At 40.0% G+C, this 115,343-nt stretch carries 105 protein-coding genes (2 of these 105 cut by a window edge); 43 read left to right on the forward strand and 62 right to left on the reverse strand.

The genetic code is table 11. The features are described from left to right. From IV80_RS02420 to pfkB, 5 genes are all read right to left on the reverse strand, one after another. Positions 1-1,598 carry the 5' portion of an alpha-L-rhamnosidase-related protein gene (locus tag IV80_RS02420; protein WP_057748987.1) on the reverse strand. 301 nt of this gene lie to the left of the window's left edge, so 1,598 of the gene's 1,899 nt are visible here — the first part of the coding sequence; its start codon is at positions 1,596-1,598; its stop codon lies beyond the left edge, outside the window. 144 nt (positions 1,599-1,742) lie between these two features. Continuing rightward, positions 1,743-3,320: an alpha-L-rhamnosidase-related protein gene (locus IV80_RS02425; RefSeq protein WP_057748990.1), complete on the reverse strand. Its 1,578-nt coding sequence runs from the start codon at positions 3,318-3,320 to the stop codon at positions 1,743-1,745. A gap of 51 nt (positions 3,321-3,371) precedes the next feature. Then, positions 3,372-3,710, reverse strand: a complete 339-nt coding sequence (locus IV80_RS02430) for a hypothetical protein (RefSeq protein ID WP_057748993.1) — start codon at positions 3,708-3,710, stop codon at positions 3,372-3,374. 131 nt (positions 3,711-3,841) lie between these two features. Continuing rightward, entirely contained in the window at positions 3,842-5,788 is a 1,947-nt protein-coding gene (locus tag IV80_RS02435) for a fructose-specific PTS transporter subunit EIIC (RefSeq protein ID WP_057748995.1), read from the reverse strand. Between the two features lie 3 nt (positions 5,789-5,791). After that, positions 5,792-6,730, reverse strand: coding sequence for a 1-phosphofructokinase (gene pfkB / locus IV80_RS02440; RefSeq protein WP_057748998.1), 939 nt, complete (start codon positions 6,728-6,730; stop codon positions 5,792-5,794). 120 nt (positions 6,731-6,850) lie between these two features. Between pfkB and IV80_RS02445 the strand changes: the two genes are divergently transcribed. From IV80_RS02445 to IV80_RS02450, 3 genes are all read left to right on the forward strand, one after another. Then, positions 6,851-7,615, forward strand: a complete 765-nt coding sequence (locus tag IV80_RS02445; protein WP_057749001.1) for a MurR/RpiR family transcriptional regulator — start codon at positions 6,851-6,853, stop codon at positions 7,613-7,615. A 179-nt stretch (positions 7,616-7,794) separates the two neighbouring features. After that, positions 7,795-8,004, forward strand: a complete 210-nt coding sequence (locus tag IV80_RS09945; protein ID WP_162259294.1) for a substrate-binding domain-containing protein — start codon at positions 7,795-7,797, stop codon at positions 8,002-8,004. A 160-nt stretch (positions 8,005-8,164) separates the two neighbouring features. Then, the gene (locus IV80_RS02450) at positions 8,165-10,951 is read left to right on the forward strand and encodes a cation-translocating P-type ATPase (protein WP_057749005.1); all 2,787 of its coding nucleotides are present in this window, start codon (positions 8,165-8,167) and stop codon (positions 10,949-10,951) included. A 64-nt stretch (positions 10,952-11,015) separates the two neighbouring features. Here the strand turns inward: IV80_RS02450 and IV80_RS02455 are convergent, their stop codons facing one another. From IV80_RS02455 to IV80_RS02485, 7 genes are all read right to left on the reverse strand, one after another. Continuing rightward, positions 11,016-11,972, reverse strand: coding sequence for an ABC transporter ATP-binding protein (locus IV80_RS02455; RefSeq protein WP_057749010.1), 957 nt, complete (start codon positions 11,970-11,972; stop codon positions 11,016-11,018). A 12-nt stretch (positions 11,973-11,984) separates the two neighbouring features. Beyond that, the gene (locus tag IV80_RS02460; RefSeq protein ID WP_057749012.1) at positions 11,985-13,112 is read right to left on the reverse strand and encodes an ABC transporter ATP-binding protein; all 1,128 of its coding nucleotides are present in this window, start codon (positions 13,110-13,112) and stop codon (positions 11,985-11,987) included. Between the two features lie 12 nt (positions 13,113-13,124). Continuing rightward, on the reverse strand, positions 13,125-14,147 hold the full coding sequence (locus tag IV80_RS02465; RefSeq protein WP_057749015.1) for an ABC transporter permease: 1,023 nt from the start codon (positions 14,145-14,147) through the stop codon (positions 13,125-13,127). A gap of 4 nt (positions 14,148-14,151) precedes the next feature. Further along, positions 14,152-15,081, reverse strand: coding sequence for an oligopeptide ABC transporter permease (gene opp3b / locus IV80_RS02470; protein WP_057749017.1), 930 nt, complete (start codon positions 15,079-15,081; stop codon positions 14,152-14,154). Between the two features lie 123 nt (positions 15,082-15,204). After that, positions 15,205-16,833: a peptide ABC transporter substrate-binding protein gene (locus tag IV80_RS02475; protein WP_057749020.1), complete on the reverse strand. Its 1,629-nt coding sequence runs from the start codon at positions 16,831-16,833 to the stop codon at positions 15,205-15,207. A 357-nt stretch (positions 16,834-17,190) separates the two neighbouring features. Beyond that, positions 17,191-18,822: a peptide ABC transporter substrate-binding protein gene (locus IV80_RS02480; RefSeq protein WP_057749023.1), complete on the reverse strand. Its 1,632-nt coding sequence runs from the start codon at positions 18,820-18,822 to the stop codon at positions 17,191-17,193. 314 nt (positions 18,823-19,136) lie between these two features. Continuing rightward, positions 19,137-20,768 (reverse strand): peptide ABC transporter substrate-binding protein, encoded by a 1,632-nt coding sequence (locus tag IV80_RS02485; protein WP_057749026.1) that lies wholly within the window; start codon positions 20,766-20,768, stop codon positions 19,137-19,139. 306 nt (positions 20,769-21,074) lie between these two features. Between IV80_RS02485 and hflX the strand changes: the two genes are divergently transcribed. The 3 genes from hflX (at position 21,075) to IV80_RS02500 (ending at position 24,784) form a co-directional block, all read left to right on the forward strand. Further along, positions 21,075-22,352 carry a GTPase HflX gene (gene hflX / locus IV80_RS02490; protein ID WP_057749028.1) on the forward strand — a complete coding sequence of 426 codons (1,278 nt, stop codon included), beginning with the start codon at positions 21,075-21,077 and terminating at the stop codon, positions 22,350-22,352. A gap of 179 nt (positions 22,353-22,531) precedes the next feature. Beyond that, positions 22,532-23,866: an APC family permease gene (locus IV80_RS02495; RefSeq protein WP_057749032.1), complete on the forward strand. Its 1,335-nt coding sequence runs from the start codon at positions 22,532-22,534 to the stop codon at positions 23,864-23,866. Positions 23,867-23,881: 15 nt separating this feature from the next. Next, a complete protein-coding gene (locus tag IV80_RS02500) occupies positions 23,882-24,784 on the forward strand; it encodes a magnesium transporter CorA family protein (protein ID WP_057749035.1) in 903 nt (300 codons plus the stop codon). Between the two features lie 121 nt (positions 24,785-24,905). On the opposite strand, the gene IV80_RS02505 is transcribed toward IV80_RS02500, so the two are convergent. The 13 genes from IV80_RS02505 to IV80_RS02565 form a co-directional block, all read right to left on the reverse strand. Beyond that, complete coding sequence (locus IV80_RS02505; protein WP_057749038.1) at positions 24,906-26,672, reverse strand: oligopeptide ABC transporter substrate-binding protein; 1,767 nt, start codon at positions 26,670-26,672, stop codon at positions 24,906-24,908. A gap of 102 nt (positions 26,673-26,774) precedes the next feature. Next, positions 26,775-27,668 (reverse strand): ABC transporter permease, encoded by an 894-nt coding sequence (locus IV80_RS02510; RefSeq protein WP_057749041.1) that lies wholly within the window; start codon positions 27,666-27,668, stop codon positions 26,775-26,777. 12 nt (positions 27,669-27,680) lie between these two features. Continuing rightward, a complete protein-coding gene (gene opp4B, locus IV80_RS02515) occupies positions 27,681-28,637 on the reverse strand; it encodes an oligopeptide ABC transporter permease (protein WP_057749043.1) in 957 nt (318 codons plus the stop codon). 5 nt (positions 28,638-28,642) lie between these two features. Then, positions 28,643-29,590, reverse strand: coding sequence for an ATP-binding cassette domain-containing protein (locus IV80_RS02520; RefSeq protein ID WP_057749045.1), 948 nt, complete (start codon positions 29,588-29,590; stop codon positions 28,643-28,645). Continuing rightward, positions 29,590-30,588 (reverse strand): ABC transporter ATP-binding protein, encoded by a 999-nt coding sequence (locus tag IV80_RS02525; protein ID WP_057749048.1) that lies wholly within the window; start codon positions 30,586-30,588, stop codon positions 29,590-29,592. The genes IV80_RS02520 and IV80_RS02525 overlap by 1 nt, the downstream gene beginning before the upstream one ends. 245 nt (positions 30,589-30,833) lie before the next feature. Further along, complete coding sequence (locus IV80_RS02530) at positions 30,834-31,487, reverse strand: amino acid ABC transporter permease (RefSeq protein ID WP_057749050.1); 654 nt, start codon at positions 31,485-31,487, stop codon at positions 30,834-30,836. A gap of 13 nt (positions 31,488-31,500) precedes the next feature. After that, the gene (locus tag IV80_RS02535; RefSeq protein ID WP_057749053.1) at positions 31,501-32,139 is read right to left on the reverse strand and encodes an amino acid ABC transporter permease; all 639 of its coding nucleotides are present in this window, start codon (positions 32,137-32,139) and stop codon (positions 31,501-31,503) included. Beyond that, positions 32,136-32,969 carry a transporter substrate-binding domain-containing protein gene (locus tag IV80_RS02540; protein WP_057749056.1) on the reverse strand — a complete coding sequence of 278 codons (834 nt, stop codon included), beginning with the start codon at positions 32,967-32,969 and terminating at the stop codon, positions 32,136-32,138. Before IV80_RS02540 ends, IV80_RS02535 begins: the two co-directional genes overlap by 4 nt. A 14-nt stretch (positions 32,970-32,983) precedes the next feature. Beyond that, a complete protein-coding gene (locus tag IV80_RS02545; protein WP_057749059.1) occupies positions 32,984-33,724 on the reverse strand; it encodes an amino acid ABC transporter ATP-binding protein in 741 nt (246 codons plus the stop codon). 186 nt (positions 33,725-33,910) lie between these two features. Next, entirely contained in the window at positions 33,911-34,777 is an 867-nt protein-coding gene (locus IV80_RS02550) for a DUF6681 family protein (protein ID WP_057749062.1), read from the reverse strand. Positions 34,778-34,800: 23 nt separating this feature from the next. Beyond that, complete coding sequence (locus IV80_RS02555) at positions 34,801-35,274, reverse strand: hypothetical protein (protein WP_057749065.1); 474 nt, start codon at positions 35,272-35,274, stop codon at positions 34,801-34,803. Positions 35,275-35,389: 115 nt separating this feature from the next. Further along, on the reverse strand, positions 35,390-35,830 hold the full coding sequence (locus IV80_RS02560; protein ID WP_057749068.1) for a Fur family transcriptional regulator: 441 nt from the start codon (positions 35,828-35,830) through the stop codon (positions 35,390-35,392). 75 nt (positions 35,831-35,905) lie between these two features. Next, positions 35,906-36,478, reverse strand: a complete 573-nt coding sequence (locus IV80_RS02565; RefSeq protein WP_057749071.1) for a nucleoside/nucleotide kinase family protein — start codon at positions 36,476-36,478, stop codon at positions 35,906-35,908. Positions 36,479-36,611: 133 nt separating this feature from the next. On the opposite strand from IV80_RS02565, the gene IV80_RS02570 reads away from it, so the two are divergent. Next, on the forward strand, positions 36,612-36,791 hold the full coding sequence (locus IV80_RS02570) for a hypothetical protein (protein ID WP_057749074.1): 180 nt from the start codon (positions 36,612-36,614) through the stop codon (positions 36,789-36,791). Positions 36,792-36,869: 78 nt separating this feature from the next. Here the strand turns inward: IV80_RS02570 and IV80_RS02575 are convergent, their stop codons facing one another. Further along, positions 36,870-37,421 (reverse strand): ECF transporter S component, encoded by a 552-nt coding sequence (locus IV80_RS02575; RefSeq protein WP_057749077.1) that lies wholly within the window; start codon positions 37,419-37,421, stop codon positions 36,870-36,872. 5 nt (positions 37,422-37,426) lie between these two features. Then, a complete protein-coding gene (locus IV80_RS02580; RefSeq protein ID WP_057749080.1) occupies positions 37,427-38,257 on the reverse strand; it encodes a bifunctional hydroxymethylpyrimidine kinase/phosphomethylpyrimidine kinase in 831 nt (276 codons plus the stop codon). Positions 38,258-38,580: 323 nt separating this feature from the next. On the opposite strand from IV80_RS02580, the gene IV80_RS02585 reads away from it, so the two are divergent. From IV80_RS02585 to IV80_RS02595, 3 genes are all read left to right on the forward strand, one after another. Continuing rightward, complete coding sequence (locus IV80_RS02585) at positions 38,581-39,987, forward strand: APC family permease (RefSeq protein ID WP_057749083.1); 1,407 nt, start codon at positions 38,581-38,583, stop codon at positions 39,985-39,987. A 58-nt stretch (positions 39,988-40,045) separates the two neighbouring features. Next, entirely contained in the window at positions 40,046-40,705 is a 660-nt protein-coding gene (locus IV80_RS02590) for a GNAT family N-acetyltransferase (protein ID WP_057749086.1), read from the forward strand. Between the two features lie 79 nt (positions 40,706-40,784). Continuing rightward, a complete protein-coding gene (locus tag IV80_RS02595) occupies positions 40,785-43,223 on the forward strand; it encodes a Xaa-Pro dipeptidyl-peptidase (protein ID WP_057749089.1) in 2,439 nt (812 codons plus the stop codon). A 115-nt stretch (positions 43,224-43,338) separates the two neighbouring features. Here the strand turns inward: IV80_RS02595 and IV80_RS02600 are convergent, their stop codons facing one another. Then, positions 43,339-44,136, reverse strand: coding sequence for a biotin--[acetyl-CoA-carboxylase] ligase (locus IV80_RS02600; protein WP_057749092.1), 798 nt, complete (start codon positions 44,134-44,136; stop codon positions 43,339-43,341). Between the two features lie 146 nt (positions 44,137-44,282). Here IV80_RS02600 and IV80_RS02605 point away from each other — a divergent pair, with 146 nt between their 5' ends. From IV80_RS02605 to IV80_RS02615, 3 genes are all read left to right on the forward strand, one after another. Then, on the forward strand, positions 44,283-44,837 hold the full coding sequence (locus IV80_RS02605; protein WP_057749094.1) for a DUF2179 domain-containing protein: 555 nt from the start codon (positions 44,283-44,285) through the stop codon (positions 44,835-44,837). Positions 44,838-44,890: 53 nt separating this feature from the next. Further along, complete coding sequence (locus tag IV80_RS02610; protein ID WP_057749097.1) at positions 44,891-45,805, forward strand: proline-specific peptidase family protein; 915 nt, start codon at positions 44,891-44,893, stop codon at positions 45,803-45,805. A gap of 127 nt (positions 45,806-45,932) precedes the next feature. After that, entirely contained in the window at positions 45,933-47,021 is a 1,089-nt protein-coding gene (locus tag IV80_RS02615) for a hypothetical protein (protein ID WP_057749100.1), read from the forward strand. Positions 47,022-47,103: 82 nt separating this feature from the next. Here the strand turns inward: IV80_RS02615 and IV80_RS02620 are convergent, their stop codons facing one another. Continuing rightward, positions 47,104-48,654: an ABC-F family ATP-binding cassette domain-containing protein gene (locus IV80_RS02620; protein WP_057749102.1), complete on the reverse strand. Its 1,551-nt coding sequence runs from the start codon at positions 48,652-48,654 to the stop codon at positions 47,104-47,106. A gap of 171 nt (positions 48,655-48,825) precedes the next feature. Between IV80_RS02620 and IV80_RS02625 the strand changes: the two genes are divergently transcribed. Continuing rightward, positions 48,826-49,203 (forward strand): VOC family protein, encoded by a 378-nt coding sequence (locus IV80_RS02625; protein WP_057749105.1) that lies wholly within the window; start codon positions 48,826-48,828, stop codon positions 49,201-49,203. A 61-nt stretch (positions 49,204-49,264) separates the two neighbouring features. Here the strand turns inward: IV80_RS02625 and IV80_RS02630 are convergent, their stop codons facing one another. From IV80_RS02630 to IV80_RS02655, 6 genes are all read right to left on the reverse strand, one after another. After that, a complete protein-coding gene (locus IV80_RS02630; protein WP_057749109.1) occupies positions 49,265-50,512 on the reverse strand; it encodes a glutamate-5-semialdehyde dehydrogenase in 1,248 nt (415 codons plus the stop codon). After that, positions 50,509-51,339: a glutamate 5-kinase gene (gene proB, locus IV80_RS02635; RefSeq protein WP_057749112.1), complete on the reverse strand. Its 831-nt coding sequence runs from the start codon at positions 51,337-51,339 to the stop codon at positions 50,509-50,511. The genes IV80_RS02630 and proB overlap by 4 nt, the downstream gene beginning before the upstream one ends. 168 nt (positions 51,340-51,507) lie before the next feature. Continuing rightward, complete coding sequence (gene map / locus IV80_RS02640; protein ID WP_057749115.1) at positions 51,508-52,323, reverse strand: type I methionyl aminopeptidase; 816 nt, start codon at positions 52,321-52,323, stop codon at positions 51,508-51,510. An 89-nt stretch (positions 52,324-52,412) separates the two neighbouring features. Beyond that, positions 52,413-53,291: a DegV family protein gene (locus IV80_RS02645; RefSeq protein WP_057749118.1), complete on the reverse strand. Its 879-nt coding sequence runs from the start codon at positions 53,289-53,291 to the stop codon at positions 52,413-52,415. Positions 53,292-53,295: 4 nt separating this feature from the next. Beyond that, positions 53,296-53,616: a thioredoxin gene (gene trxA, locus IV80_RS02650; protein ID WP_057749121.1), complete on the reverse strand. Its 321-nt coding sequence runs from the start codon at positions 53,614-53,616 to the stop codon at positions 53,296-53,298. A 165-nt stretch (positions 53,617-53,781) separates the two neighbouring features. Then, positions 53,782-54,537, reverse strand: a complete 756-nt coding sequence (locus IV80_RS02655) for a TerC family protein (protein WP_057749124.1) — start codon at positions 54,535-54,537, stop codon at positions 53,782-53,784. A 155-nt stretch (positions 54,538-54,692) separates the two neighbouring features. Between IV80_RS02655 and IV80_RS02660 the strand changes: the two genes are divergently transcribed. Beyond that, on the forward strand, positions 54,693-55,622 hold the full coding sequence (locus IV80_RS02660; RefSeq protein ID WP_057749128.1) for a magnesium transporter CorA family protein: 930 nt from the start codon (positions 54,693-54,695) through the stop codon (positions 55,620-55,622). 94 nt (positions 55,623-55,716) lie between these two features. Next, positions 55,717-58,380 carry an MMPL family transporter gene (locus IV80_RS02665; protein ID WP_057749131.1) on the forward strand — a complete coding sequence of 888 codons (2,664 nt, stop codon included), beginning with the start codon at positions 55,717-55,719 and terminating at the stop codon, positions 58,378-58,380. A gap of 191 nt (positions 58,381-58,571) precedes the next feature. Here the strand turns inward: IV80_RS02665 and IV80_RS02670 are convergent, their stop codons facing one another. From IV80_RS02670 to IV80_RS02680, 3 genes are read right to left on the reverse strand one after another with little or no spacing between them, the layout of a single operon-like run. Continuing rightward, positions 58,572-59,333, reverse strand: coding sequence for a YibE/F family protein (locus tag IV80_RS02670; protein ID WP_057749134.1), 762 nt, complete (start codon positions 59,331-59,333; stop codon positions 58,572-58,574). Continuing rightward, entirely contained in the window at positions 59,330-60,448 is a 1,119-nt protein-coding gene (locus IV80_RS02675) for a YibE/F family protein (RefSeq protein WP_083490485.1), read from the reverse strand. The genes IV80_RS02670 and IV80_RS02675 overlap by 4 nt, the downstream gene beginning before the upstream one ends. A 29-nt stretch (positions 60,449-60,477) precedes the next feature. Further along, positions 60,478-60,906 (reverse strand): GNAT family N-acetyltransferase, encoded by a 429-nt coding sequence (locus IV80_RS02680; protein WP_057749137.1) that lies wholly within the window; start codon positions 60,904-60,906, stop codon positions 60,478-60,480. A gap of 169 nt (positions 60,907-61,075) precedes the next feature. On the opposite strand from IV80_RS02680, the gene IV80_RS02685 reads away from it, so the two are divergent. Beyond that, positions 61,076-63,235 carry an LTA synthase family protein gene (locus tag IV80_RS02685; RefSeq protein ID WP_057749139.1) on the forward strand — a complete coding sequence of 720 codons (2,160 nt, stop codon included), beginning with the start codon at positions 61,076-61,078 and terminating at the stop codon, positions 63,233-63,235. 79 nt (positions 63,236-63,314) lie between these two features. On the opposite strand, the gene IV80_RS02690 is transcribed toward IV80_RS02685, so the two are convergent. Further along, a complete protein-coding gene (locus tag IV80_RS02690) occupies positions 63,315-64,298 on the reverse strand; it encodes an NAD(P)/FAD-dependent oxidoreductase (protein ID WP_057749142.1) in 984 nt (327 codons plus the stop codon). Between the two features lie 187 nt (positions 64,299-64,485). Here IV80_RS02690 and IV80_RS02695 point away from each other — a divergent pair, with 187 nt between their 5' ends. Together IV80_RS02695 and IV80_RS02700 are read left to right on the forward strand one after the other, a co-directional pair. Then, positions 64,486-65,445: a nucleoside hydrolase gene (locus tag IV80_RS02695; protein ID WP_057749144.1), complete on the forward strand. Its 960-nt coding sequence runs from the start codon at positions 64,486-64,488 to the stop codon at positions 65,443-65,445. A 289-nt stretch (positions 65,446-65,734) separates the two neighbouring features. After that, on the forward strand, positions 65,735-67,732 hold the full coding sequence (locus IV80_RS02700) for a cation:proton antiporter (protein ID WP_057749148.1): 1,998 nt from the start codon (positions 65,735-65,737) through the stop codon (positions 67,730-67,732). A gap of 211 nt (positions 67,733-67,943) precedes the next feature. On the opposite strand, the gene IV80_RS02705 is transcribed toward IV80_RS02700, so the two are convergent. Next, positions 67,944-68,879 (reverse strand): alpha/beta hydrolase, encoded by a 936-nt coding sequence (locus tag IV80_RS02705; protein WP_057749151.1) that lies wholly within the window; start codon positions 68,877-68,879, stop codon positions 67,944-67,946. Positions 68,880-69,148: 269 nt separating this feature from the next. Here IV80_RS02705 and IV80_RS02710 point away from each other — a divergent pair, with 269 nt between their 5' ends. The 3 genes from IV80_RS02710 to IV80_RS02720 all read left to right on the forward strand — a co-directional run bounded on the left by IV80_RS02710 (position 69,149) and on the right by IV80_RS02720 (position 71,410). Continuing rightward, positions 69,149-69,574, forward strand: a complete 426-nt coding sequence (locus IV80_RS02710; RefSeq protein WP_057749154.1) for a helix-turn-helix domain-containing protein — start codon at positions 69,149-69,151, stop codon at positions 69,572-69,574. A 27-nt stretch (positions 69,575-69,601) separates the two neighbouring features. Further along, positions 69,602-70,453, forward strand: coding sequence for a hypothetical protein (locus IV80_RS02715; RefSeq protein WP_057749157.1), 852 nt, complete (start codon positions 69,602-69,604; stop codon positions 70,451-70,453). A gap of 330 nt (positions 70,454-70,783) precedes the next feature. Continuing rightward, positions 70,784-71,410 carry a VTT domain-containing protein gene (locus IV80_RS02720; RefSeq protein ID WP_057749160.1) on the forward strand — a complete coding sequence of 209 codons (627 nt, stop codon included), beginning with the start codon at positions 70,784-70,786 and terminating at the stop codon, positions 71,408-71,410. Between the two features lies 1 nt (position 71,411). On the opposite strand, the gene IV80_RS02725 is transcribed toward IV80_RS02720, so the two are convergent. The 3 genes from IV80_RS02725 to IV80_RS02735 are packed head-to-tail and all read right to left on the reverse strand — an operon-like array spanning position 71,412 to position 72,760. Next, the gene (locus IV80_RS02725; protein ID WP_057749163.1) at positions 71,412-71,639 is read right to left on the reverse strand and encodes a hypothetical protein; all 228 of its coding nucleotides are present in this window, start codon (positions 71,637-71,639) and stop codon (positions 71,412-71,414) included. Positions 71,640-71,650: 11 nt separating this feature from the next. Next, complete coding sequence (locus IV80_RS02730) at positions 71,651-72,292, reverse strand: L,D-transpeptidase (RefSeq protein WP_083490487.1); 642 nt, start codon at positions 72,290-72,292, stop codon at positions 71,651-71,653. Positions 72,293-72,301: 9 nt separating this feature from the next. Then, on the reverse strand, positions 72,302-72,760 hold the full coding sequence (locus IV80_RS02735) for a hypothetical protein (protein ID WP_057749166.1): 459 nt from the start codon (positions 72,758-72,760) through the stop codon (positions 72,302-72,304). A gap of 810 nt (positions 72,761-73,570) precedes the next feature. Between IV80_RS02735 and IV80_RS02740 the strand changes: the two genes are divergently transcribed. The 4 genes from IV80_RS02740 to IV80_RS02755 all read left to right on the forward strand — a co-directional run bounded on the left by IV80_RS02740 (position 73,571) and on the right by IV80_RS02755 (position 77,675). Then, positions 73,571-75,001 (forward strand): ATP-binding cassette domain-containing protein, encoded by a 1,431-nt coding sequence (locus tag IV80_RS02740; RefSeq protein ID WP_057749169.1) that lies wholly within the window; start codon positions 73,571-73,573, stop codon positions 74,999-75,001. Between the two features lie 495 nt (positions 75,002-75,496). Then, entirely contained in the window at positions 75,497-75,955 is a 459-nt protein-coding gene (locus tag IV80_RS02745) for a universal stress protein (RefSeq protein ID WP_057749172.1), read from the forward strand. A gap of 69 nt (positions 75,956-76,024) precedes the next feature. Then, positions 76,025-76,927, forward strand: a complete 903-nt coding sequence (locus tag IV80_RS02750) for an RluA family pseudouridine synthase (RefSeq protein ID WP_057749175.1) — start codon at positions 76,025-76,027, stop codon at positions 76,925-76,927. A 1-nt stretch (position 76,928) separates the two neighbouring features. After that, complete coding sequence (locus IV80_RS02755; RefSeq protein WP_236699560.1) at positions 76,929-77,675, forward strand: NADPH-dependent oxidoreductase; 747 nt, start codon at positions 76,929-76,931, stop codon at positions 77,673-77,675. A 138-nt stretch (positions 77,676-77,813) separates the two neighbouring features. Here the strand turns inward: IV80_RS02755 and IV80_RS02760 are convergent, their stop codons facing one another. From IV80_RS02760 to IV80_RS02770, 3 genes are all read right to left on the reverse strand, one after another. Further along, positions 77,814-78,284 carry a hypothetical protein gene (locus IV80_RS02760; protein ID WP_057749178.1) on the reverse strand — a complete coding sequence of 157 codons (471 nt, stop codon included), beginning with the start codon at positions 78,282-78,284 and terminating at the stop codon, positions 77,814-77,816. 170 nt (positions 78,285-78,454) lie between these two features. Beyond that, positions 78,455-80,821: a phosphoketolase family protein gene (locus IV80_RS02765; protein ID WP_147186314.1), complete on the reverse strand. Its 2,367-nt coding sequence runs from the start codon at positions 80,819-80,821 to the stop codon at positions 78,455-78,457. 293 nt (positions 80,822-81,114) lie between these two features. After that, the gene (locus tag IV80_RS02770) at positions 81,115-81,837 is read right to left on the reverse strand and encodes a GntR family transcriptional regulator (protein ID WP_057749183.1); all 723 of its coding nucleotides are present in this window, start codon (positions 81,835-81,837) and stop codon (positions 81,115-81,117) included. A gap of 151 nt (positions 81,838-81,988) precedes the next feature. Between IV80_RS02770 and ybaK the strand changes: the two genes are divergently transcribed. Beyond that, entirely contained in the window at positions 81,989-82,495 is a 507-nt protein-coding gene (ybaK, locus tag IV80_RS02775) for a Cys-tRNA(Pro) deacylase (protein ID WP_057749454.1), read from the forward strand. A gap of 66 nt (positions 82,496-82,561) precedes the next feature. Here ybaK and IV80_RS02780 read toward each other — a convergent pair whose 3' ends face one another. Beyond that, positions 82,562-83,008: a MarR family winged helix-turn-helix transcriptional regulator gene (locus tag IV80_RS02780; RefSeq protein ID WP_057749186.1), complete on the reverse strand. Its 447-nt coding sequence runs from the start codon at positions 83,006-83,008 to the stop codon at positions 82,562-82,564. Positions 83,009-83,107: 99 nt separating this feature from the next. On the opposite strand from IV80_RS02780, the gene IV80_RS02785 reads away from it, so the two are divergent. Then, a complete protein-coding gene (locus IV80_RS02785) occupies positions 83,108-84,463 on the forward strand; it encodes an FAD-dependent oxidoreductase (protein WP_057749189.1) in 1,356 nt (451 codons plus the stop codon). Between the two features lie 104 nt (positions 84,464-84,567). Here the strand turns inward: IV80_RS02785 and IV80_RS02790 are convergent, their stop codons facing one another. From IV80_RS02790 to IV80_RS02805, 4 genes are all read right to left on the reverse strand, one after another. Further along, the gene (locus tag IV80_RS02790) at positions 84,568-86,097 is read right to left on the reverse strand and encodes a glycosyltransferase (protein ID WP_057749192.1); all 1,530 of its coding nucleotides are present in this window, start codon (positions 86,095-86,097) and stop codon (positions 84,568-84,570) included. Continuing rightward, complete coding sequence (locus tag IV80_RS02795; protein WP_057749195.1) at positions 86,098-87,648, reverse strand: glycosyltransferase; 1,551 nt, start codon at positions 87,646-87,648, stop codon at positions 86,098-86,100. A gap of 241 nt (positions 87,649-87,889) precedes the next feature. Further along, positions 87,890-89,290 (reverse strand): aldehyde dehydrogenase family protein, encoded by a 1,401-nt coding sequence (locus IV80_RS02800; protein WP_057749197.1) that lies wholly within the window; start codon positions 89,288-89,290, stop codon positions 87,890-87,892. Between the two features lie 450 nt (positions 89,291-89,740). Then, positions 89,741-90,271 carry a DUF1836 domain-containing protein gene (locus IV80_RS02805; RefSeq protein WP_057749201.1) on the reverse strand — a complete coding sequence of 177 codons (531 nt, stop codon included), beginning with the start codon at positions 90,269-90,271 and terminating at the stop codon, positions 89,741-89,743. 150 nt (positions 90,272-90,421) lie between these two features. On the opposite strand from IV80_RS02805, the gene IV80_RS02810 reads away from it, so the two are divergent. Both IV80_RS02810 and IV80_RS02815 read left to right on the forward strand, forming a co-directional pair. Then, positions 90,422-90,757 (forward strand): hypothetical protein, encoded by a 336-nt coding sequence (locus IV80_RS02810; protein WP_057749204.1) that lies wholly within the window; start codon positions 90,422-90,424, stop codon positions 90,755-90,757. Between the two features lie 8 nt (positions 90,758-90,765). Further along, on the forward strand, positions 90,766-91,329 hold the full coding sequence (locus tag IV80_RS02815; protein ID WP_057749207.1) for a DUF5067 domain-containing protein: 564 nt from the start codon (positions 90,766-90,768) through the stop codon (positions 91,327-91,329). A 639-nt stretch (positions 91,330-91,968) separates the two neighbouring features. On the opposite strand, the gene IV80_RS02820 is transcribed toward IV80_RS02815, so the two are convergent. The 4 genes from IV80_RS02820 to IV80_RS02835 form a co-directional block, all read right to left on the reverse strand. Further along, on the reverse strand, positions 91,969-92,913 hold the full coding sequence (locus IV80_RS02820; RefSeq protein ID WP_057749211.1) for an aldo/keto reductase: 945 nt from the start codon (positions 92,911-92,913) through the stop codon (positions 91,969-91,971). A 145-nt stretch (positions 92,914-93,058) separates the two neighbouring features. Further along, on the reverse strand, positions 93,059-93,487 hold the full coding sequence (locus IV80_RS02825; protein ID WP_057749214.1) for an Hsp20/alpha crystallin family protein: 429 nt from the start codon (positions 93,485-93,487) through the stop codon (positions 93,059-93,061). A gap of 223 nt (positions 93,488-93,710) precedes the next feature. Beyond that, positions 93,711-94,091, reverse strand: coding sequence for a hypothetical protein (locus IV80_RS02830; RefSeq protein ID WP_057749217.1), 381 nt, complete (start codon positions 94,089-94,091; stop codon positions 93,711-93,713). Positions 94,092-94,165: 74 nt separating this feature from the next. After that, positions 94,166-96,901, reverse strand: coding sequence for an HAD-IC family P-type ATPase (locus tag IV80_RS02835; RefSeq protein ID WP_057749219.1), 2,736 nt, complete (start codon positions 96,899-96,901; stop codon positions 94,166-94,168). 250 nt (positions 96,902-97,151) lie between these two features. Between IV80_RS02835 and IV80_RS02840 the strand changes: the two genes are divergently transcribed. Further along, complete coding sequence (locus IV80_RS02840; RefSeq protein ID WP_057749223.1) at positions 97,152-98,537, forward strand: hemolysin family protein; 1,386 nt, start codon at positions 97,152-97,154, stop codon at positions 98,535-98,537. Between the two features lie 848 nt (positions 98,538-99,385). Here IV80_RS02840 and IV80_RS02855 read toward each other — a convergent pair. Next, positions 99,386-100,198, reverse strand: coding sequence for an HAD family hydrolase (locus IV80_RS02855; protein ID WP_057749231.1), 813 nt, complete (start codon positions 100,196-100,198; stop codon positions 99,386-99,388). A gap of 165 nt (positions 100,199-100,363) precedes the next feature. Here IV80_RS02855 and nrdI point away from each other — a divergent pair, with 165 nt between their 5' ends. Next, positions 100,364-100,837, forward strand: coding sequence for a class Ib ribonucleoside-diphosphate reductase assembly flavoprotein NrdI (gene nrdI / locus IV80_RS02860; RefSeq protein ID WP_057749234.1), 474 nt, complete (start codon positions 100,364-100,366; stop codon positions 100,835-100,837). Between the two features lie 62 nt (positions 100,838-100,899). Here the strand turns inward: nrdI and IV80_RS02865 are convergent, their stop codons facing one another. Continuing rightward, positions 100,900-101,760 carry an aldo/keto reductase gene (locus IV80_RS02865; protein WP_057749237.1) on the reverse strand — a complete coding sequence of 287 codons (861 nt, stop codon included), beginning with the start codon at positions 101,758-101,760 and terminating at the stop codon, positions 100,900-100,902. A 132-nt stretch (positions 101,761-101,892) separates the two neighbouring features. Here IV80_RS02865 and IV80_RS02870 point away from each other — a divergent pair, with 132 nt between their 5' ends. From IV80_RS02870 to IV80_RS02880, 3 genes are all read left to right on the forward strand, one after another. Then, positions 101,893-102,549, forward strand: coding sequence for a YczE/YyaS/YitT family protein (locus tag IV80_RS02870; protein WP_057749240.1), 657 nt, complete (start codon positions 101,893-101,895; stop codon positions 102,547-102,549). An 87-nt stretch (positions 102,550-102,636) separates the two neighbouring features. Further along, the gene (locus IV80_RS02875; RefSeq protein WP_057749243.1) at positions 102,637-103,428 is read left to right on the forward strand and encodes a tyrosine-protein phosphatase; all 792 of its coding nucleotides are present in this window, start codon (positions 102,637-102,639) and stop codon (positions 103,426-103,428) included. 27 nt (positions 103,429-103,455) lie between these two features. Continuing rightward, a complete protein-coding gene (locus IV80_RS02880; RefSeq protein WP_057749246.1) occupies positions 103,456-104,400 on the forward strand; it encodes an alpha/beta hydrolase in 945 nt (314 codons plus the stop codon). Positions 104,401-104,452: 52 nt separating this feature from the next. On the opposite strand, the gene IV80_RS02885 is transcribed toward IV80_RS02880, so the two are convergent. Further along, on the reverse strand, positions 104,453-104,863 hold the full coding sequence (locus IV80_RS02885) for a Spx/MgsR family RNA polymerase-binding regulatory protein (protein WP_057749249.1): 411 nt from the start codon (positions 104,861-104,863) through the stop codon (positions 104,453-104,455). A gap of 232 nt (positions 104,864-105,095) precedes the next feature. Between IV80_RS02885 and IV80_RS02890 the strand changes: the two genes are divergently transcribed. The 3 genes from IV80_RS02890 to IV80_RS02900 all read left to right on the forward strand — a co-directional run bounded on the left by IV80_RS02890 (position 105,096) and on the right by IV80_RS02900 (position 107,438). Then, complete coding sequence (locus IV80_RS02890; RefSeq protein ID WP_057749252.1) at positions 105,096-105,578, forward strand: TspO/MBR family protein; 483 nt, start codon at positions 105,096-105,098, stop codon at positions 105,576-105,578. Positions 105,579-105,876: 298 nt separating this feature from the next. After that, a complete protein-coding gene (locus IV80_RS02895; protein WP_057749255.1) occupies positions 105,877-106,647 on the forward strand; it encodes a tyrosine-protein phosphatase in 771 nt (256 codons plus the stop codon). A gap of 11 nt (positions 106,648-106,658) precedes the next feature. Beyond that, positions 106,659-107,438 (forward strand): tyrosine-protein phosphatase, encoded by a 780-nt coding sequence (locus IV80_RS02900; RefSeq protein WP_057749258.1) that lies wholly within the window; start codon positions 106,659-106,661, stop codon positions 107,436-107,438. 159 nt (positions 107,439-107,597) lie between these two features. Here IV80_RS02900 and IV80_RS02905 read toward each other — a convergent pair whose 3' ends face one another. After that, positions 107,598-107,855, reverse strand: a complete 258-nt coding sequence (locus tag IV80_RS02905; protein WP_057749261.1) for a hypothetical protein — start codon at positions 107,853-107,855, stop codon at positions 107,598-107,600. Positions 107,856-108,122: 267 nt separating this feature from the next. Between IV80_RS02905 and IV80_RS02910 the strand changes: the two genes are divergently transcribed. The 3 genes from IV80_RS02910 to IV80_RS02920 all read left to right on the forward strand — a co-directional run bounded on the left by IV80_RS02910 (position 108,123) and on the right by IV80_RS02920 (position 110,364). Continuing rightward, a complete protein-coding gene (locus IV80_RS02910) occupies positions 108,123-108,584 on the forward strand; it encodes an ASCH domain-containing protein (RefSeq protein ID WP_057749264.1) in 462 nt (153 codons plus the stop codon). Between the two features lie 89 nt (positions 108,585-108,673). Then, entirely contained in the window at positions 108,674-109,033 is a 360-nt protein-coding gene (locus IV80_RS02915; RefSeq protein ID WP_057749267.1) for a type II toxin-antitoxin system HicB family antitoxin, read from the forward strand. 107 nt (positions 109,034-109,140) lie between these two features. Next, positions 109,141-110,364: an MFS transporter gene (locus IV80_RS02920; RefSeq protein WP_057749269.1), complete on the forward strand. Its 1,224-nt coding sequence runs from the start codon at positions 109,141-109,143 to the stop codon at positions 110,362-110,364. Here IV80_RS02920 and purB read toward each other — a convergent pair. Beyond that, positions 110,361-111,656 (reverse strand): adenylosuccinate lyase, encoded by a 1,296-nt coding sequence (gene purB, locus IV80_RS02925; protein WP_057749272.1) that lies wholly within the window; start codon positions 111,654-111,656, stop codon positions 110,361-110,363. The two genes, IV80_RS02920 and purB, sit on opposite strands and share 4 nt — an antisense overlap. A gap of 241 nt (positions 111,657-111,897) precedes the next feature. On the opposite strand from purB, the gene IV80_RS02930 reads away from it, so the two are divergent. Further along, positions 111,898-113,187, forward strand: a complete 1,290-nt coding sequence (locus IV80_RS02930; RefSeq protein WP_057749276.1) for an adenylosuccinate synthase — start codon at positions 111,898-111,900, stop codon at positions 113,185-113,187. A gap of 46 nt (positions 113,188-113,233) precedes the next feature. Then, positions 113,234-114,202 carry a GMP reductase gene (locus tag IV80_RS02935; RefSeq protein WP_057749279.1) on the forward strand — a complete coding sequence of 323 codons (969 nt, stop codon included), beginning with the start codon at positions 113,234-113,236 and terminating at the stop codon, positions 114,200-114,202. A gap of 57 nt (positions 114,203-114,259) precedes the next feature. On the opposite strand, the gene IV80_RS02940 is transcribed toward IV80_RS02935, so the two are convergent. Then, positions 114,260-115,153: a YihY/virulence factor BrkB family protein gene (locus IV80_RS02940; RefSeq protein WP_057749282.1), complete on the reverse strand. Its 894-nt coding sequence runs from the start codon at positions 115,151-115,153 to the stop codon at positions 114,260-114,262. Positions 115,154-115,264: 111 nt separating this feature from the next. Further along, positions 115,265-115,343, reverse strand: partial view of an MFS transporter gene (locus tag IV80_RS02945; protein ID WP_057749285.1) — the end only. The gene runs 1,337 nt beyond the window's last position; 79 of the gene's 1,416 nt are visible here — the last part of the coding sequence; its start codon lies off the right edge, out of view — the gene reads right to left on this strand; the stop codon is at positions 115,265-115,267.

Here is a 115,343-nt window from a genome sequence, read left to right on the forward strand (position 1 = left end):
TTATCCCCATACATGGCATATCGCGCGGCTCCTTTTTCATTTGGGTCAAAGTATTCCCAAAATGTGGTAGCCCCGCTTTCAAGCATACCACCCCAATACGATTTGATCGTCGTCAAAATTGTTTGATATTCACCCATTTTTGCAAATGCCTCTAGCTCCCAAAATTTGAAATATGGTGTGTTAATCGCCGCAATTTCAGGATTACGTAATACGTGTTCAAGAATTTCTTGTGCTCGTTTTTGATCCACATAATCAAACAAAATTGCAAAAATGTTGGCGTGTCGGCTCACTTGATGTTTTCCCGACGCATAGCTATCAATATAAGCGTGTTTTTGTGAATCCCAATAATACTTATCGATATTCACTCTTAGTTTTTGGTAAAGCGACTCATATGGCGCCACATTTTTATCCAAAATTGTAAAAATTTTTACGACACTCTGCAAGGCTCTTGCCAGTACCATTTGTTCTGCGCACAATGGCCCCTGATGATCAAAATCAGCCCAGTCGATATAAATCCAGTCTCCTTTACGCTCATGAATAAAGCCGCGCTCATCGACAGCTTCTAAAGCAAAGTCAATAAGTCGCTTCATTTTTGGATAAATAACATCCAAGAAGTGTTTATCAGCAAATGTTTCATAATAATCTTCAATCCCAATCAACCAGTACATGGAATAATCGACAATAGTATCCAAATGCTGCTTGATATCTAGTTCACCACGTAGACCTAGAATCGTTCTTTCCACAAGCTCTTTATCAAAGAAATCATACCGATTCATAGCATAACATTGAAAAGCATCACCTGCCCACACCCAGCGATCTCGCTTGACACCATCGATGAAAAAAATACCTGAGCAAAGACGTAGTGTGCGATCTGAAATCTGCCATATCTGCGTTAATTGCTTATCTGCTGCCGAAAATTCACTAATTTTAGGAAATTTCACAAATTCAAAATCCACTTTTAACGTTCCAAGGTCATCTAAATTTTGAATTCCAGGTAAGTATATGTAGCGAAAAGCACGTAATTTAGTAGTATACGTCTGCGTGGCTTCGTTATAGGTCCCAAATGGATCATTTTTTTCTCTTATTTGATGTTTAAGATACGTGTCTTGAACATCTAAAGCCTCCGTGCGACTTTCACCATAGCAAAGCGTCACTGATCTGAAACCTTGGTTAAACGCAATTCTTGTTTTAGCTGTAAGGTCATGCCCAAAATCCAATAAAGTTCCGCCATTAACCGTTTCATTTTTAAGCGCTTGCCGCAATTCATGTGTGTACACAAACTGCATTGGATTTTGATCAACCTGGTCAAAATAGCGACTGGTTCCCACGTCAATCGCTTCACCCAAAAAATTAGAGGCTTGCCAGCTTGCATCACTTTGAATAATTTTGCCTTGCACATATGCACAGGGTAACCCAGCCAAATTAGCCACATAGATTTCAATACGATAATGACCAGCTGGACAAGTCATCGACTCAGTCAATGCAAATTTAGTTTCTTCATGATCCTTTAAATTCACCAGCTTGCCATAGCCTTCGCCTTGAATTTCCGTTTTAAAAGTTGTGGCATCAGTTAACCTATATTCCTTAAAAAAGGACACATTATGATTCCAATTAGACGTATACCAATATGCCGGCTACTTCATGCCGCGTTCTTCACGATCAAAGTTCTGTTTCATCGCCTGATAAATTTCAAAATCACCATGGTACCATATCCACTTCGCCATAACTGCCTCCATTAATTATCATTTTAAATATTTATCAATCAAGTAAACTGGTGTACAACTCCAAGCATGACAGTAACTATTTAAGGCAAGACTACCATACGGTGAATAGTTAGGCTTTTCTGGATCAAAAGCCTCCCAATAGGTATCTGCACCAAGTCGAATCATCTTTCCCCAATACGCCTTCATTAGTTTCACAGCCTCTTCTTGTAGTCCAGCTTCAAAGAGTGCCTGAGTCACATGATGATACAGGTACGGTGTCGCAATTCCTTGAATCGGGAAAAATTTATTAACTGTCAACTGCATTAATTGATGATTCTCCTGATCACTGAAGACGTGTGCAAGTGTCATCCAGACTTGGCTTGCCACATTATATTCATGTTGGCTGCCTGACATAAATAACCCAACTCGCCTGTCGAACAAGTGTTGTTTCGCAAATTTTTCCAAACTGGTTAACTTTTCCGCGTAAACCTGAATTTCAGGATCCTTGATTTGCCGAGCTAGTACAAGAAACTGCTTAAGGACATAAATCAAAATGGCTTGTCCAGACGTCGTTTTATCAAAAGTATCAGACCAATCCACAAAGACAGGATAATCAGCAGTCAATTTTAATTCTCCCTGCTTTGAAACTTGCTGTAAGGCCACATCAATCTGCCTTTTAGCCACATTATAAAGATCTGTTAACACTTGCTTATTAGCAGTGAAGTCTTCATAATCAGCCAAAACAGAAATAAAAAATAAACTATAATCAAACAAAAAAGTATCATCTGGGACTTCACTTGGCTTTGTAAAGACGTCAGCCGGAACACGTCCATCTTCTGAAGGCATTGCCCCGAAGAGATACAAACAGCGTTTCACCAAGTCTGTATTTTTAAACGTCGTATAATTTGCGAGCGCCTGTAAACGTAAATCGCCAAGCCATAGCCGTCGATCACGTTTAGGACCATCTTCAAAGACATCTTGCATACAGTCTTCTAAAGTTTTTAACCCCACTTGATAAATTGCTTGCAACTCAGGATCTCCTAATTTAGGAGGCCTAACTTTTGCGATATCAGCCGAGCTTTGTGCGTCCACAACAGGATGTTCAAAAATCGCTTGCCATTTCGGTGAAGTATCCACAACGGTCAGTTCAACATATCTAAAGCTGTAACGTCTTGGTAACTCAAGTGTAGCTGGCAATACATCCAAATGCTCATGTGTTTCTTGAATCCATGATTTACTAAGCCAGCCTTGATACTCAGAATTATCTGACATCAATTCAGCCGGCATTTCCGCAAATCTTAGTTGAAGAGACAAGGGCGCATCCATTGGTGAACCCACCGCTTTAATATGGATTCGAAATTGACCGACGTAATGATCGCCGAAATCCAGAATTAACTTATCCCCGCGTTTGAGCGGCTGCGAGGCTAGCTCATCTATATCTTTAACTTTAGTTACCCCAACGCCATTTAATGCATCGGCGTTTTGACATAAATTAACAACTGCTAACGCCTTAACCCTATGATGGTTAATCTTCGGTTGATACTGACGGGCTTTAGCTAATAGGGATTGGTTATGTAGATACTTTATATCGGCATGCTTCTGGAAAGTAAATCCCATCCTATTACTCACTTTCTGAACAAAATTTGAATGATAAAAAATGGTCTACTATTAATCTCCATTAAACCAATCTAACAATTGTTCTGTGCTATTCATCTCACGATCTGGCAATCGGTGCGCAATCGTGATCAGTTTTTTGTCATTGACCAATCTGACAAATGATTCAAGATCTCGCACCCTTTTAAAAGTCTCTTCTTTTAATGCGTCAAGGTGTTCATGACTTGATTCCACAATGGACGCTTTATATAACGAGCGCAACATTTTATCTGCTAATTTCTTACTCAGTAAGGCTTGCTTGGTTTGTACTTCTTGAAGATCCTGCGAGGCAAAATGATAGGCATAGTGCTGCCCCCGTATTTCAACAGTTGCAATCAAATGTTTATACGTCATGATAAGCTTCCTCCCTGTATAATTAAGCTTCTTACCTGTATTATGTGAGCTTTTAGAGGAGCTTGTCAATCAAAGTCAACCTGACAAAAAGAGGCTGGGGATCCCCAGTCTCTCAAAAAAGATATTCACTTTTATTGTTTGATTAACTTCAAAATGGCTTCTTTAGAATTAGCCGCTTTTAACTGTTGAATAAAGTCCTCATGCGTCAATAATTTTGCCGTATTTGAAAGATACTTCAAGTGTGCGCCACTGTCATTTTCAGGAATCAAAAACGAAATGATCGTATCAATCGGTTTACCATCAAAAGTTTGCCACTCAACGGGTTGCGCTAATTTAACGACCAACATAGCAGAACTATGAATCGTAGCATCTTGAGCATGCGGAATCGCAATACCGTCTTGCATCCCTGTTGATCCCTCTTCTTCACGTTTTAAGTACTTATTAAGCACCTTATCCGCATCGGTGGCTAACCCATTCTGAACGGCAAATTGAGCCAAATACTTCAAGACATCATCTCGTGATTGTGCCTCAACATTTAATTGAATATTATTCAGTGTCAAAATGTCTCCTGGATCAAAAGCAACTTCTGCCTTCGTCTCTGGCTGTGCAGGCTGTACTTCCGTTGTTTCACCAGTCAACACATCAATCGTGCCGACATTGTCAGCTACCGCATGTTTTTTAGCTTGACGACCGGCAATCATGGCTAGTAAGACCCCCGAAACCAAGGCACCAATCACAATCCATAGGACCCACAAGAAGGGATGATTAACTAACGGTAAAATGATAAAACCACCATGAGGAGCCGGGACTTGGATTCTGGTGACATACGTTAAGATCGCAGCAATGGCAGATCCCACCATAAACGATGGAATATTCAACAACGGATTCTTAGCAGCAAAGGGAATGGCACCTTCCGTAATATGCGTCGAACCTAACAGAAAATTGACATATCCCGCACTTCGCTCATTGCTAGAATAAGCTTTGGGATTGAAAAGGACTGCAAATCCAGTTGCCAATGGTGGCGCGATACAAGCTGCCGAAACGCCGGCCATAAAGTAAAAATTACCTTGAGCAAGCAACGCCGTCCCCGTCAGGTAGGCTGCTTTATTGATTGGACCACCAAAATCAGAAGCCGCCATCACACCGATGATTAACCCCAAAAGGACAGGGCTCGTGTTTTCCATGCCTTTCAAGAACGTCATCATTCCGGTATTTAAATCCTTCATTGGTAACGAAATGAACCACATAATCATGCCTGAAATTAACACGCCTAAAACCGGATATAGGAAAATAGCTTTCAAGCCACGAAATTGTTTATCTGGTAGCGGTTTCAAAAGATGCTGCAATAAAATGATCGTGTAACCTGCCAAGTACCCACCAACAATGGCGCCAAGGAAACCGGTCCCGGTGTTAAAAGCAATCATTCCAGTTGCAAAACCGACTACCAAGCCAGATCTTTTACTGATTGCTTCGGCAATGTACGCACACAAGACAGGAACCATTAAATTCATCGTGGTGGACCCAATCGTGTTTAACAAATACGCAAAGTAATTGTATTCACTGCTCTTAGGATCCGCTGAATTAATTCCCCAGAAAAATGAGACAGCGACTAACACACCACCAGCCACAACCAGTGGCAACATGTGAGAAACCCCGTTCATCAAAGAAACATAAATGGTGTTCCACCAAGTATCCCCATTTTTACCCGAATTACTTTGTGAGGACGAGACCTTTTCTTTAACTTCCTTACTTTTATAAACAGGCACAGACTTATCATTTAAAATCCGGTCAACTAATTGATCCGGCTCACGAATTCCCTGAGCCACCGGTACCCGAATGAGTTTCTTTCCCGCAAAGCGATCTGCATCCACGTCCACATCAGACGCAATAATGACGCCACTTGCCCCATCAATTTCCGCTTGGGTCAAGGGATCATCCACACCAGTCTGTCCATGAGTTTCTACTTTAATAGACACACCCACTTTTTTGGCTGCTTGTTCTAAAGCTTCTTGGGCCATATACGTATGCGCAATTCCGGTTGCACAACCGGTCGCCGCAATTAATTGATATTTTCCCATGATTTAATTCCCCCATTCTTCAATCGTTTGAATTTGGATTTGTTTTTCTAAATTAGGCACATTTTCGAAATTTGTAATCCAAGACTGAAATGCCGTGTCGCTGCCAGCAGCAAGCGCACGTTTCAAGTTGGTTGGTGCCCTTAAACCCGTGATGAGCCCACCCAAAAACGCGCCTAACATTGTGTCTCCGGATCCTGCCGTATTGACCACTTCGCCTTTGGCCGCATTTCCATAAAGAACTTGTGTATCATTTATATATAAGGCACCTTCAGCTCCCAAAGAAATCAACACATTTTGCGCGCCTTTTTGAATTAATGTCTTTCCCATTTGAATGAGGTGTGCCCGATCTGGCACGTCACTGTACCCGAACCAATTAGCCAGCTCATGGTCATTAGGTTTAATGAGATATGGCTGATACGACAAGGTTTGCATCACTGCCGAATAACTAGTATCCAAAACCAATTTAAAGTGGTTTTCCTGAGCAATCTGGGCAATTTGAATCAAGATTTCCGGTTCAATACCTTCTGAGAAGCTTCCTGATAACGACAGGACATCATCTTCTTCCAGTTGACGCAACTTATCCAATAACTGGTCCACTTGTTCAGGCGCTGTATGAGGTCCCTTATTAACTAACTTGTATTCTTGCTTTTCATCCTGAACGCGGGTGAACACATTTATTCTGGTGGGATCTTTCACGTGAACAAAGTCGTTTTTAATACCAGACTGGTCAAGCACCTCTTCAATATAATTTAAAGTAAAGCCACCACCAATTCCTAAGGCAGTATTTGGTATCCCCAACCGCTTTAAAATGAAGGAAACGTTGACCCCCTTTCCATTAGCTTGAATATCATAATTTTCAGTTCGATTCACTACATTAGGGTGCATTGATTTTGTATCGATAAACAAATCAATGGCCGGATTTAGCGTTAACGTATAAATCATGTGCTCACTCCTCTCTCAATCTTCTTTCCTAGCATACCATTTTCAAAAATGTAAATGTTTTCAAAACGTGCTATCATGAATTCAAACCTGAAAAATTCTTTACATTCTGGAGGTTATCTTGTGAAAGAATCATCCCTTAGCACATCGGAAAGCTATCTCTGGCAATATGTCCAAGAACATGCCAGTGAAATCGTCAACACATCAATCATTGAACTTAGTGAAAAAGCCAATGTATCCACAGCGACGATTGTCCGTACTATGAAGAAAATGGGCTACTCTGGCTATACACCGTTTCGTCAAGAAGCCATTAGAAAATTATCAAATCAAGAACAAGATTTTAAAGTTTTAAAAGAAACCGACCACGAAATTCGGGCCGCCATTTTAAAAAATCAATACGAAGTGGACAATACCATTCGTAATCTTAATATTGGGGTAATGGAAGACGCCATCCAAAAGGTCAATAATGCTAAACACGTCTATATTTTTGCGCGTGGCTTATCAAAATTGATTGGTGAAGATATTCTCCTTAAATTCGAGTTGTTGGGCAAAGACGCCCAGCTTCACGATGATCCCAATATTATTAAAACTTTGAGTAAACAAATTAAAAGTCGGCATACCGTCGTCATTTTTCTGACGTTAAATGGAAATACGCCCGAGTTAGTTAAAGCAGCACAGTCGTTGGCAAAAAACGAAGTGACCACCATCACATTCACATGTAACAGTCGGGGAAACATCATTCCTTATTCGGATCTCATCTTTTTAGGGGTGAAATCTGCCGAATCCTATTTTCCAAAATATGAAATTCGCTCACGGCTCCCCTTACAAATCCTTACCCGTATTTTTTTAGATGCTTTCGCAATTCGTATTCAGGAGCATCAAAACTGATGACAGCTGATAACTTAAAATGCGACCGTTACTTTAATTTCTATAAAGTAACGGTCGCTTGAATTTAAAAAGGAACTGGAAAAATTCCAGTCCCTTTCTGTTTTTGAACTTTAAACGTCGTATGTGCGAAATAAAAGCACCTTTTCCAACGCTTCTTTAGATCGATTAGGCTTTATACCGTGACTCACCATCAGGTCTCACTTATCGGTTTTGATGATATTACATCGGCAAAATATGTATCTCCAAGCTTAAGTACGATTCATGTATCGCGAAATTCAATGGCCAAAGCAGCCTTTGATTTACTCACTGAACAATTTCAAAAACGTCAACTCATCCCCCGGAAAATAACGGTCGGAACAGCGCTGGTCTTGCGAGATAGTAGCATTTAATTTACATAAAACTCCACATCCAACTCATGGATAGCTAGACCACTTTTATAGTTTGGTAGCGTTTTAGTTGACGAACACCATGCCTCTCTGGAATAATGAACGTACAATAACAATTTTGTTATATATACTGATGGGTTACCCAATCTAAGGGAGATGTGTGATGTACTCACAAGATTGCAAAGATGTGCTTAATGAGTTAAAAACTTCACGCCATGATGGTTTAACGACAGCAGATGCAAACGAGAGATTGGCCAAGTATGGGCCAAATGAAATTCAGCAAGAAGTTCAAGAACCAGCTTGGAAGGCCTATTTACATGCTCTAACGGAACCCATTATTATTATCCTTTGGATTGCTATTGGGTTAACTTTAATCAGTGCAAGTTATGATTTCTTTATTAAAAAGGATCCGCCCAGTGGTATGTCTGCGCTTTATGAGGGCATTGTCATCCTGATTGTGATTCTGATTAACTCTGGGCTTACTTACTGGCAAAGACTAAGTGCTCAAAAGTCTCTAGATGCCTTAAGCTCAGCTTCCAGACACCAGTCTAATGTGTTACGTGACCAAACTTGGGAGAAAATTGACGCCTCCAAATTGGTCGAAGGTGATATTGTCGAAGTCAAAATGGGTGATTTTATTGAAGCCGACGTGCGTTTTCTTTCAGTAAATGAGCTACAAGTTAACGAATCCCACCTTACCGGGGAATCAGATGCTATCCAAAAAGACTTCCAAACTTTGCCAGAACATACTGACCTCGGCGATCGAACTAACATGGGTTTCTCTGGTTCTACTGTGGTTAATGGAAGTGGAATTGGTGTGGTGACAGCCACAGGAAGTCATACCGAACTCGGAAAAATTGCCGACCTTCTCAACCGTACCCCTACCGGTAAAACACCCATTGAGCGTGCGATTAACCAATTAACCAAACGTTTGATGATTGCTGCCATTGGTGTGGTTATGATCGCCATTACCTACGATTTGGTCAAAGAATATTTGGCCACAAATACAATTACTTTTAGCGGTTTGATGGCCAGTGTTTCTGGGGCCATTGCCTTAGCTGTCGCAGCCATTCCGGATTCAATGCCTGTCGTTCTTTCCATTGTGCTCACAATCGGTGCCCGAACACTGGCACGCAACCATGGTCTGATAAAATCCTTAAGTAGTGTGGAAACTTTAGGAGCCACCACCTTTATTGCTTCAGACAAAACTGGAACCCTAACAAAAAATGAAATGACGGTGACCCGCTTTTTCGCCAACGGGCGGCACTTTGCGGCAGACGCAAATGGCTACGACCCTGTAGGTGAAATTACCTCCTTTGAAGAAGATGAGACAGGACAGCCAGCTGATTACCTCCCCTTCATCAAAAGCGCAGTGTTAAATAATGAGGCTCAAATTCAACGTAACGAAAATGGCAACTATGAACCGCTTGGTAACCCGACAGACGTTTCCTTAATTGTCCTCGGCAGCAAAGCCAAAATAACGCGTGCCAATTTACTCAATCAAACGGATGATGAAGATTTTGACATTCTTCGTGTCTTACCTTTTGAGAGTGATCGTAAAATGATGAGTACGGTTGTAAAATTTGGCGACTCCTACAAGTTATTCACAAAGGGAGCTCCCGATGTGATTATGCAGCATACCACTGATGTCAGTTTAAAAGACCAAATTGTGCCGCTTGAACAAGGCCGCGAACTTTTAGAAAAACAAATCTTAGATTATGCCGATGATGCTTTGCGTACCATTGCCGTAACCAAAAGGACCTTAACCAAACAACAAGCCCTTCATGCCACACAAGCTGAATTGGAACAAGACCTGACACTACTTGGCATTGCTGGCATTATTGATCCGCCCCGCGCTGAAGTTCGCACTTCAATTGCCAATTTGCACAAGGCAGGTGTACAGGTCGTTATGATTACTGGGGATCATCCGGCAACTGCGCAAGCTATTGCCTATCGTCTAGGCATAATTAGAAGCCAACAGGCGCGTACACTGGAAGGTCAAGAAATTGAAGAACTCTCTGATGCGCAACTATTTAAGATAGTACCAGATATTCGGGTTTATGCTCGGGTTTCACCAGAACACAAGCAACGCATTATCAAAGCTCTGCAAAAACACGATCAAGTTGTCGCCATGACTGGAGATGGTGTCAATGATGCCCCAGCGTTGCGCGCGGCCGATATCGGAATTGCAATGGGCATTAATGGCACAGAAGTCACAAAAGATTCTGCGGATTTAATTTTATTGGATGACAAGTTTACGACTATTGAAACGTCGGTGGCTGCTGGGCGAACCATTTTTGCCAACATTAAAAACTTTATGCGCCAAGAGCTTACCACAAATGTTGCGGAAGTACTCTCCATCTTGTTGGGAACCTTCTTTATTACGCGGTCGATTGGCCATGTTTCCGAACTCACACCCACGCTTACAGCAATCATGGTCTTGTGGGTCAACATGATCAGCGACTCGTTACCTGCGTTTGCACTTGGCTATGACGGCGCAGAACATGATGTTATGTCAGAAAAGCCACGAAATGTACACGAGTCCCTACTAGCCAACCATCTTTTGTCTAGAATTGCTGTCCGGGGTGCCGTTATGGGACTCACCGTCTTTGTCGCCTTTTATTGGGCCGCACAATCCGGCATGCCAGTGAATAAAGCGCAAACTGTCGCCTTCCTTACGCTGGTGTTCGGTCAACTCTGGCATGTCTTTGACGCACGAACCACACACACCTTGTTTCGCCGCAGTCCGTTCAGCAATCCCTATTTAATGGCTGCCGTACTCTTTGCCGCCATCTCCTCTTTAGCCATTACCATGTTGCCCTTCTTTAATACCTTGATGGGGACTAGCAGCTTGACTTGGCCAGTTTATCTAGCGGTTATTTTCGTTCCCGCCCTACCAACATTTGTTTTATCCGGCTTAAAGGAAATGTTCAAAATTAATTTCTGGTAATAATTTTCATCACAAAAAAACGTACTATCGAAACCTCAAAGGTTAACGATAGTACGCTTTTTAATTAATTAAGTGGTTTTAACCCATTTTCAATCGCACGTTTACGATAAGTTGCTAACTCATCTTCACTAGCACTCACGAAATGTTGCGGAGTGATTTCAACCATTTTTCGTTTTTTGTCATCGAACTCAGGCGAAGCATCGTAAACGACTTGACGACGATTACGTTCAAACTCAGGATCTGGCTGTGGTACAGCAGAAACCAAGCTCTCCGTGTAGAGATGTAGCGGATGATTATAAACCTCTTCCGCCGGTCCGATCTCAAGCAATTTACCATAATGCATGACACCAATTCGGTCACTGATGTACTTCACCATGGATAAATCATGCGCAATAAACAGATAGGTCAACCCTTTTTGAACTTGGAGTTCCTTCATTAAGTTAACAACCTGGGCCTGAATGGAAACATCCAAAGCTGAAATTGGTTCATCAGCGATGATGAAATCTGGCTGAACTGCTAAAGCACGAGCAATCCCGATTCGTTGACGCTGTCCTCCTGAAAACTCATTAGGATAACGACTAGAATGATCACGGTTTAAGCCAACCGTTTCAAGTAAATCTTCTACTTGGTTTGTACGATCCTGATCATTTTTTGCCAAATGATGAATATCAATTCCCTCAGCCACAATATCTTTAACTTTCATACGAGGGTTTAAAGAGGCATAAGGATCTTGAAAAATCATTTGCATTTCCCGACGAAATGCCATCATGTCAGCTTTGCTCTTTAAGGAAGCCACGTCACGACCGTTAAAAATAACCTGTCCATCCGTGGGATCTAACAACCGAATGATTGCCCGTCCAGTTGTGGTTTTCCCAGAACCAGATTCACCAACCAAGCCAAAAGTTTCACCCTTATAAATATCAAAGGAGACATCATCGACCGCATGCACTTCATCTTTTTTGCCAACATTAAAATATTGTTTTAAATGTTTTACTTCTAGAATTTTTTCTCGTGTATCCATGCTTAGTCTCCTTTACTCACCAATTGCGTCATCATCATCGTTACCAAAACGCGTATTTCCAGTTGAATGGATATGACCCTGATTAATCGTCCCTGCTTGTAAACGTTGTTTATAAACTTCTTGACGACGTTTAATTTCAACTGGTGGTTCCACATGAGGCGCATCTGGATGAAGTAACCATGTTGCGGCGTAATGCGTATCAGAAACTTTGAAAAATGGTGGTTCCTTTTGTTCATCAATTTTCATGGCGTATGGATTCCGAGCTGCAAAGGGATCTCCAGCTGGAGGATCTAATAAATCGGGAGGTGTTCCTGGAATAGATTCCAGCTTACCTTTTGCAGTATCAAGGGTAGGCATTGAATTCAACAAGCCCCATGTATAAGGGTGTTGTGGATTATAGAAAATTTCGTCAACAGTTCCATATTCCACAATCTTGCCGGCATACATAACCGCAACCCGGTCAGCCATACCCGCAACAACCCCCAAATCATGAGTGATGAAAATGATAGAGGTCGAGATCTTCTCTTGCAATTCCTTCATCAAATCTAGGATTTGTGCTTGAATGGTTACATCTAGAGCAGTTGTAGGTTCATCGGCAATCAGAATTTCTGGATAACATACTAAAGCAATCGCAATCACGATTCGTTGACGCATCCCACCAGAGAACTGATGTGGATAGTCATTAATACGCTCTTCAGCATTGGTAATGCCAACCAACTTCAACATCTCTAAGGCCTGTTTATTCGCTTTTTCTCGGCTGTAGCCTTTGTGAACGCGCAATGGTTCGGCGATCTGTTTTCCAATTTTCATGGTAGGATCAAGCGAAGTCATCGGATCCTGAAAAATTTCTGCAATATCTTTCCCACGAATACTTTCCAATTGCTTCTGTGACATTTTCAAAATATCTTTGCCATGGAATTTAACAGTTCCTTCCACAACCTCAGCATTATTAGCTAACAGACCCATCACGGTTTTAGTCGTGACAGTTTTTCCTGAACCAGACTCACCAACGATCGCTAGCGTTTCTCCTTTTTTCAAATGGAAAGAAACGTCACGAATCGCCTTAACTGTACCTGCATAGGTATGGAAGTCAATGGTCAAGTCTTTTACTTCCAGAATGTTTTCTTCTGCATTTTCCATTGTATCTTCCTCCTATCTACGAGCTGTCCGAGGGTCAAACGCATCACGTAAACCATCAGCAAGAATATTAAAGGCAATCATGATTACGGATAACATTAACGCTGGATACCACATTTGGTATGGCAAGAACTGGAAGTTCTTTTGCCCATCACTAATTAAGGTTCCTAACGAAGCCGTTGGTGCTTGAATCCCAATTCCGATATAACTCAGGAAAGCTTCGAAGAAAATAGCAGTTGGAATAGTAAACATAGTTTGAATGATAATCACACTAGAAAGGTTTGGCAACAAATGCTTCAAGGCAATCTTAAACGTTGATTCCCCCAATGTACGAGCTGCTAGCACGTACTCTTGTGATTTCAGCTGCAAAGTTTGCGCACGTGTCAGCCGGGCCATTGTCGTCCAACCATTAAAGGCAATCGCCAAAATAATTGGTAACATACCACCCTTTAAAACCAGCATTAACAAGACCATGATAACGATATTTGGGACTGATGAAATGACTTCAATTATCCGTTGCAGGACAATATCCGTCATACCACCTTTCCAGGCCGAAACTACCCCGTACCCAACACCGACAATCAAATCAATCAATGTGGCAAACAAACCAATGAGCAATGAAACCAAAGTTCCACGTAAAATTCTTTGTGCTAAAGAACGGCCAAGATAATCGGTACCCAAAGTATAATGCACTTTACTTGGCACATTGTTTTGCTTGTAAGCATCTACTCGTTTACCCGCAACCACTGAAGTCCCGTTAAGTCCATTAATATTCACACCAGGAATCTTAGGAGGTAAATTTGCATAATTTGGATGTGATTCATTTGGATGTGAAGCTGTGATTGGTGATGTAAAAGCAATCAAACCAATGACAACTAGGATCCATAAACAAATATAAGAAGCCTTGTTCTGTTTTAATCGTCGCCAAGCATCCTGAACAAATGTCCGTGAAGGTGCAACGATTTTTTCATCGTCTAATGCTTCTTTTTTGGAAACCGGCTCAAATGCGTCCGGTGCCAATTTCATTTTTTCTTCCATTTATTTACTCCCCTTTCCCAGTAATTCGGATTCGTGGATCAATAATTCCGTAAACCAAGTCGGTCAATAGCAGCATTGCACATAGCAATGCGGAATACAATAACGTCACACCCATAATAGTTGGATAATCATTAACCAAAATGGACTTAACAAACTGTTCCCCAATACCAGGAACTGAGAAGATGTTTTCAACAACCATCGAACCAGTCATAATGGCTGCTGTCAATGGCCCAATAACGGTAACCAGCGGAATCAAACTATTTCGTAAAGCATGGTGCCAAACAATCCCCATCCGGCTAAGTCCCTTTGCACGTGCAAGTTCAATATAGTCGCTCCCCAAAACATCGACCATTTCAGTTCGCACGAATCGTGACGTTTCAGCAAAAGGTGAAGCTGCTAAAGCAAGTGTAGGTAAGACGGTGTATGAGAATCCGCCCCAATCTGCAATCGGAAACAACTGTAATTTTAGCCCTAAATAATACTGAAGTAAGATGGCTAAAACGAAACTTGGAATAGAAATTCCTAGGATAGAAATGAATGTTGAAGTACCGTCAACCCAAGTATTCTTTCGAATGGCACTTAAAGAGCCCACGAAAATTCCTAAGATGACACCAACAATCATTGCTTGACCACCTAATTGCATAGATGGTCCAATTCGACTTGAGATTAAGTAAGATACAGGCTGATCGCTGAACTGGAATGACAAACCGAAGTTGCCATGCGCTGCATCCAAAATGTAGTTCACATACTGCTGCCAAACTGGCTTATTCAAACCATAATGCTCATAGATTACTTTAATCTGTTGTGGCGATAGTTTTGCCTGGTTATTCAACGGTGTCCCGGGCATCAGCTTCATTAAGAAGAAGGTGATACTTGCAATCAAAAACAGCGTTAATGCCAGATAAAAAATCCGTTTTGCTAGATATCTTGCCATTTATATTCCTCCCTATCTTTCTGTATCTCAAACCAACTTGGCCTTTACAACAAAGGGGTAAGAGTCAGCAGTTACGCGAACCCTTACCCTTCTGTCCAAAATTAACGCTTGATTTATGAAACTTTAATTTGTCAGATGCAAGTCTTTGTAATCGAAGTTGACACCGGCACTGTTATAAACAACACCTTTCAACTTGGAACTCCAAAGTTGTGATTGTGCTTGCTGGAAGACTGGTGCAATTCCTTGTTCATTCATCAAGATTTTTTCAGCTTGGACCATGTCGTTCCAACGTTTTTCTGGACTAGTAGCATCCGTTGTGTTAGAAGCCTTGATGTACTTATCATACTGCTTATTGCTAAAGCCACCATTATTCTGAGCATTACCAGTTACAAATAATTGTAAGAAGGAAATTGGATCAGAGAAATCGGCGCCCCAAGCAGAAAGGACAACATCGAATTTTCCGTTTGAAGAGTTAGTCAAACGTGTCTTAAATGGCACATTTTGAAGGCTGACTTTTACATTTGGAATCTTTTCAATTTGTGATTGTAAGAATTCAGTAATCTGTTTTGTTGAAGCTGTATCATCACCAAGCAACGTAAATGATAAGCTAGATTTACCTTCTTCTTTCAATCCTTCTGCCATAAGCTTCTTAGCTTCTGTCAAGTTTTGACTAACTGCAGATTTCACTTCTGCTTCAGAAGCAAAGTCTTCACCAGTCTTAGGATTGCTTGCTAAACCAGTTGAAACAAGTCCCTTTGGCATGCCTGAACCATCAGCAAGCACCTTACCAGTTAACTGTTTACGGTTAATGGCCATGGAAATTGCTTGACGGATTTTAGCGTTGCGGAAGACTTTTTGGTTCTTCATATTAAACTGTAAGTAGAACATTGAAGACTGTTTACGTAAAACATAGTCCTTGTTGTTCTTGTATTGCGCAACTTGGTTACCAGTGATATTTGCCACATCAAGTTTCTTACTATTATAAAGGTTCAAGCCAGTGCTGGCATCTTTGACAACTTGATAATGGATAGAATTCATCTTGACGTTCTTTTTATCCCAGTATTCGTTGTTCTTAACAAGCTTCCAGCTTAAGTTCGTACCCGTCCAGCCAGTTTGCTTATAAGGACCATTGTAAACTAACTTGTCTGAAGCTGTCCCGTATTTAGAACCATACTTTTCAACAGCCTTCTGACTTTGTGGATAGAAAGTTGGAAAGCCCATTAACAACTTAAAGTAAGGAATTGGACGGTCTAAAGTGACGACCAATTTGTAGTTACCTTCTGCTTTAATACCAAGTTGCTTATAGTTAGCTTTGCCAGCCATAATCTTGTCAGCATTCTTAATTCCAGAGAACAAGTAAGCATACTCGGAAGCTGTCTTTGGATTTACAGTACGTTGCCAACCATAAACGAAATCTTTAGCGGTGACAGGATCACCATTACTCCATTTTGCATTCTTACGGAGCGTAAATGTCCAAGTCTTTCCATCTTTAGATTCCTTGGTACTCGTTGCAATCGCGTTGGTAACTTTACTTTTCTTACCTAAACGGTAAAGTCCCTCTTGCGTATTACCTAATTGAGTAAAACCGACGACATCTGTAACCTTCGACTGATCCATTGTAGCAATTTCAGCACTTTCTTCAAAGTTAACTGACTGTTTACTTGAGCTACTATCCTTGGATCCACACGCAGCTAAGACAAATGTTGAAGCTAGCGCGACCGCTCCAACCTTCACAGCTGATCTGACATTCATAATTTTTTCCAACCCCTTTGTGAAATCTTAATCGACTTCATTGTATGTACTTTCTTAACAAAAGTTGTTCTCATTATATATTAGAAGAAGATTAAATTCAATCTCACCTTCTAATTTTATGCATTATAATGATCACTTTCATTAAAAAAGACATACCTTGAAGCCTTGCTAGTATTGAATGTATGCGTTTTATGTTACAAAATTTTAAAAGTCATCTTTTCATCAGCTTTTTTCGCCTAAAATCAACTTTGACTTCTTTTTTACGCAAACAATTCTTAGAGACCTCACATCTAGGAAAAAGATAAGGAGAAGCGTATTAAAATTACCCGCTTCCCCCTAAAAATTGGATCAAATTATTTATTTTTCAAGGTAAAGTCCAGAATAATCGAAGTTAATACCGGCTGAATTGTAAACCTCACCCTTCAACTTCGTGTTCCACAATTGTGAAGCAGCTTGTTGATACAATGGTACAATACCTTGTTCTTGCATTAGGATCTTCTCAGCTTTAACTAAGTCGTCCCAACGTTTTTCTTCATTTTTAGCATCGGTTGTGTTTGAAGCTTTGATCAACTTATCGTATTCCTTATTGCTCCATTTTCCGTTATTGTTTGAGTTTCCAGTAACGAAGAGTTGTAAGAATGAAATTGGATCAGAGAAATCAGCACCCCAGCCGGTGATGACTGCATCGAAGTTACCTTTAGTCGAATTAGCTAAACGTGTCTTGAATGGAATGTTTTGGACATTAACTTTGACGTTACTACCCAATTTTTCGATTTGTGACTGTAAGAATTCATTGGTTGTCTTACCAGAAGCAGTATCATCAGCCATCAAAGTAAATTCAAGCTTAGAAATACCCTCTTCTTTCAAGCCTTCCTTTAACAGCTTTTTAGCTTGTGTAAGATTCTGGGTAACGGCTGACTTCACCTGAGCTTCTTTAGCGAAGTCCTGACCAGTCTTAGGGTTTTCTGCTAAGCCAGTGGAAACATAACCTAATGGTTTCTGTGACCCATCGGCAAGAACTTTGCCAGTCAACTGGTCACGGTCAATCGCCATTGAAATTGCTTGACGAACCTTCTTGTTTTGGAAGTAACTTCTCTTTTCATTCAATTGTAGATAGAAAGTAGAAGCTTCTTTTCGCAACTTGTAAGCTTTATTGTTCTTGTATTGTGCCACTTGGCTACCAGTGATAGTTGTCACATCAAGTTTCTTACTATTATATAAGTTTAAAGCAGTGGCAGGATCCTTCACAACTTGATAGTTAATGGTATCCATCTTGATGTTCTTCTTGTTCCAATACTTATCGTTTTTAACTAATTTCCACTTCAAGTTGGTTCCTGTCCAACCAACTGACTTGTATGGTCCGTTATAAACAAGCTTGTTAGAAGCTGTTCCGTATTTAGAACCATATTTTTCAACAGCCTTTTGGTTTTGTGGGAAGAAGAGTGCAAAGCCCATTAATAACTTGAAATAAGGGACTGGACGATCTAACGTTACTGTTAATTTGTACTTACCATCGGCTTTAACACCCAATTGTTTGTAGTTAACTTTGCCGGATGAAATCTTATCGGCATTCTTAATTCCTGAGAACAAGTAAGCATACTCAGATGCTGTCTTTGGATTAACAGTACGTTGCCAAGAGTAAACAAAATCTTTTGCAGTGACTGGATCACCGTTACTCCATTTGGCATTTTTACGTAATGTAAAAGTATAGGTCTTTTTATCTTTGGAAACTTTTGTGCTCGTTGCTAATGCATTATGAACTGAACTATTTTTACCCAAACGGTAAAGTCCTTCTTCTGTATTAGCTAATTGGGTCAACCCAATTGTGTCGGTAACTTTAGAAGTATCCATTGTGGGGATTTCTGAAGCGACCATGAAGTTTACAGATTGTTTTTTTGAACTGTCGCTGCTTTTAGTTCCACAAGCGGCCAATACAAAAGTTGATGCTAGCGCAACTGCGCCAAGTTTAACTGCGGATTTTACTCTCATAACCTACAACTCCGTTCCTTTTTTTCTTGATTTACTTTCGTTTTCAAAAGTTGTTATTATTATATATTAGAATTGAATTAAAAGCAACAATAAAAATTAATTTTCGCTTAATGTCCCAAAGCCTTCAATTTTTTGATTTTTTTATTTTCCAAAAGTCCTTCTCTATCAGTGCATTGCCTGTCTTTTTAATTCCAATATCATTTTTTTGTTTTTCCGTATTAATGCGAACAAAAATTAAAATAGCCTCAAAAAAAGCATTGTAAGTCTTAAAGACTCACAATGCTTTTTAATTTTAATGAGATAAACTCTAATTTTTACTTTTGTAGATAAAGTTTGGAATAATCAAAGTTATTACCAGCTGTATTGTAGATCACGCCTTTAACTTTGCTGCTCCACAATTGTGAATTGGCTTGTTGATAAATTGGCACAATTCCTTGATCATTCATCAAAATCTTTTCAGCCTTAACCAAATCTGCCCAACGTTTTTGTGGTTTGGTGGCATCGGTAGTATTAGAAGCCTTGATTAAGCTATCGTATTCCTTATTACTCCAATCCCCGTTATTCTGAGCATTGCCAGTCACGAACAATTGTAAGAACGAAATTGGATCTGAGAAATCGGCACCCCAACCAGTGACAACCGCATCAAATTTACCATTGCTGGAATCAGTCAAACGTGTCTTAAATGGAATGTTTTGAACAGTGACGTGGACGTTGCTGCCCAATTTTTCGATCTGTGATTGTAAGAACTCATTTGTGGTCTTACCAGCAGCAGTATCATCAGCCATTAAAGTGAACTTCAAACTTGACATGCCCTCTTCTTTTAGACCTTCCTTTAAGAGCTTCTTAGCCTGTGTCAAATTTTGAGTAACTGCCGATTTAACTTCAGCCTCTTTAGCGAAATCTTCACCAGTCTTGGGATTTTTGGCTAATCCAGTTGAAACATATCCCAAAGGATTTTGAGAACCATCAGCTAAGACTTTCTTGGTCAGTTGATTCCGATCGATGGCCATGGAAACAGCTTGACGAATCTTCTTATTCTTAAAGAACTTATCCTTCTTTTGATTCAATTGTAGATAGAAGGTAGATGCCTCTTTGCGCAAGACATAATTCTTATTATTCTTGTACTGAGCCACTTGACTACCTGTAATGGTTGTCACATCAAGTTTCTTACTATTATAAAGGTTCAAAGCAGTAGAAGAATCCTTCACAACCTGATAGTTAATGGTATCTAGCTTAACGCTCTTTTTATTCCAATATTGAGGGTTCTTAACCAGCTTCCACTTTAAGTTAGTCCCAGTCCAGCCTACTTGTTTATAAGGGCCATTGTAAACAAGTTTGTTAGAGGCTGTCCCATATTTGGAACCATATTGTTCAACCACCTTTTGATCTTGTGGGAAGAAAATGCAAAAGCCCATCAACAGCTTAAAGTATGCAATTGGTCGATCAAGCGTGATCGTCAATTTATATTTGCCGTCCGCTTTAATACCCAACTTTTTGTAGTTAACTTTTCCTGCCGAAATTTGATCCGCATTTTTAATTCCCGAGAACAAATACGCGTATTCAGAAGCCGTTTTCGGATTTACGGTTCGTTGCCAAGAATATACAAAATCTTGAGCAGTCACAGGATCGCCATTACTCCATTTCGCGTTCTTACGAATGGTAAACGTCCAGGTCTTGCCATCCTTAGACTCTTTGGTGCTTGTCGCTAAGGCATTATGTACCGAACTATTTTTGCCCAAACGGTAAAGGCCATCCTCTGTATTAGATAATTGCGTCATCCCCACAACATCCGTAACTTTGGAGGTGTCCATCGTTGGAATTTCCGATGACTCCATAAAATTGACTGTTTGTTTCTTGGCAGTACTACTCTTTGTGCCACACGCAGCAAGTACAAAAGTGGAAGCCAATGCCACGGCTCCTAGCTTAACAGCTGATTTCACTTTCATAAAAAATTACCTCTTTTATTTTTAAATGTGGGCTCCTTTTGAAAAGTCGTCCTTATTATAGGTTAAAGAAAAATGAAATACAATAGATAATTTTAATTTTCAGTTCATAAAATGCAATCTTATGTTTATTTAAATTGTCCGTAGGTTCCCGTTTGGGGTGACACCGTGCGTATAACAACAAATCTCATGATTAACTCATCTCTCTCATTTTATTGAAATTAAAATAAGAATTTTCTAAAGCTTCGTTTCCTTATAAAGAGCGTAACTATGCTATACTGAAGGCATTAAGGAATCCGAGGTGTTCATATGACTGAAAAAGTAATTATTGCTGGTCTTGAGTTACCTAACCAAGACTTGGATTATGCGATGCAGGAACTCGCTGCCTTGGTTGAAGCCAACAATATGGAAGCAACTGAAAAAGTAATACAGAAATTAGATCGTCCCAATCCAGCCACCTACTTTGGTAGCGGGAAAGTTACAGAACTTCACGAACTAGGCACAAGCATTGATGTCCATACCCTAGTCGTCAACGCAGAGCTTTCCCCTAGCCAAATCCGGAATCTTGAACAAGAATCTAAGCTTTCTGTAATTGATCGTACCGGCTTAATCCTAGAAATTTTTGCTAATCGGCCACAGTCCAGAGAAGCCAAATTGCAAGTTGAAATTGCTAAATTAAATTATCAGATGCCGCGTTTACGAACCAGTTCTTCACAGCGCCTAGATCAACAATCAGCTGGTGATGCTGGAGGTGGGTACACTAACCGTGGTGCTGGTGAAACCAAACTTGAAATGAACCGACGCACCATCCAACAGCGTATCAACAATTTGAACCATGAATTAAAAGAAATGACAACTTCATCTGCTGTTCAACGCAAGAAACGTGATCAAACTGGCATTCCCAGTGTGGCTCTTGTGGGATACACGAACGCTGGTAAGTCAACAACCATGAATGGTCTCGTCCATTTATATGGCAAAGACGATGACAAACAAGTCTTCGAAAAGAACATGTTGTTTGCGACTTTGGACACGAGCGTACGACAACTCACCTTTCCAGATCAAAAGCAGCTGTTGCTCAGTGATACAGTTGGCTTTGTTAGCAACCTTCCTCACCAATTAATTAAAGCTTTTCGTTCCACTTTGGCAGAAGCCGCACAAGCCGATTTGTTAGTTCAAGTTGTCGACGTGTCTGACCCTCATTTTCGTGAAATGATTCAAACTACAAACGACACATTGCGTGAAATTGGTGTGACAAAAGTGCCTATGATCGTTGCATTCAATAAGGCCGACCTAGCCGGTGTGGATTATCCAACGTTTGAAGGTAACGAAGAAATCACCTATTCGGCACGCGACAAAAAATCTTTACTGATGTTGACGAATATGATTAAACAAAAAGTTTTCACAGGTTATCGCGAGGCCACTTTTCTTATTCCATTTTCTGAAGGACAGATTATAGATTACTTGAATCAGCACACGAATGTGTTAAAAACAGCATACCAGGAGAATGGCACAGAAATTACTGCGGAATTGAGTAGTGAAGATTATCAACGTTACCAAAAATATTTGGTTACAGAAGTAGAAAATTAAATTCAAGTCAATTTTTATCGACGCGCCCAAATTAGTTATATCTAATTTTTGCCGCGTTTTTTTATCTCTAACCCTCAATCAACTCAGATAGTTTGAGACGCCGAAACACGCATCGTTTGCGACACCCTTAGAATTACGATACAATATTACTTAAATTAAATTTTGAGGAGGCAACAGGTATGAATGACGAAAAAGACGAAGTGACACTAAATCGATCACTCGGTCTTTGGTCCGCATTGGCCCTAGTGATCGGGACCATCATCGGTTCTGGTGTTTTTGTCCGCCAAGCCGCTGTTTTGGATGATGCTGGATCAACTACCAACGCTATGTTAGCTTGGTTGGCAGGTGGGGTCATCACCTTGACCGCCGGATTAACCATCGCTGAGATTGCCTCCCAAATGCCCAAAACTGGTGGTCTCTACTATTATATGGAAAAAATTTACGGAAAAGTTTGGGGATTTCTCTCGGGATGGATGCAAATCATTATTTATGGTCCAGCGATGATCGCTTCCTTGGCAGCCTATTTGGGGATTCTCTTAGTAGATTTTTTTGACATGCCCCACAGTTGGACCGTTCCCATTGCACTCATCACGGTCGCTTTGGTAGCCGGCTTAAATTTGTTATCCAACCGTTACGGTGCCACCTTCGCAATTGTTACCACTATTTGTAAATTACTACCAGTCATTGCACTAATTGGTTTTGGCTTGTTTTTCGGAAAAGAAGACGCATTTGCCCAAAGTTTCAGTAGCGTTCATCAATCCGCAGGTAACTTTGGCGTTGCCATTCTAGCCACTTTGTTTGCCTTTGATGGTTGGATTCTTGTGGCTAACTTGGGTGATGAAATTAAAAACCCCGAAAAACGTCTTCCTCAAGCAATTACCATTGGAATTACTTTGGTCTTAGGAATTTATCTGCTGGTTAGTTTTGGCGTTTTCCGCAGCATGCCTGCCACACAAATTCATGACTTAGGAATCGGCGCTATCCCTTACATGGCTGAAAAGGACTTTGGCGCAATTGGGGGTAAGCTGTTAAGTATTGGCATTATCATTTCAATCGTTGGGTGTATGAACGGTAAGATTATGACATTTCCGCGAATCATGTATGCTATGGCTCGTGATCATGAATTACCATTTGCTAAGCAACTTTCTTATCTTAATCGCCACACACAAACGCCCATTGTCTCGGTTATCACGACTGTCGCTATTTCTGCTATTATGATTCTCTTTTTTGATGCTGACCGTCTGTCTGAACTCTGTATTTTTACAGTTTATTGTTTTTATGTTATGACATTTGTGGGAGCCTTTATTCTGCGCAAACGCCATCCAAATCTCAAGCGTCCCTTTAGCACCCCATTTTTCCCAATTACACCAATCATTGCCATTTTCGGGTCTTTGTTTGTAATTGTGAGTGAAATTCATTCTGATCTATTGGGCGTCTTGTTCTCTCTAGTTTTTGTTTTAATTGGATTTCCAGTATACTATTACTGTAGAAAACATTATCAAATTCAAGACTAAACAGGAGGGCACGCTTTGATCAAAACATATGCAGTCGATCAAAAACATAAATTTGATTTAACGCTCGTTCAGGATTGCAGTGACGCCGAAAAGCTCCAATTAGAAGATACATTCAACATTCCGCCGGCTTTATTGGAATATGTTGATGATAAAGATGAACCCGCACGTATTGAAATCGGGACAGATAGCGAGTATGTCTTGATGGTCTTTTGGGCACCAATGAAAGAAACCTCTCATTCAGAACCTGTGTCAGTTATCTTTTACGACGAAAAATTATTCTTATTTACTAGTTCCGAAATGGCATTCGTTAATCATACGATTGATTCGCTCTGGAATCATGCTTATGATAAGCGAGTGGCCTTTATTTTAGATCTCATTTTACCCATTGTTAGAAAGTATATTGGCCGCGCTTCTCGCCTGGAATACCGAGCAGATCAAATCCAAGGAGATTTAAGCATTCGAAGCCGTATGAAACACTTGGATGATTTAACCTTAGTCAATCAAGATGCTATTTACTTACGATCAGCAATACAAGAAAATTCCAGTAGTTTTGCCGAAATCAAATCCATTTCCCAAGACACTGATGTGCCTTTCGATAAAAAATGTTATCGAAAATTGCATAATATTCAACTTGAAATCAATCAGGCTAGTCGCATGATTAGCCTGATTTCTGAAAGTGTCGAACAACTAAGCAATACTTACGACCGTTTAATTAATAACAATTTAAACGATATTATGCGTTTCTTAACGGTTTGGTCTCTATTGCTGGCGGTGCCTCCAATTGTCAGTGGCTTTTATGGAATGAATATGCACCTGCCTCTTGCAAAGGGCTCGCTAGCATGGCTGGCTTCCTTAGTGTTAACCGGAATTTTGATGTTAGGTCTTCTAATTTATCTACACAATCACCACTCTGTTTAAAAAACAAAAACCATCCCTTTTCTAGGATGGCTAAACAAAAAATCCCCACAGAAATCAAGTTAATTTCTGTGGGGATTTCTTATTCTCTAACAGCTATGGTTCACTTAGGGGTTGGCTAAATTTATTTCGATAAGCTGTTAGATGTAACTTGGACATCAGCCCAGTTAAAGTCTTTAGAAGCATTACTCAAACTGAAGTTCTTCACACGATTGTTGACAGCGTATGATTGTACAACTTCAACTTCTGGTACGTAAGCGGCTTCTTTATTCATATAGTTCTGCCACTCCTTGAAAGCTTTGACACGATAGTTAGTGTCGAAGGCTTTTTCAGAATCCATTTTATTCAACAACTGAGTATTCTTCTTAGAAACGAAGCGACCCATATTGAATGGTGCAGTCTCACTATACAAATCCATTTGTGATGGTTCACTCGAAAGTGACCATGCAGCTTCAAACATGTCCACATCTTTTGAGTTTGCCTGAACTTTTTCATAGAAGTTGTTCATATCCAAAAGACGTCCATTAGTCAACGTCACACGCAAGCCAACTTTCTTCCATTGTTGGATATAGTTCTTCACAATAGCTTGAGTGTTCGAATTTCCTTGCATTTCAGCAAGATGAATTGTCAACTTCTTACCATTCTTATCTGTTCGGTAGCCATCCTTGCCCTTCTTATATCCAGCTTCATTTAACAATTTATTAGCCTTTTTAAGATTCAAAGGAAATCCTTTGGCACTCTTATCCTGATATTCAGAAAAAGCAGATGGAATCAAAGTCGTTAATCGACTGCCCAAACCATTACTAAATTTCTTTTCAACGGCATCAATGTTCATGGCATAAGCAATGGCTTGACGTAGTTTAGGATCAGCCATCTTAGCATTCTTATTCATGACATTCTTACCAGTCTTAGCATCGTATTTACCTAAGTTAAATCCTAGGTAATCATATGCTAAAGCTTTTTTCCCAGTAAAGGTATATCCAGAGGTGTTTTTGACTTTACCGTATGTGGATGAACCCAAGCCAAAAGTAACATCATACTTATGTGCTTTGAGTGCAGCTGCAATGGAGTCTGGTGAGACAACCTGCATATCAATTTCCTTTAGCTTAGGTGTCCCTTTATAATAGTATGTGTTTGGTACCCATTTGACGGACTCACCAGAGACTTCCTTAGCAAGTTTGAATGGTCCAAAGAATAAGGGATGTTTACGTACTTGATCAGAACTTGCTAATTTCTTGAAAGGTACATTCTTAATATAGTGATAAGGTTCAGCAGTTTCCCAGAAATAGCCATTACCAGAAGTCTTCATTCCAGGTTTCATCACTTTAAAATGAAGCACAACTGTGCGCTTGTTTTTAACTTGAACTCCCGAAATATCCTTGGCCTTACCATCATGATAAGCGGCAATTCCTTGAATATTAGCAATACTCCCTGTGTAATATTGAGAAGCGGTCCCTTTATTAGCCAAAACTTTATAAGCATAAGCCACATCTTGAGCTACCAAAGGCTTGCCATCTGACCATTTAACTTTCGGGTTAATTTTGATAGTTGCTGTCTTTGCTTTTTGGTTTAGTCGTAAATTAGCAGCCCCGCCGTCAACAATCTTAAAATCTTTATTGACCGCAAACAAACCTTCATTACCAAATTGCATCATGTCGGTATCTTCCGCATTAGTAGTTAACGCATTATCCCAAATACCTTTAAACGCAGCTGTATTCACTTCTGCCACTTTCAAGGTACCGCCGCTAATTGCCTTTTTCTTTGACGAATAACTTAATGGCAATGTTGGTTTCTTGGAACTTGTACTAGAAGCTGACTTGCTATTACCACAAGCAGCTAAACTCAGTGCAGCCAAAACAGCGACTGCTCCGATACTCCATTTTTTGCTCATATTGATCTCCCCTTTTATGTAGTTTCAACATAATAATTAATGAAAACGAACTACCCAACCATTATTTGTGATTTAAGCATCACTTCTCTCAGTGTATTTTTTCTAACCACGTCGTTGTTGCGCATCGCCTGCTCGACGCAATGCTTGGCCGATATAACTGATACTTAAAGTCAAGGCCAAAATTAAAATTGCGGCTGGCAACCAGACCCATGGCTTGCTACCAATGACGTCTGGATCCTGTGCGTAACTAATCAACGTTCCCAAACTAGGTGTACTTTCAGGAAGGCCGAAGCCCAAGAAGCTTAATCCTGTTTCAATTCCAATATTGCCAGCAAAACTCAATGTGGTGTCCACAATAATGATTGAACTCAGATTGGGAAGCACTTCGCGGAATAAAATCACAAAATCGTTTGTTCCCGATGTCCTCGACGCTGCCACGTAATCTTTTTTGGATTCAGACAGTGCTTTGCTTCGAATCAACCTTGCTGTACTTAACCACATAAAGCACGACATAATCACGATAAAGTTCCAAGCATTATATTTTGGAATGATCGTAACCAAAACAATGATGATCATAATTTCAGGTAAGATATTAATAAAATCATAAATCCGCATCATGCCGTTATCTAACCAGCCACCATAAAACCCTGAGATCATCCCGTATACAATCCCAAAAAGGGATGAAATTATTGTAACTGCAAACCCAATGGTAATTGAATTTCGGGCACCAACAACTAACATTTTCAACCCATCACGACCACCTTCGTCAGCCCCAAGAATGAAACCATCTTGGCCCGGCCGATCATATTGCGCGAAAATATTAACATTGGTTACTTTTTCAAGATTTAAAGTTGCGGCATAAATAAAAATAACTAAAATCAAAACAATTGTAAAAATTAGTGAAAACATGGCCACCCGGTCGTGTTTGAACTCTTGCCAAATTACTTGCGCATTCGAAGGAGTTTTAACGGCATCTTTTTCTTTTGAATTTGTCATGTGCGCTCCCTCCTATTTAATCCGAATTCGTGGATCCACAATACTCATAATGATGTCAGATAATAGCGTCCCGAATAAGGCCAAAATGCCATAAATCATAACGAGAGCGGTAATCACTGAAAAATCTCGATTGCTGATCGAATTAATAAACAGCTGCCCCATTCCGGGATAAGTGAAGATCTGTTCCACGAAAACTGATCCTCCTAATAAACCTGTAATGGAATACCCCATAAATGCTGCAATTGGTAGCAGAGAATTCCTCAAAATATGACGAGAAAAGACCTTTCTTTCTGGGACACCTTTAGCACGTGCGGTAGCTACCATGTCTTGATGTTTTTGATCTACGATTTCGCTTCTTAAATATTGAACTGTCCCCGTTGTGGATAACAGGGCGGTTAAAACTCCTGGCAAAATCAAATGATAAAAACGACTAAACACACTGCCAAACCCACTCGCACTTAGAGAAACTGAACCACCACTTGGGAACCAACCTAACACGTAACCGAAAAGCCAAAGACCTAAAACTAAGAAGACGAATAGTGGAATCGCATAGGTCACGTAATTAAAAAACATAATGCCGCGGTCTAAATTTGTGTCTTCATATCGTCCGGCAAGCAACCCCAATGGAATTGCAATCAAATACGTTAAAATAACGGTAAAAAGTGACAACCATAAGGTATTGACAGCCCGAACACCAATCACGGCCATGACTGGTTCCTTGAATTGATAACTCGTACCAAAATTACCATGGAACATATTCACTACCCAGTGAAAATACTGCGTATACCATGGATCATATAGTCCGGCCTGTACTTTCAATGCATGCAGTTGAGAAGCATCCGTTTGTGGGGTAATGGACCCAGTAAAGGGATCTCCAGGCATAAACTTAGCCAAAATGAAAACCAACACACTTAAGATAATGATTTGTGGAATCATGATGATGATTCGACGTAAAATAGTTTTCCACATAAGCTTTACTCCCCCTTCACTTGATCTTCTGGAAGAGCTACTGAGTGAGTCTCAGAAACCTTTTGAAGCGGTAGTACTCGTCCGTTTTTGTCGTAGTAACGACTTTGTTCAGTATCAAACACTTTTTCGACTTCTTTACGATGCTTTCTTTGCGCATCCCGCTCATCAACATGAATATCTGGAATAGCAGCAAGTAACCGTTTGGTATAAATATGTTGTGGGTGGTTATAAATATCATCCCTTGTCCCCAATTCAACAAATCGACCACGATGCATGATTGCCATGCTGTCACACATATGTCGAACAACACCTAAATCATGAGAAATAAATAAATAACTAATGTTGAACTGCTTTTGAATTTCTTGCATATAATTTAGGACTTGCGCCTGAACTGATAAATCAAGCGCAGAAACCGGCTCGTCAGCAATCACTAATTTAGGATTAGTACTAATGGCCCTGGCAACCCCAATTCGTTGTCTTTGGCCACCTGAAAATTCAAAGGGATATTTGAATAAATCGTCGTCGCCTAAACCAACTGTATCTAAAAGTTCACGCACCCGATGTTTTTCCTCGGTATCACTCAATTTTTCAAAGTTACGTAAAGGTTCGGCAATAATATCATAAATTCTTTTTTTAGGATTCAAACTTGATAATGAATCTTGAAAAATCATTTGCACGTCACGATTGTAGTGCTGTTCTTTACGTTCATGCCTAGTAGATACATCGTGACCATCAAATAAAATTTTTCCCGAAGTAATCTTTTCCAAACCAATAATTGAACGTCCAATCGTGGTTTTTCCTGATCCCGTTTCCCCAATCAAACCATATGTTTGGCCAGGTTCAATTTCAAAACTCACACCATCCACGGCATAGACGTAATCGTGAATGCGATTAAAAAATCCAGATCGGATTGGGTAGTGTACCTTTAAGTCTTTAACTTCAACTAAACTCATTAAACGGCCTCCCCATTTTCAAATTCAAAGTTTTGATAACAGGTACACAACACAAAGTGACCCTTTTCTGGCTCATGCATCGTCGGAATTTTTTCATGAGCGCTCTCTGGAATCCACGGAATTCGTGGTGCAAACCGGCAACCATCATGAGGCATTTTTGTGAGTGCCGGCACTGAGCCTTCAATCGCATATAGCCGGTCTCCAGGATGATCCGCTTGTGGGATCGACTTCAGTAGTGACCGTGTATACGGATGCAGGGGATGATTAAAGATTTGTGAAACACTCCCGCGTTCCACAACCTGCCCTGCGTACATCACAACTACTTCATCAGCGGTATCTGCCACTACGCCTAAGTCATGGGTGATTAGGATGATTCCAGCATGATTCTGCTTTTGAATATTTCTTAATAAATCCAAGATTTGAGCTTGAATGGTAACATCTAAAGCGGTAGTTGGCTCATCAGCAATAATCAATTCTGGCTTGCAAGCAATCGCAATGGCAATAATAATTCGTTGACGCATGCCACCTGATAATTCATGTGGAAATTGGCGTGCCACCCGTTCTGGATGCTCCAAGCCCACCTGATCTAATAATTCCAAAACAATTTTATGCTTTTTTTCACTTGAGTAATCCGTATGGTAGTCAAGAACTTCACGCACTTGATCTTCAATTCGCATCAAAGGATTCAAGGCAGCTAATGGGTCTTGAAAAATCATTCCCATTTCACTACCACGTAATTGATCAAATTGTTCGGGTGATGCCCCAACCAACTCCCGATTTTCAAAACCAATGTGGCCCGAAATTCTGGTTCTTTTTAAATCATGTAGCCCAATGATACTTTTAGCTAAGGTTGTCTTACCACAACCAGATTCACCGACAATTGCCAGAATTTCATCCTTATGTATTTTTAAAGAGACATCATCAACAGCGTCATAGTATTTGGTACCACGTTTAAATGACGTGTGCAGATGGTCGATCGTTAAAAGTTCTTCTCCCATATTGAACAACTCCTCCATTCCAGCAATTAATTAAAATAAAATTAATAAAATTAAGATTTGATAATATTATAGTTCTCTCTCATTTAATTGCAACCTTTTTTTCAATGGTAGTATTAGCTAAAACGAAATTGCGGCTGTCTAAACGCCGTTATGATGGGATTGCATTTTTTAAACCAACAAAAAAAAGACTCATAATGCTTTCACATTACAAGTCTTAATTTAAGAATTTAATTTGTTTTTCAAATTTATGCTAAGCGTCGTTCTAAATAGTGAGACAAAATAGACAACAGATAACAAACGACGAAATACATGACTGCTAAAGCTAAGAACATCGGTAGAATGTAATTGCTGTTTTGCCCATAAATAATCTGTGCATGATACATCAAATCGGGCAACACGATAATCGTTGCTAACGAAGTATCCTTGATAAGTGAAATAAACTGACTCACGATTGTTGGAATCATTTTCTTTTGTGCCTGAGGTAAGACAATGTGCCACATTGCTTGCCAATATGAAAGGCCGTTTGCACGTGCCCCTTCCATCTGTCCAGGATCAACCGCACTAATTCCACTGCGAATAATTTCTGCCAACATGGCTGACTCGAAAATGCTCATTGCCAAAATGGAAGACCAAATTGGATTCAACCGAACCCCAATATTAGGCAATCCAAAGTAAGTGAAGAAAATAATCAGCAATAAGGGTAAATTACGAATTAAATCGATCACAAATCCCACAATTGCCGAAACGTATTTCAACTTAATATAACGAATCAAGCCTAAAATTGCACCAAGGATATAACTCAAAATAATCGAAATCACCGATACTTCAATGGTTATCCACAAACCTTCTAACAAGTATCGTGCATTAACCCACGAATAAGCATCAATAAAGTTTTGCATTTTTCTTCACCTCCTAGTCCAAGCGCTTTTCGAGATAACGCATGTAATAGCTCAACGGCATGGTAATGATCAGGTACAAAACACCCACAACGAAGTACGCATTCAGCGTATCAAAACTTGTGGAAGCAATGGTATTCCCTTGATACATCAAATCAAACCCAGCTACAAAGGCTAAGACTGATGAATTTTTGACCAAATTAATAAACTGATTACCTAGTGGCGGAATCACAATCCGAAATGCTTGTGGCAGCACTATGTAACGCATGGCTTGCGTAAATGTCATCCCATTTGCTCGAGATCCTTCCATTTGACCAGGATCCACAGATTGAATGCCAGAACGCACAGTTTCAGCAATAAACGCGGAGGTATAAATGGTTAATCCGATGGTTCCGGCTGTAAATCCATTAACTTTCACGAAAAACATCGGGATGACAACATAAAAGAACATCGTAATAACTAGCAATGGAATATTACGGAAAATTTCGATATAGATACGGGCAATAATGCGTAACGTTTTGCTAGGGACAACTTCAAAAATCGCGAAAAACGACCCAATGATGAGACTGAAAAACAGGGCCAAAATACTGCACAATAATGTCTGACCCAACCCATAGAGAAGGTCCTGCCAATGATTTGTGATAATACTAATCATTTTTCTGCCTCCTTATAGTCAAATCCAGAGATATTGCCAAACCACTTTTTGACAATACGATCATACTCGCCATTTTCCCGGATCTTCTTTAATGCTTGATTAATTTTGTTTACAAACGCTTTTTGACCCTTATTAACTGCGATCCCGTAAGGTTCTTTAGTAAATGCACTGCCCACAACTTGGTATCCGGGATTTTCGGCAGCCATTCCCAGTAAAATTCCGTTGTCAGTAGTGAGTGCCTGTCCCTGTCCGGACTTCAACGCCTGTAAAGCTTGGGCATAGTCTTGTAGTTCTAAGACTCGTGCTTTCGGAGCTACCTTTTGGAAGTTAGCTACTGAATTGGCACCGGTGACTGCAAGCACCCTAGTTCCCGTTTTATCGAGATCTTTGACACTTTTCACCGAACTTCCCTTCTTAACCAACAAAGACTGACCGGCATTAAAATAATGATCAGAAAAATCAACAACTTTCTGGCGGTCTGGCGTAATCGTCATGGTCGCCACGACGGCATCAATGTTGCCATTTTTTAAAAGTGGAATTCGGGTTTGACTTGAAACCTGAATGAAGCTAGCTTTGCCTTTGGAACCCAAAATTTGTTTTGTAAGTGCCTTCGCAATATCTACATCAAATCCCTTGATTTGTGAATCTTTAACATCCATCAAACCAAATAATTTGGTATCAGCTTTGACCCCCCAAACGATCGTGTTCGTCTCTTCGGCTCGACTTAAAACACTTTGACTTGCTGCCTTTTTCGTGCCGCAACTACTAAGAACCAAAGCTAAGACACATAGCGAGGTTAGCAATCCTAAATACCGAATTAATTTTTTCATGCGTAATTCCTCCTCTAGTGCTTAATGATCTTGCTAAGGAATTGACGAGCCCGTTCATTAGTTGGTTGACCATCAAAGAAACTTTCTTTAGAATCGTCTTCCAAAATTCGACCGTCGGCCATGAAAATTACCCGGTCACCCACTTCGCGTGCAAATCCCATTTCGTGGGTCACCACTAACATGGTCATACTTGAATCACGCGCAATATCCTTCATAACATTTAAAACATCATCAATCATTTCTGGATCAAGCGCCGAAGTAGGTTCATCAAATAAAATGCACTTCGGACGCATGGCTAAACTGCGCGCAATCGCAATTCGTTGTGACTGACCTCCGGAAAGTTGTGCCGGATAATTAGCTGCTTTATCTGCCAAGCCAACTTTATCCAACAACTCCATGGCTATCTTTTTGTTTTCAGCTTCATCCCGTTTTAAAACAATCCGGGGTGCTAACATAATATTTTCTAAAACCGTTTTATTTTGGTATAAATTAAAATGCTGAAAAACCATTCCTACATTTTTACGGATTTTATTCATGTCTGTTTTTCTGTGTGCTAAATCAAAGCCATCCACAATCAATTGACCACTGTTAATCAATTCAAGCCCATTTACCGTTCGAATCAACGTACTTTTTCCAGAGCCAGATGGTCCAATTAAAACGACCGTTTCGCCAGCTTCAATTGTCAGATTAATATTATGCAAAGCGTGAAAATCCCCATAGTACTTTTCAACATTATGAAATTCGATCATTGACATAAGCCTTACCTCGTTTTCTTTCTACATATTAGATTATCACTCAACGGCATAAATACCAGAATTTGTTACTGAACCGTCAGAAAAAAATAGAACTATTATATCAATTTTACGGGAGAAAAAAGAACCTGTCAAAATTTTAATGATTTTGATAGGTTCTTTCTCATACTTATAGTAAGATAATTCACTTTATGAATACATGTGACGACTTGATGACGTGTCTTGATCATCACGCTTTTGGTACGCCATTTGAATTTTTGCGCGGTACGGAGAATCTTCAGTCATCAGTGTGGAACGTCCGGCATATTTGCGCTGCCCGCCAATTAACGCCGCCTGAGCCAAATATAATTGATAGTGTTTCTTGGCTTCAAAATAATCAGATAAGCCTACACTGGCCACCTGTCCTATGCGGAATAAATTCATTTGATTCATTCCTGCATAAACGTTAGCATTTCCATCTTCTTCACGTAATTCAAAATAAGGAAACGGTATGCCCTGTCCTATGGCATAAACTTCTGTCTCATTTGATTCTTGTAAATGTGCAAGAATTTCATCGTCGCTTAACCCTTCATAATCAGCCATTGCAAAATTATTTTGCACCATTTGGGTAGCAAGTTGCTGAATATTTTGCAAGTCACGCTGATTGGATTTTATGGTCGCCGGTAAAATCGTATTTTTTTCAAAAATTCCAGTTGATGGCACGATCGTTTGACGACCACGACCAGTTCGATTTAAGCGCTGTGCGCGTTCCATTTCGATCGCTTCACGTGGCTTTCCGCCTAATAATTTTTCAATTTTAGGAGAAATATCAAACGGTGCTGCTTTTTTCGTAAAATAATAATAGATATTCATAATTAAGAAATACAAGAAAATTAAAAAAACAGCGATAAAACCTAAGCCTCGTACCCAACGTCCATTTTCAAAGAAACGGTACGCCAAGTAAAGCATGTAGAAATTTCCAATAAAACCAATCACGGTATAAATCTGATTTTTTAGTTTTAAGTTGACATTAATATAGCCTAAATAATGGTTAATCATGTCAATAAAAGTAAACACACACCATCTCTCCCTTCTTAATGTTAGTTAGTCGTGTCATCCTGCGTGGTTGTCGCCGTACTGCTAGATGAGCTGGCTGCTGGTGCTGAACTAGAAGCACTGGAACTTTGTTTAACCGCACTTGAGCTGTTAGCATTTTTTGACGAGGTGTTGTTTGAATCAGCACTACTGTTCTGTGTTGACGAGCTATTGGCCGCGCTGCTTTCCGTGTCATCACTTGACGAACTGCTTACAACATCAGAGGACTCACTAGAACTGTCTGCATCTGAGCTACTGTCCTCATCTTGACTACTCTCTTTTTTGGAACTTTCCTTTTTAGAAGAATCTTTATCTTCATCTGGAACAACTCTTTTTTTCACAGACTCAGTTTGTGTTTTTACCGAGCCACCTTCTGCCGTGCCGGTCACCTTATTAACCACGACGTTTGTTGCACTTAAGGCAATTAAAATACTGACAATAGCAAATGGCGTGATAAATGGTGGCGTACGATATGCCATAACTTCTTTTCCTCCCCTTTTTCCTAAATGATTATTTAAAGCTTAACAAATTCACTTTTATTTTAAAGGGCAAACTTTAAAATCATATTAATTCTTTACAATTACAATTTAAAAATTAAATGGCACGCTGTTTTTGGGCACAATCTGCGCATAAGCCATATAATTCAAAACGATGTCCAGAAATTTCATACCCGGGTAATTGCCGTTCAAAGAAATCTAACGGACACATTTCAACTTCTTCGACCTTCCCACAATTCGTACAAATAAAATGATGATGATGTTGATGTGTCACATCACATTGATATTTGACTTGAGCGTGCTCGCCTTTGATAATTTGTTCGACCAGACCAATCTGTTCGAACTCTTTTAAATTGCGATAAACTGTATTGTGACTCATTTTGGGATAATTAGCCCGCATTTGCTCGTCAACCTGCGTGACATCAACATAGTTATTTTCATGTTGCACCATAATTTCAATAAGTGCCTGACGTTGTTTTGTGATTTTAAAATGATTTTGTTGTAAAACTTCAATGGCTTGTGTAACTTTTGTATCCATAATTGACTCCTCTAGTTTAAATAGTAACAATTACACTTTAGAAAAGTTTAGCATAATTTATCTAAAGTTGACAATTTATTGATTGGCAACCGATTCCGTTAATTTATGCATTAAATTATCAATTTGGTTACGAGTCAGTTGCCAATCATCATTTAAAATCACATGCGCTTTTGCGCGCAACGCTTCTGGAAGCTTTAAATCACGTTGATATTCTTCACTGGCAATACGTTGACGCACCATTTCGTTCGTATCCCCACGCTTTTTAAGACGATTAATTAACCCATCTTGATCAGAAACTGTTAAGTACAAAATGACGACCTGATCACCCAGCTTTTGCTGATAAGTAATCGCTCCCTTGGTATCTAAAACAATGCTTACAAGCCGACAGCGTTGCCAGCCTCGTTCCAAACCCTCATAGGATGAGCCATAATGATAACCCGAATAGACCACATTTTCAAGATAATGATTGTCAAAAAAACTACGATCCGTTTCAAAATAATAGTCTTTACCATCCACTTCTCCCTTACGTGCAGGCCGTGTGGTATGCGTAATCACTTGAGGAACGTGGTAATACGTCTTTAAATAATCACTCACAGTTGTTTTGCCCGTCCCAGTTGCACCCGTAATGACAATAATTTTGTTTCCCATTTTTTCCACTCCATAGTAATATTGTTTGTCTTTTATTGTAACATGCTGTAGAATAAAAAAATAAAGTTGTATGTAAGCGATTTCTTCAATTTCTGAAATCTTTTCAACTAAAAATATAAGGAGGGTTATCCACATGACCTTTGAAAATTATAGTAACAACTGGTTCACAATTGCACTCGACACTGAAAAACAAGTTTTCATTGCAGGAGATAAATTAAATCCTGCTTATGAAGCCACTGGCATCACAATTGAATCTGCTGTTCAAAACTTAAAAACTATTATGGCGATTCAAGGTGATTTACAAGATGCCTAACCGACGATCACATATAAATGATGTCAAAAGAGAATAAAAACCGCAAGTATCGTAAAAGGTACTTGCGGTCTTTATTTTTTACTGTAAACCTGAATGTCCCAAGATCTTTTTAAGTGGATAGTACAAAATGATAACTAGAATAAAGGTTGTTATGGAATTCACTACGGTAGCTGGCTCGCTAGCTAATGCACCAATGAAAGCCGCATGCCATTGCATCCCTTGGTAAAAGACACCCTCAATAAGTGAATTTCCAAACGACGTAAAAATTTTGGTCAATCCCGCAACGAATGCCACTAGCACAATATGCCATTTTTTCGTGTCATCCCGACGTAACAGCTTGAATACCCACGTCACAACGGCAGCCACGATAATCACTTCTATAATAGTAAGATAGACTGTGCTGACGTATCCATGCGTCACATCAAATAGACCTAAACCAATTGCTCCAGCAAGCGTTCCGTAACCAAATCCTAAAAATAGAATGGCTAACGCTGTCAAGGCGTTACCAAAATGAACAAATGGGCGACCAATCATTGCAGGAATGGGAATTTGAAAGACAGATATGCCTATAAAAATAATAGCGGCAAAGAGTGCAGTGATCACGATTTTTCTCAATTGATTATTATGCATAGTATTTATTTCCCCTCATACGTTAATATCTTAGCAAGAACACTTTGTGTAGCCACCCCAAGACGTGGATCGCGTTGTTCGTGTTTACTTGCCTCTTTTACGGCTTTACTTGTCCATTCGTTGGCTAACTTTAGGGCTACCGGAAATTTTTCTTGTTTAATTAACAGGCCAAACACGAGACTTGAAAACAGATCGCCCGTTCCAAAAAAGGTTCCGGAAACCTTTGGTGCCCAAACATAGTGAACTTGGTCGTTGACAAGATAAGCAGATCCTATCTTGTCAGATCGCGTGACACCCGTAATGGCTATGCAAGAAACAGCTGTTTTTGCCTGAAGATCACTCAATAAATTTTTGATGAAAGCTTCATTAATTACTTTTGGAACCGACTTTCCCACTAAATAGCAAGCCTCAGTCAGATTGGGAAGTAAGACTTGCGCATACTTGCAAAGTCTCAAATAGTCCTCCACCACGGTCATTGACATACCGTGATAAAGCTGGCCTTGATCGGCAAAGGCGGGATCTAGAAGAACCAGATTCGGTCGATTTTCCTTCAAAAAAGATGCGATTTCTTGATAGATTTTTCTATCCTTACCTAGGTAGCCAATCAAAACGTGCTCAAATTGAACTTGTGCACGTTGCCAGTGCTGCCGAAACTTTTTAAAAGTTGTGGTGATGGCTAAACTTTCAGGCGTACCAAAACCGCCCGTATGTGTGGATAAGAGCATGGAAGGCAAATTAGCAGACTGAATTCCAAACGCAGCCATCACTGGCATTGCGATACTTAAAGAAACACTTCCGACGACTGATAAATCCTCAATTAATAAGGTCTGCGCCATTAAAACAACCTCCCCGTCAAATAATTTTTTCCATTATACCACGCTTTCTACGAAAATCTGTGGTGGTACTCTTCACATCAACCCGGTTAATTCTAATTGTTTTGTTGAAACTATTTTTCAACTTTATTTCCTATCATTCTCCACAAAACAGAATTAAAAAAATCGAAAAACTTCCCGCAGCATCATAATGTCCCCCACTGACTTTCTTAGTCCTCTTGATTTACTTCGTTCATTGTCCCTTTTCTCATTGACTTTTAATATTTACACAGATATAGTCTAATAGACTGTTATTTTTTATTTTTCAATACTTAGGGAGTGTTATTATGTCATCATTACGCGGACGCCTTTTCCGCAAAGAAAGCCGTGATCGCTATATTGAACGCGACAACCGCTTTGAAAAAACTATCTCCGGTGGCGATCTCATCGCCCTTGGCATTGGTGCCGTTATCGGAACCGGAATCTTCATTCTTCCCGGAACCGTCGCTGCCACCAAAGCTGGACCATCTATTATTCTTTCCTTTATCGTGGCGGCTATTGTCTGCTCTGTTGCTGCTATGTGCTACGCTGAGTTCTCCTCTGCGCTGCCAGTTGCAGGAAGTGCCTACTCTTATGGTAACGTCATTTTCGGTGAGCTTATCGGCTGGATCCTTGGTTGGGCCTTAATCTTAGAGTACGTCCTTGCCGTTGCTGCCGTTTCAACCGGTTGGTCTGCGTATTTCAGTTCGTTTATCTCTGGCTTTGGCCTACACGTACCTAAAGCCTTATCCGGTCCCTTCGACCCAACGCATGGAACCTATATCAATATCATTGCAATCCTTATTGTGTGTTTGATTGCGTTTTTCTTATCAAAGGGGTTAAAATCATCCATTCGCATTAACAACATCATGGTAATTGTGAAAATTGCAATTATTGTCCTTTTCCTTCTGGTAGGTGCTTTTTACGTCAAACCAACTAACTGGCATCCCTTCTTGCCATTTGGCGTTAAAGGGATGTTTCAGGGAGCGTCCACTGTCTTTTTCGCCTACCTTGGATTTGATGCCGTTTCCTCTTCCGCAGCCGAAGTAAAGAATCCTGATCGCAATATGCCATTTGGTATTATTGGCACACTCATCATTGCTACCGTACTTTACATTGGGGTTTCTGTGGTCTTGACTGGGATGGTTCCTTTTACCAAATTAAATGTCGCCGATCCTGTAGCTTTTGCCTTACAAAGCGTGAACCAAAATTGGATGGCTGGTCTTCTTTCGCTAGGTGCTTTAGCCGGGATGACTACCATGATGGTCACAATGATCTATAGCAGTTCCCGATTAGTCTATTCCACCGGTCGTGATGGACTCCTTCCCAAAACTCTAGGAGAAGTTAGTGCTAATCATTCACCTCTACATGCCATGACAGTCGTTACCATTGTCATCGCCATTCTTGGTGGTTTAGTACCTTTAGATCAATTGACAAACTTGGTCAATATCGGAACTTTAATCGCCTTCACTGTCGTTTCTTTCGGTGTTATCCCGTTACGCAAACGCAAAGACATCCCTAACCACGGCTTTAAAGTCCCATTTTATCCAGTACTGCCGATCATCTCTGGCTTGTTGTGTATTTTCTTAATGACTACCTTATCTGCCGAAACTTGGATTGCGTCATTAATCTGGTTTGCCTTTGGTTTATTAATCTACTTTACTTACGGCATTCATCACAGCCAACTGGCGCGTTCGTCAGATGGATCAAAATAAGCGACATCTTGTAGCTGAGACTTTTTCTCGGCTATTTTTATACCAAGGAGGATCACCAATGTCAGACATTAAAATTACAGATTTTCAGTCAGAAATGTTAGAAAGCTGGTTACGTTGCCGCGCATTAGCTTACATGCGTAGCGCCTTTAATGACGAAATCAATGCTCAAAAAGAAGACGTCCCTCCAAAAAGGTCGCTATCTCTGGTCGCTTTAGCACACGAAACTGTCGTGGGGGTTTGCGACATTATTTTACTTAAAGATAACCCGATCTTAACGTCTGAATACAACGTGCCATTGCATACCCCTTTGGCGACTTTAGATACCATGGCCGTACATCCCGATTATCAGCGTCAAGGGATTGCCCGCCAGTTACTTCTCGAAGCACAAAAACGGTTAAAAACTTTTGGGGGTAAACTCATTATTTACACTCTAAGTGATACTCCTGCCAATAAACTCTACCAAGCCATTGGTGCGAAATTGTGTTTTGGTGGGTATCTTGTCTACGCCTCGAGTCCTATGAATCATGTGCCTAAATTTTCCAGAACTGAGATTAGATATCCTCACGAGGTCGCCCTTTTTTCTAAACAAAATCAAGAAATCCCATATGCGAAAAACGGCGAAGAAACTTACTATGTTGGGCAAAAGAAAAACATCTCACAACTGCAAAACGTCACAAAAGTTGTGGCTGAACACATTTATTTGCTGAATCTTGCTTAATTTCACAACATGTTTTTACCAGTCGTCCCATATTGGCGTATAATTGGTGCCATACAACTTTTCCGGAGGTTTTTTATTTATGAAAAATAATCAATTTGCCATTGAGACTGTGGACCGCAAAACCGAGTTACAAGAATTGCGCGCGATTCACTTTGTTGATGCCTCAATTGACGCATTAGAAGATCCACTTGCTGTTTGGCAAAAACTACTCCAAAAGACAGTCCTTGAAGCTAAAAGCCAAACCGTTTTTAACCAGAAACTAAATAATTACTTAGCCACATCTGAGATCACTTTAGGTGACTTTTTGAACGGTAATCAGGCCGTAACGAACGAAATTTTCTACCGTGTCGCTCTCCAATTACTTGAATTTGACGTTGACAGTGATTTCAAACTGGACGATCCGCTAGCTGCGATGAAAGAAATTCAACTACCGTTTATTAAAGGCCCCATTACCACTAAGGCAGATCTTTTAGATGCTTGGTATTTACTGCTCTGCACACATACCAAGAATGGACAGACTTATCTTGATAAATTAGCACAAGACGGTTATTTTGTACCATTTTATCGTCACACAACCGAACCCCTTTTCTTTAATGGCAAAGCACAAGCTGTTTTTGATCCACATCAATTGATTCGGGATGTGGTTTATGTGGAAGCCCCACTAGATACCGACCATGATGGAAAGCGTGATCTGCTTAAAGTTGAAGTTTTGCGTCCTTCCCAAACCAAGCAGGGATACAAAGCACCCGTTTTGTACACTGCCAGTCCTTACAATCAGGGGATTAATGACGAAGCCGGTAGTAAACTAATGCATAATGTTGATGTGCCATTGGCGGCCAAAGAGCCTAATCAACTCACTTATAAAGATGTTCAATATCAACCGCAATCCAATCCTTTGCCTGCTAAGCGGACAATCCATGGCGAACAAAAAGAAGCCGATGAGACCTTTGCCATGGAATCGCCGTACACGTTAAACGACTATTTTCTAACACGTGGCTTTGCCGTAGCCTATGCTGCTGGCATTGGGACAAAGGATTCTGATGGTATCCGGGATACCGGAGCCGTTGCTGAAACTGTCTCTACGATTGCCGTCATTGAGTGGTTAGCGGGTAATCGGACGGCCTTCACCAACAAAATAGACAATATTGCAATTAAAGCTTGGTGGTCTAACGGAAAAATTGCCATGACGGGTCGTTCTTACTTAGGAACTCTCGCCACAGCAGCGGCAACAACTGGCGTGGCAGGCTTAAAAACAGCTGTTTCCGAAGCTGCTATTTCTAGTTGGTATGATTATTATCGTGATGGTGGTTTGGTGGCTGCTCCCGAAACGTTCCAAGGAGAAGATATGGACGTTTTAGCAACCGAAGTATTCAGTCGTATGCAAAAACCTGGTGATTACCTCAAGATTAAAGATTACTTTAATCAAGTACTTAGCACTATGGCTAAGGATCAAGATCGTCAAACAGGCAATTACAGTCGTTATTGGGATGAACGTAATTATCTTAACAACGTGAAAAACATTAAGGCTGATATGGTTATGGTCCATGGCCTCAACGATTGGAACGTAAAGCCACGTAACGTTGGTAATTTATGGAATGCCTTACGGGACGTCCCTGTTACCAAAAAATTGATCTTGCATCAAGGACAACATATTTACGTGAATGCCTTTCGTTCCCTAGATTTTACTGACATGATGAATCTCTGGTTTAGCCACGAATTGTTTGGTGTGGCTAATCATGCCAAAGAGCTTCTACCAGATGTTTTGATTCAAGATAATACTCAACCAGAAACTTGGAAAACTTACGAGGATTGGCAGTCTCCAGATGATCAACACCAAATTTTTAACTTCGAGGCTAAAGAATTAGTGCCACAAAACGTTCCTGTGCGGTCTGCTGCAGCTTCATTTAGCGATCATTTGGACACGGAAACCTTTGATTTTTACAAAAAGCACCTAGATGTTTGGGAACGTGATCTTCTGACCACCAACCATGATACTAAGGGTGAAAATAAGCTACGTGATAATCGTTTAATCTTTAAGACTAGTCAATACACCCAAGATACTTATATTGACGGACGCGTTCAGTTAAAAATTCGCGTAGCTGTCAACGAACCATTTGGCATGCTGAGTTTTCAGCTGGTTGATTATGGTGAAGCAAAACGCTTAACCGTAAGTCCCACGATCTTAGCTGCAAAATCTCTGAGTGGTACCTACGATTGGCGTCGTGACAACTTGCGTGAGTTCACCTTGCAAAAAGAAACTACACCTTGGAAAATGATCACTAAAGGTCACATTAATCTTCAAAATCGACACAACAATTATCAAGTTGATGCCCTTAAACCTAATGACTTCTATGACCTGACGGTTGAGCTACAGCCAACTTTCTATCATCTTCTTAGCGGTCACCAGCTTGGACTTGTGGTCTATGCGACTGATTTCAATACCACCATTCGTGGGAATCAGGAACTACAATATTCGTTGCAGATTAATCAGTGCCAGATGAGCTTACCAATTAAATAAAGAGCCACATGGCTGGTTTAATGCCATGTGAATGGTAATCAAAAAGGCGACTGGAAAAATTTCCAGTCGTCTTTTTGTCTCCGAGCTTTGATAGTCAAAATAAATTCCGTTTTGGTTACACTGATTCAATTGGGCGAACATGGATAATTTCACCACTAGTCATATGCAAAATTGTTCTGTCCGTTTGAACAACCAAAGCCCCATTGTCAGCCACATCTAAAACCGTGCCAGTTACAACTTTAGTTTGGAACTGCACCCGCACACGATGCCCGATCACTGAGGAATGCTTGCGATAAGTTGTCATAAAATCAGCCGTTTGGTACGTTGTCAAATGGTGAAAGAAATTATCAACAAAAGCTCTGATAAATTCCGTTTCGTCCTTGTTTGGCACTTGATTACTCAAGGCAACTGCAATTTGACTAATCTCCTCTGGGAATTTTTGTGTCGTGAGGTTCACACCAATCCCGATCACAACCCCCGTTACTTTGTGGGTAGTCGCATCAGTAACCGCTTCAGCTAAAATTCCCCCCACCTTACGTTTTCGGTAAATTAAATCATTAACCCATTTAATTTGCAGCTTAACTGAAAAGAATTGTTCTAGCGTTTCAAGACTGGCTACAGCCGTCATGGTTGTTAGCAGGCCAGGGTTAAAATCATTTTGGCTAACTGGTATCAAAAAACTGATGTAAAGGCCATCGTCCTCGGGAGAATAAAAACTGCGGTCTAAGCGTCCATAACCGTTTGTTTGGTGATTAGCCACCAGTACGATGGGATGCGTTAACGTTGCTAGTTGGTGGGCCATTCGCTTAGCTTGTGAATTCGTCGAATCTATTTGAGCATAACTATAAAATTCAATCCCATTTTGCGCCAAAGTTTGTCGCACTTTTTGGACATTAAATTTGATTTCAACCACCTCTTTCCCTTAATTTTGTGTTAATCTTACCAATTGATGGGACTACAAACAAGATACTTTATATTTTTACCAGCACTTTGTTTGTTGTTTTATGTTTTCGTTTGCTATACTGCTAATGCAACTCCGCTATGAAAGAAGGCTCGATTATGAATTTTGCTTTACTTACCCTTATCTTTGTCTTGAGCTTTGCCTATATCACAATGAATACCATCCGAACTCTTTTAGAAATGAAGGGCTACAAATTTTGGGCATCCTTGTTATCCATTGCCGAAATTGTCACCTATGTCGTCGGCCTGAGTTTAGTCTTAAGCAAACTCAACAACGTTTGGAACATCGCAGCTTATGCTTTAGGATACGCGACAGGTATTTATTTTGGCACATGGCTAGAAGACAAGTTACGTTTGGGTCTCCTAGACGTTAATGTCATCTTACCCAAAACAGATGCCAGCAAGCAGTTTGCGGAAACGATTCGTCAAGAAGGTTACGGTGTCACCGTCAAAAACGCTCAGGGTCGCGAAGGTGCACGCTTAGAATTTGAAATCTTAACACCACGGAAGCGTGAGCAACACCTGTACAGTTTTATTGAAGCCAACAACCCCGATGCGTTCATTATTTCTTACGAGCCTAAATTTATCAAGGGCGGCTTTTGGCGAAAAAGAATGCGAAAACGGGTGCAAAACCAAGACCGAAATATTGAGTAGTTGTCTAACTTTTGCTAGAATAAGGATTAACTAAAACGAAATAGGGTGATCTGTTGAAACAAGGAACAAAAATTATCACATTGGATAACGGTTATCATTTGTGGACCCATACAGATGGTGGAGACAGTAAAATCCATTTACTTGCCTTACATGGCGGCCCTGGCGGTAACCATGAGTATTGGGAAAACTTTCATGATGAGCTGAAAAAACAAGGTCTAGACGTCCAAGTGCATTACTACGATCAGTTAGGTTCTTGGTACTCCGATCAGCCGGATTATTCTGATCCTAAAATTGCCGACAAATATTTGACTTATGATTACTTCTTAGATGAAGTCGAAGAAGTTCGCCAAAAATTAGGCATTGATCATTTCTACTTAATTGGACAATCATGGGGTGGTGCTTTGACGATGTTGTATGCCTTGAAGTACGGCGCCCATTTAAAAGGTGCTATCATTTCAAGCATGGTTGACAACATTGATGAGTATCTTGAACATCAAGATGCTATTCGCGACGAAGCACTTGCACCTGCTGATGCACAGTTTATGCGTGATTGTGAAAAGAACGGTGATTGGCATAACGAACGTTATCAAGAATTGGTTGAGGTTTTGAACCGTGGATATGTCGATCGCAAACAGCCACCTGCCATTTCTCACCTCGTAGATACCATGGCAGTACCTGTTTACAATGCTTTCCAAGGAGACAACGAGTTTGTTGTGACTGGTAAATTAAAGGAATGGGATATCCGTGATCAAATCCACAAAATTACCGTACCTACATTATTGACTTTTGGTGAACATGAAACGATGCCATTGAAGTCGGCACAACGTATGGCACAAGTCATCCCGAATTCCCGACTAGTTACCACACCAAATGGCGGTCATCATCATATGATTGATAATGCGCCAGTTTACTTCAAACATTTAGCCGATTATCTACGTGATGTAGAGAGTGGCAATTTCAAAAAATAACTTAGAACTGAAATCATCCAATTTCATTAGAAATGATCCATTTGGGTGATTTCAGTTTTTTTACATAATGCCTTCTCTTTGAGAAAATTTTTTAATTCAGAAACTAAGTAAAGTGATGGTCGATCCTATGTCTCCTAAATTTAAACATGAATTCTCTTACTTCGTATGCTTTCTTTTTGCCCTTTTTGGTTTATCTTTAACGCAAAGTAACCTTCATGATATCCGGCAAGCCGGTGTCGCCACCATTCATCACATAACCACTGTACAAAATAGCTTTGGTAAAATCACAGCCTACCGTGCGACGAGTACCAAGCATCAACAAATAGCTGTCACGAAAAAGGACTATCAAGCCTGGTTAAACTCCCCTAATCAGTATTTAAGAAAAAAGATCTATCTTCGCTATGATGGCAAGCTTGCCGTCTGGAATCTAAGAGTTGATTGGCGCTTTTTACTTCTTTTTTTAGGACTTTCGCTACTCGTGTGTGTCAGTTATGTGGGACGTCTCATTTTGAAACTACTTTTCATGCGACATCCAAAACCACTGTTTCAGAATTTAGTCCGCCTAGATTTGATGGTATCCGTTTTATTGGGCATTATTGGTCTATCTTACTGGAATTATGCCAACTATTTGGAACCACTGGGCTTCACAACCTCTCCTGCTAACCGTCAGACCGCAGTCGTCGCAACTGTCGTGGGGAAACACCATGACGTCTTACACAGCCAAACCAGGTATGGTCGAATCACCACTGAAGAAAATCAGCTGAATCTTCGTTATACGGATGATTGGGGAATCACCCAAAATGACATACATGACGTTTCTGGTAGCTTATACACCCATTCTCAAATTAAGGATGAATTACCTGTCTATCTATATAAAGGCCAGTCTGGCGGCCTCACCATCAAGCATCAGGCGCTAATTATTCCTGGGTTATTACCAGCGTCATTAATTATCCTCAACTTTGTTGTGCTTTGGTTTTTACCAAGTCTGTTGCCTAATTTTGGGTATCTAGTTACACACCTGCAAAGCCACACCAAGTTTCCTGCTAAGCGAAAGCATCTCCGCGCAAGTGGGCTTATTCTTCTCAGTTTTCTCATTTTTAGTGTGGGACACGGTTTCTTACGTGCCACCCTCACGCCCCAAAATACAGAAGCGCTTATGATAAAGACACAGAAAAAGACTGGGGAGTCCCCAGTCTTTTTTGTCTCTGAATTTTAAAAGGCGTAATTGGAAAAAACTGACTTTTCCAATTAGCTACGAAGCCAAAACACCTTTTTTCCACTCTCGTTTACAGAAATTATTAATCTTTATCAAGTCGTAATTTTTCAACATTTAATTCTTTATCAATCCAGTTCGTATAAAAACCATCCTCATGGCTAACCACAATCAGATTTCCTCTAAAACGTTGGAGGGCCTCACTTAAGGCCGCCTTGGTTTCGTCATCCAAATGGTTCGTAGGTTCATCCATGACAAGAAAATTAGACTCAACCAATTCCAACAAGCAAAGTTTGACTTTTGTTTGTTCACCACCACTCAAAATGTGCATAGGCTTTTGCGTATCCGCGGCATTAATGCCACTTTTTGCCAACTTGGTACGAATTGTTCTAGGTAACATCGTAGGGTATTGTTCTTGAATCGTCTGTAAAGGTGTTAATTCAGGATTATCCCACACTAGTTCCTGTGTAAAATAGCTCACTTGGGCGGACGGTGAAAAAACAGTCGTCCCACTCAAAGCTGGAATTTTCCCCAAAATAGAATTGATCAAAGTAGACTTTCCGGCGCCATTAAAACCAGAAAACGCAATTTTTTCACCCGCTGTCAAACTAAACGTGACAGGCTCAAGTAACTGGCGTTTTCCATAACCAACAGCAAGTTTTTTCACCGCAACGGCATTTTGAGAACCCGTTTCAAGATATGGAAAGTCAAAATGAGATTTCAAATTTTCACTAGGTGGATCAATGCGATCCATATGTGACAACATTTTCTCCCGTGATTTTGCCATGGTTGAATGCGAGCCCGCTTTATTCTTGCGAATAAACTTTTCTGCTTTCTCGATAACTACTTGTTGTTTTTCAAAAGCTTTTAATTGTGCTTCCTTACGCGCATCTTTTTGTTTCATGGCTGATTTAAAATTACCACGATATTTAGTGATTTTTCCAAACGCCACATCACAAATACAATTTGTGACGGCCTGCAAAAAATCGTAATCATGGGAAATGACAATAAACGCACCGGCAAAGTCACTCAAATAATTCTCTAACCAATTGATATGTGCGGTATCCAAATAGTTTGTTGGTTCATCCAACAAAAGCACATCGGGGTTCTGCAGAAGAAGCTTTGCTAAAATAATTTTTGATCGTTGTCCGCCACTCATTTGACTAACAATATGATCGCGGCCAATATCATCCAGGCCCAATCCCGTCATGACCCGGGCAATTTCAGTATCAATTTCGTAGAAGTTATTAGCTTCAAGTGTCTCTTGAATACGCCCTGCTTTTTCAAGCAGGTCATTGTCTAAACTTTCCGCATAATCTGCATAGGCTTGGTCCATTTGCGCCTTTAATTTAAACAAATGAGCATACGCGGTGGTCAAAAATTGATAAAGCGTGTCCCCTTCTGGAATATCAGCGTACTGATCCAAATATCCATAAGTAACTTTATTTTGCCACTTTACACTACCTTCATCCGGTAAAATGGATCCAGTTAAAATTTTAATGAGGGTACTTTTCCCCGCTCCATTTTGGCCCACAATGCCCATATGATCTTGTTTGTTTAAATCAAAACTGGCATCTTCATATAATCTTTTGTCTGCAAAACCATGCGTTAAATTTTCTACTGCTAATATACTCATAACTCCCACTTTCTATCCGTTCCTAAAACGACTAATAACAACCGTATCACAAAGCTATAAAGACCGTCAACTACAGCGATTGTGTATGCGTTTCCGAAGACATACCTTGAATTCACCCCAATTATGCTATACTAATTAAGAATATAAACAAATTTAAGGAAGTCTCTTATTATGAATGTACGCGAAATTGATCATATTACTTTGACCGTGGCAAATGTCGAAAAAAGTCTGCGATTTTATCACGAAGTCTTTGACATGCCTATTTTGACCTTTGATGGGGATCGCAAGGCAGTTCTCTGTGGAAAACAGAAAATTAATTTTCAGGAACTGGGCCATCCTCACGAACCTGTAGCTGCTAGTCCAACTCCAGGATCAGCTGATTTGTGTATTGTTGTCAAAGATAAAATGCCTGAAGTCATCAACCATTTGAAAAGCTATTACGTGACGATTTTGGAAGGACCCGTTCAAAAAACTGGGGCTCACGGAAAAATAACCTCTGTCTACGTACGCGATCCCGACCAAAACTTAATTGAAATTAGTAACTATTAACCATTGAAAAAGGCTTTTGATAACGCTAGGTTTTCCTAGTTTTATCAAAAGCCTTTCTCTTTTACTTTCGAACTTGCCCATTTCCTCGAATAACATACTTTGTCGATGTAATTTCGTTCAAGCCCATTGGACCACGCGCATGTAATTTTTGGGTGCTAATTCCAATTTCTGCACCAAACCCAAATTCAAATCCATCCGTAAACCTGGTAGACGCATTCACGTACACGACTGCAGCATCAATCTCTTTGGTAAAACGTTCACTGTGGGCATAATTATTCGTTACAATGGCTTCACTGTGCTTCGTATTATAGTGATTGATATGAGCAATAGCTTGATCCAAGTTATCCACAATTTTGATAGCCATAATGTAATCATTATATTCCGTGCCCCAATCGGCTTCGGTGGCTAAAGTAATATTTGGCAAAATTTCTTTTGCACGTTCATCACCCCGTAAGTCTACATTAAAGGGTTGAAGCGCTTTTGCTACCATTGGTAACAATTGATCTGCCACTTTTTGATTAACTACTAACTTTTCCATGGCATTGCATACCGACGGGCGTTGTGTTTTGGCATTTACAATAATATCGGTTGCCATCTTTAAGTCTGCACCTTCGTCCACATAAACATGACAATTACCCGAACCCGTTTCAATCACAGGAACTTTTGCTTTTTGAACCACCATTTGAATGAATTTAGCACTGCCCCGTGGAATTAACACATCCAAATACTCCGTCAATTGCATGAGCGCCGTTGCCGTTTCGTGGGAAGTATCCGTAATCAGCTGGATACTGTCTTCAGCCACACTCTCTGTAATTAACGCTTCTCGTAACGCGGCAACCAACGCTTGATTAGACTGTAGCGCTTCTTTTCCGCCTCTCAAAATAACTGCACTTCCGGCTTTGAACGTTAACCCTGCAGCATCGACCGTCACATTTGGACGTGCCTCATAAATCATCCCAATCACACCTAATGGTACTCGAACCTGGGAAATAGCTAATCCAGTTTCGGTTGTCCACCCTTTGACAACTTCACCAATTGGATCTGCCAAATCTGCAACGTGTTCCAAACCATCCGCCATGCTGTCCACACGACTTTGATCAAGCTTTAAACGATCTAACATTACCTTTTTGACACCATTTTGTTGGGCATTTTTCATATCCATGTCATTGGCGGCCAAGATTTTAGGTGTGTTTGTGCGAACTGATGCCGCCATCGTTTTAAGCACTTGGTTTTTTTGGATTGTGGATAACTGGGCTAATTGTTGCGCTGCTTTTTTTGCGTTTTGTCCCATTTCAGTTAATTGAATCATGCTAATCCTTCTTTCGTGACAACCTCTTTAGGCGCAAATAATGTACCGACCGGTTCGCCAGCCAAAATATTATAGATAATCCGTGGATTCTTACCATTGGCAAGTACCATTTGCTGATGATTCTTGAGAATTCGTTTTGCGGCCTTTAATTTAGTCACCATGCCTCCGGTTCCGAACTTCGTACCGCGGCCTCCAGCAGCCTGAATAATAGACGCGTCAATACTTGTAACCGTATGATACAGTTCGGCACTGGGGTTAGACATAGGATTGCCAGAATAAAAACCGTCAATATCTGACAACATGATTAATAAATCAGCATCAATGAGGTTTGCCACAATTGCAGACAGCTGATCGTTGTCACCGAACTTTGTCTTATGATCCAGCTCGTCGACAGAGACCGTATCATTTTCATTCACAATCGGAATGACATTCATTTGTAAGAGCTCTTGAAAGGCATTGAACACATTTTTCTTGCTTTGTGGATAAACCAAGACATCACGTGTCAACAACATTTGGGCAACCGATTTGCCATAATGCTGAAATTCACGTTCATAAATACCAAGAAGTTCTCCCTGACCCACAGAAGCCACGGCCTGTTGTGCCGGAATAGTTTCGGGACGTCTATTTAATCCCAGTCTCCCCATGCCCACACCAATTGCACCGGAGGAAACTAAAACAACTTCTTTACCTTGATTTTTCAAATCACTCAAGACAAACGCCAAGCGCTCAATAGCTCTCAAATTCAACCGGCTTGTATTTGGATACAGCAGCGAACTCGTGCCAATCTTAATTACAATTCGTTTTGCTTTTAAATCCCGTTTATTCATGTTGCCACCATTTTTCATCTTATAGATTTTTCAACTTACTGCATACGCGTACTATCATACCGAAAATCAGTCATTTGTCCAAATATTCGTCTTACTTCCCACAATTCTAGATACAAAAAAGTTGGTTGCTTTAGAAGCAAAACCAACTTTTGAACATTTGAACCCTATTTACTTTAAAATTTTTGCATCAAAATCTGGTGCTAACAAATACTTTGCATCGAATTCAGGATCTTGAGAAGTTAAGATCTTGGGACCATTATTGGTCACGACTAACGTGTGCTCATATTGGCAACTTAGACTACCATCCATAGTTGTGACTGTCCACCCATCTGGTGCAGACGTATCACATCGCCAATCACCCACGTTCACCATGGGTTCAATGGTAATTGTCATCCCAGCTTTCAAACGTAGTCCGCGACCCGCATCACCATAGCCAGGCACCATTGGATCTTCGTGCATAGTGGGCTGAATGCCATGACCAACGAACTCACGAACGTCGCCATAACCATGTTCATCTTCAATATAATGTTGCATCGCATGACCAATATCACCAATACGATTACCGGGAACGGCCTGATCAATTCCAAGGTAAAGGGCTTTTTTAGTCACATCCATTAAATCTTTAACTTCATTGCTAACGTCGCCAACTGCATAAGCCCAACACGAATCTGACATGTAGCCATCGACACTGACAACCGTATCAACTTTAACTAAGTCGCCATCTTTAATCAATAGGTCTTTTCGAGGAAAACCATGACAAACTTCATTATTGACACTGACACAGGTTGCATATTGATAGCCTTCAAATCCCTTTTCTTCAGGTTTAGCATTATTTTCTGCTAAATAGCGTAAGGCAAATTTTTCAATATCCCAACTTGAAATACCTGGTTTAATGATATCCCGTAATCCAAGGTGCATTCCTGCTAAAACCGCCCCAGACTTTTGCATGCCCTTAATTTCGCGTTCCGACTTTAATGTGATCATTTTCATATCTCCCAAATTTTTAATTCATCTATTCTATCTTAGCACAAGTCAGCTACTTCGTTCATGGGTCGTTTTGATTCGTTTTGGCCCTAATTCTTCTCAGGTAAAAAAGTCTGCCAATCAGGCGCACATACAATTCCCATTGACTTTTCGCCAGTATGAACTCCCATAAACGGACCGATTTCTCCAGTTTCAATAATGGCCTTCGGGTAGGTTTGTTTCAGGTCTGTACACCATTCTTGATTCAAAACCTGGTCATTCGCGTCAAGCACACTAAAACGTGGGACACTTGAATCACCAACTAATTTCTGGTCAATCATTGTTTTTATTTTCTTAAACGCATTGTCCATATGATGTGCATTCGTGACTAACGCAAGTCGTCCGGCTTTATTAAACGTTAGAATCGTTCGCGTGCCTAAAATGGCACCAATTAGTGGGGAACGACTCATAATGCGACCTGTTTTAGAAAGGGCACGCATATTATACACAATCAATAAAAACTGTGTCGCAGCTTGTAACTTGGCTACTTGTTGCAAAATGTCATGGACAGACGCGTTTTGAGCCACCATACTAGCCGCAAGCAACGCTAAATTCCCCTCAGCAGCACAAGCAAGCTTAGAATCAACCGCATAAACGTCCAAATCTTTGACAGACGGAGCAAAAGCCTCCAAATTTGTGATAAACCCGCTTAGACCACCTGAAACACCAAAACAAATTGCGGCTTCATATCCCTGTTGTGCTAATTTTGTGAAAACACCTTGCATTTCAGACATGGCAACTTGAGAAGCGGTGGGCACCGTTTTATCATTTTTTAGTCTTTCATAAAACTCAGCAGACGTTAAGTCAACTCCTTCTCGATATAAATGATTTCCAAAGAGAATGGGTTGATTGATAACGCACAAATGATACTTTTGTACCAGTTCATTTGAAATATTGGCGGAACTATCGACAACAACCGCTATTTTCATTTTGTCACCTAGTTTCCACTTTTGAATCCAAATATTTCGTTAATTTATCTTTAGGATAATACCCAGTTACTTTTTCAACGGCCTTTCCGTCACGGAACAACACAAGAGCTGGAATACTCATAATTTTGTATTTTTCGGCGATCTCTTGTTGATGATCAACGTTGAGTTTTCCAAATTTAATGCGACCTTCGTAGTTAGATTCAAGTTGGTCTAAGACGGGCTCAAGCATTTTGCAGGGGCCACACCAAGGAGCCCAGAAATCTACAAGGGTGAGTCCTGAGGCAGTTTCTTTTTCAATGTTATAGCTTGTAATGGTGACAGCCATGTTTTTCCCTCCGTTTGTGAACTGTATGAGTGAATTATAGCATAAGAAATAAAAGTGAGTGTGAAGAGGCGCTTAGCCCTAAATGTAGCAGAATAATGGCAGCAAAAGCGCAATCTCACCGAAATCTTACTTAGCCATTTAAGGTTGCCTTCTAGAATTTCCTTATTAAGACTGCCGTTGTTGTTTCAGATGCACTCGATAATAATGAATTGCTAATGTGATCAACACCGCCAGCACGACGATTAACGCAAAGATACCAGATGGAATTTCCCAACCAATTAAAGGAATGGACACAAAGAGTTTGATGCCAATAATGGCAATCAAAATATAAGCCATCGTCTCTAATTCAGGGATTTTACGCATCACATTCATGATTACTTCCGCAATTCCGCGCATGCACAAAATACCAATCATGCCACCTATCAACACGATAACCGGATTAGACGAGATTGCTAGAGAAGCTAACACAGAATCAACTGAAAAAATAATATCCATCATTTCGATTTGTAACACAACCGACCAAAATAAGGATAAATGACGTTTACTTTTAACTTGTGGTTGTTTAGTAGTCTTTTTATTTGATCGTCGTTTCGGTGCAAAATACCGGTATACCATATATAGAAGGTAAAGTGCGCCAATAATCTTAATCTCCCAAATATGAATGAGATAAGTGCCAATTCCAATGACCAGGAAACGAAAAATATAAGCACCCCACAGCCCATAAAATAACGACTTCTCTCGATCCTTTAAGTTTGTTAACACCTGTGTTTGCGTGGCTAAAACGACCGCATTGTCAACGGACAACAAACATTCAATCATAACTAAGGATAAAATAATCATCCAGTCGCTACTTGAAGTTAAGACCGTTGCCCAATTATGAGGATCAAAAAATGGACCGTATAACTTTGAAATTACTTGCATCGGTGGTGCTCCTTTCCATGCATAAAATCATACCACAATCAGCCCCAAGCGTCGTCTTAAAAATTTGCATGTGATCCAGTTGTTCATGGACGTTACGCTTTTGTTGGTCTAAAATTATAATAAAGTAACTTTTAAATCTTTGATGAGGCCAACCTATGATTTCCGAAAAAAAGATCAACCCCAAAAACACCTGGGTAACGGTAAATGCACCAACTGAAAGTGACATTGCCGAAATTACCCATCATTATCACGTCACACAAGAAATGTTGGGTTATGCAATCGACCCAAATGAACGTGCTCGTATTGAAACAGATCACGATGCTAACATTTTTTTAATTATTTTTGATGTCCTCTCCAAGACGATCACGGATAGTGGCAGTACAGAACCAGTTGGCATCATGCTCGCCAATGATTACATCATCACTTTTACACGAGCTTCCACCAAATTTGTCGATACCCTTTTTGCCAAAAATCTTTCCATTGAACAAGCTCATCATGCTGATGATGCCGAACCTTTAACCATTATTTTTCGAACTTTATATCAACTATCAGTCCAATATTTTGATGCCATCACTAACGTTAACCGTCAGCGTGAGCAAATTCAAAAGACAACCGTAGACCATATCTCACGTCGCTCTATTTCAGACATGTTGCACCTTGAAACTAGTCTGGTTTATTACCTGACTTCTTTAAAAACTAATAACGCCTTGCTAACTAGCATGAACCGTATGACTAGTATCAAAATGTCTAAAGACCAACACGAACAATTAGAAGACGTCATTGTTGAATCGCAACAAGGAGAAGAAATGGCGCAACTTGCCACTGATATTATTGAACGAGTTGCCAATGCCAACGCCAATATTTTAGATAGTGATTTGAATAATACAATGAAATTTCTAACTGTTTTTTCCATGTGTCCTTGCTGTGCCCGCCATTGTCTTCGGCTTTTTTGGTCAAAATGTTTTGGTGCCTTTTCAGCGGTCCGCGGCAGGATGGGAAATCACCATCTTTATTACAGTTATTTTCACCCTGTTGGTTTTGCTTATCCTGAATTTAAACAATTTTTTCAAAAAATAGAAGTTTAAAAAACGCGTATTTAAAAATATCGGTTAATTCAGAACACTTCATATGTTAAACTCAAGACAGTAAATACGGATTACATAAGGAATAAATGCCATCATGCAAAAAAAAAATACGATTCAAGTCATTAGCATAACTACCTGGTTCATTCTCTTAGTGGGAATGATCCTCTTATTACCCAACACCCTAAATTGGAACGCAACTTACAGTCAACAATTACCAGCAAACCAAGTTTCCAGTGCAACTGTTGTATATACCAATCCGAATGGTCCTTTAACAAGTCATCAAAAAAAAGCCATTCAGAAAAGTCAAAAGAAGCTAGCTGCCAACAAAAAATTTATTGGGTTTAAAACAATTGAAACCACTAATGATGCAAACGCCGCTAATCGGCTGAACTCTGCTGACAAATCAACCCAGTTAAGTGTTTTAACTTTCAAAAAATCGCAATCACAATTTCACGTTTTGATTCCTCAGTTATACAACCTGGTTCAAGTGAGTGGGGTCAAAACATACGTCACGGGCAATTCAATCCTACAAATTGCCCGCGCACAGGCTACACAAGCGGCTAATAAGGCAATCATTATTGTGAGCTGCCTTTTTATGGCGGTATGCTTAGGCCTCTTATTTAGAACCATTCTGGCGCCGCTCCTTGCCCTGCTTCTTTCAGGAATTGTTTATTTAACCAGCTTTTCTATAACCACAGCGGCTGCCCGTTTTTGGGGATTGCCCTATTCCGCTTATACGAACACGCTCATGACGGTCGTGAGCTTCGCAATTTTTCCGGTTGCCATCGGTATTTTTTATTATTTCTACAGCAAAGGTGACATGCGTCCTGGTACTGCCAAATCGCTTTATCAAAATTCGTGGTTACCGACATTACTTGGTATCATTCCCATGATTGTCATCGGCGGTTGCTTATTACTCAGTCAAAGCCTTGTTTTACGCTCTATGTGGGGAATCGCCGTTGTCAGTGCCTTTTCATGGATCATTTTCTATACACTTATGCCGGCTATCACCGAATTTCTAGGAGATTTGCTGTTCTGGCCAAGTTATCAAGGTTATCCTAATGTACCCGCTGGCTTTTGGCGATTCAACACCCAGTTTGGTAAACAGCGCTCGGCGTTGACTTTAGCTGGTATTTTCATTTTCATTTTTTTAATTAGCTTTCTAGGTCTGGGGCATTTAAACTGGTCCAATCAAGCTGACATTTCTTTTTCAAGCCAAGCCAAAATTGGTGCTACGGTAATTGACAGTCACTATCCGCTGGGAAAGACCTCACCAACCACATTGACACTAATCGCTAAGCAACCTGTGACCTCTACCCAGAATATGGCGATTTTAAACGAACTCACCCAAAAATTAAAGTCAGATAAGCAAGTTGCTAATGTTTATTCTCTTGCCCAGCCTGGTGGGACTGCAATGAGTCAGCTTTACGTGGATCAACAGCTTCAAACGATTACCACCCAGTTGACCGCTGCTAATTTGAACTTGACCAACACTCAAAAGTCACTGAAAAGTTCGCAAAAACAGCTAAAGGATTTAAAGCTTGCCGCAGCTTTAAAACAACTATCAAAGAATACTGATAACTTAAACAAAATTGGCACTCAGAGTTCTGAGATTGCTGACCAAGCGCAAGATTTGACCAATGACATTGATACCATTGATGCCCAACAAAGTGAATTGTCTCGGCTAATTTCTTCATCGAATAATTCACGGCGATCAGCTACTTACCGACGGGCGCTGACGTCTTTAAAAAACCATAGTGAAGCGCTCAGCAATGATTTACAAACCTTACGGCATAATATTGGCGTTGTTAGTTCTAATAATCAGATCATCACAGACAATATTAGTCAGGTCCAAGCGGATCAACAAAACGTTCTAGATGATTTTCAAACTGCCAGCACGGCGTTAAAAGACACCCAAAAAGCGCTCACAAAAGATAGTAAGAACGTTCAAATAGCTCAACAAAACTTAACGAATGATCAACGGTACTTAGATGGATTAAGTCACTCCGGCATTCTAAACACGCTATATGTCACAGCACCAGATCTCAAAACAAGTCCAATGAAAAATGCGTTAACTGCCTTTAATCAATCGAAAAACAAAGTCACCACTGTTCAAATTATTTTGAAAGATTCGGCTGCTTCGGACTCTGCTGCTAAAACTTTGAACCGGTTAAGGGCACTAACCCAATCAAGCTTAGCTGGTACACAGTTAAAAACAAGTTCTGTTGATTTTACAGGCCAAACTGCCTTCACCAGTCATCAAAAACAAGCTTTCTCTCATGACATGCACCACTTAGTACTTTGGTTGAGCATTTGTCTAATTCTATACCTGCTCTTTGTTTCCCAGTCGCTCTTTGCCATTTACACCAGTTTTAGTATTGTGCTTGCTTTTGTTGCCGGACTACAGTTAACGCACGGCTTATCGTCGCTGTGGTTAAAAACCGATTTACTGATGGATTCCCCAGTAATTAGTGGTGTTCTTTTCATCGGAATTACCGTTCTTTTAACAATCATTTTAATTTCGCGAACCAGTAGAACAACTACCGAAAATTACCAAAAAGCTTTAACCTCTTTTGGCCGCGTAACGACACTAATGAGTCTCTTAGGCATTGGCCTTTTGCTTGCTTTAAGTTTTACCCAATTACTTTCATTTATTCAAGTGGCATTTACTTTGTTATTTGCCCTGTTGATTTGGGGAATTTTCTTCCCTGCCGGAATTATAGCTGCGCTTCATCTCACCTATGATAAGCGCCAATAAAAGAAAGAGACTGGAAAAATTTCCAGTCTCTTTCTTTAAACTTGAATAGTCACAATCAGGAAAAAGGCTGACTTCTCCGCTTAGCTAGGCTGTTATAGCAACTTATCACTTTAGCGCTTTTAGTTGCATGAACAACGTCACATGTGCGAAGTCAAAACACCCTTTTTCCAATTTTTTACCTAAATTTGTTTTTATGACCCAGCTTGTCGCCGACGAACCTTCAAGCGCATTACCCAAGTCGTCACAGGAATTGTCAAAATAACCCCAATAAAGGAAATTAAGATCATCAGCAATTCTGAGACAAAAATCTTATTATTAATAAATTCTTCCCAAGTATAATTAAGCCGTTCAAACCAAATGAAAAGACCTAAGAAGCCACCAAAAAAGCCAAAGAATAACGTATTAAACGTCGTTCCGATAATCTGCTTCCCCACAGTTAACCCATCCGCAAATAGGCGATTAGCTGAGATTTGGGGATTTTGTGCCAAAATTTCTCCTAATCCCGCCGAAATGGCAATGGCAGCTTCTGCAATTGCACCCAAACTACTAAGAATCGTCGTTGCAATTGACACATCTAGAAACTTTATACCAACTAATAACGATAATCCTTCTAGATCTTCGGTATTTTCATTTCCAAATCCTTGCACCATTGCCCAATGTTCAGTTGGAATAATGAGTAAGACAACTAACACCATCACAATGACAGAGCCATAAAAGGCTGTTTCCGTGGTTAAGGGATCATCATCCCCTAAGTAAATAGTGACTGCTAAAATAATAACAGCATTTAATAAGGTAACGCCCAAAATTGGAAAGTCCAAACCAATCAAAACAACCGTCAAAAAAATTAATGCAAAGTTAATTGCTAAACTTAAAAATGCCTTCAAGCCTTGTAAGCCACCGACCAATAGCATCGCCAAAAAAAGCAAAATAACTAAAACAGGAATTGTACTCAAGCGTGGTCACCTCTTTTTAAAAGGCTACTTGCAAACAGACTGGCTGCGGGGATTGCAAGCACAATCCCAATACCGCTAACCAGGCTTTGCACCATCCCCAGCGACATATTCATGGTGAAAGCGTACCCCCAACTGTTGCCATTACGTAGGTACAGCACCATCATTGCAAATGTGTCGGCCATAAATATCAAAAACAACACATTAATGAGCGGTCCCATGATTGACTTGCCAATTTCACGCCCAGATAAAAATAATTGGTAGCGGCTCATTTGCGGACGCTCTTCATGAAGTGCAAATAAACTTGAAATGATATCTGTAGATTCGTCCATCACCGCCCCTAGCGATCCTAGAATGGTTTCTGCTAAGAAAACGGGCTGGGGATTTTGGGTCACATAGGCCATGGTCTCAAAATGAAGCCCTTGCTCATGCGTAAATTTTAAGACCAATAATGTTACCACCACCGAGCCCAGCGTTCCGATAATGGTGGCACCAAAAGTGACTATCATTTGCCTTGTTTTTCCGAGCACTAAAAATAACGTCATTCCAGCAAAAACAAAGGCTAACGTGGCAAAGATGGCTAAAACATCGGCCCCCTGCGATTGAACATCTAACTTAATCGCTAAAAAGAACAGCACCCCATTTAGCAAAACACTCATTAAAGCCATAAAGCCACTAAACTTCATGGTCATGAGCAATAAAACAATCGCCAAAAAACTCAAACTGACAATCACGGTATCTCGCTTCAGATCCGTGATTGTTACCTGTAACTGGTGCCCCGCTTTTCTTTGGATATGTAAAAATAACTGTTGTTTTTTACGATAGGATAAGTCCATCGCTTGCGAAGCCGAAAACGTGTTTTGGACTTGTACACTTTTTCCCTTATATTGTCCATTTAAGATTTGAACTTGCAAAGTTTGTTTTTGTGTAAAATCATGATTGTGAAAGTTATCCACTTGAGAAAATCGTTTTCTATTTGTCACCTTTGTTACCCGGCCAACTGGCGTTTTGTAGAGAAAAGCATCATGCTGAACCCCCCAGCACAAAAGGCCTCCCACGAGCAAAACTGCCAAAATAACCAACCAGCTCACCTGATACTTAGGTTCAATTTTACGCACAATCTATTCATCTCGTTTCATTGAAACAACTATACCGCTTTTATCATTTTATGATGGGAAATGCCAGCTTCCATCACTTGCCCACCAGTTACCCGAAAGCCATTATGAAGATAGAACGGTTGTGCCTGGTCTTGGGCAAACAACCAGACTTGCTTTTCTCCCTTAGTCTTTGCTGTGGTTTCAATGGCCGCAAAAAGTTGCGAAGATAAACCTTGGTGACGAAAATTCTTTAGCGTACAAACCCGCTGAACCAGCACACCATCTTCTGTCTGCAAGGTGCGAGCCGTTGTCACGGGTTGCTCATTCACATAACCCACGTAATACAGGCATCGATTTTCATTCTCATCTTGTTCAATCTTAGCATCGATCCCTTGTTCTTGAATAAAGACGGCCGTTCTGATCTTCATGGCATCCTCATACACGGGATTATTATTTCCAAAAGCTGTTTTAATTTTCATAAACATCACTCATTTCATTTTACTTTCAGTTTTGCATTATAAACTTTTTTGCAGTAGAAAAACAAACACAATCTAAACTTAAGGAATTGCTTAACAAAGATATGTTAAAATGACTCTATGTTTATAAAGTACCAAACTGAAGATTTTCATAGGAAGGTTACTGCTTAAAATGAAACAAGTTATTGCAAAAGTACACACACGAATGGGGTTTTTCTTTTTACTCGTATTCCTCTTCTGGTTAAAAACACTGCTTGCCTATTTTGCCGATTTTTCGTTAGGGGTTTCCAGTATTTTTCAGTGGTTTATCATGCTGATCAATCCTTTAGCCACAACTTTTCTCCTGTTTGGACTGGCCCTGTATGTCAAAAAAGCCAAAATCTTTTATCCACTAATTCTGTTGATAGACATTGGTAACACGTTGCTACTATATCTAAACGTGATCTATTATCGTGAATTTTCAGATTTTATGACGATTAACACTATGTTAGGCTATTCCAAAGTGGACCAGGGTTTGAGTGGGAGTTCCCTCGCACTTACGCAACCACATGACTTGCTATTCTGGCTAGATATCGTCATCGTGTTAGTTCTCATGTTAATGCGCAAAATTAAGTTAGATCAGGATTATTTGCCAAAACGTTTGGGTTTTCAAGTCACATCCCTTTCTGTGCTTCTCTTCGGGTTTAACTTGATGTTTGCCGAAATGAGTCGTCCACAACTTATCACCCGTACTTTTGATCGCACTTACATCGTCAAATATCTGGGAATTGATGCTTTCACCGTTTACGATGGTGCAAAAACAGAACAGACCAGCAAAATGCGTTCAAGTGCTACCAAAAGTGAGCTAAAAAGTGTAGAAAAATACGTTCATGGTCACTACGCTAAACCAAATAAAAAATATTATGGGATTGCCAAGGGGAAAAATGTAATTGTAATTCACTTGGAAAGTTTTCAACAGTTTTTAATTGATGACAAAGTGGAAGGTCAAACCGTCACCCCATTTCTCAACAAAATTTATCACAGTAACAGCACCTATTCGTTTTCTAATTTCTTTCATCAAGTTGGCCAGGGTAAAACCAGTGATGCTGAAAACATGCTAGAAACAGGTACCTTCGGCTTGCCACAGGGCTCACTATTTGCACAATTAGGAACTGATCAAACCTTCCAAGCTGCCCCTGCCATTTTAAAACAAGAACAAGGTTATACCTCAGCTGTTTTCCATGGTAACGTGGCTAGTTTTTGGAATCGAAATAATGTGTACAAAAATATGGGATACCAGTATTTCTTCTCTGCCAGTTATTACGATACTTCCGGTGATAAATCAACCGGGTATGGTTTAAAGGATAAGTTGCTATTTAAAGACTCTATCCAGTATCTCCAGCACCTTCAGCAGCCCTTTTATGCCAAGTATATTACGGTTTCTAATCATTTTCCTTTCGATTTAGATAAAGAAGATTCCGACTTTAAAGTTCCCGATACTGGTAACTCATCAGTTAACAACTACTTTAAAACAGCCAATTACTTGGATCAATCGGTCGAAGAATTGTTTAAATTCTTAAAGAAATCCGGTCTTTACGATAATTCCGTTATCGTCTTATACGGAGATCATTACGGCATTTCCAATTCTGCTAATAAAGATTTAGCCAAAACTTTTAGTCAGGATCCTAATCACTTTAGTGCCTTTGGTAAAGATCCTGTTGATAACTGGACTGATTGGGACGACACCCAGTTGCAGCGAGTACCTTTCATGATTCACGTGCCTGGCGTTAAAAATGGTGGTATTCAAAAACAATACGGTGGTGAAATTGATGTCTTGCCAACCCTACTGCACTTATTAGGAGTCAATTCTAAAAAATATATGCAGTTTGGAACTGATCTTTTCTCCTCCCAACATGACCAAGTGGTAGCCTTTCGAAATCAAGATTTCATTACGCCCAATTACACTTCAATCAGTGGGACCATTTACAACAATGCAACTGGTCAAATTGTGACGCCAACCGGATCTTTTAAGAAACAGATGGAAAAAGACCAGAAAAAGGTCAATAAGCAGCTTAGTATGTCAGACTCTTTAAACGAAAAGAACTTACTACGTTTCTATACGCCAAAGGGTTTTAAACCTGTAAATTCTAAAGTTTACAACTACGCAGATGGTCTAAACAAGGAGTTGACCATTCAAAAGAAACTTGGTTTAAAATCCACTTCTATGTATTCCAAGAACCGCGATCGTTCTTTAGAAAGCCTGTACAAAACGGATGCGCCTGAAGCTACACACTCCAAATCAAGTAATAATCGCATTCAAATTACCAATCCGGATGCTAACACAGATAACTAACAATGAAGGACGTCTTCAAAAAAGAGAGTCGGGAAAAATTCCCCGACTCTCTTTTTTAGTACCCTTATAAAAACTAATGCTATAAAGTCATTGACGTGCTATGCAAGGGACCACGTCGATCCGGATACAATTCTTTCATAATCGCACTAACCGCCATCGGTCCCTCCGCAAAGGCAGTTGCAATTAAATCTAATTTACCATCGTAGTCCACACCATCTCCTATAGCATAGATACCTGGTTCATTTGTACGCATTTGACGGTCTACCATAAACATCCGGTGTTGTTGTTCCGGTTGGACTTGCCATTGACGAATTGTCTTATTATTAGAAATAAAGCCATAGTTAACGACCACATCGTCCACTTCTTTTTGGAGTAGCTGTTCTCCCTTGACCTCTTTCATAATCAGTAGCAAATGGTGTTCAATCGGTGTGATTTCTTTTAATAAATATGGCGTCAGCAGCTCAACATCTGATTTTTCGAGTAATTGCACACTGTGCTCCATCCCACGAAATTGATGACGTCTGTGCATAAGATAGACGTGCTTAGCCGATTCCTGCAGCATCAACGCTGTGTCAATAGCCGAATCGCCACCACCTGCCACCAACACCGTTTTATCTTTAAAACGTGATGGATCTGTGATGGTATAAAAAATATGTTGATTTTCTAGCGTTTCAGCACCTGGTACAGCTAAACGACGTGGGCTAAAAGCACCCACGCCCGTCGCAACAATCACCGCTTTCGAGGCATAGTTTCCTCGATTCGTCACAATTTGATACCCATAGGATTGCTTAATCAGATCTGTAACAGTCTCATTTAATCGGACATCAACCGGCAATTGTTTCAATTGAGTGTAAAGATGACTAATCAAGTCTGTTGCTTTAATACCAGCAAATCCGGCGACATCGTGCACATATTTTTCTGGATAAAGCGCACTTACTTGCCCGCCTAACTGTGATAAGCTTTCAATAATTTGAACCTTAGCTGTGCGTAAGCCACTGTAAAACCCGGCAAACATGCCAGCTGGTCCGCCCCCAATAATGGTAATGTCATAAATATCGGCCACAATGCCCCTTCTTTCTCTTTAAGGAAATAACTGTTTAATTTTAACACGATTTTTTAATTTGTTGGCTTAAATCAATGCCAATTTAAGTAAAAATAGACTTTCTGCAATTATCGCCTAATTTCGATTGTATTCGGTTACTTAATTTCGTATGATTAATGTGAGAAATAAAATAAACGGGAGGCACTTCATGGCAACACACAAAGTGATTTTAGATTTAGACACTGGTATCGACGACGCAATGGCAATTGCTTATGCTGTTGCAGCACCAAACGTTGATTTAATTGGAATTGTTTCTTCATATGGCAATGTTTTAACGCCTTTATCCGCACAAAACAGCTTGAAGATTCTTGAATTGTTAGGTCAAACTGATGTCCCAGTTTTCCTTGGCGAATCCCATTCCTCGACCACTGATCATTTTGATGTCATGCCGATCAGCGCTCAAATTCATGGAAAAAATGGAATTGGTGAAGTTTCCCTGCCAGTTGCTAAACGCCAGCCTGAAACAAAATCTGGCGTCGATTTTTTAATTGAGTCCGCTCATACCTATAAACAAGATTTGATTGTAGTGCCTACTGGTCCACTTACTAACTTAGCTCAAGCACTCAAACGATCTCCTGAAATTCAAGATGAGATTGGCAACGTTACTCTAATGGGCGGTGCTCTTACAGTACCAGGTAACGTTTCCCCGGTAGCTGAAGCCAACATTAACCAAGATCCACAAGCCGCTGATGAAGTCTTTGAAAGCCGACTGAATTTGACCATGGTCGGCTTGGATGTGACACTTCGTACCTTGCTTACTAAAAATGAAACTACACAATGGCGTCAATTGGGGACAGCTGCTGGTGAAAAATTTGCTGACATTGTGGACTACTATATTGATGTTTACAAAATTACCAGTCCTCATTTGCATGGTTGCGCCCTCCATGATCCTCTCGCCGTCGGAGTAGCTTTGGACCCGAGCTTGGTCACCACGCTTGATCTTAATATGTTCGTAGACACCACTCGTGAAATGTGGGGACGCACAATCGGTGATCCAGCTCGTCTCACTGACCCACATCCAAATGTAAGTGTGGCCCTAACAGTTGATCAAAAAACCTATTTAAATCGTTTTATGACCTACTTGTCTAATCTTTTTGCCAAAAATTAAATCATGAACTTGCAAGAGACTGGGAAAAACTCCGAGTCTCTTTGTGTCTCTAACCTTTAATAGTCTGAACTGTACCGCCTAGCTACGTTCAAAGAATGACTCGTTCGGTTTCTTAGGTTGCCATAGCACGGACTGCTTGTTTAAACGTAGGCACGAGGTCAACACACTTTTTCCCATTTTCCTTTCGCTTGAAAAATAAATAACATCCCACCAACTGTTATGTTTGTGACAGTTGGTTTTTTACTGCATATGGTAAACTGGTTACAGATATATTTTAGGAGTGACCTTCATGGAAATCGTTGTTTTAGTTTTAGTTCTGATCATTGCCGTTCTCATTTCAAACATCATTGCTAGCAAGCTCACACAAATACCGCTGGCTTTTATTGAAATTGCAATTGGCCTCTTAGTAGCGCTTATTGTACCTTATTATCGCCATTACACCATGGATCCCGCCCTATTTATGCTAGTAGTTTTAGCACCACTCATGTTTTACGAAGGTCTAAACACCAACATGCGCGTTTTACGTCGCTCTCTTTCCACCACCTTTTCCTTAGCAGTTGGCCTTGCTTTAGTCACCGTAAGTATCGTGGGACTTACCGCACATTTTACACTCAGCGAGTTGGCCCTGCCGGTTGCGTTTGCCTTAGCAGCCATTATTACACCCACTGATGCGGTAGCCGTTTCTTCTGTCACTGCTAATATTGAAATGCCCGAAGAAGCGATGCAAACCTTAAAAAATGAATCTTTATTTAATGATGCATCTGGAATTGTAATTTTTGATTTGGCACTTCAAGCGTTTACTACTGGCAAATTTTCTTGGACATTTAGTTTTTTTGATTTTATCTACGTCTTTTTAGGCGGTCTGCTTCTGGGTACCATTTTAGGCAGCCTGCTCGTTTCACTCCGGACCTTTCTCATAAACCATCGTTTGGATAATTCATCCGTCATTGTCACGATGGGACTTTTAACGCCGTTTTTTGTTTATTTTGTTGCCGAATTTTTACATGTATCGGGAATTTTAGCTGTGGTTGCTGCTGGCTTAATCCATGGTATTCAGCAGGGGCGTTTACGATTAACCTCGACTAAGTTACAAGTCGTCAGCAATACAACTTGGGAGGTCCTCTCAGACAACTTAAACGGGTTTGTTTTTGTCCTCTTGGGAATTTCCTTACCAACCGTTATTGCCGATATTTCTTACCGAAACAACACCTTCTTGTTGCTCTTAACAGGCGTCAGCATCTTACTTTACAGCGTAATGACACTGTTGCGTTACTTTTGGTTACGGATGGGATTTGCCACTATTAGGGTTCGTCCTGAGTATAAAAACACAAATTGTTGGATCATCGCTTTAAATGGTATCCACGGAACAATTACTTTAGCGATGGCCTTCTCCTTGCCGTTAACTCTTCACGGTTCGCCATTTCCTTACCGGAATGATCTACTGTTTATGTCTGCCATGGTGATTATCTTGAGCATGCTTGTGCCTTCACTTATTTTACCTATTTTGTTACCACGTCAAAAAGCGCCGTTCCTACCAGAAGACGCTACCGCGGCCAGACAACGTATGATTAACTACGCCGTTCAAAAAATAACCGAATTAAACGAGGACCCTTTGGAAACGCAAGCCGTCATTGCCACTTTGCACAGCCAAAACAAGCCTGAAATAATTAAGAATCGCCATATTTTGAAGCAATTATTTGCCCAAACTCGTGATGTCGAAAATGAGGTTTTAGATGAGATGGTAACCAACGAAGAGATTACCGAAAAAGATCGTCGTTTATACCAACGAACCATGCTGCTACGCGACGTACGGCTTGATAACAGCATTCTTAAAAGCCTCTGGTTGCAGCTCTCGTACCGGTTCATTTATAATTTTAAACGGTTAACTCATGGCAAACTATGGCGCCGAAAACGACAAGAAATTCAGCATAACCCCGCTTTAATGAAAAAATTTAAAAGTAAGCATGATACCCTTGTCGAAATCGAAAACCGAACTACCCAGCGTGTTTTTGAATATCTCCAAAGCCCCAAAGTGAATAAAGAAAATCCGACTGATATTTCAATCGTCCAGCGGTACTATCGCGAACGTCACCGCCGTTATCAAAACAGTTCTGACAGCAATGATATTCAAGAGGAACTCTTTATTAAGGCTTTTCAATTTGAATACAACTTTGTTCAAAATGAGCTGAGCGAGAAGCGCCTAACACGTGAATTAGCCACCGCTTTGTATGAACAAATTTCCAACGATGAATTAATTTATATGCAAAATGATGAACTATACGATTAAATCTTAATCTAATAGAGGCTAGGGAAATAGTTTCCCTAGCCTCTTTCTGTCTCTGATCTTGAATAGTCAAAACTGAAGAAAAGAATTTAATCCTCTGCTTAGCTACAAAAGCCAAACGATCCAAAAGACGAATCATTCGCTTTTTAGGCCATGCTCGAAGTCAACATTTTTTCAGTCTCCTTTTATCTGTTTTCAGATTTGTCCGGCACCTTTATTTCACGTACTTAGCTAAAAATTTGCGAACTGTTTTTTGATAAACCTTAGGCTGTGTTGCCATTGATTTAGCATGCGTCGCCCCTTTAACAATCAACAGCTGCTTAGGCCCCTTGGCTGCTTTGTACAACGGATAAACCATCCGTGTTGGTACAAAAGTATCTTTATCTCCATGAATAAACAGCATAGGCCGGTGATTTTTCGTCACCTGCTTTAAGGCACTTGCTTCCTTAAAGTTATAGCCGGCTCGTACTTGTGTCATCATACTTACTGATGGTACTAATGGCCAGTATGGTAAATGATACATAGTTTTTGCTTCATACGTAATCTCATCATTTACGGACGTGTACCCACAATCTTCAACATAGGCTTTTAATTGCTTGGGTACATTTTTTTCGCCACTAACCATCATAGTGGTTGCACCGCCCATGCTGACACCGTACATGACGAGCTGCTGATTTTGGCCTTCTCTTTTTAACAATAAATTCATCCATTTAATGTAATCTAACCGGTCTGGCCAGCCAAAACCAATATAGTTTCCTTGACTATCTCCTTGTCCGCGATCATCCGGAATTAAAACATTGTATCCCATTTTATGAAACATGGCTGCCGAAGCACCCATTCGCGTTTTGTTATCCATAAAACCGTGGGCAATAACAGCCGTTTTATCACTTTTATGTGCAGCCGGAATATAATACGCATCTAACTTTAGGTGCCCTGTGGCCGAGGTCTGATGCCAAGTCTGTTTTTTGACCTTTTGAAACCAATGTTTCTCTGAATATAATGGATCACTCTTTTTAAGCGTGTTTGAGCTACCCAAAAATTCCTTGTGTCCAGGTACAACAGCGACATGATAAAAATATGCCGCTGCCCCAACATCTGCTACTAACAACACAATGATAATGCCCAGAAACCATTTCCAAAACTTTTTCACAATTTTCATCCCTTAATTAGTCGATTTAAAAAGTATACAGCTTTTTTAAGCTTCACGGCTAAATTTTTCCTAGTTACAATGCTTGATACCCCTTTTGGAAGTTCCATCTAGTCCCGAATATACGCCAGTCAAGATACTTCCAGTTCATTTTTGTCTTATCTGTGACAAATAAGTCCAAATGTCCCACCGAAACGCAAAAAATAGTGAACAACAGCAGCTAACGCAGTGTGGTTATGATAAAATTAACCTAACAGAAAGGAAGTAATTTTATGTTTCCTGAAAGACTTCGTGCTCTCCGTCACGGCCAAAACATTACTTTGGAACAATTAGCGACGGATTTAAATAAACAATATCCAGGCCCAGCTGAAAAAGCAAACACCTCTTCTCAAATCGGCAATTGGGAACGCGGTGTCCGCACCCCTTCCTATGTCGAGGTTCGTAAACTGGCGGAATATTTTGATGTCACCATGGATTATCTTAGTGGTAAGGCCGACCATGATGAATATGACCTAAGCAAACTATTTTTATCTGGCAAGCAATTAACTTTTAATCACAAAGTGCTTACCAGCGAAGATCGTTATGAACTTTTCCAACTCATGGATGGCTATCTTCACGGTAAAAATCGACGAACCACCCATCCAGATAATGACCAGCAAGAAGAACTTGATTTGGGTTTGGATGAGAATAAAAAATAGCACATACAAAATTTAAGGTGAGAGCGATTGAACGGAAAAAAATTAAAGAAAATACGTCAACAGGCGCGCATAACAAAAAAACGAAGCAACACAAACAACTATCTGGACGATATCCGAAAATACGATACTTTATTTCAAGATTTTCCCCAAATTAGTTTTTTGACGCATAACGTTTTAGAAAGCGACCGTCTTATCTCGCAGGGGCTCCCACCACAATCTCTGCCTTTGCTGCAGGTCCCTGATAATTTTCAGGACACCTTATTTCAGGCTATTCTCAAAAAGTACCCAATGGGAGATTCTCGTGGTGATGCTTTATGGAACCGGTACACACATGCTTTGCCCAACCTAGATAAACAATTACGCTCTTTCAGAGATTATTTGGAAGCACATTATGGCATGTGGGCTTATATTGCTGCCCCATTTCTCAAAGACTTAGCTCACTTTATCAATGGTGCGCCTACTCTTGAAGTCATGGCAGGCAATGGCTATATCTCAGCAGGTTTGCAGCAATTAGGTCAACCGATAATTGCCACAGATAGCAAAGACTGGACCAAAGAAAACGAAACTGGCAAACATGCGTTAACAGATATTGAACCACTGTCTGCTTTGAATGCTTGGGAAAAATATCAGCGTCAGATAAAGTTCGTAATCATGTCTTGGTCCCCAGATGGCGTTCCCGTAGACTGGCAGCTTCTAAAGGCCATTCGTGAATCCAGCTCAGACGTTCAATTAATTTGTATTGGTGAAAAATTTGGCAGCTCAGGAAGCCGCCAGTTTTGGAAAAATGCGTCCTATGTTGATCCAGAAGGTACCAAGAAATTAAATCAACATTTTTCTCACTTCGATTTGGTTCATGATCAGGTTTATTTGATCCAATAGTTTCTTATAATCTATATAAAAAAAGAGGTTACAGAAAAATTGCTTTTTCTGTAACCTCTTTTGAACGGTACTTGATTACTCAAATAGATTTTGCACGGTTCACACATGCGCCATCAGATGTTCCACAAAAATCCGGTGGAAAAACACATCCCGTTCCAAGAAAAATCACTAGTCACTCGAAAGTGAAACAACCGAAGTTGCCTGATTCTGCTCGACTCATCGCATACCAAAAGCATAACACGTTTTCCCATAAATTGCCAATCAACCTACTAGTCATTTTGAAAGTTTCAGTATATGATTAGGGTAGTTTTTACGAGAATGGAGCTCTTTATGTTAAATTTAGCCATTGATTTTTTTATTCATCCACTCAACTACATTGTCCCGTTAGCCGACAAATTAAATGGTTGGGTCTATTTGATTTTATTCATCTGGATCTTTTTAGAAACTGCATACCTTTTCTTTTCGTTTCTACCTGGTCAATCTGTCCTGTTTCTCACAAGTACCATCGCCGCTACACCACATTCTAAACTCAACTTATTTATTTTATTCATCGTCTTTTTGGCTGCCGCCACGATCGGATCTATTGTTAAGTTTCACCGTGGCGAAAAAATGGGTAAGGGTTCTAAAATAAGCAAGGAGATTCAGGCCTCTGACCAAATGGAAAAAACCAAGGCTTTCTTTCACCACAATGAAAGAAGTTCCTTAATTCTTTCGCGCTTTGTGCCTTTTCTAGGCTTGTTTGTCCCTATTATTGCAGGCAATTCAGACATGAGTTTTCGCAAATTTAACAAACTCAATTTTTTAGGCGCACTACTTTGGGTAGGCGTGTGCTGTTTAGCAGGTTTTTACCTAGGGCGCACGCCATTTGTTCAAAAGTACTTTACCTTAATTTTCTTCATGTTAGCCTTACTACCTATTCTCAGCAAACAGCTCTATAAACTTTTGGCGCACAAATGACCTATTGGTGCGCTTTTTTTAATTGCCAAATTCGCCAAACAACTAAGACGATCACATACAAGAACGTCACACCCAAGATGGTCCCCCAACTTAAATAAATCGTTTTCGTGAAGACGAACCCAATTAAGCGATAAATCACCAGCACGACAAAAAGACTGGCAATACTTATGCCAGCATCTTGATACCATTTTCTTTTTTTATTTAAAAATTCATGTATTTTATTCTTCATAATCCAATCCCTCAATGGATAACAACTTTTGTTCCTTCTTTAATATGTGTATATAACCATTTAGCATCCGGAACTGACAACCGTACACAACCGTGTGAATTAGCTTTTTTTCCTAGTTTTTCAGCTTCATTGACAAGGAACTTTCCTTGCTGATCCGTGGGTACTGAATGGAATAAATAAATACCATGATCTTTCCAAGAAACATAATACTTTGCGCCCTCTTTGGATTGCGCATTATAGAAAAACTCCCCACGTTCAGCCTGAATATGGTAAGTACCCGTCGGTGTCGAATTATTCTCGCCGGTGGACGCATACATTGTGTACAATCGGGTTTGTTTGTTTCGAATATAAACCCGCTGCTTTGCAATAGACACATCCAACCATACATCAGTGTACTTTGTTAAATCCGGATAAGGCTTGACCTCTGAGGATTTTTGCCAATTCACGGCACGCATATAAGCTGGGCGTTTAGGTTTAGTTGCCTTTTTTGCTTTTTTCGAGGACTTCTTTTCTTTTGGGAGATTCGAGACCGTAACTTGGTCCAAATTTTGTTTTTTAACCTTAGTTGTTGCCGGATGAAAACGTAAACTAATCAGAAAAATCACAAGAAATAGTATGCCGCCAACCGTCAACATTTTACTTAAACGACTCATACGCAACCTCTACTTTGACGCTTCTTTTTTCGCATCTAAATTTTCGAACTGTAACGCTACCCAGTCGCTAATATTTTGAAAGACGTCGGCATCGCCAGCCAAGAAATCGTCAACGCTCCCCATCAAATCAATTCGCAAATGAGAGGGATTGATAGCTTCAGCCTCAAAAATAGCATAGAGCTGAACCTCATACTCTGTATCAGCTTCCGTTAATTGTTCAATTTTATTCGGGTAGGCAAACGGTAAATTAATAATGTTAGTTTGTAATCGGAGCAAAACTTCTTTGCGGATAGTGACGTCAGCCTCTGCCACAGCCGTTTTACTAAGTGCAGCTTGTAAGTAATCAAAGACGGGTTTCAATGCTCCTGTAGGATCTTTTTTGAGCTTTGTACTCGTTATTTTAAAGTTTTCACGTTCAAATTTATCGTCACGAATCGTTTCTAATAGATCACTTGATTTAATTTTCATCATCGTCACTCCTAAGTTGGTTAAAGCTTACCTACTTAGTCTACCATCTGTGCAGAAAGTTACAAATTACAATTGTTTTACTAAAATAAAACCACAAAAAAATGCCAGGCTAACCGAAATTAGCCTGACACGAAATTAATGGTGGTATCTGTATCACCATCACCAATGTACCTACATTGTAATCGCCTTCTTCTAAAAAATCTAGTATAATGCTTAGAAATTATGTATCCCTGAAAACACGATTATTGGGTCGAATACAGCGTGTAAATTCAAATCTTTTATAAATTTAAAACGCCATTAGTTCTGATTCGATTTTTTTCAAAAATGCCGATAAGCACAATGGCTCGCTATATTTATTACTGTATTAGGATCAATCTTAGTCACACATTCATCAGAAAAATTTTTTAAGTGATTCTCTCCACCAAGTAATGCACTACATTTTGACAAAAGTATGGCTATAAAAGCCACCAACCGGAGACAATAATACCAATTAATCTAAAATAATTGCTTTTTTTATAACCTACATTTGCAACCGAACCAGGAAAATTATCACGAACAATGATAATGGTAACAACTTATTTTTTCATATGTTCAAACGTTATGTTCTCTAAAAGCCACTCGATAAATTAAAATTTAACTATAAAATAATGTGAAAATGATTGCAAAAAGATGTACACTAGATCTATTCAACTAGCATGCAAGTCTCTAAAAAACAAAAAAAGCGACAATACATCACGGAATTACTATATCGACAGTAAGTATCGTACATAATCTACTACTAAAAACAATAAATAAAAAACGAGGCAAATAATGGTTATCACTCTAAAGAATATTTCTTATATAACGCCAAGCGGCATAAAACTTTTCAAAAACGTCACTTTAAATATTGATGCCACTTGGAAGACTGGACTTATGGGCCCAAATGGCGTGGGAAAATCAACTCTACTAAATATATTAATAAAAAGAATCACCCCCTCAAGTGGACACGTTTCAAACAATATAAAAGCAGGTTACTTTTCAAATTCTGTTAATTCTGAGATTAATTCATCAATTACTGTAAGTCGGTATATTCATAACCATGTACACGATTTATCTTCCTTTAATAAGATGTGGTATGCATTCAAATTAAAAGACCAGTTAAAAAAACAGCTTCTAAAATCGTTAAGTAGTGGTGAACTAACTAAACTTTTATTATCCATTTTATTAAGCAATCATTATGATTATTACATTTTAGATGAACCTACAGTTTCTTTAGATACTGACGGAATTGACACGCTTAAAGACATTCTTAATACCAAAAACGGTTTTTTAATTGCGAGTCATGATGCCAATTTTTTGAGTGATATAACTAATCATACAATGATTGTTGATAATCAACAGATTTCTTTATATAAAACTAACACGCTTTCTGCTGCAAACACTCAACGCCGTGTGACAGAGAGCCAAGATAAACAAATACAAAGGGAAAAGAAATCTATTGAATTACTTAAACAAAAATCAACTACTTTACGTGAATGGGATAAAAAATCTAACTCAGATAATACGAAGTTTATAAAACGAGCCAAAAGTATCGAAAAAAGAATCGACAAACTTACTAAAGAAATTCCCAATATAGATAAAGAAATCAAAAATAATCAGTTAAATTCAAGCTCAACCTATTATAAGGCTACCTTAACAGTTGAAAACTTTTCAGTAGGATATAATGAATATCCTCTTTTTAATCCCATTAGTTTTTCCGCAAAACCTGGTAAAATAATTAGCCTTCATGGTCATAATGGTATTGGTAAAAGCTCTTTTTTAAACTTTATTAATCACACAGCCTCAAATCAATTAAATAGTATTGGTAAACTACACATTTCGACTAATGCAATCACACTAGTTTCAAAAACACGGACTCACCGACAATCTATTCTAAAGTTGGCCAAAAATAACTATGGCACTGATTTCATTAATGGCGTGCACAAACTAGGCATCGTTAGAGACAAATTTAACACACCAATTATAAATTTAAGCTCTGGTGAACAAAAGAAAATTGATTTATTACTGAGTTTGCTTGATAAGAGTGCCTTAATACTCTGGGACGAACCTAGTAACTATATTGACGTACGTACCATTCAAATGCTAATCGATTTTGTGAAAATACAATCTAAAACAATTGTTGTCGTTGATCACAATTTTGATTTCCTTAAACATATATCTGATCAAATTATAAATTTATCAGCAGTAACGAATGCAGATTAGCACATTTTCATTTAATTTAAACCAAAACGATATCCTTTTTATTTCCACTAAGCTTTAGGACGGTTCAGCAGACCATAATCAAAAATAAACATGATTCCTCCGTCACACCTTACTGCCTGAGGACGGCTCGCCAAAGCAAAAAGGACAAGATAAGTATAACTCCTGCGGGATTGTCATCCCGCCTCCGTCGTGTATCACTCACTCTGTTGGCTGAGGACGGCTCGCCAAAGCAAAAAGGACAAGATAAGTATAACTCCTGCGGGATTGTCATCCCGCCTCCGTTGTGTATCACTCACTCCATTGGTTGAGGACGGCTCGCCAAAGCAAAAAGGCCAAGATAAGTATGACTCCCGCGGGATCGCCATCCCGCCTCCGTCATACTTATCTTGGCCTTTTTACCACTTTGCCGAGCCCACTTTGTTCTAAATCCCTTACATTTTTCCAAATAAATGATATGATATTCATAAGAACCCATGTGAATGGAAGGTGAGTTACATGTTACAACAATATAAGAATATTTTAGCTCCAATTGATGGATCAAAAGTCACAGACACCGTTTTGAAAAAAGCCATTGAGGTTGCCAAACGTAATGACACCCATCTTGACATCTTAAACGTGTTGGAAGTCAACCAATTCAGCGACACTTATGGTGGTGCCGTCAGCGGTGACGTCATCTACAAACTCTCCGAAGACGTTCAAAAACGCCTCTCCGAACTCAAAAAGCAAGCTGAAGACGCTGGCGTCAAAGACGTAAGTGTCCACGTTCGTTTCGGTAACCCCAAACCCGTTATCGCAACTGAATTTCCCAAAGACCATCACAATGAACTCATTATGATCGGTTCCACTGGTCTAAACGCTTTAGAACGCCTCATGGTTGGCTCCGTTGCAACTTACGTTAGCCGTAACGCCATCTGTGACGTCCTTGTCGTCAAACCAGAACCAGAAACTAAATAAATTTTTCTACAATTTTTAGGATCAGGCAGACCTTCGTTTGTGGTGATCCTTTTCTTATGGGGTGAATCTATGAAATGGCACTATGCACGACGCCTTCCAACCAATTTTCCATCAACTCGACTTCGCGATCTGCTTCAAAAAAACTGGTTTCTTTCTCGCAAAGAAGTCCATTTTTTAAGAATCAATCGCGCAGTCTTCGTGAATCATCATTATTTACCAATGAATACTCTGGTTCAGGCCGGCGACTATCTTGAACTTACCTTTGATGCACAAGATTTTTCCACCCCGATTCCCAGTTTTGTTCCCGATAGTTCGGCTAATTTGGCCATTTTATTTGAAACCGATGATCTTCTCATTGCTAACAAAGCCCCGGGGATCAAAACACATGCAAATCAACCCAATGAAATTGGAAGTCTGATGAATCACCTTGCGGCTTACCTTCAGAAAACACCATTTCATCCTTACAATGTACATCGTTTGGACCAACAAACAAGTGGTGCTATTCTAGTAGTTAAGAATCCTGTCCTAATTCCGATTTATAATCGTCTCATTAAAACCAAAGTTATTAAACGTACTTACTTAGCCGTCGTTCAAGGGCAAATGACCAGTCACAAGGGCAAAATAACATTGCCAATTGGCACAACACCTTTTGATCAGCGCCAACGTGTCGTTAATGGCATTCAAGCTTTAACTGCCAGCACCACTTTCAAAGTTATTAAAACATTTGCCCACCAAACTTTAGTGCAAGTGACCTTGCAAACTGGGCGAACACATCAAATTCGGGTGCATTTGGCTAGCATTGGACATCCAATCATGGGTGATCCGCTATACAATCCCACTTTTCAAGCTGGTCAACGGCTTGCCCTGCATTCTTGGCAAATTCAGTTTCCATTACCATTTTCTACTGAGACAAAAACCATTACCGCTCCTGTACCTGTTTATTTTAATTCTTACGGAAAGAAGTCTGATTAATTTGTCTACTAACGAGACCTTACACTTATTAACACATCATCGCTCCATTCGTCATTTTAAAGACCAAGCTTTATCAAACGAAACAATTCAAGCGTTGTTACAGGCTGCACAACGGACTTCCTCAAGCATGTTTATGCAGCAATTTAGCATTATCAGCGTAACTGATCCAGCCCTAAAAAAACAATTTGCTGAAATTACCACCTACCCATTTACGCAAAGTAACGGGCATTTATTCATTATGGTTGCCGATCAACATCGAAATGCATTTATTGGTCAAGAGGCTCACGAAGACACTCATTTATTACATGATGGCGATCGCAGTTTAGCCGCATTTGATGATGCTGCATTAGCCGGTCAAAGTATTGTCACTGCTGCAGAAAGTATGGGATTAGGTGCCGTAATTTTGGGAAGCATTTTAAATGATGCACAGCAGGTAATTGATCTCCTTCATCTGCCAAAGCTTACCTTCCCCATTTTTGGAATCGCGGTTGGGTATCCTAGCGAAAATCCTGATCTAAAACCTCGTCTACCGTTATCCAGTGTTCATTTCGAAAATCATTACCAAGAACCGGATCCGAAGGAATTAGACGCCTATGATCAAACAATCGCCGCCTATTACGCCAAAAGAAGTACCAATACTCGTACGGAAACTTACCGGCATCACATTCTTCATGATATGCAAGTAAGTCCCAAAAAACGGTCGCAAATTTTAACCGTTTTAAAAAACCAGGGATTCTTTACAAACTAAAAGAGACCGGAATTTTTCCGGTCTCTTTTATTCTCTAAACTTTAAGAGTCAAAATTAGGGAAAAAGGCTATGCTCGAAGTCAAAACACCTTTTTCCCACGCTCTTTTTATACGAATTAAATTTGAATAAACGAGACGCTTATTCTGCTTGTTGATTTTTCCCGTAGTATTCTCTTTCAGCTTGTTTACGGGCAGTCACCGCGTCATCAAAACTTTTAAAGCTCTTTGCTAAAACATATTGATAATCAACCATTAAGTGGGCATACCAAGAATCCGAAGTTTTATCATAAGAAACCCCGATCACACCACTTTTGTTACGCTTAGTTAAGTCTCGGGAAGTAAAATTAATTCCCTTTTCGTCCACTAAGTTTTTAGCATTGCCAACGTTTTTTTGAAATGCTGGATTGCACCGACTGCTTCGTCGTGAAATTTCGCGTTTTAAGCAGCCACAACTGCGAGTTTGTCCACTGCGAAGGGCATAACCATCAACGACAACTTGATTGCCACAGTCACATTGACACAACCACTTTGCATTGCCATTAGCTGGATTAGATCCCGCCCTCTTGATGACTTTTAAGCGACCAAACTTTTTGCCCATCATTGGAACCATACTAACCACCGCCTATAATTTAAATATTTATATTGTAATTTTTTTAGTTACTATATTTAGTATAATATCAAACACAGTTAGATTTCAATATAGATAACCACTTTTTTTCAATAAAAAAACTTTGAAAATAGTCCTATCAACCACTTCCAAAGTTTTTAAAATTCTCTTAATTAAGCTAATGGTTTCCAAACCCAATTTTTAACTTCTGGTAAATCATCACCATGATCACGAATATACTGATGATGTTCAACCAATTTGTTATCCATTGCCTGGATAAATCCAGCACCCTCTTGAGCGTAGCTAGGCACATTAGCAACTGCTTCTTTTGCCAAGTTAAAGCGATCCAATTTGTTCATAACTCGCATGTCAAATGGTGTGGTGATGTCGCCATCTTCACGATATCCATGCACGTGAAGATTATGATTGTGCCGATCAAAGAAGATGGATTTAATCAAATCTTCGTAGCCATGGAAGGCAAAAATGACTGGTGTATCTTTCGTAAAGTAATGATCAAATTCTTCATCGGTCAACCCATGAGGATTTACCTTACGACTTTGGAGTTTCAACAAATCAATCACATTGATAAACCGAATCTTTAAGTCTGGGAAATGATCATGCAATATATTAATTGCCGCTAAACTCTCCATATTTGGTTCTGTGCCCGCCGCGGCAAAAATAATATCTGGTTTGGCGTTTTGATCAGTACTTGCCCAATCAATGATGCCTAACCCATTTTTAGCTAATACTTCAGCCTCTTCAATGGAATAGAACTGTGGTCGCAACTGTTTAGAAGTAACCAAAATATTAATTTTCTCACGATCGTTCATAATCATCGGACTAACTGCCAACAAAGAGTTTGCGTCAGCCGGCAAATATTCACGCACAAATTCTGGTTTCTTTTCAGCCATATGCGTCAAAATACCAGGATCTTGATGGGTATAACCATTGTGATCTTGTTGGAAACTAGTTGAAGTTGACACCACATTCAGAGATGGATAATCTTTTCGCCATTTCAATTCACTAGCTTTTCGTAACCACTTGAAGTGCTGTGTTAACATGGAATCCACGATCCGTAAGAATGCTTCATAGCTAGTAAAAATACCATGACGACCAGTTAAAGTATACCCTTCAAGCCAGCCTTCAGCTTGATGTTCTGATAATTGGGCATCCAAAATTCGGCCAGCAGGTGCCAAGTCTTCATCCCAGTCCTTCTTAATCGGATCAATCCATTGACGATCTGTTGTTTCAAATAACCCATAAAGACGATTGGACATCGTTTCGTCAGGTCCGAACATCCGGAAATTGTTAGGGTTCAATTTGACCACATCGCGCAGGTAATCGGACCACACAATCATATCTTGCTTGATATTTTCACCACGTTTGCTAGTATCCACCGCATATTTACGATAATCTGGAAGCCGCAAATCATGAGCATGAACCCCACCATTTGTGATTGGGTTAGCTGCCATCCGTTTATCCCCTTTTGGCGCAATTTCCGCAATCTCAGACTTCAATTTGCCGTTTTCATCGAATAATTCTTCAGGTTTATAGGATTTCAGCCATTCTACCAAAGCATCAGCGTGTTGCATGTCGTTTTGATCAACTGGAATTGGAATCTGATGAGCACGGAAAGTCCCTTCAATAACTTCTCCGTCCCAAGTTTTAGGACCCGTCCAGCCTTTTGGTGATCGAAAGACAATGAGTGGCCACTTTGGTAACGTCGGATCATTATTTTCACGTGCATGTTTTTGAATAGCCTGAATCTGCTCAACTGCCGAATCCATTGCCTCAGCCATCTGCGGATTCAGTTTTTCAACATCGTCCCCTTCAACAAAGATTGGATTCCAATTCAAGCCCTCAAAATACTGTTTAATTTTTTCATCCGACATACGACTAAATAACGTCGGATTACTGAGTTTGTAGCCATTAATATCTAAGATAGGTAAAATGGCCCCATCATTGATCGGATTAATAAATTTATTCGACTGCCAGGACGTAGCTAATGGCCCAGTCTCAGCTTCTCCATCACCGACAACAACCGCCGCAATTTGATCTGGATTATCCAAAATTGCGCCTGTTCCATGAGAAATAGAGTAGCCCAATTCGCCACCTTCATGAATTGATCCAGGTGTCACAGGTGCCGCATGCGAAGCCACGCCACCTGGCCAAGAAAATTGTTTAAACAGCTTTTTCATACCTGTTTTATCTTGCGTGATTTCTGGATAAATATCGGTGTATGAACCATCCAAATAAGAATTAGAAACCATCACCTGGCCACCATGACCGGGACCTTCAATATAAAACATGTTCACATTATATTTATTAATAACGCGATTCAAATGGGCATAAATATAATTTTGTCCTGGAATCGTGCCCCAGTGTCCAATTGGATGAACCTTTACATCATCCTTTTTTAAGGGACGTTCTAATAAGGGATTATCCTTTAAATAAAGTTGTCCAACTGATAAATAATTTGCTGCTCGCCAAAACTTATCAAGTTTGTCAAAATACGATTTTGATGAATAATCAACAGTCATGGTATGACTCCTTTCAAACATTTCACATTTGCGTTTGTTACCGAATACATTTTAATCATAAACCGATTTGCCGTTTGGGTCAACTAATTTGAAAATTGATACGGTCCAATTTTTTGAGAGACTTAACTTTCAATGCAATCATCTCCTCGAACGCTCATTAGCCAAACAAGAAATGCAGCTGACTTTTCAATTGAAAGCTTACACCCATTAGCCTTTTTAGACATGGAATTTGCACAAAAAAAGCCGTCGGTTATTTGCCGTCGACTTTAATACCCTATATTTAATTTCTAATATTATTTCAGTTCTACTAATGCGTTATACTTCATATACTGATAATGCAAACGCATATTAGACAACTCAAATGGTGTCCCGTCATCTAAGAAAAAGATTCCGGACATGACACCCACTGGTTCTTGAGGGGTCAACCCTAACAATTCCTGATCCTCTTTTGTAGAAGGTTGTGCCTCAATCGACAAAAACGATTTTGTGACCGTCTGATTCTTTTTATCCTCTAAATAATTAAAAATAGATCCTGAGACAATAGTACGCGATAACTCAGGTGCAATCCTAATCGGAATATAGCCAGTTTCAATCATAACTGGTTGATCATCAAGTAATCTTAGTCGGCGAATTTGATAAACAAAATCTTCTTCTTGCAAGAAAAGGTCTGTCTGCATTTCCTTGGTCGCCGGAATGACTGAAAAATCTAGCACCTTAATGCCCGGTTTTTTGCCATCTGCTCGCAGGCTATCTGTCACTCCAAGGTTAGAGCCCTCATAATTGAATAAGGACCGATTTTTCAAATACAGCGGATTTACGAATGTCCCCGAACCCCGCTTTTTAAATACGATTCCCTCACTAGCCAAAACATTCAACGCCCGTTTAATGGAACTACGGCTGACTCCGTACTGACTTGTCAGGGTGCGCTCATCTGGCAATTTTTTTGCAGGAAACTCGTTATTAAAGATCCGTTTTTCTAAATCTTTCAAAATTGTTTTATACAATAAATCTGCCATGACACCCTCACCTCTTGTTTTCGTTAACACATACCTTTAGATTATAGCATATCCCCATTACTCTCGTTTTCATTTCTTAAACACAACGCGTGACAAGTTTTATGCCGGCTTGGAAACTTATGCTAAAATATGTCCTAGGAAGGTGAACATTATTTCTAAAAAAAATAAGAAAAATAAAATCGATAAAACACTCGTTGAAAAAATCTTAGACAAGGCCAACATGAAGTATGAACAATACGTCTTTCCTACCCAACAAGAGGGCGACGTAGAACAATTGCAAGTCGACCACCTTAACGAAGATGAACATCATATCTACAAAACATTGGCCTTAACTGGCAACAAAACTGGGCCTTTAGTTGGCGTTTTGCCAATTGATGAACATCTTAGCTACAAAAAATTAGCAAAGGCTTCTGGTAATAAAAAGGTGGGCATGATTCCACTAAAAGAACTCGTCAAAACGACTGGTTATGAGCATGGCGCAAACACGCCCATTGGCATTTACGAAAGTAAGCATTTTCCCATTTATATTTCCGACATTGCCCAAAAACAGGGCCAAATCATTGTTTCATCAGGGAAAATTGGCCGTTCTGTAAAAATTGATGCTAATGATCTTAAAAAACTCGTCCATGGCACCTTCGCAGACCTGACAGAATCATAAGACTTTGCTTTTCTGCTGAGCTTTCCATAGACAAGATGAAAAAGACGGAAAAATTCTCGATTGTCCTTAGAATTTTTCCGTCTTTTTAGCTGTTCGATTTTCTATTTTAGTTGTCCACGTCTTCAGATTGCGTACTACGGCATCTCGTGCTTGCTCATCTCCAAACACGCCACATGTGATTTCATCCATTTTGGCTAAACATTGATAGGCCACTTTTACCATATTCTGCCCGTCTGATGTTAATCGCAATGTCACCTGCCGCCAATGATAAGTTCTTTCTACGTATCCTTTTTCAACCAAACGATCCACAAAGCGCGACATTGTCGATGGTGAATAATCCATTAAATCGGCCAAATCGTGTAAAAGAATGCTCTTTTGTTCGTCAATCGCCATCAACACATAACTATACGTGGGATTCATTCCAGTTGGCTGATAAACCTTTTTAGCAATTCTTTCTGTTTCGCGAGCCAAACGATTGGACACAAAATAAGTGCAACTCTCCAATACTGACATAATCATTATCCTCCTCAAACAGATATGTTGACAAAAAGTATACCAGCAACTTAGTATGTATGTACAATAATATGCATATACAAACTAGGAGGAATGATAATGATAGCAGCGAAAAATGTCTTCATTGGATTTGGCAAGGCTGCCAAAACCTTAGCAGGTGCCCTCGCCTCACGTGGAGAATCGGTTATTATGATTGAAGCTTCTGATAAAATGTACGGCGGAACCTGTATTAATGTCGCTTGTATCCCGACAAAAACTCTTCTCACAAGTTCCCAAAACAATCAATTAGGAAATGCACAAGAAAATTACCTAAATGCCATCGTAAATAAAAACGATGTTACAGGCACTTTACGGAGCAGTAACCTTCATAAAATTGCCGATAAAGCCACCGTCACCGTTTTAAATGGGCGCGCTGAATTCGAAGCACCAAAACAACTCAAAGTTACCTACAAAAATGGTAAAACCGATGAAATTAGTGGTGAACGAATTTTTATTAACACCGGAAGTACCCCAATTATTCCTGACATTCCTGGTTTACGCGATAGTCGCTTTGCCAAAACTAGTGAAACCCTCATGGATCAAAGAGAGTTACCGCGCCAATTAGTCATTATTGGGGGTGGCTACATTGGATTAGAGTTTGCCTCAATTTATGCTAATTTCGGTTCTCAAGTGACTGTGCTTGATGCTGGCAATAAATTCATGCCACGTGATGAACGTGAATTGGCAACTGCGGTCAAACAAAACATGGCACAAAAAGGTGTTCAATTTGAAGCCAATGCTCAAATAGAAAAAGTTGAGGATCAACCTGGCGAAGCGGTCATTTCCTTTACTCAAAATGGGAATACCCGAAAAATTGCCGCCGATACTGTTTTGGTTGCCACGGGTCGCAGAGCAAACATCGACGGTCTTGGCTTAGACAAAGCTGGTGTTAAAACCAACCAGCATGGCATTGTGGTCAATGATCACCTTCAGACCAACGTGGCAAACATTTGGGCAATGGGTGATGTACGTGGTGGCGCTCAGTTCACCTACATTTCATTAGATGATTACCGTATTGTTTTAGACCAACTAGTAGGTGAAGGTAAACGTACCCTTTCCGAACAAGCCTTAGTTCCGCATGTGGTCTTCTTAAATACCCCAGTTGCCACAATTGGCTTGAATGAAGAACAGGCTAAAGCGCAAAACATCGCTTACCAAAGCGGCAAGATTGCTACAGCCACAATTCCTAAAGCTCATGTGCTAGGCAACACGACTGGCTACTTGAAGGTCCTGGTTTCTCCTGAGACACATGAAATTTTGGGCGCAACATTATACTGTGTTGACGCCCAAGAACTCATTAACACCATTTCGTTAGCTATGCACCAACATATTCCCTACGAAGTCTTGCGGGATCAGATCTATTCTCATCCAACTATGACAGAAGCTTTCAATGATTTATTTAGTGCCATTCAATAAATTTTTCTATCTAAAAAACGGTTAACACCTTTTACCTCACACGATGCAGTTGTGTCATCACTACTGCTTTTCCTGCTTGGTAACATGGGTGTTAGCCGTTTTTTTTAAGCATTTTTTGCAATAATTGGCTGCCAGGACTCTAATACCTTTTCCTCAGAATACCGTTCACCAATTTCATATGCTTTTTCACTATATTTAGCTAACAAATCTGGATCACTTAGTAAATCAATGATTGCTCGACTAAATAAGAACACATCTCCATCGCCCTCTTCAATTAATCGACCGTTTTCGTGATCCTTAATGATCTCGCTTGGTCCGTAATGACTTTCGTATGCCACTGCTGGAACGCCATGAGCCATCGCTTCGATCATTGCCAGTGGCATAGCATCTGAACTGCTTGCACTGACAAATAGAGCTGCTTGGTTGTAAATGGTGGTCAAATCGTAAACAAAGCCTTTGAAATGAACTTTATCAGCCACTTTGAGATCTTGTGCCAATTTCTTTAAGCCGTTAATATCCTGCTCACTACCATAACCATACACATCTAGGCTCACATTTGGAATCTTCTCACCAACAATTTGTAAGCTCCTGATTAACTGCTCCACTTGTTTTTCCGCGGTCAAACGGCCAACGAAAATTAACCGATCATTTGCGCGGGTACGATGCAAAATATGAGGCTCATTACGAACAGCATTTAAGACTGCTTTTCCAGGAATAACGTAAACTGGTACCCGTGGATGATTCAATTTTTTCTCTAGATCCTTCTGCTGAGCTTTAGTCATCACGATAATGCCGTCTAGTTCATCAATTCGTGGTCCAAATACAGGTACGTAAGCCGCGTCGAAGTCACTACGAACCGGCTCGTTAGGATTTGTCGCATGAACAATTGGCAAGGACACATACTTATGGGCCAGCGTGACCATATTTAGCATTGGTAAGTTAGTTTGCGCAGGTCGATCGGCAATGAAAGTTTGGTGGCTCCCCTGACTTCGATTTAGTTCGTCTAAGAAAAAGGTAAATAATTCGTTTAGATTGTCAAAATTGTAATCTTCACCTTTGTAATCAACCAATTTCAATAAAGAATTTACTGGATTGCCATTCGCATCATGCATATAATAAGCTTGATAAACGCACTTACCTGCTGGTGTAAACAGGAACTCGGCCGCTGGGTCTCCAGTTGGTGTAAAGTACTTGTCCATTGATTTGAAGCCACGCCAGTCATAGAATTCTGTTTTGGCTGTATGTCCATAAGCATCATAATAGTTGATGTAAGATACTTGTCCGTATGTGCCACTGGCAAAATATATATCACCCACAACGCGATCGCCATCTGTCATTCGACTAAAATCTGCTCCCTGATCGATTTCATAGTCTTTCGGCAGATTTAAATCAACCGTTTTGAGTGTTTTCGGCTTTTCGATATGTTCGGCGTGCTGGAAGAAATCAAACATGTTCACCACATCGTCATCTTCCAAGCCCAGCGTCGTCATGTTACGATGCAACTCTTGATTATAATCACGCGTCACAATCTTGGCGGGCACATGATTATTCTTAAATAGTTGAATTCGATTAATTTCGTTATATTCAAGTCCAGAATTTAACGCCATCAAATATTCATTTAAAAAATAAATCATCTATTCACCCTCCTTTTCTGCCTTAAAAAAATGATCCGCATCATTTATTAATTGTTGCCAAGCGTTCCATATTGCCTCTTCGCTATACCGCTTACGACTCACATAAGCATGATCACTATATTCTTGTAGACGCTTCTGATCCGAAAGAAGTTTAATTAACGCGTGAGCAAATGCTTTGTAATCCCCATCCTTAACTAAGGTGCCACTAAAACCATCTTCAATGATATCCGAAGGTCCGTATGGAATATCATAGGCAACAACAGGCAATCCATGTGATTGGGCCTCTAATACAGCTAGTGCGAACCCTTCTACACGGCTAGTTAACGTGGCTACCTGAGCTTTATCCATCACTTCACCGATGTTTGTTGAATAGCCTTTAAACGAAACAACTTGATCCAAATTAAGACTTTTAACTTGTTTTTGTAAAGCTTTATCAGTTGTGCCATCCCCATAGCCCCATAGATCTAAAGTAGCCTGTGGTAATTTTTGATGTACAATTCCAAAAGCTTTGATCAAATGATCTAAACGTTTTTCGGGGAAAAGCCGGGCTACTTCAATGACCTTACCCGGCGTGCGATCTTGGAATGGCACATTTGCTTTTTCTATTAAACGATTGGGTACAATGCCAACTGGAATGGTAAAGATTGGTGTTTTTTTAAAATCAAATCTGAGCTTAGCATCCGCTGTTTGTCGTTTTGTGGAGTCAATCACCGCATTCCAAGCCGTAAAGTTTTTCAAAGAAAACTCAAAGTTATTGTTCAAGACGCGATCCATAGGGTCATTGGGGTCAGCAGTGTGGGCGTTGTGTAAAAACAAAACCTTGTACGCGCGTGTTTGCATATGTAATAGCGCCCATTCTGTTTCAACTGCACGATCAGCAATGAAAACATTATGTCCGTCATCTTCTTGATTGAGTTGATCAAAGAAAAAGCGCTGTAACCCTCTCAAACCGGTAAATTCATAATTTTGTCCGTGAAAATCAACCACGCGTAGCAAGGAATTTTGCATTTTTCCTTGTCCATCTTTAAAGTAGAATGACTCATATACAAGCTTGCCTTCCGGTGAGTAAATCTGTTCATTACTAACACCGCCTTCAGGATTATGAATTTCCACAATAGATCTAAATCCGCGATGGTCGTATCTCTCGCGGCGTAATAAATTCCCTGCATAATCAAAGAAACTTACTGTCTGTACCTGTGTATCATGTTGCCCCCATGGTTCAATCCGCACTGCTAGTCGACCTTTGATGTCCTTTGCCACAAAGTAATCATTTTCGGCTTTTAACTGACAGCCATGTGGCAACTGAATATCTTTAGCGGTTAGCTTTCGTGGCTTAAAATTTTCGGACCCTTGAAGAAACTCAAACAAATTAATGTGATTGTCTTCCGGAATCCCAGCAACCTTCAAATTATGATGTAAATCAACCTCAAAATTTCGTGTCACGATTTTATTAGGCACACCATAATCGTTAAATAAGTGTACCCGTTTAATTTGGGCATGTTCAATTCCTGATTTGTTTAAAGGAATCGTCGTATTTAGAAAATAATACATAAAATCCCACCTTTGACTTAATCTTACTATGCTTCTCATTTGATTATAACAGAAAGCGTTCTCTATTTAACTACGTTTCTCAAAACGTTGATTCACGGGCAATTCAGTAATACTGTTAATTAATTTCAATTTAATTTCAGTGGCCCGTTTCAAACCGATTTGCCCTCAATCACCACCTGTGACTAAACGAAAAAACGCCCAGATAACTTTGTCTGTTATCTAGACGTTTGTTGTATTTAACTTAAAATTCCAAACTTTCATGTCGTAATCTTGGCAGACGCTTTGCGACCGTCTTTACATTGAGTAAATCCCAATCAGATAAATTATGTGAAATGGAGTTCTTCCCCCATGAACCACAACCAAGTGTCAAAGAAGGTGTAATGTTATTGAACTTATAGCCGATAGCACCTTGTGAAGTTGGGGTATTAATTAAAATACGGCAAGCATCCATTTCCAAAGCAAACCGGGTAATAAAATCATCATCTTCAGTATGCAGCCCAACTGTATGTCCTAAACCACCTAAGTTTAAGCCACGCTTCATTAAATGCATAGCCTCATCCTGACTAGTAGCTTTAACCATAGTTAGTACGGGTGATAACTTTTCATGAGACAAAATGTAATCACCACCAAGACCGGCCATTTCAGCAACCAAGAATTTAGCATCCTTTGGACAATCTTCAATGCCAGACCACTGAGCAATCGAGTAAGCCGATTGACCAGCTACCTTAGGATTAACAGATTCTTTTTCTCGGTTCATGACAACAGACTCAAAGTTCTCCATATCGGCTGCTTTTACAAAGTAGGCCCCCCGTGCTTTTAAGCCATTTTTGACGTCATCGTAAACTTCAGCATCGACAATCATATTGGATTCAGAAGCACAAATCATCCCATTATCAAATGACTTGGACAAAACAATATCATCTAAAGTTTGTTTGAGGTTAGCCGTTTTTTCAACATAAACCGGCACATTACCAGGACCTACTCCCAAAGCAGGTTTACCAGTTGAATATGCTGACTTAACCATTCCCGCACCACCAGTTGCAACTACTGTGGCAATACCATCATGGTTCATTAATTCTGTTGTGGCAGCCATGCTAGGCTTTGTAATCCACTGCACACAATTTTCAGGGGCACCTGCTTTAACAGCTGCTTCAGCAATAATTCTACCTGTTTCCACACACGTCTTTTGGGCAAAGGGGTGAAATGCGAACACGATTGGGTTACGCGTTTTAATTGCTAACAAAGCATTGTGGAAAACTGTGGAACTTGGGTTGGTAACCGGTGTCGCACTGGCAATAACACCAATTGGTTCAGCAATTTTCATAATGCCTTTTTCACGATCATTACTGATCACACCCACAGTGCGATCATTTTTGATTGAATTGTAGATATCTTTAGTTGCGAATTGGTTTTTGATAACCTTATCCTCATAAACACCACGGCCAGTTTCATCAACTGCCATTTTTGCAAGCTTTTGACGTGCGTGATAGCCAGCTTTTGCCATCGCATGCACAATCTTGTCGATTTGTTCCTGATTCATGACGCTGAGACGATCTAAAGCAATATGAGCCTTTTTAACAAGATCGTTGACCATAACTTGTGTTTCATCAATTTCTTTCTTGTTATCCAAATCTTTTATCATATTATTATATTCTTCCTCTCAGAATGAGTATGTTATTCGCTTCACAATTATCATTGTATCTTTCTGATAATTGTTTGTAAATGGCATTTGCTTACATAATCTATAATTGATAGGAATCATTGTTTATCAAGCATTCAAGGTGCTTTGTGCTTGTGAAAATCATCAATCTGTTCAGTGGCTTTCAAATAAACACTTTGTGAAATAAAACACAAAAAGTAATCGCTTTCTTCACAAACTTTTTTCTAATTGGCTGAACGGCTCTCTTTTTAAAACCTTTCTAATTCATAACTGGAACGGTCCAATTAATTCTGCTTGCCACAGAATTTTGTGGTACTCGCCTTTTCATAAGCCGCATCTGTTTATCCCGGAATTTCATAAGTTTCATCTTAGAAAATCAAAAAAAGCATGCTACCCAAGTTCTTGCGGCTAACATGCTTATTTTTTAACTTTTTACTTTAATTCAGTGGGCTTATGCTTAGCTGATCTTTGTAATAAACGGATTAGTTCTCCCGTCTGAACTTGATCCACAATCATATTTGAGGTTACCTGCATTAATTGCTCTGAGATGTTTTTGGCAAGTGTTGTCGTGTGTTCCATCCCGATTCTAGCAATCTTTTGGTTCACAATATCAATAAATCGATCATACGCTTGCTTTGGATAGTCTGTGGCAGTAATGCGATCAATGCCTGACCGAATCACATTAATCGGAAACGATTGTTTGAGCAACGTAATCAACAAAATATCAGCCACCTGCATCACCTGATATTTCTTTTTAGTTGGCGCTACAACTGCCTTTTGCTTCACATAATTATTAATCATTGTTGGTGTGACGGGATCCATACCAAGAGGACCTGTGTAACCTGTCAATAATGCCACCACCTGATCCATGTAAAGATCAAAGTTAGGTAATTCATCCCAGTGTGGCAACTTAACTTCTCTAACTGTCTTTAACCAATGATTGTACGACTCTAGTTCACTCATTTATTTCACCTCATCCATAGATGTTACCGTTATTATATCATTGTAATCTAGTTTTTAGAACTAGATTGTCCTTTCAAAGTTTGTTTTCATGACGGATAGGGCCTAAATGTGCTATTCTTAAAAAAATACTTATGAATTGAGGCGCTTATTTTGTTTGAATTTACCAAAAAAAGACGTGTAACCGACGAAGTGAAAGAGCTTCTTCCCCAACCTGTTATTGAAGGCCTTTGGGATACTTTAAAGCAGATGAAGGCTGACAAACTTGTGGTTTCTCCTGTAATTGCTTTTGTTTTTAGCGATGATTACACTGAAGACACCATTTATGTGATGGGATTACAAAATTCTGGGGCAGTCGCTAAGGAATATGATATTTCATATGACGGTCAAAAACATTTTCTCGGCAAGGGAACTATCATTGTGGTTAAAGACAAGCCCAAAACAATGACGATGAGCATCAGCGAACTTAACGAACAATCAAAGGAGTAAGTTCAATTTTGAAAACATTCAAAAAAGTCATTTTGCTCTCATTGACTTGCTTGTTAGTCATTGGATTGGGTGCTTGTTCAAAACAACCCACAAAATCAGTCAAGGATAAAACGACAAGTTCTGCTAAATCACAATCATCTAAAAAAAGAGTTCCGAAGACCGCTTCACTAAAGGGACAGACCTTTCAAACGAAACAAGGCACATTTGTGCTTACCGAAAATCATGTCAGTGCATCAGCAACCAAAAATAAACAAGTCCTGATTTTGAAATACACGTTTCGTAACACTGGCAAAACACAATTAGTGCCATCCGATGATTGGTATCGCTATATTAAAGCTACTCAAAATATAAACGGTCGGGTTAAAAACCTTGAGCAAGGATCCTTACCATTTTCAACCACAACCACACCAGATGACAAACTTGAAAACGCTTCGGTAAGTGAAGTTAAGCCTGGACACACGATTCAAGTGGAAGCTTCTTGGCAATTGGCTAAGAATGGCAGTCCCGTCACCCTCAAATTTTACGACACGCACCATCAACTTGTGGGCACAAGACATTACGCCACAAACTAAGTTCCAACTAATCATTTTGACAAAAATATCATACTGAAAAAGATGCTTGTGACTTCGTAACTAAGCGAAGAAACCAGCTTTTTTCTCGATTTTGCCTATTTTTGCCTATTATAGTTTAGAGACAGCAAGAGACTGGGAGATTTTTCCCGGCCTCTTTTTCGTTCTTATAAGTTTCCGTCAGACTCGTTCCCCTGCTTTTTTCCACTAAACTTTAGGACGGCTAAGAATAGCAGAAAGCACAACCTAAGCTTGACTCCCGCGGGATTACGATCCCGCATCCGTCAAACTCGTTCCCTTGCTTTTTTTTGCTAAGTTTTAGGACGGCTAAGAATAGCAGAAAGCACAACCTAAGCCTGACTCCCGCGGGATTACGATCCCGCATCCGAGACCCGCTCTCCTGCTTTTTTTTGCTAAGCTTTAGGACGGCTAAGAATAGCAGAAAGCACAACCTAAGCCTGACTCCCGCGGGATTACGATCCCGCATCCGTCAAACTCGTTCCCCTGCTTTTTTTCGCTAAGTTTTAGGACGGCTAAGAATAGCAGAAAGCACAACCTAAGCCTGACTCCCGCGGGATTACGATCCCGCATCCGTCAAACTTAGGTTGTGCTTTCTATCGCTATTCTTAGCCCACTACTCTTTTATGGCATATCATTTCCTGCCGCATAGTAAATGTCGTACCATTCCTGGCCCGTCATCTCCACATCACTTCCGGCCAACGATTCCTTAATATGCTGCGGATTCATCGAACCCACCAACAGCTGGAACTTCGCCGGATGACGCAAAATCCATGCCGTGGCAATCGCATTCTTCGTCACACCATACTGATCCGCCAATTCCTGCATCTTCTTATTCAACTCAGGGAACTTCGGATTATCAATAAATGGACCATCAAAATTTCCCCATTGATATGGTGACCACGCCTGAATCACAATATCATGAATCCGTGAATACTCCAAGAACTGACCATCATGATCCGTTCCCCGATCATCTTGCATATTCGTATGCATCCCAAAATCAATCATATTTGTATGCATAATTCCAAACTGCAACTGGTTGAACATCAATTTCTGAGAAACTGCACGCTGCAACATCTCAAACTGCATCGGATTAAAGTTCGAAACCCCAAAATGACGTACCTTGCCAGCAGTCTGCAATTCATCAAATGCTTCTGCAACCTGGTCTGGTTCCATCAGCGCATCTGGTCTGTGCAACAAGACGGAATCCAAATAATCCACATTCAAACTTTCCAGTTCATGATTTACCGCATCAATAATGTGTTGTTTTGAAAAGTCATAGCGGTTACCGTAAGGCTTGCCTGACCCATCATCATTTCCATTACGAATGCCCACCTTAGATTGTAGCCATAAATCATCGCGGCTAACAGATGAATTTGCTAAGGCATCTCGAAAAACTAAATCTGATTTTCCGCCACCATAAATATCGGCAGTATCAATAAAATTGACACCATTATCAACAGCCGTTTCAATCACTTTAGTTGCAGAATTTGTATCAAGGACGTTCATTCGCATAATTCCGAGTGCCACATTAGACACTTTTTTGCCACCAATTGTAATTTGTTTCAAACGTATCACTCCTAGATTTATAATATTTAAAACTACTCACTTATTACCTTAACACCGATCAATTCAAATTAGAATTAATTTGTGATCGGTTACATTAATTAACACTAAAAAAGCCGTGATTTCAAAAATCACAGCTTTAAATCAATTAGTTAATTGGAATTTGCGTATTATTTTCAAGCTTCTCTTCACTCTTTGGCAAAGTAATCTTCAAAACACCACCATCGTATGAAGCACTGATTTTATCCCGATCAACATTTGGTAAATAAAACTGACGTGAAACATTACTGTAACTACGCTCTTGACGAATTAAATTACCCTTTTCGTCCTTTTGCGCCCTATCAACGTTATGCTTTCCTTCAACTGTCAAAGTATCATTATCATAGTTCAGGCGGATATTTTCCTTCTTAAACCCAGGTAATTCTGCTGAAACTTCATAATTTTTATCATTTTCCCGGATGTCCGTCTTCATCGAGCTACTTTGAGTCATTGATTTGAAGAAATTCTTTCCAAAATTATCAAAGAAATCAAATGGTTCAAAATCATCAAAATCCCTATTTCTTAACTCGTTAGCCATAATTCAAGACTCCTTTTTATATAAATTTTATAAGGTACATACCTCATTTCCTCGGTACACTTATATAGTAGGACCATCTAGAATTGAATGCAAGAAATTAGCACTCCACTAACAAGAGTGCTAATTTCACTTTCGTTTCAGCTGTAAAAACCTCATCCAGGTTAGTAGCAAATCTACCTTAGAAGCAAAAAACCACTAAGTCATATGGCCTAGTGGTTCTTCTTTAATATGTGATAATCTTATGGGTTTCATTTGGTTTGTCTTGAACCTTCAAATCCAAGGCATTTCCTAAAATATGCAACGCTTTTTCTCTAGTCGTAACTTGGTCCATGTCAAAGATGATTGATTCAATGGCACCGCCAATAAAATCGAAACGTTCAAAGAAAATGTAAGGATCTTCACTTTCACGAGAATGAAATTCAGCTTCAATTTTTTCATAAAAGCCCTGACTCCACAAACGATCCTTCATATCAGGAAAATCATTTCGGGTAATAAAGCCCTTTTCCTCAATGATATCCGCAGCCTCTTTGACATCTTCCTTATCGTAATCAATTTTGGCAATTTTTTCTTGATCCGTTTCTACTTTTACTGCATCCTTTGCCATTTTTGAGATCTCCTTTATTATAATTTACGACCTCATCCTAGCACTACTTTTTAAAATCGTTAAGAGAAAACGCTTTATTTTCGATTCCAAGTGGCAATCATCTTTTTCTGACGATGAATCCCCCAAAGTTTATCTAATTCAGTCACAATCAACACAACAATCCCTGCCACAACTGGAATCAACCATAAATTCCAAGCTAGACTAGCTGTACTGAAAATCGTTTGCATGAACGGCAAATACGTAATACCAGCCTGTAAGACTAACAATACCGCAATAATGACAAAAGCCATTGGGTTACGGAAGATGTCTCTTGAAAGCGCTGGTTTAGGCGTACGAATGTTGAACAGATAGAAAATCTTGCCCACCACAATTACGTTTAAGGTCACTGTACTTGCAACTACTGGGCTGATTCCTTGAAGTGTGAGCCATTTGAAAGCCCCAATACCTAATCCAGCAATTAAAATAGACACATAGACAATTTGCCATACATCTTTTTTATTTAAAAACGCCTGATTACTCTTTCGTGGCATACGCTTCATAATTCCCTCTTCGGCTGGTTCAAATAGAAAAGCAAATTGAATCGTGATTGCCGAGACCATGTTAATCCAGAGCAATTGGGTCGGAACTAATGGGAGGTCTTGTTGCAGCAGAATCGAGATTAGAACAATAAGACCTTCTGCAAAACTGGTAGGTAGCAAGAATCGAATTGTCTTTTTGATATTGTCATAAACGTGACGGCCTTCCTTAATCGCAGTGGTTAAAGTAGCAAAATTATCATCCGCTAAAACCATGTCGGCTGCTTCTTTGGCTACGTCAGTTCCCTTAATTCCCATTGCGATGCCAATGTCAGCTTTCTTCAAAGCTGGCGCATCATTGACACCATCACCGGTCATCGCAGTAACTAACCCGTTTGCTTGATAAGCCTCGACAATACGTAGCTTGTTCATCGGTGTGGTCCGTGCAAAAACGTTGTAGTTTTGAATGACATCTTTTAACTTGTCATCTGACATTTCATCAATTTCAGCACCAGTAATGGCAGAAATGTTTTCATCTAACCCTAATTTCTTAGCAATGGCCGCCGCTGTTTCCGGGTGATCTCCTGTAATCATCTTAACTTTGACGCCAGCATCCCGCATTTCTTTTAATGCCACCATAGTTTCTTCGCGCGGTGGATCAATAATTCCAGCCACTCCAAGAAAATGCACACCTGCTAACACAACTTCATGGGTCAGCGTGTGAACTTCACGTTCCACTTTTTGATACCCAAGTGCCACAACTCGTTCCCCATTTTGCGCCAATTCAGAAACTTTTTGTGTCCATGCCTGTGTATCAAAGTCAGGATCAGCTTTTTCTGCCATTGCAAATACCTTGTCAGGAGAACCTTTTACTAAAATGACACGTTGCCCATCTGGATCTTCATCCAGCTTAGCAATATAGCGATAATCCGAATCAAACGGAATTTTATCTAATTCAATTAAATCTGGCTCATTTTTCTTAAACACTTTATGATAGAGGGTCAAAAAAGCGCCATCGGTAGGTTCCCCATTGATTTCCCATTTATCATCCGTTTCGATCAAGCGGGTATCGTTTGCTTCATGTCCTGTGACCAACAAACGATCCAAATCTTCATCCTGACCAGGTGTCACGGGTTGACCATCCTTAGTAATCGCACCAACCGGTTGATAGCCCGTACCACTCACGGCATAACGCCCTTGCGTGGTAATGATGGTATCAATGGTCATTTCGTTTTTAGTTAACGTACCAGTCTTGTCCGTATTAATAACATCCACAGCGCCCAGCGTTTCAACGGCGGGCAACGTTTTTACAATGGCATTTGCCTTGGTCATTTTTTTGACACCCATTGCTAAAACGACTGATGTACTAGCGGGCAATCCTTCTGGAATGGAACCGACAACCATTGTGATGACAGCAATCATTAAAACGGAAAGTGAATAGACTTGTGTAATCAAGCCAAAAATTGTCAACAACACAGCAACCGCGACAATGGCGTAAGACAAATACTTTCCTAAGTCATTAATTTCGCGCATCAGTGGTGTTGTTTTGGACTGCACCTTTTCCATGCTGGCATTAATTTTTCCAATTTCGGTATCCGCACCGATTGCAGTGACCATCCCTAATCCACTTCCATTAGTGACGGCTGTTGATGCATACGCCATATTCAAACGGTCGGCTAAAGGTGTTTTGGGGTCTGTTAATATTTCATCGTTTTTTAAAACAGAATCTGTTTCTCCTGTTAAAGAAGATTCTTGAATCTTTAAATTATCAGCAGTTAAAATTCGTAAATCTGCCGGAACATTATCACCTGCTTCAAGGAAGACAAGGTCACCTACGACCAAATCTTCTGCGGCAATATCTTCTCGGTTCCCATCACGAACAACTGTTGCTGAAACTTGCAGCATTTGTTTGATTTTTTCAATTGCCTCTGAGGCTTTACTTTCTTGAAAATAACCAATCAGCGCATTAATAATCACAACCAGTCCAATCACAATGGAATCTGAATATTCTCTTAAAAAGAATGTGGCAATTGCTGCTACTAAAAGAATATAGATAATGCTGTTATTAAACTGTTTAAAAAATCGTTTCAGCTTGCTTTGCTTCTTTTGAACCAACGCATTGGGCCCATTTTGTTTGAGTCGTCTCGTTGCCTCCTCACTTGAAAGCCCCTGATCAAGTTTAATATGATCTTGATCTAACAGTTGGTTCATCGATTGTGTGTACGGATGGGGTGGTTTGCCGTGCTTAAGTTCCCCGCCGTAGTCATTACTATCCGAAGCAGAACTTTTTGTCATAATTTAAAATTCCTCCTATATATAAAAAATGTTTACTTCTGGTAAGAATAGCATACCTAATCCACTGTTTAATGTCAAAGAATAACTTATCCGTTCAATAAGAAATCTAGAATTATTCATAATTATTTCACACATTTGTTTAACTTATAGCAAAATAAATAATATCCACGACCATTTCCCAAAGATTTTTCTGTAAAGACGCGCTATAATATAGAGATAATGTAATTACAAAAGAAATGGGGAATGTTCCTTGGACAGTGGTCAGATAATCAGCGATAGTATTATCATTTTGATTACCTTCATCCTGGCATATTTTTTCGTTGCTGCCGAATTTGCACTTGTTGAAAGTCGGCTAAGTGCGCTTGAGGAAGCAAGAGAAACAGCAGTTGGCGGACGGCTCAAAAAAATCAACCGAGCTATCCATATGGTTTCAAATTTAAATGAATACCTTTCTACGACACAGGTCGGGACATCGGTTTGTGGTATCATCTTAGGTTGGATTGGTGAATCATTTGTAGAATACTTTATTATTCGCTTTTTTGGGTTTGCTCATCTGATTAATCAGGCTTCATTGCACGCAATTGGAGCCGTCGTGGGTGTTCTCCTCTTAACATACTTAGAAGTTGTCATCACTGAAATCGTGCCAAAGAATATCAGTATTGATATTCCACTTAAGGTTTTGATGGCTGTCGTTACCCCTTTGCATTGGTTCCATACGGCTTTTTATCCGTTCGTTTGGTTATTAAATGTGTCAGCAAATGGCATTGTTAAACTCATGGGTATGCAGCCGGCTGATGAAAGTAACGAAGTTTTTTCTCAGGCCGAAATTCTTAGCCTCTCCAAAAATGCCGTAACTGGTGGTGAGCTAGATCAAAATGACTATGTTTATATGCAACGTGCCTTTGATTTTAATGACAAGGTTGCTAAAGACATTATGATTGATCGTACGCAACTTGTTGTGCTGGATGTCACAGCCACAGTAGACGATGCCCTCCGACTTTACTTACAAAAACGATTTAGCCGTTTTCCAGTTGTCGCTAACAATAATAAGGACAAAATTCTGGGATATGTTTATAACTATGATCTTATGCGACAAAGTCGCGTAGATGGCAGCATTAAGGTAAGTCGTTTGTTACGTAACATCATTACCGTTCCCGAAACTGTGCCCGTCCAAGATGTCTTGCAAAAAATGCTTCAAAAGCAAACACCAATTTCAGTTGTTGTTGATGAATACGGTGGTACAAGTGGTATTATCACGGATAAAGATATCTACGAGGAAGTTTTTGGAACCATTAAAGATGAAGTCGACGATGTCTCTGGTGACTATATCCACAAGGAAAAAGATGGTAGCTATCATGTAAGTGGCAAAACAACTATGTACGACTTTGAACGTTACTTTGGTATTGACGTGCCTGGTTTCGAAGGCGAAGACGTGGTTACGCTAGGCGGTTTTGTGATCGATCATCATCCGAATATTCAGGTTCACGATAAAGTTCGAATTGATCGTTATAATTTTGAAGTTTTAGATAACGAAAACGCACATATTGATTGGTTCCATGTGACAAAAGTTCCAGAGGATGAATTCAAAAAGTTACAGCAACACAAAGAAGCCGAACGTCTAAATGCAGATGACTAGCTTAAACAATTGAGATAAGTAAAGTTTTGAATAACTTATTAAGTAAAAATAAAAGCGCGAAACAGGAGAATTCTTTTCTGTTTCGCGCTTTTTTTGACAATTCTGCAAAGCAGTAAGCGGCATTTAAGCGTGGCTCCATGCGGGATCGCCATTCCGCCTCCGGCCGCACCTGAAACTCCCTGTGTTTGTTCACTTTTTTCAGGACAACTCCGCAAATCAGTAAGCGGCATTTAAGCATGGCTCCATGCGGGATTGCCATCCCGCCTCCGCCACACCTAAAACTCCCTGTGTTTGTTCACTTTCCTCAGGAGAACTCCGCAAATCAGTAAGCGGCATTTAAACGTGGCTCCATGCGGGATCGCCATTCCGCATCCGGCCACACCTGAAACTCCCTGTGTTTGTTCACTTTCCTCAGGACAACTCCGCAAATCAGCAAGCGGCATTTAAGCATGGCTCCATGCGGGATTGCCATCCCGCCTCCGGCCACACCTGAAACTACCTGTATCTGTTCACTTTCCTCAGGACAACTCCGCAAATCAGCAAGCGGCATTTAAGCATGGCTCCATGCGGGATCGCCATCCCGCCTCCGCCACGCTTAAATGCCGCTTACTAACCGATTTGCTCCGTTCACTTCTTTTTTAGGACCGCTCGGCAAAGCAAAAGGCGGAAATTAAGCACAACTCCCGCGGGATCACGATCCCGCCTCCATCACTTTTCCCTGTTTTTTTCCGCTGAGCCTTAGGACCGCTCGGCAAAGCAAAAGGCGGAAAATAAACACAACTCCCACGGGATTGCGATCCCGCATCCGTTGTGCTTATTTTCCGCCTTTTACCACTTTGCCTCGCGCACTACTCCAAGAACCTCCTACTCAAATACTTTGGCAACCCATCATCCTCACTTGCTTCCGTCACCACATCAGCCTGCGCCTTTATCTCATCACTACTATTTCCCATCGCCACACCTGTTCCAGCAGCCTTCAACATTCCCAAATCATTTTTATCATTTCCAAACGCAATCGTATGATCCAACGGAATTCGGTACTGATGCGTAATGGCCCTCACCGCACTCGCCTTATCCACTCGCTTAGCAATCAGCTCAATATTATCTGGACTCGACGACGACACATTCAACACATCCGCATCTATCAACCGCTGCCGCGCAACCGCCAACTTATCCAACTGTCCCTGCGCAATCACAATGCCATTAATAATTTGTTCACTCACTTCATTCAAATGATCCCGGTCGTGCACATCCTCAAATTTACCAGCCCCATCTTGCATCACTCGCATTCGTGCCAACCGACTCAAATCCCAAGGCCGTTTTCGCGTATAAAAAGTCCGATCCGTACTAAAAAAATTGGTTGATAATCCGAGCTCTTTTGTCACATCATATACTGTACTGATCGCCTTCCACCCTAAATGGTCAACGTGCAGATGATGTCCCTTTTGATAAACCGAACCATTAGAAGCAATAATTTCCACTTCTGGATTAATGCGCTTTTGAATCACTTGCGCCAACGAAAGCATCCGCCCAGTCGCAATATAGAAGATAAAGCCCTTCTGCTGCAGCTGTTCAATCACTTTTTTCGTCATTTTTGAGACATTTTGGTTATGTGAAATTAGTGTCCCATCAATATCCATAAATACAATATAGGGTTCCAAAATAACGACCTCAATTCTTCTTCATTTATTTCTGATACTCTTAGTTTACTACTTTGATAAACCGTTTTCACAACTTTCAAAAAATATATTTTCATAAAAACTTACGTGTTAAAATAACATTATTGCCGTACAATAAAAATAGTAATATTTTAAGGGGGTTCCACCATGTCGATCATTCACATTTTATTTATTTCCATTGCCGGTAACACCCGTTCATTTACCCAAGATTTGCAGGATTATGCTGAAGCACAGCACGCTAAAGATACCACCAATCCCCTCATTTCTCTAAAAGAGATTTCTGAAGAAACAGATTTTGAGAGTGAAACCGACCCATACTTTGCCTTTGTTCCCACTTACTTAGATGGTGGTAATGGCATTGACAATGGTGTTAAAGAACTCATGACTAACGTTTTAGGCGAATACATCGCATACAAAGACAACCGTAAGCTTTGTTTGGGAGTTATTGGTAGTGGTAACCGTAACTTTGGACTTCAGTATTGTCTCACAGCCAAACGTTATGCTCGTGACTACGGCTTTGAGTACCTTGATAACTATGAGTTACGTGGTACAACTGCCGATTGTGCACGGATATATGAAACATTGAAGAAAAATAATGTTGACCAAGCCGTTTCCAAATAAATTTAATGTCCATATAAAAAATGACGCCAGATTTCCTGACGTCATTTTTATTTACTAATAATCTACCAAGTGATGGTATCTGGGTCTGTTGCTAAGCCTGCCACACCGCGCAAGCCATCAATAGTCTTCATATCTGCATCGCTAATTTCAAAGTCAAACAACTTTGTATTTTCAACAATGCGATCCTGATGGACAGATTTTGGTAATGGTAAAAAGCCATGCTGTAAGGACCAGCGCAAAACGACTTGTGCCACTGTTTTATGATACTTATCACTCAAGTCCTTTAATTCGGAAACACCAAAAATTTTACCAGTTCCTAGTGGACTGTATGCTTCCGATAAAATATGATGTGCTTCATTATACTTCACAACTTCGGGTTGTAAGTCACTTGGATTCAAGAAGATTTGGTTTACCTGAGGTGTCACTGTGGCATCTTTTAATAAAGCATCTAAATGCTTTGGACGGAAATTAGAAACCCCAATTGCACGTAACTTACCAGCTTTTTGAGCTTCTTCCATTGCTCGCCAAGTTCCGGCATTTGCTTCTTGCCAAGAATCGCGGAAAGCAACTGGATTTGGCCAGTGAATCAAGAAAAGATCTAAATAGTCTAATCCCAAGTTACTCAAAGAAGTGTCAATGGCCTTTTTCGTGTTTTCATAGCCATGGTCTTTGCCAGTTAGCTTAGAAGTTACCCACAACTGATCACGTGCCACACCACTATCTTTGATCCCTTTACCAACACTCTTTTCGTTTTGATAAGCAAATGCAGTATCAATATGACGGTATCCAGCTTCAATAGCCTCTTCCACGGATTTTTCAGCAACTTCACCATCTGGTGTTTGCCAAGTTCCAAAACCAACGATCGGAATCTTGGTACCGTTGTTTAATTCGTAAGTATCTGTTAATTTTGTTAAATTTGCCAAAATAAATCCTCCAATCAAGTAGTTGTTTCTATTATAAGTCAAAAGCTGACCCTATGAAAAACATTTGGTTTCTGCCCTAACTTATTCTATGATAAAGCCATATTATTACAGCTTATTGAAAGAAGTTTCGTCGTGGATAAAAAAGCAGACTTTAAAAAACGCGTTTTATTTTTAGCAATTTCAATTGTACTCAATTCCTTTTCCAATGCCCTAACTGTTGCCAGTCACTGTGGAAGTGCCTTATGGACGGCCTCTTCAGTAAATCTGAGCGAGTGGTTTCACTTCCCGCTTGGCAATGTCTTATTCGTCGAAGGCATCGCAGTCGTCATCGCCAATGCCATTCTTCTCAAGCAACTGGAATGGCACCGGATGTTGGGGAACCTTGTTTTTATGATCCCATTTTCTTATTTGGTTGGTGGTATTAGTAATGGCTTAGATACCCATGGCTTTTTAAATTTACCATTAGGTATCCGAGTATTAGCCGACATACTTGGCATTGTGGGCATTGGCATTGCTGTTTCAATCTATCAACGGGCCAATATTGTGTTGCATCCCAACGATGATTTGACTTACATCGTTCGTTTCAAATTCATGCACGGTAAAGCTGCCACCGCGCAGTGGATTAGTTATATTCCGGCGATTTCACTCATCTTGTTAACTTTCACTGTTACCGGGCATATTTATGCGGTTGGCCTTGGGACACTTCTTGCCTTTGTGCTACAGGGAGCCGTAACGGGTTGGGCGGACCGGCATGTATTCACAACGTTAAAACATCATCTTAATATTTAAATAAATTTGTTAGGAAGACCATGCGGACTGTGCTATCATTTTTCATGTAGGTTAATTCTAAAAAACAAGATTACGGGAGGATTTATCATGGTGAGATCACGAGTACTTCAGTTACAGCAGGGCAACAATTTCAGAGAACTCGGCGGTTACCAAACGATGACCGGAAAAACGATTAAATGGCATAAAATTATTCGTTCTGCAAAATTGGGTAACTTAACTGATCAAGATATTGATTTTTTAAACGCGTATGGCTTAAAATATGATGTCGATTTTCGTTCTCCGGAGGAAAAATCCCAAGCCCCAGATCGTATTCCTGAACAAACAAAATATTTATTCATCCCCGTCTTTTCGACCGACGAAACTCAAAATTCGAAACAAACGGATCGTTTACAACGGAAAATGGAAAATGACCCTACTTCTGGACGTCAGCAAATGCAGCGTGCCTACCAAGATATTATTACCAACCCTCACTCACAAAAAGCTTACAGAAAATTTTTTGATGTATTACTTGAAAATGATCATCCGGACAGCACGCTTCTTTTCCACTGTACCGCAGGAAAAGACCGAACCGGAATGGGCGCCGTTTTCTTCTTAAGTGCTTTAGGAGTCAACGAAGATACCATCAAAGCTGACTATCTCTTGACCAATAAGGTGACTAAACCAGCCTTGGATGATCTCGTCAAAACTTTGAAACTAAAAAACGCTTCCTCTGCATTCATTCAAAGTATGCGTGATTTACAGAGCGTTCAAATCTCATTTTATAATACCGCTATGGACCAGATTCAAAAGGTTTCCGGTGATATGCCCAATTACTTGCACGAGTACTTGAGTCTCTCCGATAGTGACATTCGCGATTTACAACACATCTATCTTGAATAACGTTTTTGATACAGGAGGCACAACTTTATGAAAAGAAAAAATCTCATTGGATTAGGCATTGTCGCACCTGCTGTGCTTGGTATTTCCGGCATTACGGCTATCAGCGCTAGATTATATGATTACGCTTTTCGCCGCGTGGATTACGTTCCCGAAACCTCTGCCGACAAACAAAAATATGCAGACGATTACTATGACTACGTCAATTGGTTTCATAGTGTTCCCTCCCATCAGTGGACCTTACATCCGTCTGACTTAGAAAATCGTGTAGAAGCCACTTTTATTCCCGCAGCCAATCCCAACGCAAAAACGACTGTTATTATCGCCCATGGGTACAAAGGTAACGGTGAAACGATGTCGAACTATGCCAAAATGTTTTACGACATGGGTTATAATGTCTTGCTCCCTGATGACCGTGCTCACGGCAATAGTTCGGGGGACTATATCAACTTTGGCTGGATCGATCGTCAGGATTTCGCGGAATGGAGTCACAATGTGGTCAACAATATTGGTGAGGACTCAAAGATCATCATGTTTGGGGTCAGCATGGGTGGCGCAACTATCCAAATGACTAGCGGAGAAATGCTGCCGCCACAGGTTAAACTCATGATTTCAGATTGTGGCTACTCAGATTTACGCTCCGAATTATCCTATTTACTTAAGAATCAGTTTCATTTATCCCCGACAATTTTTGTTCCCATTATCAATGCCATTAATCACCACCGGTTAGGCTTTTCCATTGATGATGTGTCATCCGTTAAACAGCTCAAAAAAAATACCCGGCCATTTTTATTTATTCACGGTGAAAAAGATGTCTATGTCCCCACGTATATGGTGGACGAGTGTTTTGAAGCTTGTCCAGAACCTAAAGACATTTGGATTGTCCCTAATGCGTCACACGCTGAGAGCTTTTGGATAAATCCAGCTGCTTATAAAGCAAAAGTGACCCAATTTATTAAAAAATATCTAAATTAACAAAAGAGGCTGGAATTTTTTCCAGCCCCTTTTTTATTCACAAATTTTGTATTTAAGCGTCATGGAGTACCCGAAGCATTTCGGCGAAGGACACTCGTCTGGTCTCTCGTGGAATAAAACTCCGAATCTCATCTTCATTGAACCCCACTTGTAATTTATTATGGGTGAAAATAATTGGCTTTTTAATCAAACTTGGATATCGGACCAAAAGGCGATGCAGTTCACTAATAGTCAAAGAATCTATATATTTTTGTCCAAACTTTTTATAGGCTTTTGAGCGCTCAGAAATAATCTCCTCGGCGCCATATTCGGTTAATGATAAAACTTTTTTTAGTGTCTGCAAGGAAATTGCTTGAGAAACCACATTGACACGGTCGTAGTCTAAATGATGTTCATCTAACCACTGACATGCTCTTCTTGCTGAACCACAACTTGGACCCCACAAAACTGTTATCTTTTCCATGTAAAACACTCCTTTAGTTTTTCTTATCATTACTATAAGTCAAAGTATAAACGAAACAATTAGTTTTGTCTATACTTTTTTATAACTTTTTTGAAATCGTTTTATTCTTGTTATATTTTTGTCATAAACGGTAACGAAAAGACTTCTTTCATGAGCATTTGTCTTTTTCTACCTAAGACAGGTTGGTACACTTTAGTTAAGTCCTAAACCCTGATTTAAGGAGGAATTCGTCATGGAAACTAAACGCACATTTAGGTGGAAAGCCTTTTTACTTTTTGTTGTTGGCGTGCAAATCTTAGGAAGCCTTTCCGGGTTATTTGCAGGTAATATCAAGGCTGTTTATAATGCGCTATCGTTACCCCCTTTAGCGCCACCGGACTATTTATTCGGTATTGTTTGGCCATTGCTCTACTTATTGATTGCAATTTCTGGGTACCTGATTTATCAATCCATTGCATTTAAAGGGGAAAAAGTCACCAGTTATATTCTTTTTGCCGTTCAGCTAGCCTTAAACTTCGCCTGGAGTATTGTGTTTTTTGCGGGCAATTATTACTGGGCAGGTGTGGTGATTGTGGTGCTCTTAGATTTAGTTGTTTTAAGCTGCGTCTTGCAATATTACAAAATTAATAAGGCTGCTTCACTTTTACTTGTGCCTTACTTAATTTGGATTCTTTTTGCCACGTACCTTTCAATTGGCGTAGCAATTCTCAATTAAAAAAGCCGCTATAATGCGGTTTCAAGAGAGTTAATAAAGCTTTAAATTTTTCGTCACACTTTCTTCATAATTAAAAGGTAATCTATAAACATAGATAAAAGTTAAACGCCTTTATCTATATGAAAATAGCATACTCCTCCAAAGTTACTATATTTCATTGTTTTTCATGATAACAACCTACTCCCCTATATAAAATAATCCGATCAGCAATGATCGGGTTATTTTTTTGCAAATCGATATTTAACTGAATAGACGCTTCTTTGGTATAATGAAGCCAAAGTCAATTGGAGGGATTACAATGAAACGTGAGCGCTTACTAAAAATTGAAGGTAGCGTTAATTTTCGTGAATTGGGCGGCTATCAAACCAAAGATGGTCACATGCTTAAATGGCAAAAGCTGTTACGTTCAGGTGATTTGAGTCGTTTAACTGATCAAGATGTTCAAAATTTGGCTGAATATGGCTTACATTACGACATTGATTTACGTTCTCCTTCCGAAGCCAGCTGGTTAACAGATCGCCTGCCCAAATCGACAATTTATCGATCTTATCCCGTTTATCCAATTGCCCAAAATGACCATTCAGATTTACCTAAACTACCTGAAGAACAGGCAGAAACCGATTATTTACATCCGTATGCCTTAATGATTATGAACCCTCAAAGTCAACTTGCCTTTCGAACCATGTTTCAAGATTTATTGGCAAATGATAAGCCGAATCAATCACTCCTTTTCCATTGTGCGGCTGGCAAGGACCGTACAGGTGTGGCCGGTTTCTTAATTTTGACTGCTTTGGGTGTGGCTTATGAGACCATTAAACAAGATTATGTCTTAACCAACATTGTGTATAGTACTTTTGATCAAGACGAATTACGGCACCGCCTGCAAAATAAAAAAGCTGCCACCATGGTCAATCAAATGAATGCCGCCCTACAAGTACAAGGCGATACTTTGGACGTCGCAAAACAAACTATCTTAGATAATTACGGCGATTATGCCAATTATTTTGCACAAGCCATGCATCTATCAGAAGCAGATTTGACAGACCTAAGGCGTATTTACTTACAGTAAAGAGGCTAATTATGGAAAAAAATCGTATTTTACCCATTCAATCGGGGTTAAATCTTCGTGAGCTCGGCGGCTACCCTACTAAAGACGGTAAAACAGTTCGGTGGCAAAAATTATTGCGCTCTGGCTATTTATCCGTATTAAAAAAAGACGATCAACTTTTTTTGACCGACTATGGTTTGCGCTACGATGTAGATTTACGCTCTGACTACGAAATTGCACGTAATCCAGATCCACAATTGCCCCACGTTACGCACATTTCCGCATCCGTTTATCCATTTGCACAACACACTTCGCTCGGGTTTAAACGGTGGTTAAAACGGCTTTTTCATAAGGATAGTCAGCCGGTACCGAGTGTCTTAAGTGATCCTTACCAGTTAATGGTGCTGGATACACACGCGCAAAGTGCTTTTAAAAAGCTATTTCAAGCAATGCTAGCTAATGACCAGCCAAATCAATCTGTTTTATTTCATTGTGCCGCTGGAAAAGATCGCACAGGCGTGGCCGGTTTCCTCGTTTTGAGCGCTTTAGGGGTCGACCAAGACACCATTGAAGAGGATTATTTACTCTCTAACCGTGTTTTATTTGGCACACATACGCCGGTGACAACGACGACAACCCACAATGCAGCTTTAGATAAAATGAATGAGGCTCGAAATGTGAATTTGAGAAGCCTGCGGTTAGCCAAAAAGGCCATTGAAGATACCTATGGCAATATAGAAAACTATTTGCATAAGGCAATGAAGCTAACAGATGCAGATCTCAAGCAGATAAGGGACTTGTATACAATATAAGTGCATTTAAAGGCCCGTATCGTTTCAAGATTTAGTCTAAAAGTGAAGAAAAAGCGCTTTGACTTCAAGCATGGCCTAGAAAACCGATTTCCCGATTGCCACTATTAAAGTTTAAAGAAGTAAAGAGACTGGAAAAAGTTTTTCCAGCCTCCTTTATTTTTATAGAAATACTAACAATACAACGGCAATTAAAAAAACAACACCTAGGAACGCTGCCGAAATAGCTTCCCATCGATTAGCACCTTTCATATCAACTCGTAAGCCAAACAAGACACTAAACGCCAGAACTAAAATTAACATCTTTTCAATTTCAGAATAATCATTACTATTTTGAAAATAACCGGTAAACCAACCTACAACGCATGCAGCGACTACCACTATGCCAATGCCAAAATCAGCCCAATATTTTGCCCGCATAAGCTCACATCCTCGTTATTCAATCTTGCCTCTATACTACCTTACTTATTTCCCAAATAGCAACGGAAATCATCAAAAATGCTTCGTTTACTGTCAAGCACAACTCCGCAAGTCAACTCAAGAAAATTAAGCAGGGCCTCCAGCGAGATTGCCATCCCGCCTACGCCCTGCTTAATTTTCTTGAGTTACCCGACTTGCTTCGTTCACTTTTTTTCTTCTTCGTGCTACACTACAGTCATCAAATACACAAAGATTGGAATGATCATTATGACTACTAGTGCTGAACACATGTGGGACTCCTTCTCAACTTCCCACAACCTTACCAACAAAACCTTTCAAACTCGCTGGTTTGGCGAACAATCAGATCCCGCCGCCATCACTGAACTCACCAACAAAATTCTCGCTGGCGACAAAATTTCCACCTCCAAACCCTTAGCCTACTACTCCTCTGAAGGAGAACAAATTCCACAACCCGGTGACTACTACGTTCTCTTAAATGCCGACATGCACCCCGTTGGCATCATCGAAACCGTAGTTTCTGAATTGATTCCATTTCTGCGGGTCTCTGCCGAACACGCTTATAACGAAGCCGAGGGTGACCGTACCCTAGCCGACTGGCAAGCTCGCAGTCAAGCCAAATTCACCACACAAATGAAACAATTCGATCGTCAATTCTCCACTAACGACCCCATTGTTTGTGAAGTCATCAAATTAGTTTACAAAGATTAGTTATATATATCATATGATTTTACTTATTAAAAAGATGTATGTATAATACACATTATAGAAACCTATCCCCGAATTAAAGGAGAATGTGTATGAAAATTTATCCAGCTGTTTACTCTGTACGTAATGACCTTGTGGAGCTAATCGTTCCCGACTTTCCAGGTATGCTCATTGAAGGTAAAACTTTAGTTGAAGCTACCGAAAAAGCAGAAAAGTTAATCACTTCTCAGTTAAAGATGCCTGAACCTTCTGATATGAAAAATACGCATTTAGTGGAAGGCGAACACATGATTATGTTACCAATCAACGAATATTCCGGAAAAAACACCAAACGCATTCGGCGTAATGTGACCATTCCGCAATATTTGAACGATTGGGCAAAGCAATCTGGCATTAATGTCTCCCAAGTTCTTACTGAAGCACTTGATCAAAAATTCAAAACAACTGTATAAAGCTTTTTACCTAAGACAATTTTGTAACGTTGTCTTAGGTTTTTTGTCTTTTAAGCGACTTTCTCCCTTACTGGTGGTACACTGATTTCACAAAGGGGAAATCAAATATGCACAACATACATACAAATTCTTGGAAGGTAAATGTGGGCTACTTCTTAGCCGCACAAAACTTTTTCCTATTTGGGTCATCTGCCGTTTACTTTGCCATTTTATGGTACATAGCACTCCAAACTTCATCTGGAACCTGGATCATGTTAGCGACCATGGCGACTACCCTACCGCAAATTCTCATTTCATTGTGGGCAGGAATTTGGTCTGATCAATATAGTCGCAAAAAGTTAATCATCGCTTCCAGTTCGCTAGTAACTTTACTTACAATTGTGACGGCCCTCATTTATTTTTTTGCTTCTCATGATTTGTGGCTCTTATTACTTATCGCCGCCGTTCGTTCTTTAGGATCCGGTATTCAAACACCCGCTGGTAACGCCCTTCTACCCGAAATCACACCAAAAAAAGAGCTCTCCCGAATAAACGGTCTCAACCAGTTCATCAGCTCAATTTTACTGCTGATTTCACCCATCTTGAGTGGTTTTATTCTCGGACAACTCGGTATTATTTTTGTCTTTGTTGTGGATTTAGTTACGGCGACTACTGGAATCTTATTAATGTTAGGTGTCCGTGCACACCAGCAAAAACCACAAAAGCGTACACGCATTGCAGGTTTAACAGGTATTTGGGATGGCCTTCGCTATACCTTTTCTCATCAATACCTTCGCAATTTTATGCTTTTTACCTTAATTGCTTTTGTTCTGGTTGCGCCTTCTTCACAGTTATCCACCCTTTATGTCAAAAGGACATTTGGGTCAGCCGTGTGGCGCCTCACGCTAAATGAACTTTTATGGACGATTGGCGCCTTGTTAGGGAGCTTTTACATCACAATCCATAAAAAATTACCGCACAAGATCAGGCTCATCGCCTTAGGATTTGCAGGGTCAGGCATTAGTTTTGCCGTAATGGGACTGTCTGAACCATTTTGGGTTTACTTAGTGTTTATGTTTTTCTCAGGAATTTGCATGCCCATTATCCAGGCCACTTCAAACATTTTGATTCAAGAAAATGTGTCACCGACAAGAATGGGCCGTGTGTTCTCTATTCTCCAAATCGTCTCAACTGGAATCTATCCAATTGCCATGCTGTTCTATGGCCCACTAGCTGATGTAATCGCTATTCGTTACATTTTAATTGTGACCGGTCTATTACTAATCGGTGTTGCTGGACTCTTTTACAAACGTCTCCCTCAGCTTTCCGACAAGCTTAAAGACCTGAATTAATCCAAACCAACTCGCTTAAAAATATAAGCAACATTCTTTAGATGATACCGATAATCAAAGGCGTCATCTATTTCTTTTTGGGAAAGAAATTTAGTGATGACCGAATCCGACTCAACCAACGGCTTAAACTGAATTTCTTCATCCCATGCTTTTGCTGTCAATGGTTGAATCCGATCATAAGCCGCTTCACGTGATAACCCTGCATCAATCAACTTTAGCAACACTCGTTGACTATAGATGAGACCAAAACTGCGTTTCATATTAGCCTTCATATGTTCTGGAAATACAGTCAAATTAAGAATCAAGCGATTCATTCGGTTCAAAATATAATCCACCAAGATGGTAGTATCTGGTAAAATAATACGTTCCGCGGATGAATGCGAGATGTCCCGCTCATGCCATAAATTAACGTCCTCGTACGCCGTTTGCACATGACCTCTAATTACACGCGCCAGTCCCGAAACGTTCTCAGAACCGATAGGATTACGTTTATGTGGCATTGCAGACGAGCCCTTCTGTCCAGTTGCAAAGTGTTCCTCAACTTCACGGACCTCCGACTTTTGTAGGCCACGAATTTCGGTAGCAAATTCTTCAATACTGGTTGCAATTAGTGCCAAAGCCGCAATATACTCTGCATGCAAGTCACGTGGTAAAATTTGGGTTGAAATTTCTTGCGGCCGTAATCCTAATTCTTCACAAACTAATGTCTCCACCTGCGGATCCACGTTGGCAAATGTTCCCACTGCACCACTGATTTTTCCAGCTTCCACACCTTTGGCAGCATGCTCAAACCGTTCAATATCCCTTTTAATCTCCGAATACCAACGTGCTAACTTAAGTCCAAAAGTCATCGGTTCTGCATGTACGCCATGCGTTCTTCCCATCATCACCGTATATTTATATTTTTTGGCCTGATCTGCCAAAGTGGCTTTAAAAGTTTCTAAATCCTTACGAATCACATCATTAGCCTGTTTTAGCCGCAATCCTTGTGCCGTATCCACTACGTCCGTACTAGTTAATCCATAGTGCACCCACTTTTTCTCTTCTCCAAGTGATTCAGAAACGTCACGCGTAAAAGCAATGACATCATGATGGGTAACAGCTTCTATTTCTGCAATTCGGTTCTCATCAAATTTAGCTTTAGTTGCGATCTTCGCAACATCTTGTGCGGGGATCTTGCCTAACTTTCCCCATGCTTTTACAGCAGCAATTTCGACTTTTAACCATGATGTGTACTGGTTATGCAGATTCCAGACCTTGGCCATCTCATCTCGTGTATATCTTTCTAACATTCGTGTCCTCACAATCTTTTCAATAAAAAGCAATTTTAAAAAGCACAATTTACTATAGCATACAATTATCGTCTATTCTACACATTTTGATGATAAACCGTTATATTTTTGCTTTTTAATTTCAATTTTCCGTATTATTTTTAAAGTTATTTTTGTAAATGTACGTATTTTGCTTGAATTCATCTCAAAACCTTGTTACACTAATTGAGTTGTTTAATTCAAATTATTCGGGGGTATTCAAATGTCATCAATTGTAGTTGTTGGTAGCCAATGGGGCGATGAAGGTAAAGGAAAAATTACGGACTTTTTGGGCCGAGAAGCTAAATTGACCGTCCGTTTTTCCGGTGGCGATAATGCCGGACATTCAATCGTTTTTAATGGAAAAAAGTTTGCATTACAGCTTATTCCTTCTGGCATTTTTAATCGCAACGGTCTAAGTGTCATTGGTAACGGCGTCGTGGTTAATCCCAAATCTTTACACAATGAACTCCACTATTTGGAAAGCAACGGCATCAAAACCGATAATTTGCGTATTTCCGACCGTGCTCAGGTTATTTTGCCCTATCATATTCGCTTGGATGAATTACAAGAGCAAAGCAAAGCCGCTGGTAAGATTGGTACTACGCACAAGGGCATCGGTCCGGCTTACATGGACAAGGCCGAACGAATTGGTATCCGCATCTGTGATTTATTAGAGCGTGATACTTTTGCAACCAAGCTAAAAGCTAATTTAACCGCTAAAAATAACTTATTTACGAAATTGTATGAAACAGAACCTATGAAATTCGAAGATATTTTCGAATCTTATTATCAATTTGGTCAAGAAATTAAGGACCGGGTCACAGACACTTCTGTACTCATTAACGAAGCTTTAGACCAAGATGCCCAAGTTTTATTCGAAGGCTCGCAAGGCGTGATGCTAGATTACGATCACGGTACCTATCCATACGTCACCTCGTCGAACCCCATTGCAGGCGGGGCAGCCGTGGGATCTGGTATTGGTCCTTGGCGTATTAATCACGTGGTTGGTGTCTGCAAAGCTTATACCTCTCGCGTCGGAGATGGTCCATTCCCGACAGAACAATTAAATGAAATTGGCGATTTAATTCGTGAAACGGGACATGAATATGGCACAGTTACAAAACGTCCTCGTCGAATTGGGTGGCTTGATACTGTTGTACTGCGACATGCGACAAGGGTCAGTGGCTTAACTAGCTTATGTTTAAACTGTCTGGATGTGTTGACTGGTCTAAAAACCATCAAAATCTGTACAGCTTATCAATTGCACAATGAAACAATCACGCATTACCCCGCCTCAGAAAAAGATATAGAGAATTGCCAACCCATTTATGAAGAACTTCCGGGTTGGACCGAAGACATTACGGGTTGCAAAACACTTGAAGCGTTACCTGAAAATGCCCGTCAATATCTTAAGCGGGTCAGCGAATTAGTAGGTATCCCACTATCTACATTTTCCGTGGGTCCTGATCGTGAGCAAACCAATGTGCTAGTCAACACTTGGAACGCCTAATTTGCCAGTGTAAGAAGACTTCTGAATATAGAAAGGTCCGAAAAATATGAGAGTTTTTGATTACGAAGACGTTCAATTAGTTCCAAACAAATGTATTATTGACAGCCGTTCTGAAGCAGACACGACCACCAAACTTGGTAACTATACGTTTAAAATTCCGGTTGTTCCTGCAAATATGGCTACAGTCATCAACGAAGAGCTATCTATTTGGTTAGCAAAACACGGTTATTTTTACGTCATGCATCGTTTTGAGCCAGAAACAAGACTTCCTTTTATTCAGAAAATGCACGCCCAAAAGCTCATTGCTTCGATCAGTGTAGGCGTCAAAGCAGAAGAATTTGATTTCATTTCTCAATTAGCTGACCAAAAGTTGACTCCTGAATTTATCACGATCGATATTGCACATGGGCATGCTAACAGTGTTATTGCCATGATCCAACATATCAAAAAACTGCTTCCCACAGCTTTTGTCATCGCTGGTAACGTGGGAACACCTGAGGCCGTTCGTGAGTTAGAAAATGCTGGTGCTGATGCAACTAAAGTTGGCATCGGCCCCGGAAAAGCCTGCATTACGAAACTAAAAACTGGTTTTGGGACTGGTGGCTGGCAGTTAGCTGCAATTCGTTGGTGTGCCAAAGCAGCCAGTAAGCCCATCATTGCTGATGGTGGCATCCGGACGAACGGTGATATCGCAAAATCTGTTCGTTTTGGCGCGACAATGGTCATGATTGGTTCCTTAATGGCCGGACATCAAGAGTCTCCTGGCAATTTGATTACAATCGATGGTAAGAATTACAAGCAGTACTACGGATCCGCATCAGAAACCCAAAAAGGTCAGCATAAGAATGTAGAAGGTCGCCAAATGTTAGTCCCTTATCGTGGTCATATTAAAGACACCTTAGAGGAGATTCATCAGGATCTCCAATCTTCTATCTCTTACGCAGGTGGGCGTTCCTTAGATGCTATCCGCAAAGTAGACTATGTGATCTTGCATGGCGTCAATGATTTTAACTAAAAAGAAACCGACCTTCAGAAGTCAGAGCAAAAATCTAACTTTTGAAGGTCGGTATTTTTATTTTTTAAACCGCTTTTTAAATCGTTTTTCCCACTTTTGGGTAGTATCTTCTAAATTCCCCAGTTTTAATTCCTGGCAAGTCGCATTAATAACGCCGCCAATCATAATCACAAGCGCTGAAAAATCTAACCAAAACATCAGTGCAATGAAAGTTCCCAATGTTTTATAACTATTAATAGAATGGGCAAAATAACGCAAATACATGGTAAAAAACTGCGAAATCCCCATCAGGCCAAGCGTGGCCGCCGCAGCGCCTAAAAGCACGTATTTAAATTTAATCCGCGCATTGGGGACGACATAATATAAAATTGCCAAACTTAGAAAAATAACAATCAACGCCGAAGGTAATTTTACGTTACCTACAAAATGAAAAAGGCTATGTGGTAACTTTAGTATTGGCGTGAGATAAGCGACAATCGTTTGTCCAAAACTAAAAAACAACATCATGATACTGATCAGAATGACAAAAAAGACAGTCAGAAAAAAAGAAACGACACGATTAATGATAGGATTCTGAAATTTAGCAACCCCATAAGCACGATTAATGGATCGTTGAAAGGCAGCTACGGCCTGACTTGCAGACCATAACATCAGAATTGCCCCAAACGACATCAACTCACCGTTACCCTTTTCCAAAAAGTCTTTGACAATCGGCTGGGTTATTTGGTAAATGGTACTAGGCACGACCGTTTCGATATATTCCAAGACGGTTGTGACATCAATATGAAATAATGGCAATAAATTACCAATAAAAATTATAGCTGGAAACATTGCTAATAATGTATAAAATGCCAAAACAATTGCATTATTTGCTGCGTCAGCTCGGTTAAATCGCAGCATAAATCCTTGCCAAAATGTTCGACATTTATGACCAAATCTCTGCAAAGTCATGTGATATACCTCATTTTTAGTTAACTTAAACAGTATACAACATTTCAGTTACCCAGCGGTCCATTTTATTAATGTAACGGTTTGCATACACTTTTTATTTTATAAATTTGATTATTTAGTTGTCTTTTTAGTATTTTTAATTAAAACAGCCATGACTAACCCAAAAATTGCAACCAAGAAAAAGGTGAAA

This window comes from Pediococcus cellicola, assembly GCF_001438655.1.
GTDB classification, from domain to species: Bacteria; Bacillota; Bacilli; order Lactobacillales; family Lactobacillaceae; genus Pediococcus; species Pediococcus cellicola.

Excerpts from the sequence above, each read along its gene's own strand:
- IV80_RS02425 (WP_057748990.1), bottom strand. The coding sequence starts at position 3,320 with ATGGGATTTACTTTCCAGAAGCATGCCGATATAAAGTATCTACATAAC.
- IV80_RS02430 (WP_057748993.1), bottom strand. The coding sequence starts at position 3,710 with ATGACGTATAAACATTTGATTGCAACTGTTGAAATACGGGGGCAGCAC.
- IV80_RS02435 (WP_057748995.1), bottom strand. The coding sequence starts at position 5,788 with ATGGGAAAATATCAATTAATTGCGGCGACCGGTTGTGCAACCGGAATT.
- pfkB (WP_057748998.1), bottom strand. The coding sequence starts at position 6,730 with ATGATTTATACGTTAACGCTAAATCCGGCCATTGATTTGTTTATCGAT.
- IV80_RS02450 (WP_057749005.1), top strand. The coding sequence starts at position 8,165 with ATGTACTCACAAGATTGCAAAGATGTGCTTAATGAGTTAAAAACTTCA.
- IV80_RS02455 (WP_057749010.1), bottom strand. The coding sequence starts at position 11,972 with ATGGATACACGAGAAAAAATTCTAGAAGTAAAACATTTAAAACAATAT.
- IV80_RS02460 (WP_057749012.1), bottom strand. The coding sequence starts at position 13,112 with ATGGAAAATGCAGAAGAAAACATTCTGGAAGTAAAAGACTTGACCATT.
- IV80_RS02465 (WP_057749015.1), bottom strand. The coding sequence starts at position 14,147 with ATGGAAGAAAAAATGAAATTGGCACCGGACGCATTTGAGCCGGTTTCC.
- opp3b (WP_057749017.1), bottom strand. The coding sequence starts at position 15,081 with ATGGCAAGATATCTAGCAAAACGGATTTTTTATCTGGCATTAACGCTG.
- IV80_RS02475 (WP_057749020.1), bottom strand. The coding sequence starts at position 16,833 with ATGAATGTCAGATCAGCTGTGAAGGTTGGAGCGGTCGCGCTAGCTTCA.
- IV80_RS02480 (WP_057749023.1), bottom strand. The coding sequence starts at position 18,822 with ATGAGAGTAAAATCCGCAGTTAAACTTGGCGCAGTTGCGCTAGCATCA.
- IV80_RS02485 (WP_057749026.1), bottom strand. The coding sequence starts at position 20,768 with ATGAAAGTGAAATCAGCTGTTAAGCTAGGAGCCGTGGCATTGGCTTCC.
- hflX (WP_057749028.1), top strand. The coding sequence starts at position 21,075 with ATGACTGAAAAAGTAATTATTGCTGGTCTTGAGTTACCTAACCAAGAC.
- IV80_RS02495 (WP_057749032.1), top strand. The coding sequence starts at position 22,532 with ATGAATGACGAAAAAGACGAAGTGACACTAAATCGATCACTCGGTCTT.
- IV80_RS02505 (WP_057749038.1), bottom strand. The coding sequence starts at position 26,672 with ATGAGCAAAAAATGGAGTATCGGAGCAGTCGCTGTTTTGGCTGCACTG.
- IV80_RS02510 (WP_057749041.1), bottom strand. The coding sequence starts at position 27,668 with ATGACAAATTCAAAAGAAAAAGATGCCGTTAAAACTCCTTCGAATGCG.
- opp4B (WP_057749043.1), bottom strand. The coding sequence starts at position 28,637 with ATGTGGAAAACTATTTTACGTCGAATCATCATCATGATTCCACAAATC.
- IV80_RS02520 (WP_057749045.1), bottom strand. The coding sequence starts at position 29,590 with ATGAGTTTAGTTGAAGTTAAAGACTTAAAGGTACACTACCCAATCCGA.
- IV80_RS02525 (WP_057749048.1), bottom strand. The coding sequence starts at position 30,588 with ATGGGAGAAGAACTTTTAACGATCGACCATCTGCACACGTCATTTAAA.
- IV80_RS02530 (WP_057749050.1), bottom strand. The coding sequence starts at position 31,487 with ATGCAAAACTTTATTGATGCTTATTCGTGGGTTAATGCACGATACTTG.
- IV80_RS02535 (WP_057749053.1), bottom strand. The coding sequence starts at position 32,139 with ATGATTAGTATTATCACAAATCATTGGCAGGACCTTCTCTATGGGTTG.
- IV80_RS02540 (WP_057749056.1), bottom strand. The coding sequence starts at position 32,969 with ATGAAAAAATTAATTCGGTATTTAGGATTGCTAACCTCGCTATGTGTC.
- IV80_RS02545 (WP_057749059.1), bottom strand. The coding sequence starts at position 33,724 with ATGTCAATGATCGAATTTCATAATGTTGAAAAGTACTATGGGGATTTT.
- IV80_RS02555 (WP_057749065.1), bottom strand. The coding sequence starts at position 35,274 with ATGGCATATCGTACGCCACCATTTATCACGCCATTTGCTATTGTCAGT.
- IV80_RS02560 (WP_057749068.1), bottom strand. The coding sequence starts at position 35,830 with ATGGATACAAAAGTTACACAAGCCATTGAAGTTTTACAACAAAATCAT.
- IV80_RS02565 (WP_057749071.1), bottom strand. The coding sequence starts at position 36,478 with ATGGGAAACAAAATTATTGTCATTACGGGTGCAACTGGGACGGGCAAA.
- IV80_RS02570 (WP_057749074.1), top strand. The coding sequence starts at position 36,612 with ATGACCTTTGAAAATTATAGTAACAACTGGTTCACAATTGCACTCGAC.
- IV80_RS02575 (WP_057749077.1), bottom strand. The coding sequence starts at position 37,421 with ATGCATAATAATCAATTGAGAAAAATCGTGATCACTGCACTCTTTGCC.
- IV80_RS02580 (WP_057749080.1), bottom strand. The coding sequence starts at position 38,257 with ATGGCGCAGACCTTATTAATTGAGGATTTATCAGTCGTCGGAAGTGTT.
- IV80_RS02585 (WP_057749083.1), top strand. The coding sequence starts at position 38,581 with ATGTCATCATTACGCGGACGCCTTTTCCGCAAAGAAAGCCGTGATCGC.
- IV80_RS02590 (WP_057749086.1), top strand. The coding sequence starts at position 40,046 with ATGTCAGACATTAAAATTACAGATTTTCAGTCAGAAATGTTAGAAAGC.
- IV80_RS02595 (WP_057749089.1), top strand. The coding sequence starts at position 40,785 with ATGAAAAATAATCAATTTGCCATTGAGACTGTGGACCGCAAAACCGAG.
- IV80_RS02605 (WP_057749094.1), top strand. The coding sequence starts at position 44,283 with ATGAATTTTGCTTTACTTACCCTTATCTTTGTCTTGAGCTTTGCCTAT.
- IV80_RS02615 (WP_057749100.1), top strand. The coding sequence starts at position 45,933 with ATGTCTCCTAAATTTAAACATGAATTCTCTTACTTCGTATGCTTTCTT.
- IV80_RS02620 (WP_057749102.1), bottom strand. The coding sequence starts at position 48,654 with ATGAGTATATTAGCAGTAGAAAATTTAACGCATGGTTTTGCAGACAAA.
- IV80_RS02625 (WP_057749105.1), top strand. The coding sequence starts at position 48,826 with ATGAATGTACGCGAAATTGATCATATTACTTTGACCGTGGCAAATGTC.
- IV80_RS02630 (WP_057749109.1), bottom strand. The coding sequence starts at position 50,512 with ATGATTCAATTAACTGAAATGGGACAAAACGCAAAAAAAGCAGCGCAA.
- proB (WP_057749112.1), bottom strand. The coding sequence starts at position 51,339 with ATGAATAAACGGGATTTAAAAGCAAAACGAATTGTAATTAAGATTGGC.
- map (WP_057749115.1), bottom strand. The coding sequence starts at position 52,323 with ATGATCACATTAAAGTCGGAACGCGAAATTAAGGGCATGCAAAAGTCT.
- IV80_RS02645 (WP_057749118.1), bottom strand. The coding sequence starts at position 53,291 with ATGAAAATAGCGGTTGTTGTCGATAGTTCCGCCAATATTTCAAATGAA.
- trxA (WP_057749121.1), bottom strand. The coding sequence starts at position 53,616 with ATGGCTGTCACCATTACAAGCTATAACATTGAAAAAGAAACTGCCTCA.
- IV80_RS02655 (WP_057749124.1), bottom strand. The coding sequence starts at position 54,537 with ATGCAAGTAATTTCAAAGTTATACGGTCCATTTTTTGATCCTCATAAT.
- IV80_RS02660 (WP_057749128.1), top strand. The coding sequence starts at position 54,693 with ATGATTTCCGAAAAAAAGATCAACCCCAAAAACACCTGGGTAACGGTA.
- IV80_RS02665 (WP_057749131.1), top strand. The coding sequence starts at position 55,717 with ATGCAAAAAAAAAATACGATTCAAGTCATTAGCATAACTACCTGGTTC.
- IV80_RS02680 (WP_057749137.1), bottom strand. The coding sequence starts at position 60,906 with ATGAAAATTAAAACAGCTTTTGGAAATAATAATCCCGTGTATGAGGAT.
- IV80_RS02685 (WP_057749139.1), top strand. The coding sequence starts at position 61,076 with ATGAAACAAGTTATTGCAAAAGTACACACACGAATGGGGTTTTTCTTT.
- IV80_RS02695 (WP_057749144.1), top strand. The coding sequence starts at position 64,486 with ATGGCAACACACAAAGTGATTTTAGATTTAGACACTGGTATCGACGAC.
- IV80_RS02700 (WP_057749148.1), top strand. The coding sequence starts at position 65,735 with ATGGAAATCGTTGTTTTAGTTTTAGTTCTGATCATTGCCGTTCTCATT.
- IV80_RS02710 (WP_057749154.1), top strand. The coding sequence starts at position 69,149 with ATGTTTCCTGAAAGACTTCGTGCTCTCCGTCACGGCCAAAACATTACT.
- IV80_RS02720 (WP_057749160.1), top strand. The coding sequence starts at position 70,784 with ATGTTAAATTTAGCCATTGATTTTTTTATTCATCCACTCAACTACATT.
- IV80_RS02725 (WP_057749163.1), bottom strand. The coding sequence starts at position 71,639 with ATGAAGAATAAAATACATGAATTTTTAAATAAAAAAAGAAAATGGTAT.
- IV80_RS02730 (WP_083490487.1), bottom strand. The coding sequence starts at position 72,292 with ATGAGTCGTTTAAGTAAAATGTTGACGGTTGGCGGCATACTATTTCTT.
- IV80_RS02735 (WP_057749166.1), bottom strand. The coding sequence starts at position 72,760 with ATGAAAATTAAATCAAGTGATCTATTAGAAACGATTCGTGACGATAAA.
- IV80_RS02740 (WP_057749169.1), top strand. The coding sequence starts at position 73,571 with ATGGTTATCACTCTAAAGAATATTTCTTATATAACGCCAAGCGGCATA.
- IV80_RS02745 (WP_057749172.1), top strand. The coding sequence starts at position 75,497 with ATGTTACAACAATATAAGAATATTTTAGCTCCAATTGATGGATCAAAA.
- IV80_RS02750 (WP_057749175.1), top strand. The coding sequence starts at position 76,025 with ATGAAATGGCACTATGCACGACGCCTTCCAACCAATTTTCCATCAACT.
- IV80_RS02760 (WP_057749178.1), bottom strand. The coding sequence starts at position 78,284 with ATGGTTCCAATGATGGGCAAAAAGTTTGGTCGCTTAAAAGTCATCAAG.
- IV80_RS02765 (WP_147186314.1), bottom strand. The coding sequence starts at position 80,821 with ATGACTGTTGATTATTCATCAAAATCGTATTTTGACAAACTTGATAAG.
- IV80_RS02770 (WP_057749183.1), bottom strand. The coding sequence starts at position 81,837 with ATGGCAGATTTATTGTATAAAACAATTTTGAAAGATTTAGAAAAACGG.
- IV80_RS02780 (WP_057749186.1), bottom strand. The coding sequence starts at position 83,008 with ATGTCAGTATTGGAGAGTTGCACTTATTTTGTGTCCAATCGTTTGGCT.
- IV80_RS02785 (WP_057749189.1), top strand. The coding sequence starts at position 83,108 with ATGATAGCAGCGAAAAATGTCTTCATTGGATTTGGCAAGGCTGCCAAA.
- IV80_RS02790 (WP_057749192.1), bottom strand. The coding sequence starts at position 86,097 with ATGATTTATTTTTTAAATGAATATTTGATGGCGTTAAATTCTGGACTT.
- IV80_RS02795 (WP_057749195.1), bottom strand. The coding sequence starts at position 87,648 with ATGTATTATTTTCTAAATACGACGATTCCTTTAAACAAATCAGGAATT.
- IV80_RS02800 (WP_057749197.1), bottom strand. The coding sequence starts at position 89,290 with ATGATAAAAGATTTGGATAACAAGAAAGAAATTGATGAAACACAAGTT.
- IV80_RS02805 (WP_057749201.1), bottom strand. The coding sequence starts at position 90,271 with ATGAGTGAACTAGAGTCGTACAATCATTGGTTAAAGACAGTTAGAGAA.
- IV80_RS02825 (WP_057749214.1), bottom strand. The coding sequence starts at position 93,487 with ATGGCTAACGAGTTAAGAAATAGGGATTTTGATGATTTTGAACCATTT.
- IV80_RS02830 (WP_057749217.1), bottom strand. The coding sequence starts at position 94,091 with ATGGCAAAGGATGCAGTAAAAGTAGAAACGGATCAAGAAAAAATTGCC.
- IV80_RS02835 (WP_057749219.1), bottom strand. The coding sequence starts at position 96,901 with ATGACAAAAAGTTCTGCTTCGGATAGTAATGACTACGGCGGGGAACTT.
- nrdI (WP_057749234.1), top strand. The coding sequence starts at position 100,364 with ATGTCGATCATTCACATTTTATTTATTTCCATTGCCGGTAACACCCGT.
- IV80_RS02875 (WP_057749243.1), top strand. The coding sequence starts at position 102,637 with ATGGTGAGATCACGAGTACTTCAGTTACAGCAGGGCAACAATTTCAGA.
- IV80_RS02880 (WP_057749246.1), top strand. The coding sequence starts at position 103,456 with ATGAAAAGAAAAAATCTCATTGGATTAGGCATTGTCGCACCTGCTGTG.
- IV80_RS02885 (WP_057749249.1), bottom strand. The coding sequence starts at position 104,863 with ATGGAAAAGATAACAGTTTTGTGGGGTCCAAGTTGTGGTTCAGCAAGA.
- IV80_RS02890 (WP_057749252.1), top strand. The coding sequence starts at position 105,096 with ATGGAAACTAAACGCACATTTAGGTGGAAAGCCTTTTTACTTTTTGTT.
- IV80_RS02895 (WP_057749255.1), top strand. The coding sequence starts at position 105,877 with ATGAAACGTGAGCGCTTACTAAAAATTGAAGGTAGCGTTAATTTTCGT.
- IV80_RS02900 (WP_057749258.1), top strand. The coding sequence starts at position 106,659 with ATGGAAAAAAATCGTATTTTACCCATTCAATCGGGGTTAAATCTTCGT.
- IV80_RS02905 (WP_057749261.1), bottom strand. The coding sequence starts at position 107,855 with ATGCGGGCAAAATATTGGGCTGATTTTGGCATTGGCATAGTGGTAGTC.
- IV80_RS02910 (WP_057749264.1), top strand. The coding sequence starts at position 108,123 with ATGACTACTAGTGCTGAACACATGTGGGACTCCTTCTCAACTTCCCAC.
- IV80_RS02915 (WP_057749267.1), top strand. The coding sequence starts at position 108,674 with ATGAAAATTTATCCAGCTGTTTACTCTGTACGTAATGACCTTGTGGAG.
- IV80_RS02920 (WP_057749269.1), top strand. The coding sequence starts at position 109,141 with ATGCACAACATACATACAAATTCTTGGAAGGTAAATGTGGGCTACTTC.
- purB (WP_057749272.1), bottom strand. The coding sequence starts at position 111,656 with ATGTTAGAAAGATATACACGAGATGAGATGGCCAAGGTCTGGAATCTG.
- IV80_RS02930 (WP_057749276.1), top strand. The coding sequence starts at position 111,898 with ATGTCATCAATTGTAGTTGTTGGTAGCCAATGGGGCGATGAAGGTAAA.
- IV80_RS02935 (WP_057749279.1), top strand. The coding sequence starts at position 113,234 with ATGAGAGTTTTTGATTACGAAGACGTTCAATTAGTTCCAAACAAATGT.
- IV80_RS02940 (WP_057749282.1), bottom strand. The coding sequence starts at position 115,153 with ATGACTTTGCAGAGATTTGGTCATAAATGTCGAACATTTTGGCAAGGA.